The 115343-nt window shown below is 70.9% G+C and carries 94 protein-coding genes and 1 pseudogene; 47 read left to right on the top strand and 48 right to left on the bottom strand.

Annotated elements, in window-relative coordinates:
- The first annotated feature begins 41 nt into the window (after nucleotides 1-41).
- Nucleotides 42-587 (top strand): FHA domain-containing protein, encoded by a 546-nt coding sequence (locus ACFFRH_RS31235; RefSeq protein ID WP_344749304.1) that lies wholly within the window; start codon nucleotides 42-44, stop codon nucleotides 585-587.
- A 220-nt stretch (nucleotides 588-807) separates the two neighbouring features.
- On the opposite strand, the gene ACFFRH_RS31230 is transcribed toward ACFFRH_RS31235, so the two are convergent.
- On the bottom strand, nucleotides 808-2196 hold the full coding sequence (locus ACFFRH_RS31230) for an MFS transporter (protein ID WP_344749303.1): 1389 nt from the start codon (nucleotides 2194-2196) through the stop codon (nucleotides 808-810).
- A gap of 368 nt (nucleotides 2197-2564) precedes the next feature.
- On the opposite strand from ACFFRH_RS31230, the gene ACFFRH_RS31225 reads away from it, so the two are divergent.
- Nucleotides 2565-3443 (top strand): CAP domain-containing protein, encoded by an 879-nt coding sequence (locus ACFFRH_RS31225; RefSeq protein WP_344749302.1) that lies wholly within the window; start codon nucleotides 2565-2567, stop codon nucleotides 3441-3443.
- 169 nt (nucleotides 3444-3612) lie between these two features.
- Here the strand turns inward: ACFFRH_RS31225 and ilvC are convergent, their stop codons facing one another.
- The 8 genes from ilvC to ACFFRH_RS31185 all read right to left on the bottom strand — a co-directional run bounded on the left by ilvC (nucleotide 3613) and on the right by ACFFRH_RS31185 (nucleotide 15891).
- Nucleotides 3613-4602, bottom strand: a complete 990-nt coding sequence (ilvC, locus tag ACFFRH_RS31220) for a ketol-acid reductoisomerase (protein WP_512701136.1) — start codon at nucleotides 4600-4602, stop codon at nucleotides 3613-3615.
- 30 nt (nucleotides 4603-4632) lie between these two features.
- Nucleotides 4633-5157, bottom strand: a complete 525-nt coding sequence (gene ilvN / locus ACFFRH_RS31215) for an acetolactate synthase small subunit (protein ID WP_344749301.1) — start codon at nucleotides 5155-5157, stop codon at nucleotides 4633-4635.
- A gap of 2 nt (nucleotides 5158-5159) precedes the next feature.
- A complete protein-coding gene (locus ACFFRH_RS31210; protein ID WP_386161156.1) occupies nucleotides 5160-6947 on the bottom strand; it encodes an acetolactate synthase large subunit in 1788 nt (595 codons plus the stop codon).
- Nucleotides 6948-7126: 179 nt separating this feature from the next.
- Nucleotides 7127-9787: a putative bifunctional diguanylate cyclase/phosphodiesterase gene (locus tag ACFFRH_RS31205; RefSeq protein WP_344749300.1), complete on the bottom strand. Its 2661-nt coding sequence runs from the start codon at nucleotides 9785-9787 to the stop codon at nucleotides 7127-7129.
- Nucleotides 9788-10068: 281 nt separating this feature from the next.
- Complete coding sequence (locus ACFFRH_RS31200; RefSeq protein WP_344749299.1) at nucleotides 10069-10977, bottom strand: 2-hydroxyacid dehydrogenase; 909 nt, start codon at nucleotides 10975-10977, stop codon at nucleotides 10069-10071.
- A gap of 262 nt (nucleotides 10978-11239) precedes the next feature.
- Nucleotides 11240-13330: a VanW family protein gene (locus tag ACFFRH_RS31195; protein WP_344749297.1), complete on the bottom strand. Its 2091-nt coding sequence runs from the start codon at nucleotides 13328-13330 to the stop codon at nucleotides 11240-11242.
- 138 nt (nucleotides 13331-13468) lie between these two features.
- Nucleotides 13469-14164, bottom strand: coding sequence for a response regulator (locus ACFFRH_RS31190; protein ID WP_344749296.1), 696 nt, complete (start codon nucleotides 14162-14164; stop codon nucleotides 13469-13471).
- Nucleotides 14161-15891, bottom strand: coding sequence for an ATP-binding protein (locus ACFFRH_RS31185; RefSeq protein ID WP_386161155.1), 1731 nt, complete (start codon nucleotides 15889-15891; stop codon nucleotides 14161-14163). Before ACFFRH_RS31185 ends, ACFFRH_RS31190 begins: the two co-directional genes overlap by 4 nt.
- Before the next feature lie 173 nt (nucleotides 15892-16064).
- Here ACFFRH_RS31185 and ACFFRH_RS31180 point away from each other — a divergent pair, with 173 nt between their 5' ends.
- The 3 genes from ACFFRH_RS31180 to ACFFRH_RS31170 are packed head-to-tail and all read left to right on the top strand — an operon-like array spanning nucleotide 16065 to nucleotide 19390.
- Nucleotides 16065-17030 (top strand): tripartite tricarboxylate transporter substrate binding protein, encoded by a 966-nt coding sequence (locus ACFFRH_RS31180; RefSeq protein ID WP_344749294.1) that lies wholly within the window; start codon nucleotides 16065-16067, stop codon nucleotides 17028-17030.
- Nucleotides 17030-17896 (top strand): tripartite tricarboxylate transporter TctB family protein, encoded by an 867-nt coding sequence (locus ACFFRH_RS31175; protein WP_344749293.1) that lies wholly within the window; start codon nucleotides 17030-17032, stop codon nucleotides 17894-17896. The genes ACFFRH_RS31180 and ACFFRH_RS31175 overlap by 1 nt, the downstream gene beginning before the upstream one ends.
- Nucleotides 17897-19390 (top strand): tripartite tricarboxylate transporter permease, encoded by a 1494-nt coding sequence (locus ACFFRH_RS31170; protein ID WP_344749292.1) that lies wholly within the window; start codon nucleotides 17897-17899, stop codon nucleotides 19388-19390.
- A gap of 155 nt (nucleotides 19391-19545) precedes the next feature.
- Here the strand turns inward: ACFFRH_RS31170 and ACFFRH_RS31165 are convergent, their stop codons facing one another.
- A complete protein-coding gene (locus ACFFRH_RS31165) occupies nucleotides 19546-20127 on the bottom strand; it encodes a TetR/AcrR family transcriptional regulator (protein ID WP_386161154.1) in 582 nt (193 codons plus the stop codon).
- Between the two features lie 83 nt (nucleotides 20128-20210).
- Between ACFFRH_RS31165 and ACFFRH_RS31160 the strand changes: the two genes are divergently transcribed.
- Both ACFFRH_RS31160 and ACFFRH_RS31155 read left to right on the top strand, forming a co-directional pair.
- Nucleotides 20211-20942 (top strand): SDR family NAD(P)-dependent oxidoreductase, encoded by a 732-nt coding sequence (locus ACFFRH_RS31160; RefSeq protein WP_386161153.1) that lies wholly within the window; start codon nucleotides 20211-20213, stop codon nucleotides 20940-20942.
- A gap of 5 nt (nucleotides 20943-20947) precedes the next feature.
- Nucleotides 20948-21265, top strand: coding sequence for a DMT family transporter (locus ACFFRH_RS31155; RefSeq protein WP_386161152.1), 318 nt, complete (start codon nucleotides 20948-20950; stop codon nucleotides 21263-21265).
- 290 nt (nucleotides 21266-21555) lie between these two features.
- Here the strand turns inward: ACFFRH_RS31155 and ACFFRH_RS31150 are convergent, their stop codons facing one another.
- The gene (locus tag ACFFRH_RS31150; protein ID WP_386161151.1) at nucleotides 21556-21906 is read right to left on the bottom strand and encodes an SH3 domain-containing protein; all 351 of its coding nucleotides are present in this window, start codon (nucleotides 21904-21906) and stop codon (nucleotides 21556-21558) included.
- A gap of 235 nt (nucleotides 21907-22141) precedes the next feature.
- Between ACFFRH_RS31150 and ACFFRH_RS31145 the strand changes: the two genes are divergently transcribed.
- From ACFFRH_RS31145 to ACFFRH_RS31100, 10 genes are all read left to right on the top strand, one after another.
- Nucleotides 22142-22732 (top strand): hypothetical protein, encoded by a 591-nt coding sequence (locus ACFFRH_RS31145; RefSeq protein WP_386161150.1) that lies wholly within the window; start codon nucleotides 22142-22144, stop codon nucleotides 22730-22732.
- Nucleotides 22733-22841: 109 nt separating this feature from the next.
- The gene (locus ACFFRH_RS31140) at nucleotides 22842-22979 is read left to right on the top strand and encodes a putative ATP-grasp target RiPP (RefSeq protein WP_386161149.1); all 138 of its coding nucleotides are present in this window, start codon (nucleotides 22842-22844) and stop codon (nucleotides 22977-22979) included.
- A gap of 346 nt (nucleotides 22980-23325) precedes the next feature.
- Complete coding sequence (locus tag ACFFRH_RS31135; protein WP_386161148.1) at nucleotides 23326-24378, top strand: MvdC/MvdD family ATP grasp protein; 1053 nt, start codon at nucleotides 23326-23328, stop codon at nucleotides 24376-24378.
- Nucleotides 24375-25469 (top strand): TIGR04500 family putative peptide maturation system protein, encoded by a 1095-nt coding sequence (locus tag ACFFRH_RS31130; protein WP_386161147.1) that lies wholly within the window; start codon nucleotides 24375-24377, stop codon nucleotides 25467-25469. The genes ACFFRH_RS31135 and ACFFRH_RS31130 overlap by 4 nt, the downstream gene beginning before the upstream one ends.
- A complete protein-coding gene (locus ACFFRH_RS31125; protein WP_386161146.1) occupies nucleotides 25466-25960 on the top strand; it encodes a hypothetical protein in 495 nt (164 codons plus the stop codon). The genes ACFFRH_RS31130 and ACFFRH_RS31125 overlap by 4 nt, the downstream gene beginning before the upstream one ends.
- Nucleotides 25957-28095 (top strand): peptidase domain-containing ABC transporter, encoded by a 2139-nt coding sequence (locus ACFFRH_RS31120; RefSeq protein WP_386161145.1) that lies wholly within the window; start codon nucleotides 25957-25959, stop codon nucleotides 28093-28095. The genes ACFFRH_RS31125 and ACFFRH_RS31120 overlap by 4 nt, the downstream gene beginning before the upstream one ends.
- Nucleotides 28096-28295: 200 nt before the next feature.
- Nucleotides 28296-29129: a DUF4352 domain-containing protein gene (locus tag ACFFRH_RS31115; protein WP_386161144.1), complete on the top strand. Its 834-nt coding sequence runs from the start codon at nucleotides 28296-28298 to the stop codon at nucleotides 29127-29129.
- Nucleotides 29130-29331: 202 nt separating this feature from the next.
- Nucleotides 29332-30912 carry a hypothetical protein gene (locus ACFFRH_RS31110; RefSeq protein WP_386161143.1) on the top strand — a complete coding sequence of 527 codons (1581 nt, stop codon included), beginning with the start codon at nucleotides 29332-29334 and terminating at the stop codon, nucleotides 30910-30912.
- Between the two features lie 82 nt (nucleotides 30913-30994).
- Complete coding sequence (locus tag ACFFRH_RS31105) at nucleotides 30995-32212, top strand: helix-turn-helix domain-containing protein (RefSeq protein WP_344743778.1); 1218 nt, start codon at nucleotides 30995-30997, stop codon at nucleotides 32210-32212.
- 331 nt (nucleotides 32213-32543) lie between these two features.
- Nucleotides 32544-32849 carry a hypothetical protein gene (locus tag ACFFRH_RS31100; RefSeq protein WP_344743777.1) on the top strand — a complete coding sequence of 102 codons (306 nt, stop codon included), beginning with the start codon at nucleotides 32544-32546 and terminating at the stop codon, nucleotides 32847-32849.
- A gap of 351 nt (nucleotides 32850-33200) precedes the next feature.
- Here ACFFRH_RS31100 and gatB read toward each other — a convergent pair whose 3' ends face one another.
- From gatB to ACFFRH_RS31055, 9 genes are all read right to left on the bottom strand, one after another.
- On the bottom strand, nucleotides 33201-34706 hold the full coding sequence (gene gatB / locus ACFFRH_RS31095; protein WP_344743776.1) for an Asp-tRNA(Asn)/Glu-tRNA(Gln) amidotransferase subunit GatB: 1506 nt from the start codon (nucleotides 34704-34706) through the stop codon (nucleotides 33201-33203).
- 33 nt (nucleotides 34707-34739) lie between these two features.
- On the bottom strand, nucleotides 34740-35309 hold the full coding sequence (locus tag ACFFRH_RS31090; RefSeq protein ID WP_344743775.1) for a hypothetical protein: 570 nt from the start codon (nucleotides 35307-35309) through the stop codon (nucleotides 34740-34742).
- The gene (locus ACFFRH_RS31085; RefSeq protein WP_344743774.1) at nucleotides 35306-36394 is read right to left on the bottom strand and encodes an AAA family ATPase; all 1089 of its coding nucleotides are present in this window, start codon (nucleotides 36392-36394) and stop codon (nucleotides 35306-35308) included. Before ACFFRH_RS31085 ends, ACFFRH_RS31090 begins: the two co-directional genes overlap by 4 nt.
- Nucleotides 36395-36455: 61 nt before the next feature.
- Nucleotides 36456-37946 (bottom strand): Asp-tRNA(Asn)/Glu-tRNA(Gln) amidotransferase subunit GatA, encoded by a 1491-nt coding sequence (gene gatA, locus ACFFRH_RS31080; RefSeq protein ID WP_344743773.1) that lies wholly within the window; start codon nucleotides 37944-37946, stop codon nucleotides 36456-36458.
- Nucleotides 37943-38242: an Asp-tRNA(Asn)/Glu-tRNA(Gln) amidotransferase subunit GatC gene (gene gatC, locus ACFFRH_RS31075; RefSeq protein WP_329085297.1), complete on the bottom strand. Its 300-nt coding sequence runs from the start codon at nucleotides 38240-38242 to the stop codon at nucleotides 37943-37945. The genes gatA and gatC overlap by 4 nt, the downstream gene beginning before the upstream one ends.
- A gap of 502 nt (nucleotides 38243-38744) precedes the next feature.
- Nucleotides 38745-40181 carry an ATP-binding protein gene (locus ACFFRH_RS31070; RefSeq protein WP_344743769.1) on the bottom strand — a complete coding sequence of 479 codons (1437 nt, stop codon included), beginning with the start codon at nucleotides 40179-40181 and terminating at the stop codon, nucleotides 38745-38747.
- A gap of 53 nt (nucleotides 40182-40234) precedes the next feature.
- A complete protein-coding gene (locus ACFFRH_RS31065; RefSeq protein WP_344743768.1) occupies nucleotides 40235-42316 on the bottom strand; it encodes a putative bifunctional diguanylate cyclase/phosphodiesterase in 2082 nt (693 codons plus the stop codon).
- Between the two features lie 139 nt (nucleotides 42317-42455).
- Nucleotides 42456-44636 carry an NAD-dependent DNA ligase LigA gene (gene ligA / locus ACFFRH_RS31060; protein WP_344743766.1) on the bottom strand — a complete coding sequence of 727 codons (2181 nt, stop codon included), beginning with the start codon at nucleotides 44634-44636 and terminating at the stop codon, nucleotides 42456-42458.
- A 153-nt stretch (nucleotides 44637-44789) separates the two neighbouring features.
- The gene (locus ACFFRH_RS31055; protein WP_344743764.1) at nucleotides 44790-45794 is read right to left on the bottom strand and encodes a methionine synthase; all 1005 of its coding nucleotides are present in this window, start codon (nucleotides 45792-45794) and stop codon (nucleotides 44790-44792) included.
- A gap of 310 nt (nucleotides 45795-46104) precedes the next feature.
- Between ACFFRH_RS31055 and ACFFRH_RS31050 the strand changes: the two genes are divergently transcribed.
- The 3 genes from ACFFRH_RS31050 to ACFFRH_RS31040 all read left to right on the top strand — a co-directional run bounded on the left by ACFFRH_RS31050 (nucleotide 46105) and on the right by ACFFRH_RS31040 (nucleotide 50084).
- The gene (locus ACFFRH_RS31050) at nucleotides 46105-47346 is read left to right on the top strand and encodes a S8 family serine peptidase (protein WP_386161142.1); all 1242 of its coding nucleotides are present in this window, start codon (nucleotides 46105-46107) and stop codon (nucleotides 47344-47346) included.
- Nucleotides 47347-47493: 147 nt separating this feature from the next.
- Nucleotides 47494-49725: a serine/threonine protein kinase gene (locus ACFFRH_RS31045; RefSeq protein WP_386161141.1), complete on the top strand. Its 2232-nt coding sequence runs from the start codon at nucleotides 47494-47496 to the stop codon at nucleotides 49723-49725.
- Nucleotides 49725-50084 (top strand): YbaB/EbfC family nucleoid-associated protein, encoded by a 360-nt coding sequence (locus ACFFRH_RS31040; protein ID WP_386161140.1) that lies wholly within the window; start codon nucleotides 49725-49727, stop codon nucleotides 50082-50084. Before ACFFRH_RS31045 ends, ACFFRH_RS31040 begins: the two co-directional genes overlap by 1 nt.
- A gap of 273 nt (nucleotides 50085-50357) precedes the next feature.
- Here the strand turns inward: ACFFRH_RS31040 and ACFFRH_RS31035 are convergent, their stop codons facing one another.
- From ACFFRH_RS31035 to eccCa, 3 genes are all read right to left on the bottom strand, one after another.
- Nucleotides 50358-51320, bottom strand: a complete 963-nt coding sequence (locus ACFFRH_RS31035; RefSeq protein WP_344746025.1) for a WXG100-like domain-containing protein — start codon at nucleotides 51318-51320, stop codon at nucleotides 50358-50360.
- The gene (locus ACFFRH_RS31030; protein ID WP_344746026.1) at nucleotides 51317-51700 is read right to left on the bottom strand and encodes a WXG100 family type VII secretion target; all 384 of its coding nucleotides are present in this window, start codon (nucleotides 51698-51700) and stop codon (nucleotides 51317-51319) included. The genes ACFFRH_RS31035 and ACFFRH_RS31030 overlap by 4 nt, the downstream gene beginning before the upstream one ends.
- Nucleotides 51701-51786: 86 nt before the next feature.
- On the bottom strand, nucleotides 51787-55755 hold the full coding sequence (eccCa, locus tag ACFFRH_RS31025) for a type VII secretion protein EccCa (RefSeq protein WP_386161139.1): 3969 nt from the start codon (nucleotides 55753-55755) through the stop codon (nucleotides 51787-51789).
- A 265-nt stretch (nucleotides 55756-56020) separates the two neighbouring features.
- Here eccCa and eccD point away from each other — a divergent pair, with 265 nt between their 5' ends.
- Complete coding sequence (gene eccD, locus ACFFRH_RS31020) at nucleotides 56021-57415, top strand: type VII secretion integral membrane protein EccD (RefSeq protein ID WP_386161138.1); 1395 nt, start codon at nucleotides 56021-56023, stop codon at nucleotides 57413-57415.
- A gap of 140 nt (nucleotides 57416-57555) precedes the next feature.
- Here eccD and ACFFRH_RS31015 read toward each other — a convergent pair whose 3' ends face one another.
- From ACFFRH_RS31015 to ACFFRH_RS31005, 3 genes are read right to left on the bottom strand one after another with little or no spacing between them, the layout of a single operon-like run.
- A complete protein-coding gene (locus ACFFRH_RS31015) occupies nucleotides 57556-57999 on the bottom strand; it encodes a YbaB/EbfC family nucleoid-associated protein (protein ID WP_344746032.1) in 444 nt (147 codons plus the stop codon).
- Complete coding sequence (locus tag ACFFRH_RS31010; protein ID WP_344746033.1) at nucleotides 57996-58805, bottom strand: hypothetical protein; 810 nt, start codon at nucleotides 58803-58805, stop codon at nucleotides 57996-57998. The genes ACFFRH_RS31015 and ACFFRH_RS31010 overlap by 4 nt, the downstream gene beginning before the upstream one ends.
- Nucleotides 58806-58826: 21 nt before the next feature.
- On the bottom strand, nucleotides 58827-59129 hold the full coding sequence (locus ACFFRH_RS31005; protein WP_344746034.1) for a hypothetical protein: 303 nt from the start codon (nucleotides 59127-59129) through the stop codon (nucleotides 58827-58829).
- A 203-nt stretch (nucleotides 59130-59332) separates the two neighbouring features.
- On the opposite strand from ACFFRH_RS31005, the gene eccB reads away from it, so the two are divergent.
- The 5 genes from eccB (at nucleotide 59333) to ACFFRH_RS30980 (ending at nucleotide 63419) form a co-directional block, all read left to right on the top strand.
- Nucleotides 59333-60769 carry a type VII secretion protein EccB gene (gene eccB, locus ACFFRH_RS31000; RefSeq protein ID WP_344746035.1) on the top strand — a complete coding sequence of 479 codons (1437 nt, stop codon included), beginning with the start codon at nucleotides 59333-59335 and terminating at the stop codon, nucleotides 60767-60769.
- A gap of 108 nt (nucleotides 60770-60877) precedes the next feature.
- Nucleotides 60878-61192, top strand: coding sequence for a WXG100 family type VII secretion target (locus ACFFRH_RS30995; RefSeq protein WP_344746036.1), 315 nt, complete (start codon nucleotides 60878-60880; stop codon nucleotides 61190-61192).
- Nucleotides 61193-61214: 22 nt separating this feature from the next.
- A complete protein-coding gene (locus ACFFRH_RS30990) occupies nucleotides 61215-61520 on the top strand; it encodes a WXG100 family type VII secretion target (RefSeq protein ID WP_344746037.1) in 306 nt (101 codons plus the stop codon).
- A gap of 111 nt (nucleotides 61521-61631) precedes the next feature.
- Complete coding sequence (locus ACFFRH_RS30985) at nucleotides 61632-62003, top strand: hypothetical protein (RefSeq protein WP_344746038.1); 372 nt, start codon at nucleotides 61632-61634, stop codon at nucleotides 62001-62003.
- A 6-nt stretch (nucleotides 62004-62009) separates the two neighbouring features.
- On the top strand, nucleotides 62010-63419 hold the full coding sequence (locus tag ACFFRH_RS30980; protein ID WP_344746039.1) for a hypothetical protein: 1410 nt from the start codon (nucleotides 62010-62012) through the stop codon (nucleotides 63417-63419).
- Nucleotides 63420-63625: 206 nt separating this feature from the next.
- Here ACFFRH_RS30980 and ACFFRH_RS30975 read toward each other — a convergent pair whose 3' ends face one another.
- Entirely contained in the window at nucleotides 63626-64039 is a 414-nt protein-coding gene (locus tag ACFFRH_RS30975; protein ID WP_344746040.1) for a nuclear transport factor 2 family protein, read from the bottom strand.
- A gap of 90 nt (nucleotides 64040-64129) precedes the next feature.
- Between ACFFRH_RS30975 and ACFFRH_RS30970 the strand changes: the two genes are divergently transcribed.
- Both ACFFRH_RS30970 and ACFFRH_RS30965 read left to right on the top strand, forming a co-directional pair.
- Nucleotides 64130-64672: a MarR family winged helix-turn-helix transcriptional regulator gene (locus tag ACFFRH_RS30970; RefSeq protein ID WP_344746041.1), complete on the top strand. Its 543-nt coding sequence runs from the start codon at nucleotides 64130-64132 to the stop codon at nucleotides 64670-64672.
- Nucleotides 64673-64697: 25 nt separating this feature from the next.
- Nucleotides 64698-65339, top strand: coding sequence for an MBL fold metallo-hydrolase (locus ACFFRH_RS30965; RefSeq protein WP_344746042.1), 642 nt, complete (start codon nucleotides 64698-64700; stop codon nucleotides 65337-65339).
- A 192-nt stretch (nucleotides 65340-65531) separates the two neighbouring features.
- Here ACFFRH_RS30965 and mnmA read toward each other — a convergent pair whose 3' ends face one another.
- Entirely contained in the window at nucleotides 65532-66602 is a 1071-nt protein-coding gene (gene mnmA, locus ACFFRH_RS30960) for a tRNA 2-thiouridine(34) synthase MnmA (protein ID WP_344746043.1), read from the bottom strand.
- 63 nt (nucleotides 66603-66665) lie between these two features.
- Entirely contained in the window at nucleotides 66666-67829 is a 1164-nt protein-coding gene (locus ACFFRH_RS30955; protein WP_386161137.1) for a cysteine desulfurase family protein, read from the bottom strand.
- 112 nt (nucleotides 67830-67941) lie between these two features.
- On the opposite strand from ACFFRH_RS30955, the gene ACFFRH_RS30950 reads away from it, so the two are divergent.
- Both ACFFRH_RS30950 and ACFFRH_RS30945 read left to right on the top strand, forming a co-directional pair.
- Complete coding sequence (locus tag ACFFRH_RS30950) at nucleotides 67942-68448, top strand: TetR/AcrR family transcriptional regulator (RefSeq protein WP_386161136.1); 507 nt, start codon at nucleotides 67942-67944, stop codon at nucleotides 68446-68448.
- 204 nt (nucleotides 68449-68652) lie between these two features.
- Entirely contained in the window at nucleotides 68653-69870 is a 1218-nt protein-coding gene (locus ACFFRH_RS30945; protein ID WP_386161135.1) for an MFS transporter, read from the top strand.
- 113 nt (nucleotides 69871-69983) lie between these two features.
- Here ACFFRH_RS30945 and ACFFRH_RS30940 read toward each other — a convergent pair whose 3' ends face one another.
- The 13 genes from ACFFRH_RS30940 to ACFFRH_RS30880 all read right to left on the bottom strand — a co-directional run bounded on the left by ACFFRH_RS30940 (nucleotide 69984) and on the right by ACFFRH_RS30880 (nucleotide 87036).
- Nucleotides 69984-70937 carry an electron transfer flavoprotein subunit alpha/FixB family protein gene (locus tag ACFFRH_RS30940; RefSeq protein WP_386161134.1) on the bottom strand — a complete coding sequence of 318 codons (954 nt, stop codon included), beginning with the start codon at nucleotides 70935-70937 and terminating at the stop codon, nucleotides 69984-69986.
- Nucleotides 70938-70955: 18 nt separating this feature from the next.
- Nucleotides 70956-71735 (bottom strand): electron transfer flavoprotein subunit beta/FixA family protein, encoded by a 780-nt coding sequence (locus ACFFRH_RS30935; protein ID WP_386161133.1) that lies wholly within the window; start codon nucleotides 71733-71735, stop codon nucleotides 70956-70958.
- Nucleotides 71736-72094: 359 nt separating this feature from the next.
- Nucleotides 72095-73543, bottom strand: coding sequence for a serine/threonine-protein kinase (locus ACFFRH_RS30930; RefSeq protein ID WP_344746044.1), 1449 nt, complete (start codon nucleotides 73541-73543; stop codon nucleotides 72095-72097).
- Between the two features lie 91 nt (nucleotides 73544-73634).
- Nucleotides 73635-75599, bottom strand: a complete 1965-nt coding sequence (locus tag ACFFRH_RS30925) for a protein kinase domain-containing protein (protein ID WP_344746045.1) — start codon at nucleotides 75597-75599, stop codon at nucleotides 73635-73637.
- Nucleotides 75599-77851: a serine/threonine-protein kinase gene (locus ACFFRH_RS30920; protein WP_386161132.1), complete on the bottom strand. Its 2253-nt coding sequence runs from the start codon at nucleotides 77849-77851 to the stop codon at nucleotides 75599-75601. Before ACFFRH_RS30920 ends, ACFFRH_RS30925 begins: the two co-directional genes overlap by 1 nt.
- Before the next feature lie 131 nt (nucleotides 77852-77982).
- Complete coding sequence (locus ACFFRH_RS30915; protein WP_386161131.1) at nucleotides 77983-78531, bottom strand: YbaK/EbsC family protein; 549 nt, start codon at nucleotides 78529-78531, stop codon at nucleotides 77983-77985.
- A gap of 73 nt (nucleotides 78532-78604) precedes the next feature.
- Complete coding sequence (locus ACFFRH_RS30910) at nucleotides 78605-80281, bottom strand: flavin monoamine oxidase family protein (RefSeq protein ID WP_386161130.1); 1677 nt, start codon at nucleotides 80279-80281, stop codon at nucleotides 78605-78607.
- Between the two features lie 3 nt (nucleotides 80282-80284).
- Nucleotides 80285-81127 carry a M55 family metallopeptidase gene (locus ACFFRH_RS30905; RefSeq protein WP_386161129.1) on the bottom strand — a complete coding sequence of 281 codons (843 nt, stop codon included), beginning with the start codon at nucleotides 81125-81127 and terminating at the stop codon, nucleotides 80285-80287.
- Complete coding sequence (locus ACFFRH_RS30900; protein WP_386161128.1) at nucleotides 81124-82350, bottom strand: DUF6395 domain-containing protein; 1227 nt, start codon at nucleotides 82348-82350, stop codon at nucleotides 81124-81126. Before ACFFRH_RS30900 ends, ACFFRH_RS30905 begins: the two co-directional genes overlap by 4 nt.
- Complete coding sequence (locus ACFFRH_RS30895; protein ID WP_386161127.1) at nucleotides 82347-82757, bottom strand: hypothetical protein; 411 nt, start codon at nucleotides 82755-82757, stop codon at nucleotides 82347-82349. The genes ACFFRH_RS30900 and ACFFRH_RS30895 overlap by 4 nt, the downstream gene beginning before the upstream one ends.
- Before the next feature lie 87 nt (nucleotides 82758-82844).
- Nucleotides 82845-83615, bottom strand: a complete 771-nt coding sequence (locus ACFFRH_RS30890) for an enoyl-CoA hydratase/isomerase family protein (protein ID WP_386161126.1) — start codon at nucleotides 83613-83615, stop codon at nucleotides 82845-82847.
- A gap of 107 nt (nucleotides 83616-83722) precedes the next feature.
- Nucleotides 83723-84853 (bottom strand): glycosyltransferase family 4 protein, encoded by a 1131-nt coding sequence (locus tag ACFFRH_RS30885; protein ID WP_386161125.1) that lies wholly within the window; start codon nucleotides 84851-84853, stop codon nucleotides 83723-83725.
- 62 nt (nucleotides 84854-84915) lie between these two features.
- Complete coding sequence (locus ACFFRH_RS30880; RefSeq protein ID WP_386161124.1) at nucleotides 84916-87036, bottom strand: amylo-alpha-1,6-glucosidase; 2121 nt, start codon at nucleotides 87034-87036, stop codon at nucleotides 84916-84918.
- Nucleotides 87037-87371: 335 nt separating this feature from the next.
- On the opposite strand from ACFFRH_RS30880, the gene ACFFRH_RS30875 reads away from it, so the two are divergent.
- Nucleotides 87372-89240: a flavin monoamine oxidase family protein gene (locus ACFFRH_RS30875; RefSeq protein WP_386161123.1), complete on the top strand. Its 1869-nt coding sequence runs from the start codon at nucleotides 87372-87374 to the stop codon at nucleotides 89238-89240.
- A 382-nt stretch (nucleotides 89241-89622) separates the two neighbouring features.
- Here ACFFRH_RS30875 and glgP read toward each other — a convergent pair whose 3' ends face one another.
- Nucleotides 89623-92205 (bottom strand): alpha-glucan family phosphorylase, encoded by a 2583-nt coding sequence (glgP, locus tag ACFFRH_RS30870; RefSeq protein ID WP_386161122.1) that lies wholly within the window; start codon nucleotides 92203-92205, stop codon nucleotides 89623-89625.
- A 353-nt stretch (nucleotides 92206-92558) separates the two neighbouring features.
- Between glgP and ACFFRH_RS30865 the strand changes: the two genes are divergently transcribed.
- The 3 genes from ACFFRH_RS30865 to ACFFRH_RS30855 are packed head-to-tail and all read left to right on the top strand — an operon-like array spanning nucleotide 92559 to nucleotide 97758.
- Nucleotides 92559-94691, top strand: coding sequence for an alpha-1,4-glucan--maltose-1-phosphate maltosyltransferase (locus ACFFRH_RS30865; RefSeq protein WP_386161121.1), 2133 nt, complete (start codon nucleotides 92559-92561; stop codon nucleotides 94689-94691).
- Between the two features lie 45 nt (nucleotides 94692-94736).
- Entirely contained in the window at nucleotides 94737-96440 is a 1704-nt protein-coding gene (gene treS, locus ACFFRH_RS30860; RefSeq protein WP_350969381.1) for a maltose alpha-D-glucosyltransferase, read from the top strand.
- Nucleotides 96441-96444: 4 nt separating this feature from the next.
- A complete protein-coding gene (locus ACFFRH_RS30855) occupies nucleotides 96445-97758 on the top strand; it encodes a maltokinase N-terminal cap-like domain-containing protein (RefSeq protein WP_386161120.1) in 1314 nt (437 codons plus the stop codon).
- Between the two features lie 77 nt (nucleotides 97759-97835).
- Here the strand turns inward: ACFFRH_RS30855 and ACFFRH_RS30850 are convergent, their stop codons facing one another.
- Together ACFFRH_RS30850 and ACFFRH_RS30845 are read right to left on the bottom strand one after the other, a co-directional pair.
- Nucleotides 97836-100283 (bottom strand): M14 family metallopeptidase, encoded by a 2448-nt coding sequence (locus ACFFRH_RS30850; protein WP_386161119.1) that lies wholly within the window; start codon nucleotides 100281-100283, stop codon nucleotides 97836-97838.
- Between the two features lie 516 nt (nucleotides 100284-100799).
- Nucleotides 100800-101291 (bottom strand): fasciclin domain-containing protein, encoded by a 492-nt coding sequence (locus ACFFRH_RS30845; protein WP_386161118.1) that lies wholly within the window; start codon nucleotides 101289-101291, stop codon nucleotides 100800-100802.
- A gap of 479 nt (nucleotides 101292-101770) precedes the next feature.
- Here ACFFRH_RS30845 and ACFFRH_RS30840 point away from each other — a divergent pair, with 479 nt between their 5' ends.
- The 4 genes and pseudogenes from ACFFRH_RS30840 to ACFFRH_RS30825 all read left to right on the top strand — a co-directional run bounded on the left by ACFFRH_RS30840 (nucleotide 101771) and on the right by ACFFRH_RS30825 (nucleotide 104114).
- Nucleotides 101771-103108: a glycoside hydrolase 5 family protein gene (locus ACFFRH_RS30840; RefSeq protein WP_344747204.1), complete on the top strand. Its 1338-nt coding sequence runs from the start codon at nucleotides 101771-101773 to the stop codon at nucleotides 103106-103108.
- Nucleotides 103109-103127: 19 nt separating this feature from the next.
- Nucleotides 103128-103349: pseudogene (locus ACFFRH_RS30835) on the top strand (DUF7008 domain-containing protein); the annotation flags it as partial.
- A gap of 46 nt (nucleotides 103350-103395) precedes the next feature.
- Nucleotides 103396-103779 (top strand): type II toxin-antitoxin system RelE/ParE family toxin, encoded by a 384-nt coding sequence (locus ACFFRH_RS30830; protein ID WP_344747206.1) that lies wholly within the window; start codon nucleotides 103396-103398, stop codon nucleotides 103777-103779.
- Nucleotides 103776-104114, top strand: a complete 339-nt coding sequence (locus ACFFRH_RS30825; RefSeq protein WP_344747207.1) for an XRE family transcriptional regulator — start codon at nucleotides 103776-103778, stop codon at nucleotides 104112-104114. The genes ACFFRH_RS30830 and ACFFRH_RS30825 overlap by 4 nt, the downstream gene beginning before the upstream one ends.
- A 64-nt stretch (nucleotides 104115-104178) precedes the next feature.
- On the opposite strand, the gene ACFFRH_RS30820 is transcribed toward ACFFRH_RS30825, so the two are convergent.
- Together ACFFRH_RS30820 and ACFFRH_RS30815 are read right to left on the bottom strand one after the other, a co-directional pair.
- The gene (locus ACFFRH_RS30820) at nucleotides 104179-104391 is read right to left on the bottom strand and encodes a DUF397 domain-containing protein (protein ID WP_344747208.1); all 213 of its coding nucleotides are present in this window, start codon (nucleotides 104389-104391) and stop codon (nucleotides 104179-104181) included.
- Nucleotides 104382-105203 carry a helix-turn-helix domain-containing protein gene (locus ACFFRH_RS30815; protein WP_386161117.1) on the bottom strand — a complete coding sequence of 274 codons (822 nt, stop codon included), beginning with the start codon at nucleotides 105201-105203 and terminating at the stop codon, nucleotides 104382-104384. The genes ACFFRH_RS30820 and ACFFRH_RS30815 overlap by 10 nt, the downstream gene beginning before the upstream one ends.
- 545 nt (nucleotides 105204-105748) lie before the next feature.
- On the opposite strand from ACFFRH_RS30815, the gene ACFFRH_RS30810 reads away from it, so the two are divergent.
- From ACFFRH_RS30810 to ACFFRH_RS30770, 9 genes are all read left to right on the top strand, one after another.
- Nucleotides 105749-106111, top strand: a complete 363-nt coding sequence (locus ACFFRH_RS30810) for a hypothetical protein (RefSeq protein ID WP_344747210.1) — start codon at nucleotides 105749-105751, stop codon at nucleotides 106109-106111.
- Nucleotides 106108-106896 carry an ATP-binding protein gene (locus ACFFRH_RS30805; RefSeq protein WP_344747211.1) on the top strand — a complete coding sequence of 263 codons (789 nt, stop codon included), beginning with the start codon at nucleotides 106108-106110 and terminating at the stop codon, nucleotides 106894-106896. Before ACFFRH_RS30810 ends, ACFFRH_RS30805 begins: the two co-directional genes overlap by 4 nt.
- Before the next feature lie 322 nt (nucleotides 106897-107218).
- Nucleotides 107219-108856 carry a sensor histidine kinase gene (locus ACFFRH_RS30800; protein WP_386161116.1) on the top strand — a complete coding sequence of 546 codons (1638 nt, stop codon included), beginning with the start codon at nucleotides 107219-107221 and terminating at the stop codon, nucleotides 108854-108856.
- Nucleotides 108857-108948: 92 nt separating this feature from the next.
- Nucleotides 108949-109383: a roadblock/LC7 domain-containing protein gene (locus ACFFRH_RS30795; protein ID WP_344747213.1), complete on the top strand. Its 435-nt coding sequence runs from the start codon at nucleotides 108949-108951 to the stop codon at nucleotides 109381-109383.
- A complete protein-coding gene (locus tag ACFFRH_RS30790; protein WP_344747215.1) occupies nucleotides 109380-109736 on the top strand; it encodes a DUF742 domain-containing protein in 357 nt (118 codons plus the stop codon). The genes ACFFRH_RS30795 and ACFFRH_RS30790 overlap by 4 nt, the downstream gene beginning before the upstream one ends.
- Nucleotides 109717-110340 (top strand): GTP-binding protein, encoded by a 624-nt coding sequence (locus ACFFRH_RS30785; protein ID WP_344747216.1) that lies wholly within the window; start codon nucleotides 109717-109719, stop codon nucleotides 110338-110340. Before ACFFRH_RS30790 ends, ACFFRH_RS30785 begins: the two co-directional genes overlap by 20 nt.
- A complete protein-coding gene (locus tag ACFFRH_RS30780; protein ID WP_344747217.1) occupies nucleotides 110337-111659 on the top strand; it encodes a cytochrome P450 in 1323 nt (440 codons plus the stop codon). Before ACFFRH_RS30785 ends, ACFFRH_RS30780 begins: the two co-directional genes overlap by 4 nt.
- An 864-nt stretch (nucleotides 111660-112523) precedes the next feature.
- Nucleotides 112524-113210, top strand: a complete 687-nt coding sequence (locus ACFFRH_RS30775; RefSeq protein ID WP_344747218.1) for an SDR family NAD(P)-dependent oxidoreductase — start codon at nucleotides 112524-112526, stop codon at nucleotides 113208-113210.
- A gap of 381 nt (nucleotides 113211-113591) precedes the next feature.
- Nucleotides 113592-114929 carry an extracellular catalytic domain type 1 short-chain-length polyhydroxyalkanoate depolymerase gene (locus ACFFRH_RS30770; protein WP_344747219.1) on the top strand — a complete coding sequence of 446 codons (1338 nt, stop codon included), beginning with the start codon at nucleotides 113592-113594 and terminating at the stop codon, nucleotides 114927-114929.
- 111 nt (nucleotides 114930-115040) lie between these two features.
- Here the strand turns inward: ACFFRH_RS30770 and ACFFRH_RS30765 are convergent, their stop codons facing one another.
- Nucleotides 115041-115253, bottom strand: a complete 213-nt coding sequence (locus ACFFRH_RS30765; protein ID WP_344747220.1) for a hypothetical protein — start codon at nucleotides 115251-115253, stop codon at nucleotides 115041-115043.
- Nucleotides 115254-115343: the final 90 nt, after the last annotated feature.

Below are 115343 nucleotides of genomic sequence, written 5' to 3'. Positions count from 1 at the left end.
TATTCTGGACAGGTTCCGCCCCTGGGGCCGATACTCGGAGGATGAGCTCGACGCATCCCCCGGCCCGCGCCTCCGACGGGGACCGCGATCGCGCGATCAGCGAGCTACGTGACCGTGCCGTCGAGGGACGCCTGTCGCACGACACCTTCCTCGGCCGCGTCGACATGGCCCTGCGTGCGCGCAACCAGGGCGAGCTCGACAACCTGGTCGCCGACCTGCCGCAACGCGGCCGGTTCCGCCGCATGGTCACCGAGGCCGTCGCCTCCGCCTCCGACTTCACCAAGCGCGTGGAATCGGCCTGGCGACGTCCCAGGCTGCCCCGCCTCGCGCTGCCGGGCGACGGCAGGACCCGCTACGTGGTGGGCCGCGGCTCCGCCTGCGACCTGGTCCTCGCCGACCTCACCGTCTCCCGGGTCCACGCCGAGCTGCGCCGCGACGAGGAGGGCTGGGTCCTGGTCGACCTCGGCTCGCTGAACGGCACCCGGCTGAACGACTGGCGCCTGGTCGGCCCGGCCAAGGTCCGGCCGGGCGACGTCGTCTCCTTCGGCGACTGCGGCTTCCTGATGATCACGCCCCAGATGCTTTAACGGCCGATCGCGCCTCGGACGCTCTGACCGCACGCCTCGGATGCCCTGACCGGCCGCGCCCAGGCCGCCCCTGGTCGCGCGCATCCCCGGACCGTGCCGCGACCTCCTCGGGCCGTGCCGCGACCTCCTCGGCCGAACTCCGGCCGACACCGCGCTCCGGCCAGCTTCGGAGCGCGCCACGATCACCTCGGGCCGTGGCGCGGGCTCCGGGGGAACCGCCTCAGCTCTCCTGGGCCTCGACGGCGTCGGCCGGGGTCTTGGCGGCGGCGTCCTGGGCCTCCTTGATCTTCGCGGCCGTCAGGCTGTAGCGCATCGTCAGCAGGATGCTGACCGCCATCAGGATCGCGGGCAGCAGCGTCGTGCCGTACAGCACCGCCGTGGTCGCCGACTCGGGCTGCGCGACGGGGGTGGAGGGGTCGGACTCGGCGAAACCGGTCGCGGCCAGCAGCCAGCCGAGCACGAGCGCGCCGAACGCGAAGACCACGGTCTCCGCGGCCGTCCAGAGCCCGGTGAACACCCCGGCCCGGCGCTTGCCGGTGACCAGGGCGTCGTGGACGATCACGTCGGAGAGCATCGAGAACTGCAGCAACTGGAGCCCCGCGTAGCCGATGCCGACGAGGAGCACGCACGCGTGCGCGTACGCCGAACCGAGCGAGCCGGAGAAGGCCATCCCCACGGCACCCGCCATGAACAGCGCCGACGACAGGATCATCGCGCCGCGCTTGTCGTAGCGCTTGGACAGCCAGACCCAGAGCGGCATGGTGATCAGCAACGGGCCGACGATGCCCACGAAGAGCGTGGTGGTCGCCGCCGGGTCGCCCAGCGTGTAGGTGGCGTAGTAAGGAGCACCGGCCAGCATGACACCGGCCGAGAACATCTGGGCGCAGCTCAGGCCGAGCAGCACCATGAACGTCTTGTTCGAGCGGGCCGCGGTGAACTGGGCGGCGATCGACGGCTCCGCCTCGGCCCGCCCGATCACCGGGGCGCGGGCCGTGCCGAAGAAGGCGGCGAGCATCGACAGCAGCAGCACGGCGCCGATGAGCAGCCCCATGGTCCGGTGACCGGAGACGTCGGTGCCCGCGATCGCGGGCGCGCCGGCCCCGGCGAGCAGGATGCCCAGGCCGACGAAGACCATCTTCCACTGCAGGAGCGAGGAGCGCTCGTGGTAGTCGTCGGTCATCTCCGCCGGCATCGCCTTGTACGGGACCTCGTAGAAGGCGTAGGCCGTCGCGGTGAGGAAGTAGAAGAAGGCGACGTACAGGGCGGCGGAGACACCGGTGAGCGGGGGGCCCGCGAAGGTGAGGGCGAACGTCACCGGCAGGGTGACCGCGCCCAGGAGCATCCAGGGGCGGCGGGCGCCGAAGCGGGAGACCGTCCGGTCGGAACGCTGGCCCACCCAGGGGTTGATGAACATGTCCCAGAGCTTGGGCAGGAAGACCACGACGCCGGCGATCCAGGCGGGAACCGCGAGCACGTTCGTCATGTAGAACAGCAGCAGCAGTCCGGGGACCGTGGAGAAGGTGGCGGTGCAGATCGAGCCGACACCGTAGCCGACGCGCACGCCGCGCGACACGGTGACGACGGCGGGGGGAGGCGCCGGGGAGACCATGCCACATTCAATCGCAGCGAGTGGGCGCCCGGTAGATCCCGGGACGGGGCGGCCCGCGAAAGGCGAGAATATTTCGGCTCCCCCCCGGCCGGTGACTCCGGGCGGCCGGGCCGCCGTCCGCCCCGCGCGATCCCGCGGCACACCCCCCATCCATGCGGCATATGTCCAGCTCAAGCCGCTTATAGAGGGAAATATCCGTATTAAGGGGTGCGGGACGCGAGTCCGCGCACCACCGACCCCCGACGCCTCTGCGACCACTCTGGTTTACCTGGGGCCCACAGTTAATGTCCGTAATTTGCTGACAAGACCGATCCGTCCCCGACAGAATGCGGAGTCCATCCAGCGCCTAACCAACTGGAGGAACCCACATGCGCAGACCGCTAGGGGCACTTCTCTGCCTCGGGAGCCTGGCGGCCCTCAGCACGCCGATCGCCACGGCTCACGCCGCGGCCGCTCCCCAGGCCGAGTGCCGCGTGTACGCCGCCAAGCCGTACGTCACCTCCGCCGGACGGATCCAGGCCTCCGCGGCACGGCTGGGCTGCGACGACACCGCCCTGGTCCGTATCCGCATCAAGCGCGCCGTGGCCGGGACCGACCCGATCGTCAAGAGCGCGTCCCGCAAGGGAGTCAACGGGCGGGTGACGGTGAGGCTGCGTTGCACCCCCGGCGTCTACTACGCCGTCGTCACCGACTACCAGGGCAACAGCGGCCGTTCCAAGCCCGTCAGGCTCAGCAGCTGCTCCCCCACCGGCACCCCCACCCCCACCCCCACGCCGACCCCGACCGGCACCACCAAGCCGACCCCGGCGCCGACCCCCTCGGCCAGCACCACCCCCACCACGGCTCCCAGCCCCGCGCCGGGATCCTCCCTGTCCGAGGAAGTGGTGCGCCTGACCAACGTCGAGCGGCAGAAGAACGGCTGCGGCGCGCTCGTCTCCGACCCGCAGCTGCGCTCGGCCGCACAGGGCCACTCGGACGACATGGCGGCCAAGAACTACTTCAGCCACACCTCGCAGGACGGTCGCGACATGACCGCCCGGATCAAGGCGAGCGGGTTCAGCCCGATGCGGGCCTGGGCCGAGAACATCGCGATGGGCCAGCGCACCCCGGCCGAGGTGGTCACCGCCTGGATGAACAGCGCCGGCCACCGGGCCAACATCGTGAACTGCGCCTACACCCACCTCGGGGTGGGCGTGGCCAACAGCTCCCGAGGCATCTACTGGACCCAGAACTTCGCCAAGCACTAGGCACACCGGGCCACCGGGCGACCCCCGGCGGAGAACCGGCGGAAGACCGGAGAACGGCCCGTGCCCCCCGCGACGTGAACACGTCGCGGGGGGCACGGGCCGTCGGTCTCTCCCGGCGCGGTCACCTGACCGCGCCGGATCGAACACCGTTACTTGAGATCGAACACCGTTACTTGAGCCAGCTCATCATCGGGCGGAGCTTGGCACCGGTCTTCTCGATCGGGTGCTCGGCGAGCTCGTCGCGGTAGGCGGTGAACTTCTTCTGGCCGCCGTCGAACTCGTCCACCAGCTCCTTGGCGAACTCGCCCGACTGGATCTCGGCGAGGATGCGCTGCATCTCCTTCTTCGTCTCCGGCGTCACGATGCGCGGGCCGCGGGAGTAGCCGCCGTACTCGGCGGTGTCGGAGACCGACCAGTACATCTTCGAGATGCCGCCCTCGTACATGAGGTCGACGATCAGCTTCATCTCGTGCAGGCACTCGAAGTAGGCGACCTCGGGCTGGTAGCCCGCCTCGATCAGCGTCTCGAAGCCGACCTTGATCAGCTCGGACACGCCGCCGCACAGCACGGCCTGCTCACCGAACAGGTCGGTCTCGGTCTCCTCCTTGAAGGTCGTCTTCAGCGCCCCGGCGCGGGTGCCGCCGATGCCCTTGGCGTACGACAGCGCGAGGTCCAGGGCGCTTCCGCTGGCGTCCTTCTCCACCGCGACGAGACACGGCACGCCGCGGCCCGCCGTGTACTGGCGGCGCACGAGGTGACCGGGACCCTTGGGGGCGACCATGGCCACGTCCACGCCCTCGGGCGCCTCGATGAGGCCGTAGCGGATGTTGAGGCCGTGCCCGAAGAAGAGCGCGTCGCCCTCGACCAGGTTCGGGGCCACGTGGTCGGCGTACAGGTGGCGCTGGATGTGGTCCGGCGCGAGGATCATGGTCAGGTCGGCCTCTTCGACGGCCTCCGAGGGCGTGAGCACGCGCAGGCCGTCGGCCTCCGCCTTCTCCCGGCTCTTGGAACCCTCGGGCAGGCCCACCCGGACGTCCACGCCGGAGTCGCGCAGCGAGAGCGCGTGGGCGTGGCCCTGGCTGCCGTATCCCAGAACGGCGACGTGCCGGCCCTGGATGATCGACAGGTCGGCCTGGTCGTCGTAGAAGATCTCAGTCACTTGCTTAACCTTTCGGGTTTCTCGTACGCGTTACGCGGTCCGGTCCAGGGCCCGGAGAGAACGGTCGGTGATGGAACGGGCGCCGCGGCCGATGGCCACCATGCCCGACTGGACAAGCTCCTTGATGCCGAACGGCTCCAGGACCTTGATGAATGCCTGCAGCTTGTCGGGTGTGCCGGTGACCTCGATGGTCACCGCGTCCGAGGAGACGTCGACGCAGCGCGCCCGGAACAGGTTGACCAGCTCCAGCACGCTGGAACGGTTCTCCGCGTCGGCCCGTACCTTGATCAGGGTGAGCTCGCGCTGCACCGACTGCGCCGGGTCGAGCTCCACGATCTTCAGCACGTTGACGAGCTTGTTGAGCTGCTTGGTGACCTGCTCCAGCGGGAGGTCGGCGACGTTGACCACGATGGTCATCCGGGAGATGTCCGCGTGCTCGGTCGGCCCGACCGCCAGCGAGTCGATGTTGAACCCCCTGCGGCTGAACAGCGACGAGACGCGCGCGAGCACGCCCGGCTTGTTCTCCACCAGCACGGAGAGCGTGTGCCTGCTCATGCCTAGTCCTCGCTGTCCCAGACGGGCGCCATGTCGCGCGCGAACTTGATCTCGTCGTTGCTGGTCCCGGCCGCGACCATCGGCCACACCATGGCGTCCTGGTGCACCACGAAGTCGACGACCACCGGCACGTCGTTGATCTCCATGGCCTTCTTGATCGTCGCGTCCACGTCCTCCGGACGCTCGCACCGCAGCCCCACACAACCGTACGCCTCGGCGAGCTTGACGAAGTCGGGAATCCGGCGGACCGTCTGCAGGTCGGTGTTGGAGTAACGCTGGTTGTAGAACAGCGTCTGCCACTGCCTGACCATGCCCAGGTTACCGTTGTTGATGATCGCGACCTTGATCGGCACGCCCTCGATCGTGCAGGTGGCGAGCTCCTGGTTGGTCATCTGGAAGCAGCCGTCGCCGTCGATGGCCCACACCGTGGTGTCGGGGCGGCCCATCTTGGCCCCCATCGCCGCCGGGAGGGAGAAGCCCATCGTGCCCGCGCCGCCGGAGTTGATGAACGTGCCGGGGTTCTCGTAGCCGATGAACTGCGCGGCCCACATCTGGTGCTGGCCGACGCCCGCGGTGTAGATCGCGTCCGGGCCGACGAGCGCGCCCAGCCGCTCCATGACGTACTGCGGGGCGAGGGAGCCGTCCTCGAACTCGGTGTAGCCGAGCGGGTAGGTCGCCTTGTAGGCGTTGAGCGCCGTCCACCAGTCGGCGTAGTCGCCCTTGTGCTCCTCGTTGCGCACCACGCTGATCAGGTCGGAGATGACCTCCTTGCAGTCGCCCACGATCGGGACGTCCGCGTGCCGGTTCTTGGAGATCTCCGCCGGGTCGATGTCCGCGTGGACGACCTTCGCGTGCGGCGCGAAGGTGGACAGCTGGCCGGTGACGCGGTCGTCGAAGCGGACGCCGAGCCCGATGATCAGGTCGGACCTCTGCAGCGCGCCGACCGCCGACACCGAGCCGTGCATGCCGGGCATGCCCATGTGCTGCGGGTGGCTGTCGGGGAAGGTGCCCCTCGCCATCAGGGTGGTGACCACCGGGATGCCGGTCAGCTCGGCGAACTCCAGCAGCTGCGCCGACGCCCCCGCGCGGTGCACGCCGCCGCCCACGTAGAGGACGGGCCGCCTGGCCTCGGCGATCAGCTTCGCCGCCTCGCGGATCTGCTTGGAGTGCGGCCGGGTCACCGGGCGGTAGCCGGGCAGCTGCATGACGACCGGCCACTGGAACGTCGTCTTCGCCTGGAGCGCGTCCTTGGCGATGTCGACCAGCACCGGTCCCGGCCGCCCGGTCGAGGCGATGTGGAACGCCTCGACGATCGTCCTGGGGATGTCGTCCGGGTTGGTGATCAGGAAGTTGTGCTTCGTGATCGGCATGGTGATACCGGAGATGTCGGCTTCCTGGAAGGCGTCCGTGCCGATGGCGTTGCTCGCCACCTGGCCGGTGATCGCGACCATCGGGACCGAGTCCATGTACGCGTCGGCGATCGGGGTGACCAGGTTGGTCGCGCCGGGACCGCTGGTGGCCATGCAGACCCCGACCTTGCCGGTGGCCTGCGCGTAGCCCTGCGCCGCATGCCCCGCGCCCTGCTCGTGCCGTACGAGCACGTGCCGGACCTTGGTCGAGTCGTAGAGCGGATCGTAGGCGGGGAGAATCGCGCCGCCCGGGATCCCGAACACAGTGTCGACCCCGACGTGCTCCAGCGCCCTCACGAGGGCCTGGGCTCCTGTCATCTGTTCGGTCATCGGCTCGTTCCTTGTGGCTGAGCATGCTTGATGGCATAAAAAATGCCCCATTCCGCCTGGTCGGCGGAGCTGGGGCGGCGCGCGGGTCGGAGGTACTCGGCTTCAGCGACCAGCGCGCCGGCGAAGTACTACGAGAATCCCACGGTGAAGCTGCATGGCTCCACCATGGCCGAAGGAACACCCCCGCGTCAAATTCATGGGACACATATCTCAGAGTCCGAGATGCGCGGTCACGCGGGGGTGCCGAGGCTGGAGAGGCTGGTGCGCATCAGCGAGTCGACGCCGCGCGCGGCCATCGGACGCGCCACCAGGAATCCCTGGCCCCGGGTGCAGCCCATCTCCCGCAGGAGCTCCAGCTGCTCGGGCCGCTCGATGCCCTCGGCGACCACGATCAGCCCCAGGTCGTGACCGAGCCGCACGATCGTGCGGGTCAGCAGGGTCAGCGTCTCGTCACGGCCGAGCCCGGACACGAAGGAGGGGTCGATCTTGATCATGTCGACCGGGAGCTGCCGCAGGAACGCCAGCGAGGCGTACCCGGTGCCGAAGTCGTCGATGGCGAGCCGGACCCCGAGGGCGCGCAGCTCGGAGAGCCGGGTGACGGTCTCCTCCGCGTCCTCGACCAGCATCTCCTCGATGACCTCCAGGGTGAGCGCGCTGGGCGGCAGCCCGCTCTCGACCAGGGCCGCCTCGACGGTCTCCACGAAGCGCGGCGCCATGATCTGCCGGGCCGACAGGTTGAGCGAGAGCCCGATCTCCCAGGCGGAGGCGCGCCAGGCGGCCACCTCCCGGCAGGACTCGCGCAGGATCCACTCGCTCAGCGGGACGATCAGGCCGGTGTCCTCGGCCGGGCCGAGGAACTGCTCCGGCGGGACGAACTCCCCGCCCCGGCACCAGCGCACCAGCGCCTCGACGGCGGTGACGCGCGAGGTGGCCAGGTCGACCACCGGCTGGTACTCGATCGCGAACTGGTTCTCCAGCAGGGCTCTCTGCAGGTCGGCGGCGAGCTCCAGGCGCCGTACCACGTCGGCGTGCATGTGCGCGGCGAACACCTCGACCCGGCGCCCGCCCAGCTCCTTCGCCCTCGCCATCGCCACGTCGGCGTTGCGGATCAGGTCGGCGGAGGAGACGTCGTCGGCGGCGAAGGCCACCCCCACGCTCGCGGTCAGCGCGATGTCGCGGTCGGCGACCCGGAACGGCTCGGACGAGACCGTGCGGACCAGCCGCTCGGCCAGGTCGACCGCCGTCTGGGCGTCGACCGGCGCCTCCAGCAGCACCGCGAACTCGTCGCCGCCCCAGCGCGCCAGGGTGTCGTCGGCCCGTACGGTGGCGCGCAGCCTGCGGGCCGCCTGGCCGAGCAGGTAGTCGCCGCTGGCGTGGCCCACCGAGTCGTTCACCGCGGTGAAGCCGTCGAGGTCCAGGAAGACCACCGCGACGTTGCTCGCGCCCGGACGGGCCAGCACCTCCCGGGTGCGCTCCTCGAAGTAGGCCCGGTTGGGCAGGCCGGTGATGCCGTCGTGGAAGGTGAGGTGGGCGACCTGGCTGCGCAGGGCCTCCTGGTCGCTGATGTCGCGGGTGGTGACGAGCAGCAGGTCCTCGCCGCGCACGTGCCGGGTGGCCACCGACTCGGCCGGCCGCCAGGTCCCGTCGGAGGCCCGGACCCGGCAGGCGACCATGCACGCGCCCGGCCCCTCCTCGGCCTCCTCCTCCAGGCTCATCGCGCCCAGCGCCGCCTGGATTCCCGGCACGTCCTCGGGGTGGATGTAGTCGAAGATCCTCCCGCCGACCAGGTCGTCGGGGCGGTAGCCGTACGTGATCTCGACGCCCTCGCCGATCTGCCGCACCACGCCGTCGTAGTCGCACAGCAGGACCACGTCCCCGGCGCTCTCGGCGAGGTCGTGCAGCTGCCGCTCGCCGAGGTGGAGCAGGCTCCGCAGCCGCCCGGTCTCCAGCAGCGTCACGAACAGGCGTACCAGCAGGACGGCGACGATCGACGCGCACACCGAGGCCAGCACCGCCGGAGGGCCCTGCACCCCGCCGCTGATCACGCGCAGGAGCACCACGACGGTGGCCACCGCGACGAGGAACAGCGGCACGGCCGCGATCAGCGACGACGTGCTCTCGCGGACGGCCGGCTCGTCGTCCTCGGGCTCGGGCGGCCGGGTCGCGGGGCCGCTCCACGGGACCGCGGCGAGCACGAGGAACGCGGCGGGGGCGAGCCACACCCAGGTCAGGGACGGCGTGTCGCCGCTCACCCGGGCCAGCGCGGTGATCGTCTCGGAGGTCGCGACGGCGCCGAGCACGGCCAGCGCGGCCAGGCCGACCGGCCAGGCCGACCGGCGGATCGGCACCACCGCGGGGCCCACGACGCAGGCGAGGATCAGGCAGAACAGGGGCGAGGCGAAGCTGACCGCGGCGTCGCCCGCGTCGCCGCCGTCACCGTAGACCGGGCCCACCAGCGACACCCAGAGGATCACCATGACGGCGGCGGCGCACACGTAGGAGTCGGCGAGGTCGCGCAGCAGGGCGTGCCCGCGCGCGGGCCTCGCCGCCGACAGCGCGGCACCGACAGCGATCATGGCCGTACCGGCCAGGAGCACCAGGTCGGCGAAGGTCACCACGAAGGGCGCGCCGTCGGCGATCGGCCGTACCCCCACCCCGGCCAGCCAGGTGACCGAGCCCCCGGCCAGCCAGCGCCAGGCCAACGCCCTGCGCCGGTCGATCACCCTGGAGGCGGCGGCGAACAGCGAGCCCGCGGCGGCCGCGGCGGTGACGACGCCCGCCACCGCCTCGACGACCACGGCGGGAGCACCGGTGACCAGAGCGGCCACGAGCCCCACCACGCCTACGGCGGCGGCGGTCAGCGGTACCCGGGGGTCACGCCAGCGGATCAATGTCGTCTGCCCATCAGTGTCGTTTGGTGTGTCTCGTCGATGTGTTTCGCTTTCGCAGCATCCCTTGCTCGCCGCACTCGCGCTGCCCGCGCGAGCACGTCGTCCTTCGTCCTCGGCGCTCGCACCGGCACAGGGCCAGTGTGTGCCGTCCGGTCCGCGCGAGGGGCGACAACGCCGTAGTCGTCACCGATCTGATAACCGCGCGAGCCACGGAGATCACTTACTACCGACGGTACGCACCGCAGGTCACGAGGTAGCCACGGTCCGGATTCCTTTGCCGGTCAGTAGGAACCCGTGATCACGTTTTTGAGCGGCTCGCCCGCGAGGTAGCGCAGCAGCTGGGAGCGGAGCAGCTTCAGCGTGCGGCGTACCGAGGCCGGATTGCTGCCCGCGACGTGCGGGGTGATGAAGGCCCCCGGCGCAGTCCACAGCGGGTGGTCCTCCGGCAGGGGCTCGGGGGCGGTGACGTCGAGCGCGGCGAGGATCCGGCCGCCCCGCAGCTCGGCGACGAGCGCGTCCGTGTCGACCACCGGGCCCCTGGCCGCGTTCACCAGGAGGGCGCCGTCCTTCATCGCGGCGAGGAAACCGGCGTCCACCATGCCGGTGGTCTCGGGCGTCGAGGGGACGAGCAGCACCACCACGTCCGCCTCGGGCAGCAGGGCGGGCAGCTCGTCCAGGCCGTGCACACCGGGCCTGGCGGTCCTCGCCACCCGGACGACGTCGACCTCGAAACCGTCGAGCCGCCGCTCCAGCGCCTCGCCGATCGAGCCGTAGCCGACGACCAGGACCGTGGAGTCGGCCAGTACCCCGGTGTGGTGGTAGGTCCACTCGCCCCGGAGCTGCGCGCGGACGAACCCGGGGAACTCCCGGAGCACGGAGATCATCGCTCCCACCACCCACTCGGCGGTGCCCGCGTCGTGCACCCCCCTGGCGTTGCACAACGTCACCCCCTCCGGCAGGTGCGGCCGGTAGGCGTCGACCCCCGCCGTGACGGTCTGCAGCAGCCGCAGGCCGGTCATCCGGGAGAGCAGCCCGGGAAGGTCCGCCACCGGCATCAGCGGCGGGATCCAGACCTCGGCCTCCCCGGCACCCTCGGGCACCGGCTCCGTGCCGTCGTAGACGACGCACTCCACTTCCGGAAGGTCGCACAGGACATCGGCCGCGGCTTTGGAAGGGACCCAGATCTTCATGGACGCATTATCCAGCCGTCCACCGGTGACAACGCCCCGGGAGCGCGCCCCGCCCGGCCGCGGGGCGGACACCCGCGGCCGGGTACGCGCGCCGGGGGAAGCCGGGGGAAATCGGGGGAAATCGGGGGAAACGGCGCGGTCGGGTACGCGCGTCGGGAGAGACGGGCGCGGTCGGGTACCCGCGCCGGGGGAAGCGGGCGCGGTCAGATGCGCGCGTCGGGAGAGAGCGGGTGCGGGCCCGCTCGGCCCGCGTCCCGGGTGTCTACTCGTCGGACTCGGGAACGCACTTCAGGTCGAGCTCGGGACGGTAGACCGTGGTCTTCTTGACCCGCTTGATCTCCTTGCCGTCCTGCTTGAAGACGCGCCAGACGTCGATCGTGAAGCCGTTCTGGCCGACCATCGCGATGCAGTCGGGACCGCTGTCGGTCTCGCTCTTGAACGGGGTGATGTCGTATCTCTCGGACGAGATCGACTCGATCTCGTAGCGCTTGGTGCTCCAGAAGCCGACGGTGACCCCGCTGTCGTTGAAGGAGGTCTTCACCAGCACCCCGTACGGCGAGTCGTTCTTCCAGCGGAAGTCGGGCTCGGGCCAGGAGACCGTGGACTCGCGCCCGGCCGGGTAGCGGGAGATGTAGAACTCGTGCGCCACGTGCTGGACGTCCTCCAGACCGCCGAAGAACACCGCGTTGTACATGGTGGTGACGAACTGGGAGATGCCGCCGCCGACCGAGTCGACCAGCCTGCCGCCCTGGATCATGGGGGCGGGGACGAAGCCGCGGGCCGTGTCGCGCTGACCGACGACGCCGTTCAGCGAGAAGGTCTCGCCCGGCTTCACCAGGTAGCCGTCGAGGAGCTTGGCGATCGTCCTGATGTTGGTGACCCGGGACGGGCAGCACTCGTAGGGCGTGGTGAACTGGCTGATCCGCTCCTTGATGCCGAGCTTGCGCGCCTCGGCGTCGGACATCCGCGGCTTGACGGTGGTCAGGAGCACCGGGATCGTCCGGTCGCCGCCTTCGGTGATCATCTTGGCCACGTCCGAGGCGAGCCGCTCGTCGTCGACGCCCTTCCCCCTGCGGCCGGGCACCAGCTTCGGCTTTCCCCCGACGATCTGGAACGTGGGGTCGCGCGGTGCCAGCACCGGGTCGACGAGCTCTCCCTCCACGGAGGCCACGGCGCTCCTGGCGTCGAACTCCGGCCGCATGCCGCCCGCGCCGTCCGGCTTGAAGGACAGGTGGGCGGCGAGGGTCTCCACCGGCAGCTGGACCCGCTTGCCGGCGAAGGTCAGGGTGACCGGCCCGGACAGGGCCCGGGCCGCGTCGGCCGCGGCCTTCTTCACCGTCGCCTCCGTGGCCATCGGTTTGATCACCGAGACCGGGAGGCGGACCTCCTTCGACGGGCCGAGGAAGGCGCTCGTGATCGCGGCGACCGCGACCTCCCGCTCCAGCTCCCTGCCGTCGCGGGGCTTCACGACGACGGGCTCGACGCCCTCGAACGTGACCGAGCCCTCGCGGACCTTGAGGTCGATCTTCTTGGCCAGGCTCGCGACCGCGGTCCGCATGCCCTCGGCGTCGGCGGAGACCTTGGGCTCCAGCTTGGTGGTGCCGGTGAGGGCCCGCCAGACCTGGGCGGGGCTGGGGAAGCCGCTGGGCGCCTGATTGATGGTGGCGACCACGTCGAACTCCAGCCCCGCCTTGACGGGGTCGAAGTCGTAGCGCTTGCCCGCGGCCAGGAGGGTCATCTCGCCGGAGGAGTCGCCCGTCAGGCGGTCCCTGAGCTTGTCGGCCGCCTCGGTCGCGGTCAGGCCGCCGATGTCGATGCCCCGCACCGTGGTGCCCGGCAGCATCCTGCCGGACATGATGACCGCGGGCACCGCGTAGGCGAGCCCGACGACGAACAGCACGGCGAAGAGGATCAGGAAGAATTTGCGGGTCCTGCGGCGGGGCGGGGGCGGCTCCTCGTAGCGGAGCGCGTCGGGCTGCGGGAACCCTCCGTCGCCACCGGGGACGAGCGTCGGCTCGTCACGCTGGAAGGGGCGCTCCGGGGGGAGGGCCATCTGCCAGGGCTGCGGGGGCCGGGGGGCGGGCGGGAGTGTCGTCCCGCGGGGCTGCGCGGAGGGGCCTCCGGGACCGGGAGGGCCGCCGAGGCCGGGAGATCCTCCGGCTCCGGTGGGGCCGAAGATGTCGGGCGAGACGCCCGGCGGAAGGTTGGAACCGCCCTGGGGACCGCCCTGGGAGTGACCGATCTGGGGGTGGGCGCCCTGGAGGTGACCGGCCGGGGAGCGGCCGGCCTGCGCGCCGGGGGGGAGTCGCGGGCCGCGGGCGCCCGGCGGGACGGGGCCCGAGGGAAGTGGCACTGCCTCGAAGGGATCCGGCGGCGGGTTCACAGGCGCTCCGGCGTTCCGCACGGCCTCCGTATCCTCCTGCTTCGCAGCTTCCACCTCCGGCAACCTTAAACCACATTGGTCAACCGCCGTCCCAAAAGGAATAACAAATCAGCCTGTCCAGCGGTAACGGTGTTCCGGCCTTCCCGCGGTGCCGTACTTCGGGCGGAGCTCCGCCTGACCCGCGGCGCACAGGTGTTCCAGGTACCGGCGGGCGCTGACCCTGGAGAGACCGGTGATGGTCGCCGCCTCGGCCGCCGACAGGTCGCCGCCGCTCTCCCTGAGCGCCGCGGCGACCAGGGAACAGGTGGTCCCGGACAGCCCCTTGGGCAGCGGCGGGGGAACCTGCCTGACCGCGCCGAAGAGCCGGTCGATCTCGTCCTGCCGGGCCTCGTCCCCGAGGGTGGCGAGCTGCCTGCGGGTCTCGGCGTACTGTTCGAGGCGCTCGGCCAGGGCGCGGGCGGTGAAGGGCTTGATCAGGTAGTTGACCGCGCCGCCGCGCATCGCCGCCCGGACCGTGGCCACGTCCCGCGCGGCGGTGATCACCAGGATGTCCACCGGGTGCACGGCCTCCCTGAGCTTCACCAGGACGTCGAGTCCTGACATGTCCGGCAGGTAGATGTCGAGCAGTACCAGGTCGGGCCTGCGCGTCGCGGCCGACTCGATCGCGGCGCCCCCGGTGTGGACGACGTCGGCGACCGTGAAGCCGGGCATCCTGGCGACGTAGCCACCGTGGATCCTCGCCACCATGAAGTCGTCGTCCACGACGAGGACACGGATCTCCCCCGCGTGCCCGTTCCCGGTCACCTCGGCACCTTCCGTTCCGCGGATCCCCGGGCGGGGGGCGGCTCGGGTTCACCGGGTCCGCCGGTGCGGGACGAGGGGGGCTGCCCGTTGGGAGAGAAGGAGGGCTCCTCGCCGGCGAGGAGCGCGGCCTCCCCGGCGGGCGGTACCGACGGCTCACCGGTGGGCAGGAGCGCGGTGAAGACGGCTCCGCCCGCGTTGTGCACCCGCACCCAGCCACCCCGGCGCGCACACGCCTGACGGGTGAGGGCCAGGCCCAGGCCGCGTGGCCCGGCGTGGGCCGCCTTGGTGGTGAAACCCTCCCTGAACACCTCGTGGACCAGGCCCGGGGTGATCCCCGGCCCGGAGTCGCCGACCCGGACGCGCAGGCCGTCCGCCTCGGTACGGACCGAGACCTCCACCGTTCCCCCCGTCTCCTGCAGCGCGTCGAGGGCGTTGGCGACCAGGTTGCCGACGACCAGGACCGCGTCGTGCGGGTCGCCGAGCATGCCCGCCTCCACCCGGGAGTCGTCGGACAGCACCAGGGTCGCGCCCCGCTCGGCCGCCTCGGCCGACTTGGCCAGCAGCAGCGCGGCCAGCGTCGGGTCGGCGACCTTCTCCCTGATGCCCGAGGCGTGCCTGCTGTAGGCCTCGGTGGTCTGGGTGATGTAGCTGACGGCCGTCTCGTGCTCGCCGAGTTCCAGCAGGCCGACCACGGTGTGCATCCGGTTGGCGAACTCGTGGGCCTGCGCGCGCAGCGCGCCGGTCGTCGTGCTGGCCTGGTCGAGCTCGCGCGCCAGCCGTACCAGCTCGGTGCGGTCCCGCAGGGTGACCACCCAGCCGCTCTGCCGCTCCCGTACCGCCACCGGGGTCCGGTTGAGCACCAGCACCCGGTCGCGGTGGAGCACCACCCGGTCGTCGCCGGGGTCCACGCCGTCCAGCACGTCCCGCATCCGGTCGGACAGGGGCATCTCGCGCAGGCTCCGGCCGACGTCGTGTTGGGAGAGGCCGAGCAGGTCGCGTGCCGCGTCGTTGACCAGCGTCACCCGTCCCTGCAGGTCGAGGGCGAGCACCCCCTCCTTCACGCCGTGCAGTACGCCCTCGCGCTGTTCGAGCAGGGCCGCGATCTCGGCGGGTTCCAGGCCGAACGTCTGGCGGCGCACCCGCCGGGCGATCAGCGCGGCGGCGGCCGACCCGGCGACGAGGACCGCGAGGACCGTCCACAGCAGCGGCGGGAGCGCCTCGCCGAGCTGGTCGGCGACGGTCCCCTCCAGGATCCCGACCGAGGCCAGGCCGATGACCTGCCCCGAGGCGTCGAAGATCGGGGCCTTGCCGCGTACCGAGCGGCCGAGGGTGCCCGTCTGGACGCCGGTCCAGTGCCGTCCGTTCGTCATCACCTCTGAGCCGTCGGTGGACAGCCTCTTGCCGATCAGGGCCGCGTTGGGGTGGGCGTAGCGGATCTGGTCGCGATTCGCGATCACCACGTAGTCGGCGCCGGTGGCCGCCTGCACCCCGAGCGCGATCGGCTGCAGGCTCAGCTCGGGCCGGGGACCGCCGAACGCCTCGCGCACCTGGGGAAGCCCCGCCACCGACTCGGCGATCGCCAGCGCGCGCTGCTGGTACTGGCGGTCGAGCAGGACGCGGGTGTGCTCCATCCAGACGCCCGCCGTGCCGCCGACCGCGAGGAACACGATCACGGTCTGCAACACGAAAAGCTGGGTACCGAGCGAGGCGTTGAGTAAGCGTCGCACGAGTCAACTCCCTGGTCAGGGCCTCGATGAAAGCAGTTCGAGATAACGGCGAGGTCGCGAGGAGGTGTGACCAATATGACCGATACGACGGCAACCACGCAAAGGATCGACAGAGGGACCTCCTGCGGTCACCATCCTCACCACGCTTTCTTCTCGTTTGTTTGGAGCTGACCATGCGTCTTCGGAGACTGGCCGCCCTCGCGGTGCTGTCCCTCGCCGCCCTCACCGCCTGCGGTTCCGGCGGCGGCTCAGGTACGAGCGCGCTGAGAATCATGGCGCCGGCCTCGCCGGGAGGCGGCTGGGACCAGACCTCCCGCGTCGCCGGGGAGGCGCTCAAGTCCGCCGAGCCGTCCCGCAAGGTCGAGGTCTACAACGTGCCCGGCGCGGGCGGCACCATCGGCCTGGCCCAGCTCGCGGGTGAGAAGGGCAACGGCAACCTGTTGATGACCATGGGCCTGGTCATGGTCGGCGCGGTCGAGCAGAACAAGTCGAAGGTCACCCTGGCCGACACCACGCCGATCGCGAAGCTCACCGAGGAGTACGAGATCGTCGTGGTCCCCGCGGGGTCGCCGTACCAGACGCTGGGCGACCTGGTGACGGCGTGGAAGGCGGACCCGACGAAGATCGCCATCGCGGGCGGCTCCGCCGGGGGCACCGACCACATCGTGGCGGGCCTGATGGCCAAGGCCGCGGGCATCGACCCCAAGCAGGTCAACTACATCGCCCACTCCGGCGGCGGCGAGGCGCTCAACGCGCTGCTCGGCGAGAAGGTCGCGATGGGGATCTCCGGCATCGGCGAGTTCGCCGAGCACGTGAAGTCCGGAAAGCTGCGCGCCCTCGGCGTCAGCTCTCCCGAGCGGCTCGGCAACGTGGACGCCCCCACCATCAAGGAGGCGGGCCTGGACGTGGAGCTGGCCAACTGGCGGGGGTTCGTCGCGCCCGGCGGGCTCGACGACGCGGCGAAGAAGGCGCTCACCGACCTGGTCACCAAGATGCACGACTCCCCGGCGTGGAAGGACGCGGTGATCAAGAACGGCTGGACCGACGTCTTCCAGACCGGGCAGCCGTTCGCCGACTTCCTCGCGACGGAGCAGACCAAGGTCAAGGCCGTCATCGCGGAGATGGGCCTCGTCTCCTGATGCCGCCCGCAGAAGACCTGTCCGGTCCCACCGGCACCGGCGCCAGCGGTGCCGATGCCGGTGCCGGTGCCGGTGGCGCCGGTGACCACGGCACCGGATCCGAACCCGCCGCCGTCGCCCGCGTGGGCGACGGCGGCACCGGCCGTGCCCCCGGCGCCCCCGGCGCCCCCGGCGCCCCCGGCACCCCCAACGTTCCCGGTGCGCCCGGCACACCCGGCACACCCGGCACACCCGGCGACCCCGATACACCCGGCGACCCCGACGCGCCCGCGTCCCCGGCCTCCGGTCCCCTGCCGGGCTCCGGGAACGACGCGGATCCCGGAAACGACTCCGGGAACGGCACGGACACGCGCCCCGGCACGGCGCCCGAGGGCGAGACCGGGTGGTCGTGGCGGCGGCCGGAGCTGGGGCTCGCGGTGCTGGTCCTCGCGCTGGGCGCCTTCGTGATCGTCGGCACCGCCGACGTGACCGCCGCGGGCTCCGCCCTGGGTCTCGGGCCCCGGTTCTTCCCGGCCCTGGTCGGGGGGGCGATGCTGCTGGTCGGGCTGTTCTACGTGATCGACGTGCTCAGGGGAGGCCACGGCGACCCCGAGGACGCCGAGGACATCGACTCCGGCGCGCGGGCCGACTGGCGGACGGTCGCGCTGGTCAGCGTGATCTTCCTCGCCTTCGCCGGGCTGCTCGACCTGCTCGGCTGGGTCATCGCGGGCGCGCTGCTCTTCTTCGGCCTGTCCGTGACGCTCGGGGCGGCCCACCGGCTGCGCGCGGGCGTCATCGCGATCCTGCTGTCCACCCTCACCTACCTGGTGTTCGTCAGGGGCCTCGGCGTGACGCTGCCGGCCGGGCTGCTGTCCGGGGTGATCTGAGTGGAGTCCTTCCAGCTGTTGATGGACGGCTTCGCGACCGCCCTCACCCCGGTCAACCTGCTCTACGCGCTGGTGGGGGTCACGCTGGGCACGCTGGTGGGCGTGCTGCCCGGCATCGGCCCGGCCATGACCGTGGCGCTGCTGCTGCCGATCACGTTCACCGTCCCCCCGGCGAGCGCGTTCATCATGTTCGCGGGCATCTACTACGGCGGCATGTACGGCGGGTCGACCACCTCGATCCTGCTCAACACGCCCGGCGAGAGCTCCTCGATGATCACCGCCCTCGAGGGCAACAAGATGGCCAAACGCGGCCGGGCGGCCCAGGCGCTGGCGACGGCGGCGATCGGCTCGTTCGTCGCGGGCACCATCGCCACCGGGCTGCTGGTCGTCGCGGCGCCCCTGGTGGTGGACTTCGCGATCTCCTTCGGCCCCGAGGACTACTTCGCGCTGGCCGTCCTGGCCTTCACCGCGGTGTCGTCGGTGCTGTCCCGCTCCGTCGTACGAGGGCTCGCCTCGCTCGGCCTCGGCCTGGTCATCGGGCTCGTCGGCATCGACCAGCAGACCGGGCAGGCCAGGCTCACCCTGGGCATCCCGCAGCTGCTCGACGGCATCGACGTGGTGATCGTCGCGGTCGGGCTGTTCGCCCTGGGCGAGGTGCTCTACGTCGCCTCGCGGCTGCGGCACGGCCGGCCCGAGGTGGTCCCGGTCGGCCGGGCGTTCCTCGGCCGCTCCGACTGGTCGCGTTCCTGGCGGCCGTGGCTGCGCGGCACCGCGCTCGGTTTCCCGTTCGGCGCGCTGCCCGGCGGCGGCGCGGAGATCCCCACGTTCCTGTCGTACTCGATCGAGAAGCGCCTGGCGCGCGGGATCGCCCGCGAGGAGTACGGCAAGGGCGCCATCGAGGGGGTCGCCGGTCCCGAGGCCGCCAACAACGCCTCGGCGGCGGGCACGCTCGTCCCGCTGCTCACGCTGGGCCTGCCCACCTCGGCGACGGCCGCGATCCTGCTGGCGGCCTTCCAGCAGTACGGGCTGCAGCCGGGCCCGCAGCTGTTCGACCACAACCCGGCGCTGGTCTGGGGCATGATCGCCTCGCTGTTCGTGGGCAACACCATGCTGCTGGTGCTCAACCTGCCGCTGGCCCCGCTGTGGGCCCGGGTGCTGCGGATCCCCCGGCCCTACCTCTACTCGGGGATCGTGCTGTTCGCGGCGCTCGGCGTCTACGCGCTGAACTCCTCCTGGGTGGAGCTGGTCATCCTCTACATCCTGGGCCTGCTCGGTTTCGCGATGCGGCGCTTCGGCCTGCCGGTGGCCCCGGCGGTGATCGGCCTGATCCTGGGCCCGATGGCCGAGATCCAGCTCCGCCGGGCCCTGGCCATCGGCGCGGGCGACGTGACGGTGCTGGTCAAGAGCCCGATCGCGGCGACACTGCTGGTCGTCTCGCTCCTGGCGCTGTGCACGCCCCTCATCAGGAAGGTGGCCGCCCGCCGCGGCGCCTGACCGGGACCGGCCGCACCCGGATGCGGCCGGTGCATCCGACCGCGACCAGGTGCATCCGGGTGCGGCCGGGTACATCCGGGTGCGGAACTCGCGGGCACGGACCGAGGTCCGTGCCCGTTTCCGTTTCCTCACGGGTCCTCGCGCGGGCGTACGTCTCACGGGGTGAACGCGGCCAGCAGGTCGTCCAGCCCCGCCTTGACGCGCTCGACCGTCACCCCGCGATCGCGCAGGCGGTGGGCGAGCAGTGGCGCGGCCAGCGGGGCGAGAAGGGCGTCGGCGAGGACGTAGGCGTCGGCGCCTGGCCTGGCCTGGGTGACGAGCATCGACAGGTGCGCGTGATAGGCCTCGTAGGCGCCGCCGAAGCGGGCGAACGGTGCCGCCGTCTCGGCCATCACCAGCAGGTCCAGCTGTTCCACGGTCCTGTCGGCGAGGGCGTGCAGGAAGCCGCGGATGCGGGCGGGCGCGTCGGCGCCGGGTCCCAGGGGCGGCGGCCCCTCGATGAAGGCCTCCTGGAACTCGCGTTCCCGCTCGTCGATGAGCGCGTACGCCAGCCCCGAGCGATCGCCGAACCGGCGGTACAGCGTGCCGACGCCGACCCCCGCGGCGGCGGCCACCTCCGCCATCGACAGCCCCTCGACGCCGTGAGCGGCGACGATGTCGGCGGCGGCGGCGAGGATCTTCAGGCGGTTGCGCGCAGCGTCGACCCGCTCGCGGCGCGGGTTCACGACGACGTCCACGATCACAGGTTACTGGAGGCTTGTAACCGGAACCAGTTCCGCTTTATGGTTAAGCGGAATTGATTCCGCTTAAGGAGCACACCATGACACGCAAGGTCGCGCTCGTCACCGGGGGAAGCCGTGGGATCGGCGCCGCCATCGCCGTACGCCTGGCCGCCGAGGGAGCCGACGTGGTGATCACGTACGCGCGCTCGGCGGAGCGGGCGGCGGCGGTCGTCAAGGAGATCGAGGCCGCCGGCGCCCGCGGGCTGGCCGTGGCGGCGGAGGCCGCCGACGCCGGCATGCTGGTCGCGGCGGTCGAGCGGACGGTCGCCGAGTTCGGGCGGATCGACATCGTGGTCGGCAACGCGGGCATCGCCTCGTTCGGCCCGCTGGAGGAGGTGACGCTCGCCGAGGTCGACAGGGTCCTCGCGATCCACTCCCGCGCCTCGTTCGTGCTGGCCCAGGCGGCCGCCCGGCACATGGGCGAAGGCGGCCGGATCATCTGCGTAGGCAGCAGTCTCGCCGAGCGCGTGCCGTACCCGGGATGGACGCTCTACGCGATGAGCAAGTCCGCGCTCGTCGGCCTGACCAAGGGGCTCGCCAGGGATCTGGGGCCGCGGGGCATCACGGCCAACCTCGTCCAGCCCGGCTCGACCGACACCGAGATGAACCCGGCGGACGGCCCCGGGGCGGAGGAGGAGCGGCGCTTCACCGCCCTGGGCCGCTACGGCGATCCCGCCGACATCGCCGCCACCGTCGCGCACCTGGCGGGAGAGGGTGGCCGGAACATCACCGGCACCACCGTCACCGTCGACGCGGGAACCACGGCCTGATCGCCATGGCCTGGGTTCTGCTTGTCGCGGCGGCCGCCCTGGAGATCGTCTGGGCCACCGCGCTCGAACGTTCGGATGGGTTCACCCGGTTCTGGCCCGCGTTCGTCGGGGTGACGGCGGCGGTCGTGAGCTTCGTCATGCTCACCTTCGCGCTCAGGACGCTGAGCATGGGCACCGCGTACGCGGTCTGGGTCGGGCTCGGCACGCTCGGGGTCGCCGCCGTGGGCATCGCCGCCCTGGGTGAGAGCGCGTCCCCCGCCCGGCTCGCCTGCCTGGCGCTCATCCTGGCCGGCGTCGTCGGCCTCAAGCTCCTGGACGGGTGACGCGACTCCGGGCCTTCGGCCGGGCTTCACGACGGGTGGTACGACACCGGGACCCCATGACAGGGAACCGAGGAACCGGGAAACCGGGAAACCGGGAAACCGGGAAACGCGGCACCGGGGCCTCATCGCGGGGGCGCGACTCCGGAGCCGCGCGACAGGGGACGCGACGCCGGGGCTTCGTGACGGGAAACGCGACACCGAGGTCTCGCGACGGGGACCAAGGTCCCGCGACGGGGGACGGCCGCCCGGCCGTGGGGAGCCGGGCGGCCGGGCTCATCCCGGGACGGGGGTCACTCCCGCAGGGTGTCGACGGCCGGGCCGTCGAACCTCTGGCCGTCCTCCCTGGCCAGGTAGGTGCACGAAACCCATCCCGTGGTGCCGGAGGGCAGCCCCGAGGCCGACCTGGCGCCCAGCCGGAACCTGCACCAGCCATCCGTCGAGCTGAGGATCTGCCCGTAATCGCCGTAGTAGAGGTAGCCGATGACCGTCGATCCTCCGGCACTCGACCGCAGGCGCACCCCGTCGGCGACGACGACCGCGTCCACACCGGGGGCCGCCGACAGGGCGGCGGCGCCGCTCACCGGAGTCGCCTGAGCGGGAACGGCGGCGAAGGCCATTCCCGCGACGGCCGTCAATGTCACGGCGGCGAATGTGAGAAGCCTTTTCATGAACGCTCTTCCGATCGTGAGGTCAGGTCATGTCGGAGTGAAAGGTGTGACTGCAGTGATTACTGTGCAAGCCGCCAAGAATCCCGTCAATACCTATTAAATTTAGAAATATGGATTACCACATGAAAAAGGCCATTCCAATCACCGGAATCCATCCGACCGAAACAAGGCCGTCGCCGGGGCGGCCAACGTCGCGCACATCGTCCACGTGGCCGCCTACATGCCGGACGTCGGGGAAGGCATGTTCCCGACACACAAAGTCCCCGTGCCGGAATCCCTGACCGGCCTGTGGCCCGCGGAGAATCCCGACCTCAACCCGCCCGCCGCCTTCCATGACGGCGACGCGACGAATCCGGAGACCGGCGAAGCGATTTCCCGTCCGGCTCCGCAGACCGTGCGCGCCGACTTCGAGGTGGTGACACGGACCGGCCGGCGCACGACGCCGAACAGCTGCCGAGGTTATCGCGATTCACCCGTAGAATTTCGCGATACTGTCCGCGCTGAGAGAACTGTCCTCCTACGACCCGACCGTACGGGATTTCTACACCGCCGATCCGAGGAGTTCGACGAGGCCGTTCACAAAACGCTCGGCGACGAACAGGAATCAGGCTCGACGCCTTCCGACCCGGATGCCGGGGCGGACGAGCTCCGGGCGCCGGAAGGGCACTTCCCGCTCCCGTCCGGAAAAGCCGCCGTACGCCTGGACACCCGGGTACCCGGGGCACCCGGACAGCGCCATGGCGCCCGATCCCACGCGTCGCAAGCGGGGCACAAGTGGCCCACAAGTGATCATTCCTAGATTCCTCTCCATGACCGGGGGCCTGAAGACGGGGACCCGGTGACCGGCTCTCGACACCGAGGCCGGAAGACCAACGGGGGTCGCGGCGACGCGGCCGAGAGGAGTGATCATGTCGAAGATCACGATCGACGACCTGCCCTTCGAGGGCGCCGAACTGGCCGAGGCCGAGCTGGGCCAGGTGTCCGGCGGCAGGTGGTCGGTCAGCGCCTGGAAGAAGGACCTGCCGTGCGAGTGGTGGCAGTACTAGTCCACCACTGGTCCGCCGGCCCACTGGTCCGTGCGCACGACCACTCCACCTCGTACGAACGGCGGGCTCCCACGGCCTCGCGCCGCCGTACGCGGCTGACGACCTGCCCTTCCAGGGCGCCGAGCCGACGGGGGCCGAACCGGCCCAGGTGCCCGGCGGCACGCACGGGTGGATGCCGACCAGCGGCCCCGGAACTGTGCGCGGGTCCGCCTGAACAGACGGACCCACCGGCACCGGGAGCCCGGCGGTGAAACGGGCCGGGCCTTCGGCGGACGGCACATCGGTTGAACACGGCACGGCGGAACGGGAGACCCGTTCCGCCGTGCCTTCGAGACGGGACCGGGCAGTGATTCTGATCATCAGCAGGCGAGGGGACGGGGCGGTCGAGAGGGTCATGACCGCGCTCCGGCGGCGCGGCGCTCGCCTGGTGGGACCGGACGGCGACCCGGGTACCACGGCCACCACGGCCACCACATCCACCACCGCCGCGGACGGCGCCGGAACGCCGGTGCTGTGGTGGGACACCGGCGACTTCCCCGGCCGCAGCCGGATCACCGCCTCGTTCTCCGGCGGGAAGCGACGGCTGCTGCTCGACACCGGCACGGGGACGATCGACCTGTCCCGCGTCACCGCGGTCTGGCGCAGCCGGCCGAGCGCGCCCTCCGCGGCCGGCACCGTGACAGAGCCGAGTCACCGCGCGCACGTCGGCCGGCAGGCGGAGTTCATGCTGGACGGGGTGTGGAGCCTCCTGCCCGCGCGCTGGCTGCCCGGACGCCGGGCGGACGAGCTCCGCGCGCACAACAAGATCTTCCATATGGCACGGGCGATCGAGCTGGGCTTCTCCGTGCCCGACACGGTGTACACCAACGACCCCGCGGAGCTGGCGGGCGCGTACGAGTCGGCGGGGCGGCTGGTCGCCAAGCAGATCACCGCCGAACCGTTCCAGGTCGACGGTGCCGAGCACCGCGCGTTCACGACCGTCGTCACCCGCCGCCACCTGACCTCCCGGCACCGGGTGCAGCACGAGCCGGTGATCCTGCAGCCCTACGTCCCCAAGGCGGTCGAGCTGCGGGTGATCGTCGTGGGAGAGCGGGTGTTCGCCGCGGAGATCGACGCGTCGGCCTCCCGGGCGGCCAGGGACGACTGGCGGCACTACGACAACGACCGCGTCAGGTACGGCGTGCACGAGCTGCCCGCCGAGGTGGCGTCGCGCTGTGCCCGGCTGGTCGCCGACGTCGGCCTGACCTACGCGGCACTGGACTTCATCGTCACCCCCGGCGGCGAGTACGTCTTCCTGGAGCTGAACTCCAACGGCGCGTGGGGGTTCGTCGAACTGTGGACCGGGTTGCCCGTCAGCGACGCGATCGCGGGCTGGCTCATGGACGGAGGAACAGCGTGACCGATTTCGCGAAGGCCCTGCAGTCGGGAGCCTCCCTGCTCCGTACGCTGCCCCGCCGGAACTCGGGTGTGGCCGACGCCCATCGCGCGGTCGGCGAGTGGGCGGCACGGTATCCGGAGGTCCGGGCACAGCTCGTCGTCGACCGGCGTCCCGGAACCCCCGTGGTCGACTACGACCTGCTCCTCGACCACCCCGACGGCGGCACGGTCGCGCTGACCGCCCCTCCCGAGGACGGGGTGCCCTGGCTGATCGACCACTCGACGCACTGGGCGGCCGGACACCTGGTCAGCGTCAACGAGGTCGACGTGACGATCCCCCAGGCGCTGACCATGCTGCGCTCGCTCTCCCGGCGGGACGCTTCGCCGTACCAGGAGATCGTCGACCAGTGCCTGCTCGTCGAGGCCGCCGGGGACGCCGGGGACGGGGACGCGGCCGGGACCGCGCCGCTCACCGCCGCCGACCTCCAGGCCACGGCCGACGAGTTCCGCAGGGGCCGCGGGCTGCACGACCGCGCGTCGACCCTGGCCTGGATGACCGAGGCCGGCATGTCGGGCGAGCGGTTCGAGGCGTACATCACCGAGATCGCCCGCCGCCGCCGGTTCCGCCGGGACAAGGAGACGGAACTCGCCCCGGGCCACCTCGCCGCGAACCCCGGCGACTTCGCCCGGGTCAGGGCCGTGTGGGCCACCGGCGACGAGAAGGTGACCGCCGCCACCCCGACCGATCTGCTCGCCACCCTCGCCTCGCTCGGGGAGACGGTGACCTCGCCTGGGGAGACGGCGGTGACCTCGTACGGGGAGGCGATGGTGACCTCGCTCAGGGAGACGGCGGTCACCTCGCTCAGGGAGACAGCCGTGACCTTCGCGACCCGCTGGGAGGCGGAGCTGCCGGAGGCACTGCGCGGCGCCGAGCCCGGCCGGGTCGTCGGCCCGGTGGAGCTGCCCGACGGCGGCTTCCTGACCGGTGCCGTCCTGTCCAGGAGCCCGGCCGCCGGCGACGCCGAGACACTGGCCGCCGCCGGACGCGCCGCGTTCACCGGCTGGCTCGCGGAGCGCCGCGCCGCGGCCACGGTCGAGTGGCACTGGTCATGATCGATCCGGACAGCACCCAGGCCGTCCCCGCGTCCGGACGGCACAGGGTCAGGCACTGGGAGGACGCCGAGGGGTACCGCACCCGGCCCCCCTACGCGCCTCCCGCCGCCGCCCAGCCCACGGCGGCCACTCCCGCCCCCTGCCCGCCACCTCCGACGGCCGGTTCCCATCCCCACCCACAGCCCCCGGCGGCCGCCTCCGATGCCCGTCCGCAACCCGCACCATCCGCTCCCGGTGCCCGTCCGCAACCCGCACCGCCTGCTTCCGGTGCCCGTCCGCGGCCCGCGCCGTCCGGTTCTCCCGCCGAGAGCGGCCGGGGACGGCTCGTCTACCGGGAGGAGGCGATGCGCCGGCACGTCGAGGCCCGCGCCGCCACCCGGATGCCGCTGGTGATCAGCGGCCCGTCGTTCCTGCTGCTGTGGATCGCGGTGGCCGTCGTCCTGACGGCCGGTGCCGCGCTCGTCGTCCTCGCGCTGGGAGCGGGCGGATGAGGCGTCGCGTACCGGTCCTGATGCAGAACACCTCCACCGAGTGCGGCGCGGCGTGCCTGGCCATGGTGCTCTGCCACCACGGCCACCGCACCACGCTGCACCAGGTGTCCGAACGGCTCCAGGTCGGCAGGGACGGGCTGAGCGCCAAGGCCATCGTGGAGGGCGCCCGCGAGCACGGCCTGAAGGCACGCGCCTTCTCCCTCGCGCCCGAGGACCTGGCGCGCGTGCCGCTCCCCGCGGTCGCGCACTGGGAGTTCAACCACTTCGTGGTGGTCGAGCGCTGGTCACCCGACCGGGTGGACGTCGTCGACCCCGGCCGGGGCCGCCGCCGCCTGACACCGGAGGAGTTCGGCGCCGGGTTCACCGGCGTGCTGCTGGTCTTCGAACCCGGCGAGGGGTTCCACCGCGGCACGTCCTCGATGGCGAGCGCCTGGCGCCGCGAGTTCGTCCGTACCCTGTTCCGGCGCCGCCGCGGCCTGCTCGCGCAGGTCATCGCGGCCTCGCTGCTGCTGCAACTGCTGGGGCTGGCCCTGCCCCTCCTCTCCCAGCTGCTGATCGACAGGGTCATCCCGTCGCGGGGAGCGGACCTGCTGCCCCTGCTGGGCGGGGCCGTGCTGCTGGCCGGGGTGGCCCAGTTCGTGATCGGCTACCTGCGGGCGGCGCTGCTGGTGGCCGTACGGGCCCGGGCCGACCAGGAGCTCACCGAGGGGGTGATCGGCCACCTGGTGACGCTGCCGTACCGGTACTTCGCGCAACGCGGCAAGGGGGACCTGCTCACCCGGGCCGCCAGCGTCTCCACGCTGCGCGACATCCTCACCGGCCAGATCGTGGCGGCACTCCTCGACGGCCCGCTGGCCGTCGGCTACCTCGTGCTCGTGTACGTCTGGGACCCCGTCTTCGGGGTGGCGCTGACCGGGGTGGTCGTGGCCCAGGGGCTCCTGGTCCTGGCCACCACCCGCCGGATCAACCTCCTCACCCAGCAGGAACTCACCGCCTTCTCCGCGTCGCAGAGCAGCCTCATCCAGGCGATCACCGGCATCGAGACGCTGAAGGCGTCCGGCTCCGAGAACCGGGCGGTGGAGCAGTGGTCGGCCCACTTCACCCAGCAGCTCAACGCCGATGTGCGCAGCGGCCTCACCCAGGGCCTGGTGGAGGCCGCGCTGTCCGCGATCCGGGTGGTCGCCCCGCTCGGCCTGCTGTGGCTCGGCACCTGGCGGGTCCTCGACGGGGAGCTGACCGTGGGCGCGCTCATCGCGCTCAACGCCATCGCGCTCGGCGCGCTGATCCCGCTGGGCTCGCTGATGACCGGCCTGCAGAGCCTGCAGCAGGCGGGCGCGCACTTCGACCGCCTCTCCGACATCCTCGCCTCGGAACCCGAGCCCAGCGACGGCATCGAGGTGCTGCGCCTGCGCGGCGCGGTGGAGCTGCGCGGTGTGAGCTTCCGGCACGACCCCCGTGGCCCGTGGGTGGTGCGGGACGTCTCGGTCTCCATCCGTCCGGGGCAGAAGGTCGCCCTGGTGGGTGCCTCGGGGTCGGGCAAGAGCACGCTGGCCAGGCTGCTGCTCACCCTGCACACCCCGGTGGAGGGCGAGATCCGCTACGACGGCGTTCCGGCCTCCGAGCTCAACCTGCGCACCCTGCGCCGCCAGTTCGGCGTGGTCGGCCAGGAGTCCACCCTGTTCAGCGGCTCGATCCGGGAGAACATCGCCCTGAACTCCCCCGACGCGCCCCTGGAGCGGGTGGCCGCCGCGGCCCAGGTGGCGGCGCTGCACGAGGAGATCATGGCCATGCCGATGGGGTACGAGACGATGCTGACCGACGGCGGCGGTCTCTCCGGCGGCCAGCGCCAGCGGCTCTCCCTGGCCCGCGCCCTCCTGCCGCGGCCGAAGATCCTGCTGCTCGACGAGGCCACCAGCAACCTGGACAGCGCCACCGAGGCGACCATCGAGTCCAACCTGTTCTGGCTCACCCAGACCCGGATCGTGATCGCCCACCGGCTGAGCACGATCCGGGACGCCGACCTGATCCTGGTGGTCGACTCCGGCCGCGTCGTCGAACGCGGCACCCACGACGAGCTGATGGCCGTCGGCGGCAAGTACGCCGAACTCGTCGCCGCCCAGGCCACCCCCGCCTGACCCCGTTTCCCATAAGGCGCGAAATCACCACAAATTACCCCAATTTTTGAGGTAACGCAGCCTAATGGTCCGTGCTTACCAACCTGTGGTTAAGTGCCCAACCACCCGGCATTCACGAAAAGGCCAGAAGAATCGCGGATCGCGTCATCCGAGCGGACATCCAGGGCGTCCCCTATGCACCCTCTGTCCCAGGAGTACCAATGGCGAATCAGTACGGCCCACAGGATCCGCACCAGCGACCGTACGGGCAGCCACCACCCCCGCAGAACGGTTACTCCCAGCAGTATCAGCAGCCCTACGGCCAGCCCTACCCGCCACCCGGTCACGGATACGAGCAGCCCTACGGCCAGCCTTATCCGCCGCCCGGCCAGGGATACGGATACGGATACGGCGAGCCACCGCGCAAGCCTGGCAAGGGGGCCGCGTTCTGGCTGCTCGTCGCCTGCGCGCCCATCCTGCTGCTGTTCGGATGCGTCGCGGCCGTCGTCAGCGCCGGCGACGACACCACGGTGACGACGCGAAAAGACCGGCCGACCGCCGCCCAGTCGGCTCCTGTCGCGGAAACCGAAGCGGAAACCGAGAAGGCGCCGACCCAGGAGCCAGAATCCAAACCTTCGACGGCGACCGTAGGTGGCACGATCACACTGAGAGGCATCGAATCCGATCTCCAGGTCGCCGTAACCCTCGAAAAGGTCGTCGAGAACGCGACACCGAAAGTCGACTTCTTCAAGCCGAAAGACGGCAGTCGCTTCTTCGCGGTTCAACTGACCCTCAAAAACACCGGGCAGCAGGCTTACAGCGACAGCCCGTCCAACGGCGCCATGTTGATCGACACCGAGGGCCAGCAATACCGATCGACGTTCGGCGACGTACAGGAGGGCGTCTCGTTCGCCGGGTCCGTCACGATGAGCAGCGGCGACAGCCGCAAGGGGGTCATCGTCTTCGAGGTCCCCAAGACCACGAAAATCGAAAAGCTTCAGTTCGCGTTGAACAGCGGATTTGCCGATCACACGGGCGAGTGGCTGACCAAATAAAAGCATGTCAGCGAGGCGCCGATCCTGCGGAAAGCTCCGCCCGACAGGATCGGCGCGTTCACCGAGGCGCTGTCGGCAGGGGGAACGGTTTGTCCGCGGTTCTCGCCATCGGCCCGGAGGGGGCCCGTGATTGCGGTCCGGACTCCCGATAGGTCATCATGGCGGGCATGACCTACAGGAAGGGCGGCCACCGCCCCAGCCGGTGAACCCCGGCACCTGGAAGCTGGGCGACGATCCCCTCGGCGATCACCCCACCTTCCTCGCTCACGCACTCGCGATGTCCCTGCGGTACGGCCCCGGCCCGTGGCCCGAGGACGCTTACCGGCTCCCCGATGACCAGCCTCGCCCCACCGGCGACGAGCCGTTCATCACCAGCGTCGTCATGGACGGCATCCAGAGCCATCACTTCGGCGTCAAGCCGGACGACGACGCCGTCATCGAGATCGCCGACCTGCTCGGCAGGCTCGTCACCGACGATCCCGCCCACGACGACCTCCTGCGGCTGCACGATCGGCTCGGCACCGTGTCAGCGCTCGGTATCGCCGACGGTCTCGTCGACCAGATACGGCGACGACGGCTCCCCAGGGACCGGATCGGCGCGGTCGGACGGCATCTGGCCGAGTACGGCACCCGCCGTGACGCCGTCAAGATCGGCCTTGTGCTGCTCGGCGCCTGCGGGGACGAGCGGGACCGGGAGCTGCTGCTCCTGCTCGGCACGCTGGAAGAGCTCACCCTGTACGCGGTGGTCGCCCTGCAGCGCACCCAGCCCGACCGCCGGCGTGCCACCTACGAACTGGCCCGCCGGGTGCGGGACTGGGGGCGCGTCCACGCGGTGGAACGACTCAAGGGGTGCGACGATCCGCAGATCAAGGACTGGCTGCTCCGCGAGGGTTTCCGCAACGGGATCATGAACGAGTACCTGGCCCACCTCGCGGCCACGACCGGCGACCTGTACTCGGCCCTGCTGGAACCGGACGTCGACGACGCCCTGCTCGACGGCGCTGCGGACATCCTGGCCGCCCTGGCGCTGGGCGGCCCGGCCGAGGACATGGGCGACTACGCCGACGCCGTACCGGCCATGCATCGCCTCGCCGACCTTCTCGTCGGCGGGCGGGCCACGCTCGGCAGGCTGGACGCCGCACTGAGAATCCTGGCCTTCCTGCGCGAGCCCGGCGACGATTCGCCCTGGCCCTCGGACATGATCGCGCGACTCCGCCACCGCTACGAGGAACTCGTCGCTCAACCTCGGTGGAACGACCTCGTCCTGGAGTGCCTGGCCGATCCGCACCATGCCGATTTCAGCCACGCGATGTGGGCCGCCGACAAACTCAACCTGCCGGTGGTCCCGCAGATCATCGCCCGCCTGAAGATCGACCCGTTGGACGAGTTCGCCTGGCGGCACGCCATCGGGCTCGCCACCGCCGAGGAGGCCGGACAGCTCGTCCACCTGGCCGGACGACTCCTTCCCCTGACCGATCTGGCTGACATTGCCGATGGGCCGGGGGATCACCTCGGCCTCGGCGAGGAGTACAGGCCGGATCGAGCGCTGGAGTCCGTCGTGAGCGGGCTGGAGTCCTTCCCCGGCATCGGGCTGGCACTGATCGAGGTGGCACTGCGCAACCGGGTCACCAGGATCCGGCGCGCGGCCCTGACCGCGCTGACCACCTGGCCGGCCTCAGCCGTACCGGACGAGGCGAGAAACCTGGTGAGGCGGGCGGCATCGGTGGAACCGCACGAGGAGACCAGGACCGAGATGATCGATTTCCTCCGACGTCACCCCTGACCAGCTGTTCCCATGACATGCGAAGGCCCCGGACGTAGCCTGAGGTCGTCGAGACCATTACGGAAACGTGCGGGGCCTGCTCATGCGTGATGACGGTGCGAACACCCCCGCCGAAGAGCGAATCGGGCGGCGGATCGCCCAGGCCCGCAAGCTACGCGGCCTGACGCAGCAGCAGCTCGCCGATCGCGTGCCCTGCTCCAAGAGCCTGATCGCCCAGGTCGAACGAGGGCACAAACCGGCCACGCAGGCTCTCGTCACCGCCGTGGCCCGAACTCTGCGGATCGGGCTCGGCGAGCTGACAGGCCAGCCGTACCTCGATCCCGAGGCGCGCGAGAACCAGGCTCACCAGTGCGTTCCCGAGATGCGGCGCGCGCTCCTCGCGTGGGATCTGCCCGACGAGGACATCTCGCCGCCGTCGATGGAGCGGCTTCGGGCGGACGTTCGTCGCGCGTCCGCGCTGGGCAGGCAGGCCCGGTACACCCAGCTTGGAGAGATGCTTCCGGGTCTCCTGGAGGAGTTGACGCGAGCCGCGCACGTCAGCGAGGGCGCGCGGCGCGACGAGCTCTTCGGGCTGCTGTCCGAGGCGTACACCGGGGTGACGGCGATCGCCTACACGCTGGGCTACTTCGACCTGCGAAGCTCCGCCATGGATCGGGTGGCGTGGGCGGCCCGGGCGTCTCAGGACCCGCTGCGCGTCGCCCGCACGCAGTGGCAGCGTTCGACCCTGTTCCTGGCGACGGCCACCTATGACAAGGGCCTGATGCTTCTTAAGCGGGTTCGGCGAAACATCGGTGAGGACCTCGGCCGCCTGGCTCCCGCCGAGCTGAGCGTGTACGGCGCCACTCACCTCCGGTCCGCGATCTTCGCCGCCCGCGCGGCGGACCGGCAGACCGCGTTCGACCACATCGAGCACGCGCGCGAGGCCGCCCGCGTGCTGGGCGGGGACGCGAACCACTACGGTCTCGAATTCGGGCCCTCCAACGTGATCATGCATGAGGTCGCGGTCGCCGTTGAGATGTACGACGGCGGCGAGGCGATTCGCCGCGCCCGGCTCGCCACGCTCCCTTCGACGGTCGCGCCGGTCCGTCTCGGCCACCACTACATCGATCTGGCTCGCGGCTGGCTCTACCACGGCGATCGTCAGAAGTCCCTGGAGACGCTGCTGGCCGCCCGCCGTGTCGCACCCCAGCAGACGCGCAACCATCCGATGGTCCGTGAAACCGTCCGGATGCTGGTCGACCTGGAACGGCGGCGCTCCCGGAGCCTCAGCGGCTTCGTGAGCTGGCTCGGCCTGCCGTAGCAAGGGCGGGTTTCACAACCCGTGATACTTCACCGCCCCTCGCGGCCGTGACGCTTTGTACATGCATCGGAACACGGAATCACCACACGCGCCGAGTGTCGAGGATCCGCCCCTGCTGAGCGAGGACCAAGCCGACGCGCTCGCCACAAGCATCGGCCACGCGTTCCCGCCCTGGAGAATCTGGCGGGCAGGCGGCATCTGGTACGCCACCGGCCCGTGCCCGGTGCCGGGTTGTGTGTGCACCCGTACCCTGCACGCCCGCCCCGAGCGGCCTGTGCCACCAACTCGACGAGCACGAACGGCGAGTCCGGACCCGGCGGGAGGTTTCGCGATGACGAGCCGGGAGAATCCAGCCCTCCGAGGATCACAGTTCTCCGAGGAGGCGGCGGAACTGGCCGAGCGTCGGCTCGCCGCGCTCCGGCAGGCCTACCCCGGCTGGGACATCGTCTGCGTGACCGACCTCGGCGTCCCCATCTGGTACGCCACCCTGCGGGCCACCGTCACCCAGCGGCAGAGACAGGCCGGGGTCCGGGAGACGTTCATGCGCTTCTCCCCCGAGGATCTCGCCTCGGAACTGTCCGTCCAGGTCGAGAGGCCGCACAGCGCGCGGGCCCGGCACACCTTCACCGCCCCCTGAACAGCCGCGACGGCACGGACCTCTCCGTGCGTCGTCGTACCGAACTCCCACGAGCGGTGGTGCGGACGACCAGGGGCCGCTCGCGGGTCACACGCGACCGGACGGCGCTCCGGGCCTGGCGCCGTCGTGCACCGGTCGCGGCGGTGCCCCGGTCAGGAGGGGCGGGGCACCGTTCACATCACCCAGCCGGGCATGTCCGTTTCCCGGGAGACCCGAACGCGAGCGCGGACCCCACCGGGGCGGCGGGGTCCGCGCGAGCCACACGTGAAACCTTCGGCGTGAGTTTCCCGGAAACCTCACACTCGGGCCACCCACAAGCCCTTCGCGTGGACTGTCCGGAGACGCCGAGGCTTACTCCGAGACGCCGAGGCGCTCCAGGATGAGCTCGCGGGCGCGGCCCGCGTCGGCCTTGCCCCTGCTGGCCTTCATGACGCCGCCGACCAGGGCGCCGACCGCGGCGACCTTGCCGTTGCGGACCTTTTCGGCCGCGTCGGCGTTGCTCGTCAGGACCTGGTCGATGATCTCCATCAGCTCGCCCTCGTCGTTCACGATCTGCAGGCCGCGGGCGGCCACCACCTCGTCGGGAGAGCCCTCGCCGTTCAGCACGCCCTCCAGCACCTGGCGGGCCAGCTTGTCGTTCAGCGCTCCCCCGGCGACCATCGCGCACACCCTGGCGATCTGGTCGGGGGTGATGCTCAGCGCGCTCAGCGGGAGCCCGGCCTCGTTGGCGCGGCGGGCCAGCTCGCCCATCCACCACTTGCGGGCGTCCGCGGGCGGGGCGCCCGCGGCGACCGTCGCCTCGACCAGGGAGATGGCGTCGGCGTTGTGCATCGCCGCCATGTCCAGGTCGGACACGCCCCACTCCTGCTGGAGCCGCTTGCGCCGCGCGCCCGGCAGCTCGGGCAGGGCGGCCTTGAGCTCGGCGACCCACGCCGGGTCGGGGGCGATCGGCACCAGGTCGGGCTCGGGGAAGTAGCGGTAGTCCTGCGCCTCCTCCTTGGACCGTCCCGAGGTGGTGGTGCCGGTGTTCTCGTGGAAGTGTCGGGTCTCCTGGATGATCCGGCCGCCGTCGGCCAGGATCGCGGCCTGGCGCTCGATCTCCCCGCGCACCGAACGCTCGACGCTGCGCAGCGAGTTGACGTTCTTGGTCTCGGTGCGGGTGCCCCACTCCGAGGAGCCGCGCGGCATGAGGGAGACGTTCACGTCGAAGCGCATGGAGCCCTCCTCCATGCGGACGTCCGAGACGCCGAGGCCGCGCACCAGCTCGCGCAGCTCGATGCCGTACGCGCGGGCGACCTCGGGGGCGAGCCTGTCGGTCCCCGGGATCGGCTTGGTGACGATCTCCACCAGCGGGATGCCCGCCCGGTTGTAGTCGACGATCGAGTAGTCGGCGCCGTGGATGCGGCCGGTCGCGCCGCCCACGTGGGTGGACTTGCCGGTGTCCTCCTCCAGGTGGACGCGCTCGATCTCGATCCTGACGGTCTTGCCGTCGACCTCGACGTCGAGGTAGCCGTCGAAGCAGAGCGGCTCGTCGTACTGGCTGATCTGGTAGTTCTTCGGCATGTCCGGATAGAAGTAGTTCTTCCGGGCGAAGCGGCACCACTCGGCGATGGAGCAGTTGAGCGCCAGGCCGATGCGGATGGTCGCCTCGATCGCGGCGGCGTTCGCCGTCGGCAGCGAGCCGGGCAGCGCCAGGCACACCGGGCAGACGTGCGTGTTCGGCGGGGCGCCGAACGTGGTCGGGCAGCCGCAGAACATCTTCGACGCCGTGCCCAGCTCGACGTGCGTCTCCAGGCCCAGCACCGGCTCGAAGCGCTCCAGCGCCTCGTCGTACGGCATCAACGTCTCAGCGCTCACTGTCGTTCACCACTTCCTGCTCCATAGAAAACGTCATAGATAACCAAGTCCCTTCAACGCGTTCCTCGTCTCGGCCACCCAGTTCGCGTAGGCGGGCACCTGGGCCAGAACGGCGAGGTCGATGTTGCGTCCTATGTACTCGAAGTAGTCGCGGGCCGGCTTGCCGCGCCGGGGGACGGTCGTGGCCAGCACCCCGGCGGGGTCGGAGATCCTCTCGACGTCGCGGGGCCGCGCCGGCAGCCTGCTGAGGTCGCTGCCCTCCAGTTTCGCCCACGCGCCGGGGTCGGCGAGCAGCCAGCCCTCCGTCTCTCCCAGCCCGATCACCGGCACCAGGTAGTGCGAGTGGTAGCGGACGCCGTCTCTGCGGCGGCGCTCCCGCTCGTCGTCGTGCGTGAAGAGCAGGTGGCAGTCGGCCGCGAGCTCCTCCAGCGCGGTGACCAGGTGCTCCCGGTCGCAGGAGACGACCTCCGTCGCCTCGACGTCGACGGCGTACGGCGACATCCAGGTGAGTTCGCGCAGCTGCCTGGAGATCACGATGCCGAGGAAGCCCTCGTCGGCCTCCCCCTCAGCGATGAGCCCCGGAACCAGCGGGCGGCTGCTCATGCGGCCGCGCCCAGGTATTTGCGGACCTGCCGGGGCGAGACGAACGTGCCCGGCTCGCCGTCCGGCTGGATCGGCTTGGCCACGGTCACCCGCGACACCCGGTCGTTGTCGGGGTCGACGCGGACCGCCGTGTCGAGGAACGTCAGCGCGTCCGGCTCGGTCCGGTAGACCTCCGCGACGACGATCGGGGACTGGCTGGTGAGGATGAGCTGCCGCAGCGGCTCGGGCCCCCCCGGCACGGTGATCCGGCGGCGCACCCGCCGGAGCAGCTCGCCGAGACGGGCCGGATGGACGCCGTTCTCGATCTCCTCAACCAGCAGCGTGCCCGGATGGTCGGGATCGTGCAGGGCGGCGAGCAGGCCGAGGATCCGCAGGGTGCCGTCGGACAGCAGCGCCGCCGGAACCACCCCCTGGCCGTCGACGAGCAGGTCGAAGGAGCACTCGCCGCGCTCGACGCGCGGCACCAGCCCGACGACGTCGGGGACCACTCCCGCGAGGTCGGCCGCGAGGTCGGCCAGCGCCTCCGTACCGGCCATCCGCCCGAGGACGGCGGCCAGGTTCGAGCCGTCGGCCGCGAGCGGCCCCCGGTTCGCCGAGGGAGAGCGTCGGCGCATCGCCGCGGGCGACGGCGAGTAGCGGCGCCACGACTGGACCGTACGGCGAGGCGTGCCCTCGGGGTCGGGGTCCTCGACCATGAGCTCCAGCAGCTCGTCGGGGATCCGCTGGACGACGTGGCTCACGACGGCACCGCTGGACCGGGGGATCTTCAGCACCATCTCCGCGCCCACGTCGAACCTGATCGGCACCACGGAGCCGGGCTCCGGGGTGACCAGCGCCTCCACCGAGACGACGAACCCCGGCACCGCCGAGCCGTGGGCCACCCGGTGGAACTGCTCGCCCGGCAGCCCGCGGGTCGCCCCGAGCAGCCCGCCGGAGCCCTCGATCTCGGCCGCCACGAACCCCACGGCGTCGAAGAGGTTCGACTTGCCGCTCGCGTTGGGGCCGACCAGCGCGAGGAAGGGCGGCACATCGAGATCGAAGCTCAAGAAGGACTTGAACCCGTCGATCTCGATCCGAGTGATCATGCCGCCGTTCTCCCTGTCACCTGTCGCCCCCTCGTCCTCGCCCCGAAACCCCGGAAAAGCCCTACAGCTCCGGGGCTCTGGACAGCAGGTCGCCGCCCCACCGGCTCCGCAGGGCCCTCTCGACCGCGGCGCCGACCCGGTAGCAGCGGTCGTCGCCGAGCACCGGGGCCATGATCTGCAGACCGACCGGCAGGCCGTCCTCGTCCGCCAGGCCGCACGGCACGGAGATGGCCGCGTTGCCCGCCAGGTTGGTCGGGATGGTGCACAGGTCGGCGAGATACATCGCCATGGGGTCGTCGGCGCGCTCTCCGATCGGGAACGCCGTGGTGGGCGTCGTCGGCGAGATGAGCACGTCCACCTGCTGGAAGGCGGCCTCGAAGTCGCGCGCGATGAGCGTGCGGACCTTCTGCGCCTGACCGTAGTAGGCGTCGTAGTAACCGCTGGACAGCGCGTACGTGCCTAGGATGATGCGGCGCTTGACCTCGGGGCCGAAGCCCTGCGCCCGGGTGAGGGCCATGACCTCCTCGGCGCTGCGCGTGCCGTCGTCGCCGACGCGCAGGCCGTAGCGCATGGCGTCGAAGCGGGCCAGGTTGGAGGAGCACTCCGAGGGGGCGATGAGGTAGTACGCCGGGAGGGCGGTGGTGAACGACGGGCAGGAGACCTCGAAGACCTTCGCGCCCAGCGACTCCAGCAGCTCCACGGACTCGTGGAAGCGCGCGAGCACGCCCGCCTGGTAGCCGTCGCCGCCGAACTCCTTGACCACGCCGATGCGCAGCCCCGCCACGTCGCCGTTGCGGGCCGCCTCGACGACCGAGGGCACCGGGGCGTCGACGGAGGTGGAGTCCATGACGTCGTGCCCGGAGAACGCCTCGTGCAGCAGCGCCGCGTCGAGCACGTTGCGGGCGAAGGGGCCGGGGGTGTCGAGCGAGCTGGCGAAGGCGATCAGGCCGTAGCGGGACGAGCCGCCGTAGGTCGGCTTCATGCCCACGATGCCGGTGACGGCGGCGGGCTGGCGGATCGAGCCGCCGGTGTCGGTGCCGGTGGACAGCGGGGCCTCGTACGCGGCGACTGCGGCGGAGGAGCCGCCGGAGGAGCCGCCGGGGATGCGCGACAGGTCCCACGGGTTGTGGGTGACGCCGTACGCCGAGTTCTCGGTGGAGGAGCCCATCGCGAACTCGTCGAGGTTGGTCTTGCCGAGGATCACCAGCCCGGCCTCGCGCAGGCGGCGGGTCACGGTCGCGTCGTACGGCGGCTTCCAGCCTTCGAGGATCTTCGATCCGGCCGTGGTCGGCATGTCCCTGGTGGTGAAGACGTCCTTGTGCGCGATCGGCACCCCGGCCAGCGGGCCGAGCTCCTCGCCGGCGGCCCTGCGGGCGTCGACGGCGCGCGCCTGCTCCAGGGTCGTCTCGGCGTCGATGTGCAGGAAGGCGTTGACCTTGGGCTCGACGGCGGCCATCCGGTCGAGGTGGGCCTGGGCGACCTCGACGGCGGAGACCTCGCCGCTCGCGATCAGCGCGCCCAGGTCCGCGGCGGACTTGTGGATGAGGCTCATGCTTCCTCCCCGAGGATGCGCGGGACGCGGAAGCGGCCGTCCTCGACCGCCGGGGCGCCGGACAGCGCCTCTTCCGGGGTGAGGCTGGGGCGTACCTCGTCGGGGCGGTAGACGTTGGTGAGCGGGAGCGCGTGCGAGGACGGCGGGATGTCGTCGGCCGCCACCTCGGCGACGCGGGCGACCGCACCGATGATCACATCGAGCTGGGCGGCGAAGTGGTCGAGCTCCTCGTCGGCCAGCGCCAGCCGGGACAGCCGGGCGAGGTGAGCGACCTCGTCGCGGGTTATGGCGGACATGAGTCGTTGAACCCGTTTCGTGGAATGGCAATTGGACACTGTCATCCTATGGCTCGCGACCTGAGGGTCCCGACTCATTAACACTGCCGCAACCAAGCGAAGATCTCTTGCCCCCGCGAGCAGACCGCCCCCGGCCCGCTCCCGCCCCACCCCCGGCCCGCCGACCCCGCAGGAAGCGGCCCCGGAGCCATCGGCGCGGGCCCGGACGGGGCCGTGATCACGCTCCCGATGGGCACCCGGCCATGAATCGTTTCCCGGCGCGACTCCGGCGACGGACGGATACGGCGGTGGACACCGCCTCCGTGCCCTGGTCCGGATCGACGTCCTGGTCCGGGCCATCGGTCCTACGGTCTTCACCGGCTTCGGGAAAGATCACCGACTTCGTTCCGGCCGCGATGGAAGTAGGAGCGTACTTCTAAGAAGTACGCTCCTACTTCTACTGGCGATACTATCGCGCGCGATAGTATCGCCAGTAGAAGTATTCCGAGCAAGGAAACCCCTACTACACGTACATATCGGACATCCCAATCGTGCGGACGTCATTTTCGGCCCGAAGTGTCGGCTCGAATCCGGCGGCGCTGTAACAGGCGAGCACGGTGTTCCGGGTGTCGTACCCCTTCCGGGTAAGCAGTTCTTTCGCGCGGCGCAGCCTTTCCACATGCCGCTTCCCCATGACGTCTCCCCATTTGGCCTCCCCCAGGGACAACACCTTGCGCGGCTCGCCCGGGATGGCGGGAGCGAAGACCACGACGTCCACCTGGACCTGGGCCTTCTGGACAGGATCGGTCAGGGTTCCCGCCCCGACCTCACCCGGCAGACCACCGAAGACGGGTTCGACGAGAGCGAAGTGCCGACACAGTTCCTCGAAGTGCGGGCCCATGATCTGGGACTGGAAGCGTGCTTTCGCGTCCGCCCAGACGGGCCGGGCGCGCCCGCTCTCCAGCAGTCCCCACCGGGGACGCATGACGACCTGGTAGAAGTTGATCAGGGGTTCCGCTATCCGGTAGACAGAACGGCCCGGGTGGAAGACATCCGGCTCACGACGAAGCAGGCAACTGTCTTCCAGGACATTGAGATGGTGGCCGATGTCGGTCGTTTTACGGCCGATATAGCTCGCGATCCCGCCCCGGGTGTTGTTACCTGCGGCGACGGAGGCCAGCACGGAATGATAGAGCGCGGTCTCGCGAATGTCCGTCTCCTCCTCAAGGAGGTAGCGCGCCTCGCGGAACAGCGGCGTGCCCGGGTCCAGGACGGTGCGTACCACCCAGTCGTCGAAGTCCTCGGGGGACGTGGGCACGTCCCCGTTGAGGAATCGGAGGTAGGCGGGCGTCCCGCCGACCACCGCGTGGACTCGGGCGGACAGCGCGGGATCGCTCAGTTTCCAGTACTTGGCTGCGAGTGGATAGTCGAAGGGGCGCAGTACCAGTTCAAGGGTCGCGCGACCGCGCAACGGCGCGTCCCCTGACAGGAGCCCGCCCATGACCGACATCGCGGAACCACACAGGAGAAGCGACAGACGCCCGCCACGGGAGATCGCACGATCGATCTCTCTCTGCACGATGGAAGGCAGGGCGGGCGATACCTTGCTCAGGTAGGGAAACTCGTCGATCACCACGGGTCGGCCCGACTCATCGGCGATGGCGAACATCTGGGTGATCGCCTCGTCCCAGTCGGCGAACCTGGTCGGGACGGGCCTTCCCGTGTAATTCCACAGCGCGGTCGAGAACATGTTCAGCGCCTCGGCCTCTGTCGCCTCCGTCGCACTGAAGTAGAAACCGCCTGTCTCGCGGGTCAGCGCCTCAAGCAGGAATGTCTTGCCCTGCCGACGACGACCGCTGACCACGCCGAACTGAACGGATTCGGCACCCCGCGCGGCGAAGGACGCGAGGTGCCGCCACTCGAACTCCCGAGCGAAAATCCTGTCGGGCTTGGGGATCAAGGCGACCTCCCGCACATAGAAGTGTACTTCTTAGAAGTATACTTCTATGCTCTTCACGCCCGTTGAGGGTCGAGGATCTCGGTGCGGCGCAGGAAGCCGAGGTCGTGCGGGGGGAGGGCTCGATGTTTGCGCAACCACACGGTCGCGTCGGCAGCTGACATGGGCTTGGCGAACAGCCATCCCTGGCCGAGGTCGCAGCCCATGTCGGCCAGGCGTTCGGCCACCTCCGCCGACTCGACGCCCTCGGCGACCGAGCGCAGGCCGAGGGAGCGGACCAGGTCGACGATGGAGCGGACGATCCGCTCGTCGTCCTTGGACTCGCCGATGCGGCGGACGAACGAGGAGTCGATCTTGACCTCGGCGACCGGCAGGCGCTGCAGGCGGACCAGCGAGGAGTAGCCGGTGCCGAAGTCGTCCAGCGCGAGCGGCACCCCCAGCGCGGTCAGGGCCCGGACGGCGCCGTCGGTGTAGGCCTGGTCGGTCATCAGGATGCGCTCGGTGACCTCCAGCTGGATCGCCTTGGGAGGCAGCCGGTAACGTGCCAGGCCCGCTCCCAGCTGGTCGGAGAGGGCGCAGTCGAGGAGGTCGCGGGCCGAGACGTTGACGGAGATCTGCTCGTGCAGGCCGGTGTGCCACCAGTGGGCGGCCTGCTCCAGCGCCGCGTCGATGACGTATCCGGTGAGGTGGCGCATCAGGTACGACTGCTCGGCCATCGGCACGAACTCGCCGGGGGAGATCATTCCCCGCTCCGGGTGGCGCCACCGCAGCAGCGCCTCCACCCCCCGGACCTGCCCCCCGGCGAGGTCGAGCTTGGGCTGGTAGTGCAGCCGCAGCTCGGAGCGGTCGATGGCCCTGCGCAGGTCGCCGAGGAGGTTGATCCGCTCGGGACTGTTGCGGTCCTTGTCGGCGGCGTAGATCTCGCCCCCGGTCCTGCCCTCCTTCGCGAGGTACATCGCCACGTCGGAGCGTTGCAGGAGCATCTCGAAGTCGGGCGCGTGGTCGGGGTAGATCGCGATGCCGAACGAGGCGTCCAGGTCGAAGCTCATGCCCTCCAGCCGGACCGGCTCGGTGATCGCCACCCGCAGGCGCGCCGCCACCTCCCTGGCCGCGGCGGCGTCCCTGACCGAGGGCAGCAGGACGGCGAACTCGTCGCCGCCGAGCCTGGCCACCACGTCGCCGGGACGGACGCTGTGGGTGAGGCGGTGCGCGACCAGCTGCAGGAGCCGGTCGCCGACCGGGTGCCCGAGGGTGTCGTTGATCTCCTTGAACCGGTCGAGGTCGAGCAGGAACAGGCCGACCCGCTCGCCGTCGCGCGCCTCGGCGAGCGCCTCCTCCGTGCTGAGCACGAGCATCTTGCGGTTGGGCAGCCCGGTCAGCACGTCGTGCATCGCCTGGTGGTCGCGGCGCACCGACATGGTGGCGGTGAAGTAAACCGCCGCCATCGGCGCCAGGAAGAGCGGGACCAGGGCCGGCGAGTGGTTCATCACCACCACGACGAGCGGGGCCAGGCCGAGCAGCCCGGCGTAGACGAGGCTCTGGTGGCCGATCGTGGTCCTGATCACCCGGTGGATCGACCTGCGCTCGTGCAGCGCCACCGCGCCGGAGACCAGCAGGGCCCGGACCACGAAGTAGGCGAGCCCGGCGATCCCGATCGCCAGCAGGTCGGAGCCGTCGGGCACCCAGGAGGCCGCCGCGACGGGCCGGTCGCCGAACAGCCCGAGCACCAGCCCGGCCGCGCCGCAGGCCATCGTCACCTGCGCGATGTTGAACATGACCCGATGGCTCGCCTTGCGGGTGACGGCCCCGTTGACGACCATGGCGACCGCCTGCAGCAGCACGGCGACCGGCAGGCCGTAGTGGAGCAGCGCGGCGAAGGTGAACATGGTCGACGGGTAGGTGCCGCCCACCGTCATCGACGACGACAGGACCACCGGCCGCAGCTCGCCCAGCACGACCAGGGCCGCGAGCATCCAGAACAGCGGGCTGCGGACGAGCTCCGCGGTCTCGGCCACGTCGATGCCCAGCAGGGACACGACGAGGGCGGTGAACCCGATCGTGATGACGGCGGCGAGATAGGCCCACAGGGGTGTTCCCGGTCGCGGTCCGGTGTCGCGGGTGTCGGTTGGGTCGGCCATGAGTAACAAAACCCCCATTAGTTCATTATGGGAGAGTACGGCCTACGGGCCACTTCGCGAAACCGATTGCGCACGTTCCGTCACTATTAATTCGCACGTTTTTAAGACACAACGCTTCGAGACACCGACGGAACGGCCCCTACTCCTCGGGGGTCACCGTCACCTCCGAAGCCGCCTCGGGCCCCTCGGCCAGCAGAACCCGAAGGCCGGCCTCGTCGAGGATCGGCACGCCGAGCTTGACCGCCTTGTCGAACTTGGAACCGGCGTTCTCCCCCACCACCACGAAGGAGGTCTTCTTCGACACCGACGCCGAGACCCTGCCGCCCCGGGCGGCCAGGGCCTCGCCCGCCTCGTCGCGGGTGAAGTCGGCGAGCGTGCCGGTCACCACGAAGGTCAGACCGGCCAGGGTCTGCGGGAGCTGCTCGGCCGGAGGGTCGTCGACCATCCGGACCCCGGCGGCCGTCCACCGGTCGACGATCTCCCGGTGCCAGTCGACCGTGAACCAGTCGTGGATCGCCGCGGCCACCCGCGGGCCGACGCCCTCGACGGCGGCGAGCTCCTCCTCCGAGGCCGCCGCGATCGCGGGGATCGAGCGGAACTCGTCGGCGATCGCCTGGGCCGTCGGGGGGCCGACGTGCCGGATGGAGAGCGCGACGAGCACCCGCCAGACCGGCTGGCTCTTCGCCTTCTCCAGCTGCTCCAGCATCTTCTCGGCGTTCTTGCTCGGCTCGCCGCTCTGGTTGGCGAAGAAGGTGACGACCTTCTTCTCGCCGCTCTCCGGATCGGTCTTGGGCAGGCCGGTGTCGGGGTCGCGGACCACCGACCTGATCGGCAGCAGTTGCTCCATCGTGAGGTCGAACAGGTCCGCCTCGGTGCGGACCGGCGGCTCCTGCGGCGGAAGAGGCTGGGTCAGCGCGGTGGCCGCCACGTAGCCCAGCCCCTCGACGTCGAACGCCCTGCGCCCGGCCGCGAAGAAGATGCGCTCGCGGAGCTGGGCGGGGCACGCCCTGGTGTTGGGGCAGCGCAGGTCGGCGTCGCCCTCCTTCTCGTACGCCAGCTCGGTGTCGCACTCCGGGCAGCGCTCCGGCATCACGAACTCGCGCTCGGTGCCGTCGCGCAGGTCGACGACCGGGCCGACGATCTCGGGGATGACGTCGCCCGCCTTGCGCAGCACCACGGTGTCGCCGATCAGCACGCCCTTGCGCGCCACCTCGGAGGCGTTGTGCAGGGTGGCCCGCTCGACCGTGGAGCCCGCCACGACGATCGGCTCCATCACGCCGTACGGGGTGACCCGGCCGGTGCGGCCCACCGCGACCTGGATGTCGTGGAGCTTGGTGTTGACCTCCTCCGGCGGGTATTTGTAGGCGATCGCCCAGCGCGGGGCCCGGCTGGTGGAGCCCAGATTGTTCTGCAGCTCGATGCGGTCGACCTTGACCACGACGCCGTCGATCTCGTAGGCCGGGTCGTGGCGGTGCTCGCGGTAGAACTCGATGAAGGCGTTGATGCCGTCGAGGTCGTCGACGACCTTGTAGAGGTCGCTGACCGGCAGGCCGAACCCCTTCAGCCGCTCGTAGACCTCCGACTGGGTGCGGGGCGCGGCGGCGCCCTCCCACTTGCCGACCCCGTGAACGATCATGTAGAGGGGCCGCTGCGCGGTGACGCGCGGGTCCTTCTGCCGCAGGGAGCCCGCCGCGGAGTTGCGCGGGTTGGCGAACGGCGCCTTGCCCCCCTCGACCAGCTGCTCGTTGAGCTTCTCGAACTCCTCGACGGGGATGTAGACCTCGCCCCTCACCTCCACCACGTCGGGCACGTCGTCGCCGGTCAGGCGGTGCGGGACATTGGCGATCGTGCGGACGTTGGCCGTCACGTCGTCGCCGACGCGCCCGTCGCCCCTGGTCGCGCCCCTGGTCAGGCGGCCCTTCTCGTAGAGCAGCGCGATCGCGAGACCGTCGATCTTCAGCTCGCACAGGTAGGGGGCGGGGTCGCGCTCGGCCAGCCGCTCGGCCCTCGCCTGCCAGGAGGCGAGGTCGTCGGCGTTGAAGGCGTTGTCGAGACTCTCCATCCGCTGCAGGTGCTTGACCGGGGTGAAGTCGCTGGAGATCGGCGCGCCGATCTTCTGGGTGGGCGAGTCGGGCGTGCGGAGGGTCGGGCTCTCCTCCTCCAGCTCGCGCAGCTCGCGCATCCACCCGTCGTACTGGGCGTCGCTCACGGTGGGCGAGTCGAGCACGTGGTAACGCCAGTTGGCCTCCTCGACCAGCTCGCTCAGCTCCGCGTGCCGCTCCAGCGCCGCCACCGGCACACCCTCGACCTCAGCGCCCATCGCCCGCTTCTCCCATCGTCGTCGCCCAGGACAAACGTATCTTCGAGCACCGACAATGTGACTCCGCCATTGCCCCGAGTTGAACAAGCCCTCGCCGCTCCCGTACGACACCGGTTCGCGCACGGTACGAGCACCGCGCGAGAGCCGTACGGATCACTCGCCGGGGTCGTCCTGCAGGACGCGGGCGGCCTTGCGGCAGGTGGCCAGGGCCGTCCTGGCGTAGGCGGGCGAGGCCCCGGCCAGGCCGCAGGCGGGGGTGAGCACGACCTGCGAGGCCAGGGTCGAGACGGGGAAGCCGAGACGGCGCCAGAGCTCGACGGCGGGCGCGGCGACCACGTCGACGTCGGGGAGCCTGGCGTCCACACCCGGCACGACCCCGAGGAACAGGGCGGTTCCGGCCTCGACGGTCTCGCCGATCGCGTCCTCGTCACGTCTCCTCATGAGGTGGGCGTCCAGCGAGACGCCTCCCACGCCCGCCATGCGCAGCACCCCGAAGGGCACCCCGGGGGCACAGCAGTGCACGACCGTGAACGTCCCCGCGGGGAGCACCGCGCCGAGCCGGTCGGCGACGATCTGGCGGTCGACGGCGGCGAGCCGCCCGAAGCCCGAGGCGGTCGGCACGGTGCCCGTGAGGACGCCGGGCAGCCCCGGCTCGTCGATCTGGACCACGATCTCCGTGGCGCCCGGCACCCTGCGGCGCACGTCGGCGACGTGCGCGGCGAGCCCCTCGGTCAGGGAGTCCACCAGGTCGCGCACCGCGCCCGGGTCGGCGAGCGTCTTGTCGCCGTACCGGAGCTCGATCGCCGCCGCCATCGTCCACGGCCCGCACACCTGGATCTTGAAGGGGCCCTCGTACCCCTGGGTGACCTCCTCCAGCCCGTCGAGGTCGCGGACGAGATGGTCGCGAGCGCGCTTGAAGTCGCGGCCGGGCCTGTCGGCGAACCGCCAGCCCGACGGCTGCACCTCGACGGGCAGCTCCAGCAGGAGTGAGGCGGTGCGCCCGATCATGTCGGCGCCGACACCGCGGGCGGGCAGCTCGGGCAGGTACGGCAGCGCGGGCGACTCGCCGAAGGCGACCCTGACCGCCTCCGCGTGGTCCTCCCCCGGGTGCGACCCGATGCCGGTCGCGGTCGCCTCGCCCCATGGGTACTGGCTCAAGCCTGCTCCTGGTCTCGCATCGGTTCGCACGGTTGGTATCACTTCGCGTCGGTTCGCGTTGGTTCGCGGCGGGACGTGGGCGGAGTCCCACCGGTGCCCGCCCGGCTCGTCCGCCCACGCCAGCTTACGACCGCCGGGTCGCGCCTCCGGCCGGGAGAATCCCGCCGCGCCGTGACGGCACGCGATCAAGCTGAGTAGGGTGCTGCCCGGTATTCACCCGTTTCCGGGGTCTTCTCACTCCGGAGGCGTCTCGGCGTGGGGGCCGTTTCGCTCGGGGACCGTTTGTTCCGGGTCGTTCTGGGGGCGTTTCGTGATCGGTCGGATGCTCGTCACGGTGCTGGTGCTGGCGGCGATCGCGGCACCACCGGCCGTGGCCCGGGTGGAAGCGGGCGCGGCGGCGCGTGCCGGGGTCGCGGAGACCGTCTCGGCGGTGAAGGCGGGAGGGACCTCGGGGGCGGGCACCGCCGGGACGGTCGCCGCGCCGGTCAGGTGCAACCCCGGGCGCGGTACGACCAGCATCGGGGAGTCCTGGGCCCAGCGGCGGCTCAGCCTTCCCGAGGTGTGGGAGCTGACCAAGGGTGCCGGGGTGACCGTCGCGGTCGTCGACAGCGGGGTGGACACCAGGCACCCCCAGCTGAGAAGGACCCGGTCGATCGACCTGACCGCCACCGGGGCCCGCGACTGCCTCGGTCACGGTACGGCGGTGGCGGGCATCATCGGGGCGGCCGAGATGAAGGGGGTGCCCTTCACCGGGGTCGCGCCGCAGGCGAGGCTGCTCTCCATCAAGCAGACCTCGGACGGCACCGGCGACGTGGGCCGGCTGGCCCTGGCCATCGTGCGGGCCGCCGAGCTGGGGGCCGACGTGATCAACGTGTCGGTCGAGGCGCGCGACCAGGCCGACCTGCGCAACGCGGTCACCTACGCCCTCGCCATGGACGCGGTCGTGGTGGCCGCGGCCGGCAACGTGCAGAAGGAGGACGGGACCCCTGGGCCCGCCTACCCGGCCGCCTACGAGGGGGTCCTCTCGGTCGGGGCCGCCGGCCCCGACGGGGCGAGGGCCGACTCGTCCAACGCCGTCACCCCCGTCTCCGTCCTCGCCCCCGGCCGGGGCGTCACGAGTACCTGGGCCGGGCGGGCCTACCGGGAGGACCTGGAGGGCACCAGCTTCGCCGCCCCGTACGTGGCCGGGGTGGTCGCGCTGGTCCGCGCCCGCCACCCGGAGCTGGACAACGTGCGGGTACGGCGGCGCGTCGAGCTGACCGCCAACGGCGGCTCGGGTGCGGGCACCGGGGCGGGAATGGTCAACCCGCTGCTGGCGGTCTCGGCGATCCTGCCGTCCGAGCAGGTGGCGCTCGCGCCGCGCCAGGCGGCCCCGCTGCCGGGGGACGCGGTGCGTCCGGCGCCTCCCGAGGATTCCCGGGCCGTCTCGATCTCGCTCTGGGTCGCGCTGGGATCGCTCGCCGCGGGCGTCCTGGTCACCGTGGCGGGAATCGCCGTCCCGATGGGGCGCCGGAGGGGCTGGCGGCCCGGCTCCATCGAGAACCAAACATGACAAACATATTAAAAACACGATCTAGTGCGCCAAATTTGGTTGGATGGTGCCCGATTAACCTAAAGCGGCTTTATTGACAGCTGTGCTGGAAGGAATGCAATGGGGTATTTGCACCCATTACTCCCTGAGGATCCCAAACGTATCGGCGTGCACGTCCTGGTCGGCCGGCTCGACCCGGATCCAGAACACGCCGTCTACCTGGGACATCTTCCCGACGACGACACCGTCCGCGTCATCCGCCTGCTCGCCGCCGAGCCGGAGGCCCCCGACCCCCGGGTGCGGGAGCGGATCACGAACGAGCTGCACGCCGCCAAGCGCGCGTCCGGGGCGCACACCGCCAGACTGCTGGAGGTCGGCTGGTTCGACGACCGCCCGTACGTGGTCCGCGAGCACGTCGAGGGACCCACGCTGCGGCAGGCGGTGGCCGGGGACGGGCCGCTCACCGGTGACGCGCTGGAGCGGTTCGCGGTCGGCACGCTCACCGCGCTGACCGCCCTTCACCTGTCCGGCCTCGCCCACGGGTCGCTCACCCCCGACACCGTGCTGCTCGGCCCTGACGGTCCCCGTGTCTTCGACATCGGGCTCGACCCCGTCACGGGCGAGCGGGAACCGGACTACCGCGCTCCCGAGCACATCCGCGAGGAGGCCGCCGCTCCCGCCGCTCCCCCGGCGCCGGAGGCGAGCAGGCCCGCGGACCTCTTCGCCTGGGCGGCCACGGTCGTCTACGCCGCGACCGGGCGACCGCCCTTCGGCGGCCGGCCGGAGAGGGTCCTGGAAGGCCCCGCGGACCTGACCGGCCTGCCCGCGGAGCTGCGGCCCGTCATCGTCTCCTGCCTGGACAAGCGATCGCAGGAGCGCCCGGACACCAAGACCGCCATGCTGCGCCTGCTCGGCGAGCCCGAGGCGCCCGGCGCGCCTGCCCCCCTCCCCGGCCTTGTCTCCGGCGCATCCGGCGCATCCGGTGCGTCCGGTGTGTCCGGTGTATCCGGCACCGTCTCGGGTGCCGGAACGGGCATCGGACCGGGAATCGGAGCGGATGGAGGCGTGGGGGCGCGCCCGGGTACGGACATCACGGGGGCCACGCGCGGGGACGACTCCCCGCCGGACGAGAACACCCCCGGTGCGGCCGTACCGCGACAGGTGGAGCCCGCGACGTCGGTCTGGGGGGCTCCGCAGCTTCCCCAGGGCGCGTCCCCCGCTCCCGGAGCCCCGGACCCGGCGCCCGCGAAGGCCGCCGGGAGCCGTCCGAGGACGGGCAACTTCTCGATGGCGCTGGCCGCCTGCGTCGGCGTGATCGTCCTGCTCTCCGGGCTGGGCCTGTGGGCCGCCGGACGGTACACCGCCCTGAGCGAGCTGGAGCGGGCCTCCGCCGACGGCGCGATACCCGAGGTCTCGCTCGGGCTGGCGGACCAGTCACGGGACGAGCCGCAGGGGCAGGACCCGGTGCAGAACCCCGGGGACGACCCCGCGGGCAAGGTGACCGTGCCCTGGGGGACGACCCCCGACCCCCGGGTCGCGGAGGTGGGGCCGCTGCAACTGCCCAGCGACGCCCCCACCGGCCTGCCCCAGGTCCCGACCGTCGGCGCGTACACCAATCCTCCGGTGCCGGTGCCGACGGCGCCGCTCACCACGGCTCCGACCGCGCCCGCGGTGCCGACGCCCACCTCCGGGGTGCCCTCCGCCGCGGCGTCGTCCACGTCGGCGGTCCAGCCGACGCCGACTCCGACGCCGAGCCCGTCCCTGACGGTCGAGCCGGAGCAGCCTCCGACCGGGACACCGACCCCGATCCCGAGCCCCACCCCCACCCCGGCCCCGCCGGGCACCCCGGGGCCCACCCCGACCCCGCCCCAGGGGACTCCCGGCCTGACCCCCACTCCCACGCCGACCCCGACGCCCACCCCGGCCGGGCCGTCCTTCAAGCCTTCGCAGGTCGCCAGGCCCTCGCAGACGGCGAAGCCCACGCAGCCCGCCAAGCCCTGGCAGACGATCAAGCCGACGGTGCGGCCGATCTCGCCCACCACGGCGAGGCCGCCGTCGTCCCCGCCGGAGCAGCGCGCCAACCCGTACACCGCGGAGAAGGTCTGCGGACTGAACTACTCGGTGCAGCGACAGGTCCCGTTCAAGGGCGGGACGGTCTACCAGCTCTTCAACAGCGTCACGAAGAACACCTGCGCGATCGCCCTGAAGAGCGCGGACGTGGGCGTCGCGTCCCCGCTCTGGGTGACCCTCGAGGTTCAGGGGGGCGCGACCAAGAGCGACCGCGGCAGCTACGAGTACTACGCGGGCCCGGTCGTCCTTCCCGCCCAGGGCAAGTGCGTGCGCCTCAACGGCGGCGGCCCCGCCGGTTCCTCCGCTCTCGACTGGGGGAACTGCAGGTAATGCGCGGCGAGCGGGAGAGCGGGCCGGGCGTGTCCGGCGGGCCGTACTCACCGACCGGTGATCCGGAGACGGACCGGCTTCTCACGGTGATCGAGGAGCAGACGACCCGGATGGAGGAGGTCGGCCAGAGCCTGGCCGAGGCCAGGGGACGCGGCGAGGCGGCCGGTGGCCACGTGTCGGTGGAGGTACTGGCCAGTGGCGCGCTGGCGGCCCTCCGCATCGACCCGCGCGCCCTCCGCCTGGGCTCCGAGGCCCTCGCGGAGGCGATCCTGGCGGCCTCGGACGAGGCCACCAGGGACGCGGCCGAGCAGACCGGCACGTTGCTGAACTCGCTCCTGGAAGACCCCTTCAGGAGCTGACCCCGGGCACGGGCACGGGCCCGGGCGGAGGCCCGGGGCCGGGCCTCCGGAGGTACGAGCCGATTTTCCAGGCGGACGGGAAGGCAGACGGGAAGTACGCGTCCCCGCCGGGAGTCCGGTCCGGGGACGCCGTCCTCGGGCCGGACTCCCGGCGACGCCCCCGTTCGGACCGCGCTCCGGCCACGGGAGGCGGCGACCCGGCCCGGAAACAGCGGCCCGTCCAGACGGCCCGCTCGGGTGGCTCGCGCGGGTGGCCCGCCCAAGCGGCCCCGTTCAGGCGGGTGGCCTGGCCGCGCGGGAGCCGTGCACGATGATCTTGGAGATCCACTGCTCCCAGGTGGGGAGGGCGGGATCCCCCTGGAGCGCGTTGTCCGTCACGGTGTACGTCCCCGAGCCGACCAGCCGGGACATCAGGTTGCCCGCCGCGTCGCCCGGAAACGCCCTGCCCCAAGGGCCGATCTTGGTCAGGTCGAAGGCGGCGTTGAAGGCCATGTTGCTCGCGAAGCCCCGGCCGAACTGCTTGGCGTTCTCACCCCCGCCGGTGACGTCGTTGCCGGTGAGGTCCTTCCTGACCCCGGCGAGCTCGAAGACGCTCCACTGGAGCACCTGCTGGCCGCCCGCGTAGGCCACGCTGTCGCCCAGGTAGTAGAACGAGTTGTAGATGATCTTCTCGACGCTGATCTTGAAGAGCCTCATCTGCAGGACCGCGCGGCCCTTGAGGAACCTGTCCATGATCTGCTTCTGCACGGCCGCCCCGATGCCCGCCGTGGCCCAGCCCCAGGCCACCGTGTAGACCATGTTCACCCAGGCCTGGATCGCGAGCACGATCAGCACGTACCGGGTGATCTCCACGGCGCGGGCGTAGTCGCGGCAGGCCGTGGCGATCGCCCGGCAGAACGTGGCGACCTCGCCGGGATAGGGACGGAACTTCTCCGTCCACAGCGTCCTGAACTCCCGCACGGCCGCGCCGGCGTTGTTCTTCCAGACCTGCTCGGCGACACCGTTCGCGTCGGCGCCGGCGCGTTCGACGGCCTCGGCGAGGCCGTCCCAGATGTCGGCCGCCGAGCGCAGCCTGTCCGGGTCGCCCTCCGGCCAGCTCACGCCGAGCATGGACGTGACGAACGCGGCGCCGCCGACGGAGCCGGCCCCCATCGCGGTCTTGACCGGATTGGCCTTGGCGAACGCGCCCACCGCTCCCAGCGCGCCCGTGCCCCCGAGCGGGCCCGGGCCGCTCATTCGAGCTCGGCCTTGCTGCCGGGAACGCCGATCTCGGGGCCGACGACCGCCTTGACCATCTCCCCGACCGTGGCCCAGTTGGCCCCGGTGACGTTGTCGCCGGCCAGGCCCAGGTTGTCACCGATCTTGCGGTAGCCGTCCCTGATCCGCGCGACGTGGTCCTTGGCCTCGTCCCTGGCGGCGAGGTAGCCCGTGCCGCCCGAGGCGCCCGCGAACCTCTGGCCGGTCTCGTCGCCGCCCCAGAAGGCTCCCAGGGCGTCGAGGTCGGCCATGGCCTTGGTGAAGGCCCTGGCGAGCTCGTCGCTCTCGGTGTGGAAGTCTTCCTTGCGTTTTTTCAGATCGGCCGGACTGATGTCCGTCGGCTCCGGAGGAAATGACAAGAGAGTCCCCTGAACGTCGCGCACGTTGAGGGAGTGAAACTAGTCATCCATTGTTACGCGAGACGCCCTCCCGTGTTGCTTCCCGTTCACCTCTCCGGATCGGGCTGGGGAACGAACGCGGTCTGGATGAGGCGCACCCCGTTCCTGCGGTCGGAGAGATAGGCGCGTCCCGGCGGCAGCGCGTGGGGGCGCACCCCGAACAGCACGCCCTCGTCCTTGTGGCCCGACATCATGACGGCCGGGGTGGCCATGTCCTTGAGCCGCTGGAGCACCGGGTCGAACATGGCCCGTCCCGCGCCGCCCATCGCACGGGCCAGCACCAGGTGCAGGCCGATGTCGCGGGCCTGGGGCAGCAGGTCGAGCAGCGCCCCGAGTGGGTTGGCGCCCGAGGCCACCACGTCGTAGTCGTCGACCACGATGTAGATGTCCGCCCCCTTCCACCAGCCGCGCGACCGCAGCTCCTCCGGTGAGAGGTTCGCCGGGGGGAGCCGCTTGACGAGCGACTCCCTGATCTCGGCGATGAACTCGGTGGCGGCGGTCGAGGAGGCCGCGTACCCGATGCGGTGCTCGGTGTAGGCGGCGTCCAGCAGCGAGCGGCGGTAGTCGATGACGACGAGGCGGGCCCGCGCGGGCTCGTGGCGGGCCACGACCCCCTCGGCCACCAGGCGCAGCAGGTTGGACTTGCCGCTCTCGTTGTCGCCGATGACGACCAGGTGGGGATCGGCGTCGAAGTCGGCGAGCACCGGCGAGAGGGTGCTCTCGTCGATGCCCAGCGGGATCCGCGCGCCGGTCTCCTCGGGTCCCGGCAGGCTCTCCGGCGCGAGGACGGCGGGCAGCAGCCGCACCCTGGGCGCGGGCGGGCCCTGCCAGGCGGCGGCGACGGCCTCGACCATCGCCCGGGTCGCGACGGGCAGGTCGTCGCTCCGCTCGCCGCCGTCGACGCGGGGCAGCGCGCTCAGGAAGTGCAGGCCGTCGCGGGTCAGGCCGCGCCCCGGCACGCCCTCGGGAACCGCCATGGCGGTCCTGCGGTTCACCTCGGACTCGTAGGCGTCGCCCAGCCTCAGCTCCACCCGGGAGCCGAACAGGTCGCGGATGGAGGGCCGGAACTCCGACCACTTGTTGGTCGCCGCGACCACGTGGACGCCGTAGCCGAGACCGCGTGCGGCCAGCTCGGTGATCGTGGGCTCCAGCGACTCGAACTCCTGGCGGACCGTGAGCCAGCCGTCGACCACGAGGAAGACGTCCCCGAAGCCGCCGGGGTCCACGGTCCCCGCGGCGATCTGGCGCCGGTAGGTGGTGATCGAGTCGATGCCCCGCTCGGCGAACTCGCGCTCCCGCCGCGCGAGCAGCGCGGTGACCTCGGCGACGGTCCGGCGGACCCGGTCGGCGTCCAGCCGGTTGGCCACCCCGCCGACGTGCGGCAGGCCCTCCAGTGAGGCGAGGGCGCCGCCGCCGAAGTCCAGGCAGTAGAACTGCACCTCGGCGGGGGTGTGGGTGAGGGCGAGACCGGCGATCAGCGTGCGCAGCACGGTGCTCTTGCCGCTCTGCGGCCCGCCGGCCACGGCCAGGTGCCCGGCGGCGCCCGACAGGTCGACCCAGTACGGGTCGCGCCGCTGCTCGAAGGGACGGTCGACGACGCCGAGCAGCGCGTGCAGCCCCCCGCGTCCCTGCCAGTGCGCGGTCGTCAGCCCGTGGCCCGGGGTGACGGACAGGGGCGGGAGGATCTGGTCCAGCGAGGGCGGCTCGGCCAGCGGCGGCAGCCAGATCCGGTGCGCGGGCGGGCCCTGCGCGCCCAGCCTGCGGACCACGACGTCGAGCAGCGTGTCACGCCCAGCGCCGACGGCCGCCTCCGGTTCCTCCTCGGGCTCGGCCTGGACGGGGGGCGCGATGTAGGCGGGACCGTACGGGACGATCTGCCGCCCCTCCGCGCGCTCGCGCCGCACCACCCGCCGCTCGGGGGTGTAGGGCCCGGAGACGTACGCGGCCTTGAAGCGGACCATCCCGGTGGTGTCGAACTTCAGGAAGGCGTTGCCCGGCGCCGAGGGCAGCTCGTAGGCGTCGGTCACGCCGAGCACCACCCGGCTCTCCATCGCCGAGAAGGTCCGCAGGCCGATCCGGTACGACAGGTGGGTGTCCAGGCCGCGCAGCCTGCCCTCCTCCAGCCGCTGCGAGGCGAGCAGCAGGTGCACCCCCAGGGACCTGCCGAGACGGCCGATCATCACGAAGAGCTCGATGAACTCGGGCTTGGCCGAGAGCAGCTCGCTGAACTCGTCCAGCACCACGAAGAGGGTGGGCATCGGCCGCAGGTCGGCCCCCTGCTCCCTGGCCTGCTCGTAGTCGCGCAGCGAGGCGTAGTTCCCCGCGGCGCGGAGCAGCTCCTGGCGCCGTACCATCTCGCCGTGCAGGGCGGCGTGCATGCGGTCGACCAGCGGCAGCTCGTCGGCGAGGTTGGTGATGACGGCCGCGACGTGCGGCAGGGAGTCCATGCCCAGGAAGGTCGCGCCGCCCTTGAAGTCGACGAGCACGAAGTTCAGGACCTCCGACGAGTGCGCGACGGCGAGCCCGAGCACCAGCGTGCGCAGCAGCTCGCTCTTGCCGGAGCCGGTGGCGCCGATGACCAGGCCGTGCGGGCCCATGCCGCCCTGCGCCGACTCCTTGATGTCCAGTTCGACCGGGCGCCCGTCGGTACCGACGCCGATCGGCACCCGCAGCCGGTTGCGCGGCGCCCTGGGACGCCAGAGCAGCGCCGGGTCCAGCCCCGCCGCGTCGCCGAGCCCCAGCAGCTCGGCCAGCGTGGTGTCGGCGGCGAGCGCGTCGCCGCCCCCCGCTCCGGCCGGGGAGCCGCGCAGCGGGGCGAGCCGCCTGGCGAGCCCGTCGGCCTGCAGGTACGAGAACCGGTCGGGCCTGCCGAGCGGCGTGACGACCTTCTTGCCCGCCTGGTCCGTGGTGACCCGGCTGAACAGGTCCTCGGTGACGCGCAGCCTGAGCATCGTCTTCTCCCCCGCCGGGGTGGTGGTCCCGTCGAGGTCGATCAGGGTCACCCCCTCGATCGCGTCCGCGCCCAGCGGGGAGTCCTGCGGGACGTGCCCGCCGTCGATGATCACGATGTGGTACGGGAGCGCCTCGGCGGAGATGCCCGGCTTGAACCGGGCCCGGTTCTTGAAGTCGGCGCCGAGCAGCCGGTCGAGCTCGCCCAGGTCGTCGGTCATGAGGCGGACGGGCCCAGCCGCGTCGGTCTCGTGCGGGTGCAGGGCGTGCGGGAGCCACTTGATCCACTCCCAGTGGGCCATCCACTCCTTGGACGCGCACACCGCGATCCTGAGCTCGTCCGGCGAGTGGAAGACGGCCAGCTGGCCGACGAGCGCCCTGACCATGTCGCGGACGGCCGCCTCGGGGCCGGTGGGCCTCACCCTGGCGAAGGAGTGCAGGGAGATGGCGATGGGCAGGTCGGCCACCGTCGAGTGGGCGCGGACGAAGCGGCGCAGCGCCCCGGCGGACATGGCGTCCAGGTCCTCGACCGGCTTGGACTCCGGCGGGATGAGCTGGACGGCGAGGCGCTGGGAGCCGGTGCCCACCCGGACGGCGCCGAAGTCGGCGTCCGAGGGCCGCCGCTCCCACAGGCGGGCGCTCAGCGCGATCGCCCAGAGGGCGTCGGGGTCGGGGCCGTTCCAGTCGAGCGCCGCGCGCTGCCTGCTCGCCGCGCGCCTGACCTTGGCGCGGGTCTGGGACAGGTAGCGGAAGTAGTCGCGGCGCTGGCCGTTGATCCGCTGCTTGCGCTCCCCGCCCGCGCGGCCCATCTGGCCGACGGTCATGCCGACCATGGAGAGCGCGAACATGCCGCTCGCCACGTACATGATCGGGTTTCCGCCGCCGCCCCCGGCGAACATCAGCCCCATCGCGGCGCCGCCGGCCACCATCGGCAGATACATGAGCACCTGCGTGAACCCCGCCGAGGTGGTCTCCGGGATCTCGGGCGGCGACTCCAGGAGGATCTCGCCGCGCGGTGGCGCCGGAGGCGGACGCCGCTCGGGACGCCGGACGACCACGATGCCCACTTCGCCCCCGATGTGAGTTAAGCAAATACTGTCCAGTCCGGATTACCGTAGCGAAACCGCCCCCCGGGTTCGATGGAATCTTCGAGAACGCCTCGGGACCGATACCGGGCGATCGCGGGACGAGCATCATCAACCCGACGATCCGCTGGATGCAGGGCGGTCAGCTGTATGTCGGGTGATCAGCTGGATGCCGGGCGATCACGGGATGAACACCGTGGTTCCCCTCGCCCCCGGCGGGTGCCGGGTGATCGCGGAGGTGACTAGCATGCGCCCTGTGAACCAGGTGACCGCAATCCCCCTGTGCCGCATCACCGTCGTCACCCCGCGCCGCCGGGTCGACCTGGCGGTGCCCTCGGACCTCCCCCTCTCCCACCTGCTGCCCGACCTGCTCGCCGCCACCGGCGAGAGCGCCGAGGAGGTCGCGCCCGCCGGCGGCTGGGGGCTCCAGCGGATCGGCGCCGCCCCCATGCCCTCGGGCGCGGGCCTGTCCGAGCTGGGCATCAGGGACGGCGAGGTCCTCTACCTGCTGCCCCGCTCGTCCCAGCTGCCCGAGGCGATCTTCGACGACGTCGCCGACACCGTGGCGACCGGCGTGAAGGAACGGACCGGCCGCTGGCGGGCCGCGCACACCAGGGGCGTCGGGCTGGGCACCGCGGCGCTGTCGATGGTCGCCGCGTTCGCGGTGCTCGTGGCGAGCGGGCCGCCCTGGGGGCCGGTGGTCGCCTTCGCCGGGGCGTGCGCGACCCTCGCCGTCGTGGCGGGCGCCGTACTCTCCAGGGCCGTGGGCGACAGCGGGGCCGGTGCGATCATCGGCTACACCGCGCTGCCCCACGCCTTCCTGGCCGGGGCCTGCGTACCCGCTCCCCCCGCCGGTCCCGCCGCGTTCGGAGCGCCCAACCTGCTGGCCGGGTTCGCGGTGACCGCGCTGGTCGCCACCGTGACCGGCTGGATCGTCGCCGATGGACTGCCCAACTTCTTCGGCGTCGGGCTGGCCGCGGTGATCGGGACGATCTGCTCGGCGGTCGTCATGTTCACCGGGGCGCCCGCCGCCGGGGTGGCCGCGCTGGCCGCCGCGGTGACCCTGGCCTGCGCCCCCCTCATCCCGACGACGTCCTTCCGGCTGGCGCGGCTCCCGCTGCCCGCGCTGCCCGCCAACGCCGAGGAACTGCGCGGCGACACCGACGACATCGACGGCGCGGACATCCGGCGGCGCGCGACGGAGGCCGAGCGGTTCGCGACCGGCCTGACCGCGGGTGTCGCCCTGGTGGCGCTGGGCACGCTGCCGGTACTGCTCACCGCGAGCGGGTGGACCGCCCCCGCGACCCTGGTCACGCTCTCGCTGGCACTGCTGATGCGCGCCCGCGTCTTCCAGGGGACCGGCCAGCGCCTCTGGTTGCTCGGCTCGGGGCTGACCGGGCTGCTGGCGCTCACCCTGGGCGTGGCGCTCACCGTGCCGGACTCGGCCTTCGCGGTGACGATCGGCCTGGTGTGCGCGGCGGCGCTCGCGGGCGGCATGGCGCTGTTCCTCTCGCAGCGGCGCCCCTCCCCGTTCTGGGGACGCGCCGGGGACGTCGTGGAGTTCTGCCTGATCCTCGCCCTGCTCCCGCTCGCGCTCGGGGTGATGGACGTGTACGCGGCCATCAGGGGCCTGTCGGGCTGACCGGGGTTCCGCCCGGACCGGCCCCCGGCCCCGTACGGTCCCTCGTCCCGCGGAGGTTCCGCACGGTCCGGGAGCCCGTACCCTCCCGATCCCGCCCGGTCGGCCGGGCGGTGGGCCGGGCGGGGGCGGGGAGCGGGCGGTCAGTCGCGCGTCAGGTCGTCCAGGGTACGGACCAGGTCCTGGCCGATGTCCTCGAACCGGCGGCGGGCGTCGGCCATGTCCAGCGGGAGCGGGTCGCCACCGGTGGCGGCGCGGAGCAGTTCCTCGTTCGCGCGCCCGGCGGCCTCCTGGGCGGCACGGACCGCCTCGGTCACCGCCTCGGCCACCGCCTGGCTGTCCAGGCGCATGATGCGCGGCTCAAGGGTGATCTCCTTGATCCGCCCGGTGCCGTCCACCAGGGCGCGGGCCAGGCCGCCGGCGCCGGACCCCTCGCCGGTGACGGTCTCCAGCTCGCCGAAGACCCCGCCGAGCCGCCGCAGCGTCTCCTCGCTCTGCCGCACGACGGCGTCCAGGTCCTCCAGGCTCAGGTTCTCCGGGTTCCCGGGGTTTCCCGGGCGCGGGTTCCCGTGGTCGAGATCGCTCACTTGTACGGCTCCGGCATCTCTTTCTTGGGGGACAGCCACTCGAACGTCCCGCCCTTGGGCAGCTGGGGCGCCTGGCCGGGCGCACCCGTGGGCGCCGCCTGGTACGGCAGGAGCGAGGGGTCGATCCTCGCCCTGGTGAAGTCGACCTTGGCCGAGCCGGTGGGCTCCAGGTTGAACGACTGGACCCACGCCTTGCCGGAGAAGTAGACCGACATGCTCCCGGCCACCGAGGCGACGAGCTTGCCCAGCGCGCCGGTCGAGACGGCGATGACCTGGCTCGCCAGGGTGCCCAGCATCCTCAGGTTCACCATGGCACTGGCCGCGTACGGGGTCGCCAGCATCGCCGCCGCGATCGTCGCGAGGGCGAGCAGGGTGGCCGCGATCTTGGCGATGGCGAGCCAGTAGGCGCGGTAGGCGTCCCCCAGCTCGTCGACGATCCCGGCGACGTTCTTGACGTAGGCGCGCAGGCTCTCCAGCGCCTCCTGCATCCGCTGGACGGCGTCGTCGAACGCCTCCCTGTCGTCGGCGATCCAGCCCTCCTTCTCCTTGGTGAGCAGGACGGCGACGTAGCTCTTCACCGCGGTGTCCAGGCGCGAGTGGACGGACTCCCAGTTGTTGTAGGCGTCGGCCATGCCCGGCACGTTCGCCACGGCGGTGCTCGCGATCGCCACGCCCGCCCAGGCCGTGGGCGCCAGCCTGGCACCGCCCTTGAGGGTGGACAGGACCTTGGTGGAGTTCGTGATCACCCCCTTGGCGCTCCTGCCCGCCGTCAGCGGGCTCGGTCTCCCACCCGGTCTCGCGGTCATCTCAGTCCCCCATCCCCCGGTTCACTGGTACACGACGGTGCTGTTGTCCTCGGCGGTCCGCCAGTTGACGCGGGCGGTCGTCAGCGCGACCGTCCACGACTCCAGCACCTCCACCGCGTCGTCGAACTTCTCCCCGACGTCCCGCTGGACCTCCCGGTAGCGCATCCCGACCGCGACCTCGCCGACCGCCCCCCAGCCGGGGAATCCGACCGTCGTGTCGCCCAGCATCGCGTGCAGCTCCCTGATCTTCGGGATGACGTCCTCCTCGATCTCCTTGCGAATGCTCTCGATCGCCGTGGAGGTGACGTACCTCTCCTGGGTCATGTGGCCTCCGTGATCACGTGTTCCCGGACATCTCCTACCATCCGGAGCCGGTCCCACCACCCGCCTCGAATGCCTGTTCACGGGGTCGCCGACGGCCGGAAACGTCCGGTACCACCGCCGTTCACCGTCGGCGGCCCGTGCGCCGCCCGGCGATCACGCTTCTATGCTGTCGGCGACCGCGCACCCGGCGAGGCGGAGGTGGGATGCAGACCCGTCGTGATCTCTATCAGGCGCACCGGCTGATGACCCAGCGCCTGGGCATGGCCCTGCTCCAGGGCGAACCCGACGTTCCCGAGTCGCCGATGCGCAGGCACAACGTCGCGACGTTCTGCGGCGTGCTCGTCGCGGTGCTGGTGGCGGTGGCGTTCGGCATCTACGGCCTGCTGAAGCCCGGCGGCGCCACCGCGCTCACCGAGCCGGGGACGGTGATCGTCGAGGAGGAGTCGGGCGCGACCTTCGTCTACAGCGCGACGCGGGGCCAGATGATCCCGGTCGCCAACGTCACCTCGGCCCGGCTGCTGCTCGGCGGCGGGCAGGGCGGGCAGAACGTGGCGGTCCGCACGGTCTCCACGGCATCGCTCGCGCGCTTCCCGCGCGGGCTCATGGTCGGCATCCCCGGCGCCCCCGAGTCCCTTCCGCCCCGCGAGCGGCTGGTCCGCGCGCCCTGGTCGGCCTGCGTGGTCGAGGGCGTGGACGCCACCGGGACGCGCACCCCGCACACCTCGCTGATCGGCGGCTTCCCGGTCGGCGGCACCCCGATCGGGCGGGACACCGCGATGGTCGTGGAGGAGGGCTCGCAGACCTGGCTGCTCTGGTCGGACCGGCGGATGCGGGTGCCGCAGGAGAGCCTGCGGGCGCTGACCGAGGAGCAGCCCCGGCAGGTCCCCGCGGCCTGGCTGAACGCGCTGCCCATCGGCCCCGACTTCCGCGCCCCGGCGCTCGCCGCCCGCGGCAGGGTGACGCGCGGCCCCGACGGCAGGCGTTCCGTCGCGGGCCGGATCTACACCGTGCGCGCGGTGTCGGGCGGCGCGGCCAAGTGGTACGTCCTGCTCCCCGACGGCCTGGCCGCGCTCACCCCCGCCCAGGCCGACCTCCTGCTCCAGGACCCGGCGAGCAAGAAGGCGTACGGCAGGGCGCCGGTGCGCCCCGTGGAGATCGACGCGGCGACCGCGAACGGGATGCGGCGCTCGGCCACCCGCTTCGATCCCGCGGGGCTTCCCACGGCCATGCCGCGGGTCATCGCCCCCGACCCCGCCTCGCCGGTGTGCGCGGTCTACGCCGACACCGAGCGCGGATCGACCCGGGCGCGGCTCACCGTCGGCAGCACCATGAGCATCCCCGCGCCGCCGGCGGGCCGGTTCGACCAGGACTCGGTGGACCAGGTCGTGCTCCCGCCGGGCACCGCGTCGCTGGTGGGCGTGCTGCCGGGGAACGGCAGGCTGGACGCGGTCACCTCGGTCTTCCTGATCAGCGACCAGGGGCGGCGGCACGCGGTCACCGCGACGGAGTCGCTGGCGAGTCTCGGCTACACCGCCGCGGACGTCGCGCCGCTGCCCGCGCACATCGTGCACCTGATCCCGCAGGGCCCCGCGCTCAGCCGGACGGCGGCGGCGGTCCCGGTGCCGGTGGGACAACCGTGATCCCCGTTACCAACGGTACATCTGTTCGTTATTGGTGAGAGATGTAACGACTGTCCACTTTGTAATGATCGAAACCCCCATACCAGTCGAGCACCATGGAGGTGCCACGTGGTTCAGAAGACCTCCGCGTACCATTCGCGGCTTGGCGAGGCGTCACAGAAGACCGACGACGCCAAAACCACGATCAACCAGATCAAGACCCAGCTCGAAGGCCACCGGGGCGAGCTGCGCTCCGGCTGGGACGGCCAGTCCGCGGTCTCCTTCGACGGCGTGTTCAACGCCTGGAGCACCGAGATGACCAACATCCTGCGCGAGCTCGAGGGCCTGTCCATCAAGCTCAAGAACATCCAGAAGAACTACGAGACGGCCCAGGAGAACCAGACCGCCGTGTCCAGGCGGCTCGGGGCCGACATCAACAGCTGACGGATTCGGAACGGGGATCACCATGGCTAGCGACTTCGACCGCACTCTTGTCGACTTCGGCCAGATGGACCGCTCTGCCGGCGACTTCGCCCGGCAGTGGCAGATGTTGGAAGGCACCCTCCAGAACCTGGAAGGGGACCTCGACCGGTTGCTCGGCGACTGGGAGGGTGACGCGCGCACGGCCTACTACGGCGCCCGCACCCAGTGGGACGCGGCGTCCGGCCGGATGGCCGCGCTGCTCCAGCGCCTCGGTGGCGTCATCGAGATCGGCAGGGAGAACTTCGCGAATACCGAGAAGGTCAACGTCACGATGTTCGACGGGCGCTGATCCCGAGAGCGGAGCGGGTCACGGCGGTGCCGGGGCCCAACCTCACCGGGAGAACCAACCGGGTCGCGGCGCTGTCGCGGCCCCCAGTAACTCAGTAACGGGGAGAGAGGCATGTTACCTCCCGAAGACACAGCCGCGCCCCCCTGGCCAGGTCTCGACAAGGACCGTCCGGCCGTCGAGCTCAGGCGCGACCGGATCAAGAAACTCCTCCAGGCACTGGAAGAGGACCTGGAGCGCCTGGAGGGCTCGAACGAGGGATCCCTGCAGGACATGCGGTCCCTGACCAACCTGACCGAGACCCACTTCGGCACCTGGGACACCGCCAAGGACGTCGCCAGGACCGCGGGCAAGGCTCACATGAAGATCGGCGCGGTCTACCAGGACACGGTCGCCAAGTACCGGGCGGCGATCAACCTGCTGCGGGTCGCCGCCTACAACTACGAGGACGCCGAGCAGGCCAGCACCACGAACAAGGGGGGGTGAGAGGCGATGGGCAACGACCAGGCGCTTCACCACATCAAGTTCGACGGTGAAAGCGCTCCCGGGATCGGCAGCCGAGGCCACTACAGCGGCTACAGCGCGACCGAGATCAGAGCGATGCTCGAATCCACCAACCCGAGGGCCATCGAGGACGCGGGCCACGCCTACAACTCCGCGGCCGGCATGCTGAACGGCAGCCACGCCCTGATCAGGGAGGTCGCCGGAGAGCTGTCGAAGGTCTGGAGCGGTGACGCCTCGATCGAGGCGCAGAAGGCGCTCCAGCTCGTACACAAGACGGTCCAGGAACTGGCCACCCGCTGCGGTCAGCTCGGACCCCCGCTGAACTACTACGGCAAGGAGATCCTTCCCTCCTACATCAACAACGCGGCCAAGAGCGGCTGGTTCGAGTTCGACGACGGGCTGGACTTCGCGCCTGGCGACGACATCAACCTCGGGACGTTCGGCGGGATCATCTTCACCAACAAGTCGGAGAACGACCTCGCCCGCGAGGACCTGATGGAGCTCAACAAGGAGCTGATCACCCTCTACGATCGCATTCCCGCGACCGTGGAGAAGGACCTGCCCAGGCTGAACGACCCGACCAAAGTCCCGCTCACCGACCAGAACTACAAGGGCGGCACGGGGAACTACCCCAGCGGGGCGGGGTTTCCCGGCGGTTTCTCCGGCGGCGGCGCCGGTTTTCCCGGTGGCGGTGCCGGTTTCCCTGGCGGCGGTGCCGGTTACACCGGCACCGGAGACCTGCCCGGCTTCTCGGACGGCTATCCCGGAGGCCCCGGCACAGGCGGTCCCGGCACCGGTCTGCCGGGCGGGAGCGACTATCCCGGCGTCTCCAACCCGGCCTATCCGGGTCTCCCCGGTACCGGCGGCCCCGGCACCGGTCTGCCCGGCACCGGCGGGCCGGGCACCGGTGGCCTGCCGGGGAACGGCACCGTCCCGCCCGCGTACTCCACCGACCCGGCGGCTCTGGACCCGAACGATCCGCGCAACACCAAGCTGGCCGGTTTCGAGCCCACCGTGCCGGGCGGCCCCGGCACCGGGCTCGGCCCCGGAACGGGACTCGGTCCTGGGACCGGCCCCGGCACCGGTGTCGGCCTGCCCACCTACAGCGGTGGCGGCGGAGGGGGCGCGGGCCCCACCTCGTTCGGCCAGAACGGCCCCGCCGGGCCGAGTTCCTGGGTCGGCACCGGTGGCACCACCGGGGCCGGTGGCGGCTTCGGCGGTGCCGGCGGCATGCGGGCCGACGGCCGCGGCGGCATGGGCATGGGCGGCATGCCGTTCATGCCGATGGGCGGCGCGGCGGGCGAGGGGAACCAGGACCGCGAACGCTCCACCTGGCTCACCGAGGACGAGGACATATGGGGTGGTGACGGCGGTACCGCACCGCCCGTGATCACCTGACCGGAACGCGCGGGGGGCGCCCATCCCGGCGGCCCCCGCGCGTTCCGTCTCTCGGCCCCGCCCCGCGAAAGGCGCCCTTCCTCGTAGCCCTCCGCTCCTTGTAGCCCTCCGCGCGGGCCGCCCGCCTTCCTCGGTGCCCTCCCCAGAGCCCCCCGGAGACCACGGCCCGGGAGCCCCTGGAGACCACGGTCCGGATCGCGCCCGGCTCAGGCGGTCTCATCGCCCCAGAAGGCGTCGACCTCGTACTGGTCGCGGCTGTGGAACCAGCCCTCGGCGATCCTGCCGTCGCGCATCGTCATGACGTGGGCGAGGTTGTTCTCCAGCGGAAGGTCGCGGTCGGGCCGGGAGGCGGTGTAGGTCGTCAGGGCCACGGCCGTCTCGTCGTCCGACAGCACGCGGTGCACGGTCAGCTTCAGGGTGCCGCCGGTGGCGGTGAAGGCGTGGGCGACGAAACCGAGGACGGCCTCGCGGCCGACGTAGTCGCCGGTGTTGGCGCCGCGCCCCGGGACGTGCAGGACCGAGTCGGGGGTGAGCGCCCTCCCCGCGCCCTCCAGGTCGCCCGCGCCGAGGGCGTCGTAGAGATCCCGTACGGCCTGTGCGTTGCGCTGCGCGTCGTTCATGGTGATCCTCTCAAAGAATTTCGACGTAGAAATAGTTGCACCCAGATATTTCGATGTCAAACTATTGGGACCGAGACGTGAGGAGCGCGCATGGAAGACCCGGACGCCGGTGTCCAGCGGATGATCGAGCAGTGGAACAGGGAGATGCCTGGCGTGGACCCGGGGCCGATGGCCCTTTTCGGCCGCCTGACCCGTGCCGACACCCTCGCGGGCACCGCCATCGCCGCGACCCTGCGCGCCCACGGCCTCAACCGGGGGGAGTTCGACGTGCTCGCCACCCTGTACCGCTCCGGAGACCCCGAGGGGCTGTCGGCCGGAGCCCTGTCCTCCTCGCTGCTGCTCTCACCCGCCGCGACCACCAACCGCGTCGACCGTCTGGCGGCGGCGGGCCTGCTGGTCCGCGCCCCCGATCCCTCCGACGGCCGCGGAGTGCGGGTCCGGCTCACCCCCGAGGGACGCGAGCTCGTCGGCGGCGCGGTGGGCGACCACCTGCGCGGCATGGAACGGATGCTCTCCGGCCTGTCGGCGGCCGAGCGCGAGCAGCTCTCCGGCCTGCTGGCGCGGCTGCTCCACAGCATCGCCGCCAAAGATCGGAACGAGGGCGCGGCGGTGCCGCCCCCCGCGGGACCATGATCCGGCACGCCCATAAAGTGAGGGGATGAGACTCACGAAATTCGGGCACGCGTGTGTCCGCCTGGAGAAGGACGGCTCCGCCCTCGTGATCGACCCGGGCTCCTTCAGCGAGGAGTCCGCGCTCGACGGGGCACAGGCCGTTCTCATCACCCACGAGCACTTCGACCACGTGGACGCCGACCGGCTGCGCCGGGCGGCCGAGGCCGACCCGTCCCTGCGGATCTGGACCAACGAGGGCGTGGCCGCCGCGCTCGCCGACGTTCCCGCGAAGATCCAGGTCGTACGGCACGGCGACACCTTCGACACGGCCGGTTTCGAGGTGAGGGTCGTCGGCGAGTGGCACGCCCCCAACCACCCGGACCTGCCGATCGTGCGCAACGTCGGCTTCCTGGTGGACGAGGAGGTCTTCTACCCCGGTGACGCGTTCACCCCTCCGGGTGTCGAGGTGCCCACCCTCCTGGTGCCGACCAACGCGCCGTGGATGAAGGCGTCGGAGATGGTCGAGTATCTCCGCCAGGTCCGCCCCGCCCGCGCCTTCTCCACCCACGACGGCCTGCTCAACGACATCGGGCTCCGCCTGGTCGACATGTGGCTGGAGATGGAGTCGGACAAGCAGAAGGCCGACATGCGCCGCCTCAAGCCCGGCGAGTCGGTCACCCTGCCCTAGCCCGCGCCGGCGCTTCGACACCTCGGCGTCTCGACGCGGACCGGCCCGCCCGGACAGGGAACCCGACGGGCCGGCCCCCGGCCCCCGTCCTGTGCCCGTCCCGCGATGGGAACCCTCACCGGACGGGAACGCGACCGTCGAAAACCTGCCCGCCGCCCGCGTGACGCGCCCGGACGCGCCCGGGGAGCGGGCTCAGGAGGCCGAGGCGATGGTGGCCGAGCCGATCACGGTGTCGCCGAGATAGAGCACGGCCGCCTGGCCCGCCGCGACCCCGGTGGCCGGGCCGTCCAGCGTGATGTGGACCTCCCCGCCGGAGAGCTGGGCGCGGCAGCCGTACACCTCGCCGTGGGCGCGGAGCTGGACCGTGCAGGCCAGCGGCTCGCGCGGCTCCTCCACCGGGCCGTTCCAGACCGGCCGCTCCGCGACGATGGTCGTGACCTGGAGGGACGAACGCGGGCCGACGGTGACCGTGTTGGAGACCGGCTCGATGGACAGCACGTAGCGCGGGCGGCCGTCGGGGGCCGGGCGGTCGATGCGCAGGCCCTTGCGCTGGCCGATGGTGAAGCCGTAGGCGCCCTCGTGGTCGCCCACGACCTCTCCGGACTCGTCGACGATCGGCCCCCGCTCCGCGCCGAGGCGGTCGGCGAGGAAGCCCCGGGTGTCGCCGTCGGCGATGAAGCAGATGTCGTGGCTGTCGGGCTTGTCGGCCACCATGAGGCCACGCCGCGCGGCCTCCTCGCGCACCTGGGCCTTGGTGGAGTCACCCAGCGGGAAGATCGCGTGAGCGAGCTGCTCCCTGGTGAGCACGCCCAGGACGTACGACTGGTCCTTGCCCTGGTCGGGGCTGCGGCTCAGGACGCCGTCCGCGACGCGCGCGTGGTGCCCGGTGGCCACCGCGTCGAAGCCCAGCGCGAGGGCCCGGTCGAGCACCGCCTCGAACTTGATCTTCTCGTTGCAGCGCAGGCACGGGTTGGGCGTGCGCCCGGCGGCGTACTCGCTGACGAAGTCCTCGACCACGTCGCGGTGGAACCGCTCGGCCATGTCCCATATGTAGAAGGGGATGCCGATCACGTCGGCGGCCCTGCGGGCGTCCCGCGAGTCCTCGACCGTGCAGCACCCGCGGGCGCCGGTCCGATAGGACTGAGGGTTGGCGGAGAGGGCGAGGTGGACACCGGTGACGTCATGGCCCGCCTCGGCGATGCGGGCGGCCGCCACGGCGGAGTCGACGCCACCGGACATGGCGGCAAGCACACGAAGACTCATAACCCCCTGAGCGTACCCGCGCCGGCGCCCACCTCGTCGGGCCGGGAGGCCCCGGGGCACCGATCAGCTCAGGCCCGCGCGGCGGGCGCGCTCGACGACGTGGCCGATCACCTCGGCCAGCCGGTCCACGTCCTCCTCGGTCGAGGTGTGCCCCAGGGAGAAGCGCAGCGAGCCGCGCGCCCGGAACCCGTCGGCGCCCATCGCGAGCAGCACGTGGGAGGGCTGCGCCACCCCCGCCGAGCAGGCCGAGCCCGTCGAGCACTCCACGCCCTTGGCGTCCAGGAGCATGAGCAGGGCGTCGCCCTCGCAGCCGGGGAAGGAGAAGTGGGCGTTGCCGGGAAGGCGGTTCACCGGGTCGCCGTTGAGGATCACGTCGGGCACCGCCTGGCGGACCCGGCGGATGAGGTCGTCGCGGAGCCCGGTCAGCCGGGCCGAGTTCTCGGCCTGCCGGGCCACCGCGGCCCGCACCGCCGTGGCGAATCCCGCGACGGAGGGGGCGTCGAGCGTGCCGGAGCGGACGTCGCGCTCCTGGCCGCCGCCGTGCAGCACCGGCACCGGGTCGACGCCCCGGGCGAGCAGCAGGGCACCCACGCCCATCGGGCCGCCGACCTTGTGCCCGGAGAGCGTCAGCGCGTCGACCCCCGAGTCGGCGAAGACCACGGGGAGCTGGCCGACGGCCTGGACCGCGTCGGTGTGGAAGGGGATGCCGTACTCCCCGGCGATCGCGGCGAGCTCGTGGACGGGCTGGATGGTGCCGACCTCGTTGTTGGCCCACATGACACTGATCAGGGCGACACTCTCCGGGTCGCGCTCGACGGCCTCGCGGAGGGTCTGCGGGTGCACCCGGCCGAACTCGTCGACGTCGAGCGGCTCGACGGTCGCGCCCTGGTGGGCGCTCAGCCAGTGCGCGGGGTCCAGGGCGGCGTGGTGCTCCACCGCGCTGATCAGGATCCTGTCGGCCCCTCCGGCGCGGCGGGCCCAGTACAGGCCCTTGACGGCGAGGTTGTCGGCCTCGGTGCCGCCCGCGGTGAAGACGACCTCGCTGGGCCTGGCGCCGAGCGCGGCGGCGATGGTCTCCCGCGACTCCTCCACGACCTGGCGGGTGCGGCGGCCGGCGGCGTGCAGGGAGGACGCGTTGCCGACCTGGACGAGCTGGGCTGTCATCGCCTCGATCGCCTCGGGAAGCATCGGCGTGGTCGCCGCGTGATCGAGATAGGCGGACTTCACGGCCGCATTCCCCTCCCCAAATCGCTGTCAACCTTCCAAGCGTATCCGCGCCCGCCGAGGGCCCGATCCCCGGAGTTGACCACTAAACCGTCCAGACGGTACAGTAACCGTCATGAGACGGGAGGAGCTGTTGGACGCGGCAGAGGATCTGCTCTGCGACCAGGGCTCCCAGGCGCTCACCCTGGCGACCGTCGCGGAGCGCGCCGGATGCAGCAAGGGCGGTCTGCTCTACCACTTCGGCACGAAGGAAGCCCTGATCAAGGGCATGGTCGAGCGGCTGATCGAGGAGTTCGACGAGCTCGTCGCGGCCCAGGGCCACGACACCTATACCAAGAACTATCTGGCCGCCACGTTCGCCGCCGTGCGGAGCGGCAGGCTGCGGCGCTGGGCCGTGGTGACCGGGGCCTCCGGCAACCTCTATCTCCTGGCACCGCTGCGGGAGGCGATGGCCCGCTGGCACCGCGAGGGGCTCGACAGCGAGCCCGACCCGGAGGCGGCGCAGATCGTGCGCCTGGCCTGCGAGGGACTGTGGGACGTGGCGAGCCACGACCCCGACCTCTACGACGCCGAGCACTTCGAGATCCTGAAACGGCGCCTGCTGGCCCTGCTGCCCGCCTGACCGACCCTGCCGCCCGCCTGACGGCACCACCCGCCTGATCATCCCGGCGCGCGACGCGCCGGTCGGCGGGCATCCGTCTGATCATTCATCTGACCAGGGGAAACACTCACAAAGATTGGTGGTCGCTTTCGCACGCGCGAAAGCGACCGACTTTGGTGTGCCCGCTCCCTGGTTTGTCAAAACATTTATTGAAGGGATTGAGTCATGACCCGCGACCTGAGAGCGGCTCGAACCGGAGCGGTTCTCACATTCGTGCTCGCAGGCCTGCTGTGCGGATCGATGACCGTGCGCATTCCGGCGCTCTCCGACAAACTCGGGCTGTCCGAGGCCTCGGTGGGCGCCACCCTCCTCGTGTGGGGGCTGGGAGCGCTCATCACCATGCAGTCGATGCGCGGGGTGATGACGCGCTTCGGGAGCCGGAGCATCCTGCGGGTCGCGGCCCCCCTGACCGCGATCACCCTGGCGCTGCTCGCGCTGGCGCCGTCGTTCCCCCTGGTCCTGGCCGCGAGCGGCCTGTTCGGCATGGCGTTCGGCGCGGTGGACGTCGCGATGAACGCGCAGGGCTCGACGGTCGAGCGCGCCTACGGGCGCCCGCTGATGAACGGCATGCACGCCGGTTGGTGCGTGGGAGCGATCTCCGCGGGCCTGCTGGGCACCGCGGCGATCGCGGCGGGACTCTCGGTCACGGTCCACCTGACCCTGGTCGCCCTGCTCGCGCTCCCCGTGGCGGCCCTCGTCAGCCGCTCCTACCTGCCCGACCCGGTGACGGCCGTCGGCCGCTCGGCCAAGGGCCGTTCGGCCGGTGGCAGGGGCGCGGCGCGGCGCCGGATGCCTCCGGTGGTCTACCTTCTCGGCGTGATCGCCTTCTGCGCGTTCATGGTGGAGGGTACGGTCGCCGACTGGAACGGCCTGTACCTGCGGAACGTGCTGGGCGCCCCGGAGGCGCTCGCCGCCCTGGGCTACCCGATCTTCGAGGTGGGCATGCTGGCCGGGCGCCTCACCGGTGACCGCGTACGGGCCCGCTTCGGCGCCCGCGGCATGATGGTCGCCTCCGGCCTGGCCACCGCCGCGACCTTCGGCGTGGTCCTCACGGCCCCCACGGCGGCGATCGCCATCTCGGCCATGCTGTTCGTGGGCGTGGCCGTGGCGACGGTCTCGCCGATGGCCATGTCCCTGGCGGGCGGCGCGACCGGCGATCCCGGGCCGGCCATCGCCCAGACCGGCGCGATGGGCTACGCGGGACTGCTGCTCGGCCCCGTGATCATCGGTTTCCTCTCCGATCTGGTCACGCTCAGGGTGGGTCTCGGCCTCGCCGTGGTGCTCGGCGTCCTGATCGCCGTGGTCGCGTGGTTCCTGCCCCGCTCCCGCGCGATCACCGTCCCGCTGGAGACCCCCGGGCGCGAGCTGTCCATGGCGGCCTGACCTCGGCGGGCCCACGGACCCGCGGGGGTCCGGCAGGGACAGTTCATACCGCCCGGATGCCCGAGGGGACGGGCACACCGTGCCCGTCCCCTCGGTACGCGTGACCTGACAGGTCACTTGCGCTTGGTGACCTCCTGGGTCAGCTGCGGGACGATCTGGTGCAGGTCGCCCACGACGCCGTAGTCGGCGAGCTCGAAGATCGGCGCCTCGGGGTCCTTGTTGATCGCGACGATCGTCTTGGCGGTCTGCATGCCGGCCCGGTGCTGGATGGCCCCGGAGATGCCCGCCGCGATGTACAGCTGCGGCGAGACGGTCTTGCCGGTCTGGCCGACCTGGAACTGGTGGGGGTACCAACCGGCGTCGGTCGCGGCGCGGGAGGCGCCGACGGCCGCGCCGAGCGAGTCGGCCAGGTCCTCGATGATCGAGAACTTCTCGGCCGAGCCGACGCCCCGGCCACCGGAGACCACGATCGCGGCCTCGGTGAGCTCCGGACGCGCGCCCTTCTCCTCCTTGACCCGCTCCACGATCCTGGCGCCCTTGGCGGCGTCGGAGACGGTGAAGGTGACGCGCTCCTCGGCGCCCGCGCCCGCGGCGGCCTCGACCGGGGTGGCGTTGGGGCGCACCGCGACGATCGGGGTGCCCTTGGTCACGCGCGACCGGACGTTGATGCCGCCGCCGAAGATGGACTGGTCGGCGACGAGGCCGTCCTCGATGCCCACGACGTCGGTGAGCACACCGGAGTCGATCTTGATGGCGAGACGGCCGGCGATCTCCTTCGCCTCGGCCGTCGCGGCGACGAGCACCGCGACCGGCGACTTCTCACCCACGAGGTGGGCGAGCAGCTCCGCCTTGGGCGCCACGACGTAGTCGCTGACCTCCGCGGAGTCGGCCAGGTAGATCTTCTCCGCGCCGTACTCGGCCAGCCTGGCCTGGGCCTCGGGGGAGTAGCCCGCGCCCGTCCAGACCGCCGACGGGGCGCCCAGCTTCCTGGCCAGCGTCAGCAGCTCAAGGGTGACCTTCTTGACCTGGCCCTCGACGTGCTCGACCAGAACGAGAATCTCGGACATTCCAGCTAACCCCCGCTCTCAGACGAACTTCTTCGACGCGAGGAAGTCGGCGGCCTTCACGCCACCGTCGCCCTCGTCCTTGACGACCGTGCCCGCCGCGCGCGGCGGGGCGGCCTCGAAGTCTGTGACCTCGCTCCAGGAGTTGGCCAGGCCCACCTGGGAGGCGTCGATCTCGGCGTCGGCGACACCGAGCTTCTCGACCGGCTTCTTCTTGGCGGCCATGATGCCCTTGAAGGACGGGTAGCGCGGCTCGTTGATCTTCTCCACGACGGAGACGACGGCGGGCAGCGAGGCCTCGACCTTGTCGTAGCCGTAGTCGGTGACGCGCTGGATGGAGATGGCGCCCCCGTCGACCTGTACCTGGTTGGCGAAGGTGAGCTGCGGAACGCCGAGGCGCTCGGCCAGCATCGCGGCGAGGACCCCGGTGCGGGCGTCCGTCGACTCCGAGCCGAGCACGACCAGATCGAAACCGATCTTCTTGAGGGTCTGCGCCAGGGCGTGGGAGGTGCCCAGGGCGTCCGAGCCGTGCAGCGCGTCGTCCACCAGGTGGACGGCCTTGTCGGCACCCATGGCCAGAGCCTTGCGGATGGTGTCGCTCGCCTTGGCGGGACCCATGGTGAGGACGGTCACCTCACCGCCGTGCGCCTCCTTCAGGCGCAGCGCCTCCTCGACCGCGTATTCGCACAGCTCGTTGATGACGCCGTCGGCGGCATCGCGGTCGAGCGTATTGTCATCGGACTTCAGCTTGCGCTCGGTCGCCGTGTCGGGGACCTGCTTCACGCAGACGACGATGTTCATGGCCGGTGGCCGACCTCCCGTGTTCGCCTGCGCCACCGCGTCGCTGCGGTTGACGCCGGATGCGGTACGTGCACGCGGGGTACGTGCACGCGCTGCCAAGACTGCCAGGTGCCCTCGGGCGTTGTGGCAGCGGGTGGCCCGGTCGGTACGTGCCCGCCCCGGCCCCCCGTCATTATGTTACCCATCAGTAGCTTAGGTGCAAACCGCCAGGTTGCGCGGCCTGCACCGAGCGGCCGTAACCTTCCCCGAGGACCGCCACCCCTACCATACCGAACTATATTCCGGTATTCGCGTGCGGGCTCCGCGCCACGCGCACGACCCGGGACCGGGCGCCGGCGCGGGCACCGCCCCCGGCCCGCTCAGCTGGCCACCAGGATCGCGATCAGGACGAAGACGACGGTGCCCAGCACCAGCGCCAGGGTGAGCGTGCTGAAGAACGTGCTGAGGACCGCCGCCAGCGCGACGGTCCCGGCTCCGGCCGCCAGGTCGAGGATCATGCGCCCCCGGTTCCGGCGGGCGAACAGGGCGATGCCCGCGTCGACGAGCATCACCGAGCCGTACCCGGTCAGGAGCAGCAGCGCCACCTCGGGCAGCGGTTCCCGCGCGGTCGCGGCCATCAGGGAGACGAGCAGGCCGGTGCCGACGACCCAGCGGCGGTGCAGGACGACCCTGCGGCGCTCGCGGGCCTCCTCCGGCGAGGGCCTGCCCGTCGCCGGGCGCCGCCGCCCCGGCCGCCACTCCCGGGTGCCGAGATCCTGCATCCCGGTGTCCGCCGCGTTCGCCGCGTTCACCGCGTTCGCGGCGTCCTGGGGCTGCCTGCTCCTCGGCACCGGCACGTCCCGGGACCGGGGCTCCGGGAACAGCGCGGGATCCTGGAACGCCACGGCCTCCGGGGAGTCCGCTCTCGCGAACGGCGGGGGGTCGCGGAACACGGCCGCCCGGTGCCGGGTGCCCTCGGCGCGGGCGGCCTCGCGGGCGTCGGCGGTGTCGCGGCGGTGTCCGACCGGCCGCGCGGCGGGGGTGCCGCCCAGCCGCGTCACGATCCTGTCCGCGTGCGGCCGGGCGGCGGGATCGCGCAGCAGGCACTCGCCGAGCGTCGGCTCCAGCCATCCGGGAACGCCGTCGAGGTCGGGAGGGTGGTGCACGACGCGGTAGCCGATCGCCGACGCCGGGCCGGTGCCGTAGGGGTGCCGCCCCGTGGACGCGTACGCCAGCGTCGCCCCGAGGGCGAAGATGTCGGCCTCCGGGCCGGCCTCGGCGCCCTCCAGCACCTCGGGCGCCAGATAGCCGGGCGTGCCGAGCACGGCCCCCGAGGCGGTGACCGAGGGCGAGTCGAGCGCGGAGGCGATGCCGAAGTCGATGACGACCGGCTCCCCGTCGGTCAGGATCACGTTGGCGGGCTTGAGGTCGCGGTGCACCACCCCGGCGGCGTGCACGGTGGCCACGGCCTCGGCCAGGCCGCGCGCGAGCCGTACGAGATCGTCGCCGGCGACCGGCCCGTCGGCGGCGACCACCGCGCCGAGCGGGCGGCCCTGCACGTAACGGGTGACCAGGTAGGGGCGGGCCCCCTCCAGGGAGGCGTCCAGGATCTCGGCGACCCGCGGGCCCTGGACCAGCCGCATGGTGTCGACCTCGCGGGCCAGCCTGGTCAGGGCCGTCTCGTCGGCCGCGACGTGGGGATGCAGGATCTTCACCGCCACCGTGCGCCCCTGGGGGTCCAGCGCCAGGTGGACCTCGCCGAAACCTCCGGCGCCCAGTCTCGACAGCAGGCGGTAGGGGCCAAGACGTTCACCGTCCGGCGCAACCATGCGACTCCTTCCGGCGGGTCCCCTCCATCGTGCCGCAGAGAAGGCGATCGCGCACCGGTCGGCGACCGTTAAGGACCCGCCGTCGGGACCGTTACCGCCAGAACGTGAGGAATCCGAGGCCGAGGCTCTTCATCAGCTCGTCGAAGAGACCGCCGACGAGGTCGAGCACGCCCATCGCGCCCTCGTTCGCCGACTGCCGCCACTGCGCCGTGAGCTTGTCGACGACCTCGGTCGGAGGCTGCCACGGGGAGAAGGACGGGACCACGCTGAACGCGGCCATCACCGCGAAGAACGCCAGCGTGCCCAGCACGATCGTGGTCACCATGCCCGCGCCGGGACTGCGGATCACCCCGCTCAGCGCGCGGGCGACGGCCTTGCGGGGCTTGCCGCCACCGGGCAGCACGAACAGCCCGGCCACGAAGGCACCCGCGGCGTAGGCGGCCGCGAAGTTCTTGTTCATGTCCCCCGCGTAGACGAGGAACCCCCACACGCACATGCCGAACATCGCCGACAGCACCCCGGTCGCCAGCGTCCCGAACGCGGACCTGATCAGCGCCCACGGGGTGCCGAGCACCGCGAGCAGGGGGTCGCTGGCGCTGCTGCCCCGGATGGAGCGTCGCTGGGCCAGGTCTCCGAAGAGGTGCTCGCCCACGCGCAGGCAGAGCGCGGCAGCCAGCGCGAACACGCTCACCACCACGGGCAGCATGCAGGCCAGCGCCACCAGGATCGTGAGCAGCAGCACCGAGGCGAGCGGGTGGGCGGCGCGGTAGCGCTCCTGCGGAGGGGTGCGGGGCGCGGGCCGGTCCTGGGTGGGGGCCTCACGCCGCGCCTGGACCGGCGGCGGGTAGGGGCGCGCCTGGCCGGTGGGCGGCGGCGCCGGATACCCGGCCACCCGCTGGTCGGCGAAGGGCGGCGGGGCCGCGGCCCTGACCTGCGCCGAGGGCGGCGCGGGGACGTAGGGGGGCGGCTTGGAGGCCGGGACGTACGGGGGCGGGGCCGTCGCGGCGGACCCCTGGCCCTGCTCCTGCCTGGGCCTGCGCTCACGCCGCTCCGGCTTGGCGTACTCGACCGGCGGGAGCAGGTCGGCGTAACCGCCGTCCTGCGGCAGCGCCCGGGTGCCGCTAAGCGGCGGCGACGACGGGGAGGGGGAGGTGGGCTGACCGTCCAGGACCCTGGTGCCGTCGGCGTTGAGGACCTTCGTCCCGCCGCTTTCGAGGACGGAGGTGGGCGGCGTCTCCTGGAAGGCCGTCACGTTCGGGTCGAGGGCGCGGGCCATCCGGTGCAGCTCCGTCGCGGACGGCCGGGCGGCGGGGTCGACGGCGAGGGCCCGCCGCAGCCAGCCGCGCAGCCACGCGGGAGCCAGGTCGACGTTCGCCCGGCCCTCCATGATGTTGAAGCAGACGACCTCGAAGCTGCCCGTGCCGAACGGCGGCTTGCCGGTCGCGCCGAAGAAGACCGTCGAGGCCAGCGCGTGCACGTCGGCCGCCTGGGTGATCTCGGAGTCGCGGATGATCTCCGGGGCGAGGTAGCCGGGGGTGCCGACGAACATGCCGGTCTGGGTGAGCCGGGTCGCGTTGACCAGGTGGGCGATGCCGAAGTCGATGACCAGCGGGTCACCGTTGACGATCATCACGTTGGACGGCTTGAAGTCGCGGTGGATGACGTCGGCGGCGTGGATGGCCACCAGCGCCGCGCACATGCCCTGCGCCAGCCGGATCACCTGGTCGGCGGGGAGCGGGCCGTCCTCCAGGACGGTCTCCTCCAGCGTGCGCCCCGGGGCGAAGCGGGTCACGATGTAGGGCTGCTTCGCCGTCAGCTCGGCGTCGAGCACCTCGGCGACGTGCTGGCTGCGCACCCGCCGCATGGTCTCCACCTCGCGGGTGAGCCGGTCGCGTGCCTTGAGGTCGGCGGCCACGTGCGGGTGCAGGACCTTCACGGCCACCTCGCGCCCGTCCTCGTCGAGCCCGAGGTGGACGACGCCCATGCCGCCCTCGCCGATCTTCCTGAGCAGGCGGTACGGGCCCAGCCTCTCGGGCGCCCGCGTGTCCCCGGTCATCACGCCGCCTTCTTTCGTAGGTGTTCCAGTTCGGTCACCACCGTCCCGACATCGACCGGCGTCCACACCGCCCGTCGTGCTGTGTCTCCCACGGTGCCGATCGCCAGGAAGACCATCAGCGCCGCCACCGCCGCCAGCCCCGCGGCGGCGATGATGGCCGCTCCGCGTGACGGCAGCAGTGATGCCAGCGTACGTCGCATCTGCCGGCTTGGGCCCTCGACTCCGGGTCCGGCGCAGACGGTCCAGAGCGCGACGGCCGTCCCCCAGCTCAGCGCGTTGGTCTCCGGCATGCTCCCGACCAGCACCGCGAGCAGGAGCGTCACCGGCAGGCCGAGGATCAGCGCGTACGGCACGAGGGCGATGGTGATACCGATCGACTTCAGGAGCGCGGCCGGCTGGCCGAGCACCCGGAGGACGTCGGCCGCCGCCTCGCCCGCGGCCCTTCGGGAGTTGAGCGCCGGCTGGGCGATGTCGGCGGCGCGCAGCAGGATCGCCACCGGGATCACCAGCGCGGCGACGATCACCGGGGCGATGACCGCCGCGACCGTCATGATGACCAGCATCAGCACGCTCGCCACCCCGTACGCCTTGGAACGCTGCAACGCGTGCCCCGGACGCTGGCCGGGGTGGAGCGCCGACGGCACGGGCTGCTGAGCCTGCGGGGGATGCTGGGCGTGCTGCTGGGGCTGGGGATGCGGATAGGGGTAGGGAGGCGGTGCGGGGGTGCGGACGTGCGGGGTCTGCTGCTGGTCGAACGGGGCCTGCCGCTGCGGGTAGGGCGGCGGGGGCTGGCCACCGGGCTGCGGTGACCGGCCCGGTTGGGCCTGCTGACCGGGCCGGCCCTGCTGGCCCGGCTGGCCAGACTGGCCCGGCTGGTCGGTGTACTGGCGGATGTACTCCTGCAGGTCCTGGGGACGGACCCGCTGGGTGGGGATGTCCCCGTCGGAGACCGGCGCCGTGGCGCCGCCGTCGGCGGCCGGCGCCGCCTGCCGGTCGCCCGCGGCGGGAGTGGACGGACCGGGCACGGCACCCGGACCGCGGGTGGGGACGTCCTCGGGGGCGAGCATGCCGGTGGGCAGGTCGTACGCGGCCTGCTGGGCCGCCGCGGCCTGGCGCAGCTCCTCGGGCGTCACCCGGCGGGTGGGCCACGGGTCGGGCTGCTCCTCGCCGAGCAGCGAGACGTACTCCTGGGGCTGGACCACGGGGGCGGGAGGCCAGGAGGTGGACCGCTGGACCGCGGGGCGTGACGCCACCGGGGTCGGCACGTCACCCGGCTCGTCGACCGCGGCGCCCTGGCGCCCGGGGACGCGCGGGCTCGGGGCGCCGGGGCCACCGGGAGCACCTGGAACACCGAAGGCGCCCGGGGACCCGGGAGCGCGGGAGCCGGGGGCGGGGTCGTCGAACTCGGCGACCGTGGTGATCTCGTCGGGCACCCGGGGCCTGCCGGGGCCGGTGCCGGGGCGGGGCAGCAGGCGCGCCACCTGCGCCGCCAGGTCGGCGGCGGCGGGCCGCCTCGCCGGGTCGCGCTGGAGCGCGGCCCGCAGGACCGGCTGGAGCGCCTGGGGAACGGCGTCGACGTTCGCCTTGCCCGCGGTGATGTTGTAGAAGATCATCTCCAGCGTGCCCTTGCCGAAGGGCGGCAGGCCGGTGGCGGCGAAGACCAGGGTGCCCGCCCAGGCGTGCACGTCGACCTCGGGCCCGGCCTCGTGTCCCTCGATGATCTCGGGGGCGAGGTAGCCGGGGGTGCCGATGAACATGCCGGTCTGGGTGAGCCGGGTGGCGTCGACGGCCTGCGCGATGCCGAAGTCGATGAGGACCGGCTCGCCGTCCAGGATGAGGACGTTGCCGGGCTTCAGGTCGCGGTGGATCACCCCGACCGAGTGGACGGCGGCCAGCGCCGACGCCACCCCGTGCGCGACCCGCAGCAGCGCGGGCAGCTCCATCGGGCCGTCCTGCTTGACGACCTCGTCCAGCGGCCTGCCCGCGACGTAGCGCGTCACGATGTAGGGGCGGTGACCGGTCACGTCGGCGTCGAGGACCTCCGCGATGTACTCGCTGCGCACGCGGCGCATCGTCTCGACCTCGCGCGAAAGACGGCGGCGCGCGACGTCGTCGCCCGCCACCTCGGCGCGGAGGACCTTCACCGCCACCTGCCGGCCCTGCGGGTCGACGGCTAGATGGACCACGCCCATACCGCCCTCGCCGAGCCGCCGCAGCAGCCGGTAAGGGCCCAATCGGTCGTCCTGATTCATGGCATGAAGCACCATATCGGCTTAGACCTCGCCCACGAGATGAACCATCGGGCCACATTTTCCGACTGAATAACGTTCACAGAACCCCGACGGTTTCCCGATTCCCGCTCTCACTTAATCTCATTTCCGCTTCAGTTCGCCAGGTGGAGAACCTGCGCGCTCTTCAGTCCGGCCAGCAGGGAGCCCGGCACGGCCAGCTTGGAACGGCGGACGCCGCTGCCGATCACGACCTCCGGGTGTGCCGCCACCGCCTCGTCGACGAGCACCGGCCAGTCCTCGGGCAGCCCGAGCGGGGTGATCCCGCCGTACTCCATGCCGGTGAGCGCGACCGCGTCGTCCATGGGCGCGAACGAGATCTTCCGCGCGTCCAGATGGCGCCGGATCACCCCGTTGACGTCGGCCCTCATGGTGGCGAGCACCATGCACGCCGCGTAGCGGGTCTCCCCCGCGCGCCGGGCCGCCACGATCACGCAGTTGGCCGACTCGTCCAGGCCCACGCCGTAGCGCTCGCAGAAGGCCGCCGTGTCGGCCAGCTCCGGATCGATCTCGGCGACGGTCACCCCGCCGACCCCGCCGAGCCCACCGCCCCCGCCGAGCCCGCCGATCGCCCGCGCCACCGGCTCCGCCAGCAGGTCCGGCCGCCCCGCGGCGCTCGTCCAGTCCAACGTCCCGATCGCCATCGCCGTCTCGCCTCCCTGGGAATTCCTTCGGGAATTCTCTCGCACCGGAGACCTTACGGCGGCGGGGTGACACTCAGGAGGGCGTCTGGAGCACCCGGTGGTGCAGATCGGTGACCGCCCTCCTCGCGGACTCCATGGCACCGGCCTGCCAGGCGGTCAGGTGCGAGAGCCAGTCACCGGCGAAGTAGACCCGGCCCGCCGGGCGCTGCAGCAGGGCGTAGTCACTCCCGAAGGAGGGCCAGCTCGCCCAGCCGCCCTCGATGTACGGCTGGCGCCCCCAGGCGATCGAGACGCTGGAGCGCAGCTCGGCCCGGTACTTCTCCCCGTGGATCTTCTTGCCCTGGGTGAGCGCGCGGTTGCGGCGTTCGCGGTGGGAGAGGCCGGTGTACACGTCGGCGTTCTCGTCGACGTTGTAGTAGCCGACCACCAGGCCGCCACGGGAGTGGAAGCCGTAGGAGGGGTACCAGATGTGGGTGATGTCCAGGTCCGTCTCGGTGGCGCCGCCGTAGATGCGGTCGTCGATCTCCCACCAGCGCCTCCCGTACTCCAGCCCGATCTTGCCGGCGGAGACGGGTACGGGCGTGCGGAGCGCGGCGGTGACCGGGGTGCCGAGGTTGTGCGGCAGGCGTGCGAACAGGTGGGGCGGCAGGGTCGCGACGCAGTAGTCGGCGCGGACGACGCCGGTCCCCGCGCCGTCCCGGTGCGTGACCTCCACGCCGTCGGGGAGGTTCTTGATCCCGGTGACCGGCGTGCCCGTCCTGATCCGGTCGCGGCCGACCGCGTCGGCGAGCGCGCCGGTGATCGTGTCCATGCCGCCCACCGGCTGGAACATGGGCATGACCTGGTCGTAGCCGAAGTCCATGGTGACGTACCTGCCGGTGCCCGCGGCGAGCACGTCGCGCAGCGAGGAGGCCGTGCCCACCGAGACGCCCTCGCCCACCCCGGGGTAGGTCTCGAACCCCCGCCGCCGGGAGTCCCGCCGGTAGGCGAGGTCTGGGCCGAGGTCGCCGAAACGCCGCAGGAACTCCTCCAGCCGCTCGCGGTCGTCGGCGGTGAGACGGCGGTTCAGCGCGCCCGCGTTGCTCGCCTTGGCCAGCAGCTCCCCGATGTAGCCGTACAGGTCCGCGCGGGCCGTGCGCGCCCGCGCCGGGGCGGTCATGCCGCGTGTGTAGACGTACGCCGAGGCGTTGTTGTTGACGAAGATCTCGACGGGTACGCCCAGCTCGCGGCAGTAGTCCATGGTGACCATCCAGGGCGCGATCCGCGCGGCCCCGGCGTTGAAGTAGACGCCCTCCTCGAACCCCGCGGTCTGTGTCTCGCCGCCCAGCTCCTCCAGCCGGTCCCCCGCGCGCAGCGTGAGGTTCCTGCCGCCCACCCGGCCGGACGCCTCCAGGACCGTGCAGTCGTAACCGGCCTTGCCCAGCTCGTAGGCGCAGGTCAGCCCGGCCACGCCCGCGCCGAGGACGACCACCTTGGCCGCTCCCCTGCCGGTGAGGGAGAAGTCGGAGCGCTGCGGGGGTGCGAAGTTCCTGTCCTGGGACTCCGGGGCGAGTCCGAGGGCGCCCATCGCCGCGAACATCGCCCCGGCTCCCCCGGCCGCGCCCACGCCGACCAGCAGCGCCCTGCGCGTCAGGCCCGCTCCCGCGGCGGGCGCGGTCCTGGTGGACGCGGCGGTGACGGTTGCGGCGGAGGCGACCACCGCGTCGTCGGCCCGCGCGGGACCTGTCTCGTCACTCGTGGGGGTCGTCAAGGGTCAGCCGTACGCGCCGCTGCCGCAGGCGACCTGGCCGCCGATCATGGCGAAGATCCCCAGCAGGGCCATGATCTGCGAGAAGTCGTCGGTGGTGAACTCCGTGTGCCGCGGGCCCGCCGCCGTCACCCCGGGGATGATCGCGCATCCGGCGGCGATGGCGGTGGAGTTCCACTCGACGCCGAGGGTGAACGGCGGCTCGGGGGCGCAGAGGCGGAAGTCGGCCACCCGGTCGAGCGCGCGGGCCGCGGCCTCGCGGATGCGGGCCTGGGCGACGGCGGGCGGCAGGAGCTCGGCGGCGAACCTGTCGATCCCCTTCTTGACCGCGACGGTCTCCACGTCGCCGAGCAGCTCCCTCGCCTCCTCGCAGACGGCCTCGTCCCCGGTCACCAGGACCACGGGGACGCCGAGCGTCCCGGCGAAGGAGGCGACGAGACGGGTCTCCCCGCAGACCTCGCCGTTGAGGTAGACGTTGTGGATCTCCTTGCCCATCCAGGTGTGGTTGAGCACGCCGTGCTGGACACCGGCCCGCGCGTGGTAGCCGGCGAAGCAGGCCGCCCGGTAGCTCGCGTCCAGGCCCTGCCCCATCCGCAGCGGCTTGCCGGGGCCCCGCAGCAGGGTCGCCCGCTCGTCGAGCAGGTCGATCCTGAGGTTCTTGGTCGAGCCGTGGGCGTCGTTGACGCGCACGGCGGTGGCCCCGGCGTCGAACACGCCCTCGACGACCGCGTTGGCGTCGGCGGTCATCAGCTCACAGCCGCGCTCGTAGCCCCGGCCCCCGGCGTGCATCTCCTCGGGGTCGGTGAGCCCGGTGACACCTTCCATGTCGACCGAGACGTAGACCTTCACCTCGCGCCCCAGGTCTCGACGCGACGCGCCTCTTCCTCGCTCATGAAACCGATCTCCCCGTCCACGAAGTCGTGAACCTGCTTGCGCCACGGTTCGGGAATCTCCGCGACCGCGGGCGGGTAGCAGCGGTCCAGCCAGGCGGTGGACGCCTCGGTCGCCCGGAGATAGCGTGCCGCCGCGGCGAAGACCGTGTCCTCGATGCCGGGCACCCGGGCGCAGCCGTACTCGATCATCTCCTGGCCCCCGTACGGGGGCGGCTGCTGCCACTTGCGGGCGACCGGGCGGCCCGCGGTGATCGTGGTGCGGAGCGGGCGGCGCTCGACGGCGGCCTGGATGAGCTCCTTGTACAGGCACTTGCCGCAGGTCCCGCAGGGGCCGCCCACCCCGCGCAGGCACCAGCGGAGCTGCCCGCGCAGCTCGGAGCCGAGGGCGAGCCGCATCGTGACGGCCTCGCTCACCCCGCCCACCGGGAGCACGATGTGCAGCCCGGCCGCGGCGAACGCCCGTCCCCAGGCGCCGTGCGGGGCCCACATCAGGTTGTCGGGCGTGTAGCGGTGGATGTAGCGGGCGCCTCCCAGCCAGCGCGACCCCAGCTCGTAGCCGAAGGCAAGGCCGCCCAGGTCGAGCTCGTCGGCCATCAGCAGCGCGCCCGCGGCGACCGCGTGGTGCTCGGGGTAGCCGGGGCGGGGCTCGGCGAGGGTGAACTCCAGGTCGGAGCGGACGACGGTCAGCTCGCGGCCGGTCTTCTCGGCCAGCGAGGCCAGGACGTCGGAGCGGTAGTGGGTCCACCGGTTGGGCACGCGCGGGTGGGAGACCCGCTGGAAGTGCACGAACGGCGCGTCGGGCAGCATCGCGGCCACCGCGACCGAGTCGGCCCCGCCGCTGTAGGAGATCGCCAGCCTGCCGCCGGACCGCGCCCCGGTGGTCCCGGTGGGACCGGCCTCGATCCCCCAGCCGTCGCCGATCGCCCCGGCGAGCTCCGGCGAGATCGGCCGGTCGAAGGTGACGCGGCGCCGGGTCCACGGCGCGACCACGGTCCACGCGGTGAGGGCGAGCAGGTCCGGGTGGATGTCACGCGGCGCTCGCGGCAGTTCGACCCTGAAGGTGTTCGTGGCCAGCTTCAGGGCCGCGCCGTCGGCGCAGTGGCCGGTGACGCCGTCCTCGGGGTCCAGCCGGAACACCAGATGCCAGGTGCCGCCGTCGGCCGTCCAGGCCACTCTCACGCCGTGTCCCCCATGCCCACCGTGCTCACAGCGCCCCCGGCCCTCCCCGCGCCCTCTGTGCCTACTGTGCCCCCTGCGCCCGTCGCGCTCCCGGTGGCGCGGTCCACGGCCTGCCAGAGCAGCACCTCGTTCTGGAGCACCCCGTCCAGCGCGACGGCGGTCTCCTGGGCGAGCCGGTGGGCGTCGTCCCAGCGCCCGGCCCGCGCCGGGTCGAGTTTGACCCCGGCCACCCGCGAGCGGAGCTCGACGACCTCCGCTCGCAGCGCGGTGACCTCCCTGGCCAGCGTCTGGACCTCCCAGAGGGCGTCCTTGACGTCCTGCCGGTGGTCGGCCCTGGAGATGTACCGGGAGTCGAACCAGCCGAGAACCGCCCGCCGCAGCGGGGCGGGCACCAGCGCACGCTTCACCAACCGCACCATAACCCGGCACGATACCGGCAATCCTCGATCATCCAGGACCAATCCCTACAAGCTCCGCCTACCCCGGCGGACAGGTCAGCGGCCGGTGAACTCGGCCTTCGACCTCTCGGAGAAGGCTCGCATGCCGATCCCCGCGTCGTCGGTGGCGAACAGCCCGGAGAACTGCAGGCGCTCGATCTCCAGGCCGGTGTCGAGATCGGTCTCCAGCCCGGCGTCCACGGCCCTCTTCGCGGCGCGCAGCGCCAGGGCGGGACCTCCCGCGAACCGGGCGGCGTACGCGAGGGCCTCGGAGTACACGTCCTCGTCGGGGACGACCCGGTCCACCAGGCCGATGGCGAGGGCCTCGGCGGCGGGCACGTGGCGCCCGGTGAAGATGAGGTCCTTCGCCCTGGCCGGGCCGACCAGCCGGGGCAGCCGCTGGGTGCCGCCCGCCCCGGGGATGATGCCCAGCAGGATCTCGGGCTGGCCCAGCTTGGCCGACTCCCCGGCGATCCTGACGTCGGCGCACAGCGCCAGCTCGCAGCCGCCGCCGAGCGCGTAGCCGGTCACGGCCGCGACGACCGGCTTGCCGATCCTCGCGACGGCCGTGAAGCAGTCCTGCAGGACCCGCGAGTGGACCGCCATGTCGGCGTACGACATGGCGGCCATCTCCTTGATGTCGGCCCCGGCCGCGAAGACGTTCCCGCCGTAGAGGACCACGGCGTACACGGCGTCGTCGGCGTCCACCTGCCGGGCGCACTCGGCGATCTCCAGCTGGACCTGCCGGTTGAGCGCGTTCATCTTCGGCCGGTCCAGCCTGATCGTCGCGACCCCGTCGGCCGCCTCCACCCGCACGAACTCACCCATGGACGTCCTTCCGCCTTCCGCCGGGGCCCGCGGGCCGCGCCGTGATCCCTGTCGATCCGCGTCGATCCCCATTGATCTCTGTGCCGCGAACCACCATAGGGCGCGTCTCAGTTGACGGGCATGGCCAGGTCCCTGCTCTCCCCCGCGTTCCTGCCCGGGTCCTCCTTCGCCCGCCTCGGCAATCCGGCGATCGTCCTGCGGTAGATCGCCTCGTACGCGCGGGCCATCACCTCCACGCCGAAGAAGCGCTCCACGCGGGAACGGCAGGCACGCGGGTCGAGCGCGTCCGTCGCCTCGACGGCGGCGGGGAGCTCCGCGGGATCGCTCCGGATGAATCCGGTGACCCCGTCCACGACCACCTCGGGCACGGCGCCCCTGCAGAGGGCGACCACGGGCGTGCCGCAGGCCATGGCCTCGATCATGACCATGCCGAACGGCTCCTCCCAGACGATCGGGAAGATCAGGCACCGGGCCGCCGCGAGCAGCTCGTGCTTGCGCGCGGTGTCGGCCTCGCCGACGTACTGGGCGTCGGGGCCGAGCCGGGGCCTGACGTACTCGTCGAAGTAGTCGTACTCGATCTTCTCGGTGAGCTTGCCGGCGAGCAGGATGCGCCGCCCGGCGGCGCGGGCGGCGTCGATGGCCAGGTGGGCGCCCTTGTCCTCGTTGAACCGGCCCAGCCACAGCACCCAGTCCTCCTTGCGCTCCCTGAAGGGGAAGGCCGTGACGTCGACCGCGTTGTGGACCACCCCCGCCCAGTTCAGGTCGGGCGCGACGCGCCGCTGGGCCTCGGAGATGGCGACCATCGACACGGCGGAGCCGAGCACCCGGTAGTACTCGCCGAACTCGCCCCCCACCTCCCCGTGGCAGGTGATCACCGTCGGGACGGCCTGCGCGGGCGCGGTCAGCGGCCCGGCCAGGGTGTGGTCGTGGATCACGTCCACCACGAGCTTCGAGGTCATCGCGTACGCCTTGGCGGCGTGCAGGACCTCGGGCAGCGGCTCGCCGATCCGCTCCGAGGGTGCCCGCCCGTAGGTGCTCAGGAAGCGCGCGGAGGTTCCCGCCCGGCCGGCCCCGATCAGCGTGATCTCGTGCCCGCGCCGGGTCAGCCCGGCGACGAGGCCGGCCACCATCGACTCGATGCCCCCGTAGCCCTGGGGCGGCACGTCGTACCAGGGCGGCGCGACCATCAGGATGCGCATGCCCTCCGACCATCCGGGGACGTTTCTCGAAGAGACCATGGCCACCTCACTAAGAAAACGAAGACGAAGACGCGGGACCTGGAAAGACGCGGGAGAGACGGTCAGTGGACCTGCCGCAGGGCGGCGGTCACCGGGCTGCGCGGCTCGTTGATCAGGGTGATCCCCTCGGGCAGCCCGCTCACGGTGGCGCCGTCCTGGCCGACCTCGATCGTGACCCGGGAGCCCGCGAGCGGCAGTCCCTGGATCCGCAGGCCCTCCAGGCCGACGGGATCCAGCCACACCCGCCGGTACGGGATCCACGGCTCGAAGCGCAGCAGGCTCCTGACCAGCTGGATGGGGCTCGCCGCGGCCCACGCCTGCGGCGAGCAGGAGGTGGGGTAGGGCACCGGCCAGGTGAACTCGGCCCGGTCGAACCCGCAGAACAGCTCGGGCAGCCGCCAGCCGAAGACCTCGGCCGCGTCCAGCAGGCCGAAGGCGATCCGCTGGGCCTCGCCCGTGAAGCCGTAGCGCATCAGCCCGGCCGCGATCAGGGCGTTGTCGTGCGGCCAGACCGAGCCGTTGTGGTAGCTCATCGGGTTGTAGGCGCCCATGGTGGTGGCGAGGGTCCGCACCCCGTACCCGGTGAACATCTCCGGTGAGAGCAGCCGCTCGGCGACGAGGGGGGCCCGGTCCTCGTCGACGATGCCGGTCCACAGGCAGTGGCCCATGTTGGAGGCGAGGCTGTCGATCGCGCGCCCGGCGCCGTCGAGGCCGATGGCGTAGTAGCCCCGGTCCGGCAGCCAGAAGCGCTCGTTGAAGGCGTCCCTGAGGCGTTCCGCGCGGGCCTTCCACTGCTCCTCCAGGGCGCTGTCGCCCGCCTCGTGGGCGAAGTGGGCGCGGGCGATGTAGGCGGCGTAGACGTAGCCCTGGACCTCGGCCAGGGCGATGGGCGGGCCGGCGATGGTGCCGTCGGCGAAGTTGACGCCGTCGAAGGAGTCCTTCCAGCCCTGGTTGATCAGCCCGTGGTCGGTCTTGCGCCGGTAGGACAGGAACGGGTCCGCGGACCTGCGGATCCAGTCGAGGGCGGCGTCGACGTGCGGCATGAGCTCCTCGACGGCCTCCCCGTACATGCCCCACCGGCGCAGCTCGCCCATGACCATCACGAACAGCGGGGTCGAGTCCACCGAGCCGTAGTAGGCGTGGCCCGCGTGCGGCGAGGCGGCGGTCTGCGTGCCGAAACGGAGCTCGTGCAGGATCTTGCCCGGCTCCTCCTCGGTCAGCGGGTCGTCGACGGTGCCCTGCAGCCTGGCCAGGCGCCGCAGGGTGCCCAGCGCCAGGCACTGGTCCATCTGGAGTGCCATCCACGAGGTCAGCAGCGAGTCACGGCCGAACAGGGTCATGAACCACGGCGCGCCCGCGGCGATCGTCGGCGGCTCGTCGGGCTCGCCGGCCTCGAAGAGCCGCAGCGCGCCCAGATCCTCCTTGGAGCGCTCCAGGACCTGGGCCAGGACGCGGTCGGAGGTGATGATGATCGGGCTGAGGCGCTCCCAGTCGGCGCGGCGCCTGGCGGGCTCCGCGTGCTCCAGCGGGCGGTGGGTGGAGAACCACGCGGGCGACTCCTCGCCCTCCAGGATCGGGTTGACCTGGAGGCTGACGGTCCACTCACCCCGCTCGGGCACGACGACGCGGAAGATGAGCACGCCGGGCACGGCGAACGGCGCGGGCTCGGCCACCACCCTGGTGCCGCGCGAGCGGCAGGCCGAGACGATCAGCAGTCCCGTCCTGTCGGACGTCATCTCCACGTCGGTCACGTGCCGGATCCGGCTGGCCTTCACCTCGAACAGGTCGGCCATGTCGGAGGCGACGTGGATGTCGACCACGCATCCGGCGGGCTCGCTCCCCAGGTTGCGCAGGGTGAGGTCCTCGCGCAGGCCGCCGCCGACGTAGCGGTCCCTGACCACGAGCAGGCTGCTCTCGGCCCGCCCGGGGCGGGGGGCCGCCTTGCCGAGGAACGTCGCGTGGTACGGCTCGGCCGGGAGCACCCTGAGCGCCTCCACCGGCAGCTCGTCCACCCTCAGCTCCCAGCGCGACAGGATCCGGGTGTCGGCGTGGTAAACACCCTGCGCCCCGCCGGGGAGGATGTCGCCGTTGCGGGCGCACACGCAGAAGGAGCCACCCTCGACCAGCGTGACCGTGGTGTCCCCCAGCGCGCCCGGCTGGCCCTCGAACGTCCAAGCGTCCACTGTTCTCTCCAGGATGTACAAGATGTCGGCTATGTAGCCATTCCCACCACATACAAGAAAGAACTATGCAAAAGACGTATATTGTCGCGTTTTGCCACATAAAAGGGACTTTGCCCAAGTTCGCCCGACCCACCGCCTCCAAGGCCGCCCACCGGCGGAGGCTCACGTCCTCACGGACGAGACCACCCACCCCCCGCGACAAAAGCCGCGAAAGACGGGCCACGCGCGAACGGTTGGAGTCACAACCGGAAAGACCCTGGCACACCTGAACTTGAACCGGTAGTAGTCATTCAATTACTTAAAGTGACTACGAAAGGGAGGATCTTGTGTCAGGTATGAACCGGAGGGGGTTCGCCAAACTGGCCGGGCTGGGCGCCGTGGGAGCGGTCGGCTCGGCCGTCGAACCGGCGGTCGCGGCGGCGGTCTCGCTCGCGGATCCGGCCCCCGCGCGCACCGGGCGGGAGCCGCGCGACGCGAGGCGCTGGGACACCTGCACCCGGGTGGCCCGGGACCTGCTGCTCGTCGGCGAGGACGGCTCGGACCTCAAGCTCGAATACCTCAAGGTGCTGATCGACAACGGCCTGCCCAGGACCCGCTCCCCCAAGAGGATCCTCGTCGTCGGCGCCGGGATCGCCGGGCTGGTGGCCGCGACGCTGCTGAAGCGGGCCGGGCACCGGGTCACCGTCATCGAGGCCAACGGCAACCGGATCGGCGGCCGGATCAAGACCTTCCGGACCGGTTTCGCCGACCGGTCGCAGTACGCCGAGGCGGGGGCGATGCGCATCCCCGACTTCCACCCGCTCACGCTGGCGCTCATCGACAAGCTCGGCATCACCCGGCGCCTGTTCTACAACGTCGACGTACGGCCCGGCGACGCGGCGACCGGTCCCGTCCCGCCCGTCGTCTACACCCCGCGCCGCGGGCCGGCCTGGCGCTCCGGCCCGTCCCGGGGGGAGTTCACCGCCCCGGAGCGGGCGAACCACACCCTGATCCGGGTCAACGGCATCACTCAGCGCCGCGACGAGTACGCCAGGAACCCGCGCGAGATCAACGCCTCGTTCGGGCTGCGGGACGGCAGGACCGCCGGGAAGATCCTGGACGACGCGCTCGACCCGGTCAGGGACTACTTCTCCGTCGTCCGCGGCTCGGCGCGGGTCGACAAGCCGCTGCCGGAGCTGATCGAGGGCTGGGCCCGCGTCCTGTACGACTTCGACGACTACTCCATGAACCGCTTCCTGCGCGAGCACGCCCGGCTGAGCGACGCGGCGATCGACGCCATCGGCACCCTGGAGAACCTCACCTCCCGGCTGCCGCTGTCGTTCATGCACACCTTCCTGACCCGGAGCCTGGTCAACCCGTCGGCGACCTACTGGGAGATGGAGGGCGGCAGCCGGGAGCTGCCGTACCGGCTGGCGCCGGGGCTGCGCGGCGACATCCGGATGGACCGGCGGGCCGTGCGGATCCGGCACACCGCGCGGGGCGTGCGCGTCGAGACGGTCACCGAGACGGGCAGCACCGAGTCCGACTTCAGGCGCCAGGGCAGGGGCGAGACGTTCGAGGGAGACCTCGCGATCATCACGATCCCGTTCTCCGCGCTGCGTCACGTGGAGATCGCCCCGGCGCTGCCGTACCCCAAGCGGCGCGCGATCATCGAGCTGCACTACGACTCCGCGACCAAGGTGCTGCTGGAGTTCCGCAGGCGCTGGTGGGAGTTCGACGAGCGTGACTGGAAGCGGGAGCTCGGCCCCCGCTACCGCCCGGGGTCCGCGGCCCACGTGACGGGCGGCGGGTCGGTCACCGACAACGCCAACCGGTTCGTCTACTTCCCCTCCCACCCGGTGCCCGGCAGCGAGGGCGGCGTCGTGCTGGCCAGCTACTCGTGGGCCGACGACGCCACCCGCTGGGACTCCATGGACGACGACGAGCGCTACGGCTACGCGCTGCGCGGGCTGCAGGAGGTGCACGGGGAGCGCATCTCCGAGTTCTACACCGGCCACGGCATGACCCAGAGCTGGATGCGCAACCGCTACGCCTTCGGCGAGGCCGCCGTCTTCACGCCGGGCCAGATGACCGAGATCCACCCCGCCATCGCCACCCCCGTGGGACGGCTGCACTTCGCGGGCGAGCACACCTCGCTGAAGCACTCCTGGATCGAGGGCGCCCTGGAGTCGGCGGTCCGCGCCGCCCTGGAGGCCAACGCCTGACCCCTCGCCCCTCACGGCGGGGTCTTCTCTCCGCGTGGCCCGCGGCACCGACCTCCGCGGGCCACGCGCCACCGGGCCGCCGCGGGATCAGGCGCGCTCCGGGGTCACGGCGCCGGGAACCTCTCTCGGGCGCCAGGGATCGAGTGCTCAACCCTACCCATCGCACCACTCCGCGTGTCGGTACTCGGACACTTCCGGACCCATCGGTGTCGCGACGTCGTCCGCGAAGCTCCATAAGGCTTCGTGAAGCCCCGCGAAGCCCTGTGCGTCCGCTCGGCCCCGCCCGTCCTCCCGGGAACGCGAGGACCCCCGCGCCCCCACCGGAGACCGGGAGGAGCGCGGGGGTCCCGCCATCCGGCGCGCGCGCCGGATGGTCACGCGGTCAGCGCAGGGTGCCGTTGGTCATGCCGACGGGCTCCTCGGGCACCGCGACCAGGCCGAGCTCCGAGGTCGACGCCACCAGCGGGTGGTCGGGGACGACCCGGACGGTGTAGCCGAAGGGCCCGGTGCGGTCGAGGGGGATGGTCCCGGCGAAGACGGCCCTGCCGTCGTCGCCCTCGGACTCGACCGTGAGGTCGGCGTAGGACGGGGCGGCCAGGTCGTCGTGGTCGCCGACCCGGCCGTAGGCCGCCTGGACCCGGATGTCCCCCGGCCCCAGCTCGCCGAGGGCGATGGTGGCCTTCAGCTCCAGGGACGTGCCGAGCTCCGGGGTGCTGTCGCCCAGGCCCGAGGCCTCCACGTGCTCGACCCGCACGCCCGGCCAGGCCTTGCCGACCTTGAGCTTCCACGCCGCGAAGCTCCTGGCCTGCTCGTACCCCTCCCCGGAGAGGGCGCGGGCGGACTTGGCGGCCGGGGCGTAGAGGTCGACCACGTAGTCGCGCAGCATCCGCCCGGCGAGCACCTTGGGGCCGAGCGAGTTGAGGGTGTGCCTGACCATCTCCAGCCAGCGCCGGGGCAGCCCGTCGGCCCGGTCGTAGAACCGGTCGGCCACCTCGTGCTCGATCAGGTCGTACAGCGCGGCGGCCTCCAGCTCGTCGCGGCGGTCGGGGTCGGCGACGCCGTCGGCGGTGGGGATGGCCCAGCCGTTGGTGCCGTCGTACCACTCGTCCCACCAGCCGTCGCGGATGGACAGGTTGAGCCCGCCGTTGAGCGCGGCCTTCATCCCGGACGTGCCGCACGCCTCCAGCGGGCGCAGCGGGTTGTTCATCCACACGTCGCAGCCCTGGACGAGCAGCTGGCCCAGGGCCATGTCGTAGTCGGGCAGGAAGACGATGCGGTGCCGCACGTCCTCGGAGTCGGCGAACTTCACGATCTGCTGGATGAGCTTCTTGCCGCCCTCGTCGGCCGGGTGGGCCTTGCCCGCGATCACGATCTGCACCGGCCTGACGGGGTCGAGCAGCAGCGCGCGGAGCCGGTCGGGGTCGGACAGCATCAGGGTGAGCCGCTTGTACGAGGGCACCCGGCGGGCGAAGCCGATGGTGAGCACCTCGGGGTCGAGGGCGTCGTCGATCCAGCCGAGCTCGGCCGGCGAGGCGCCCCGGTTGATCCACGACTGGCGGAGCCGCGCGCGGGCGGCGACGACCAGCTTCTCGCGCAGCCGTCCCCTGATGCCCCAGACGTCGCCGTCGGAGATCTTGCCGATGCTCTCCCAGCCCTGGGCGCGGTCGACCAGGGTGGGCAGCTCCTTGCCGGCCAGCTCCATGATCTCCCGGCCGACCCAGGTGGGGGCGTGCACACCGTTGGTGATGAACCCGATCGGGATCTCCTCGGTGTCGAACCCCGGCCACAGGCTCTGGAACATCTCCCGGCTCACGGCGCCGTGCAGCTCGGAGACGCCGTTGACCCGCTGGGCCAGCCGCATGCCCATCGCGGCCATGTTGAACTTGCCCGGCTCCTCCTCGGCGCCGAGCGCGAGGATGCGGTCGACGGGGACCGTGGGCCAGGCGTTCTCGCCGCCGAACTGGCGGCCGATCATCTCGGCCGGGAAGCGGTCGATCCCGGCGGGCACGGGGGTGTGCGTGGTGAAGACGGTCCCGGCCCGGACCGCCTCCAGGGCCTCGTCGAAGGAGAGCCTGGCCTCGGTGAGCTCGCGGATGCGCTCCAGGCCGAGGAAGCCGGCGTGGCCCTCGTTGGTGTGGAACACCTCGGGCTCGGCGTGCCCGGTGGCCCGGCAGTAGGCGCGGATGGCGCGGACGCCGCCGACGCCGAGCAGCAGCTCCTGGAGCAGCCGGTGGTCGCCGCCGCCGCCGTACAGGCGGTCGGTGACGTCGCGGGCGGCGTTGTCGTTCTCCGCCACGTCGGAGTCGAGCAGCAGCAGCGGCACCCTGCCGACCTGGAGCACCCAGACCTGGGCGTGCAGCGTGCGGTGCTCGGGGAGGCTGATCTTGATGCGTACCGGGGTGCCGTCCTCCTCCCGCAGGAGGGTGAGCGGCAGGCCGCCGGGGTCGAGGGAGGGATAGTGCTCCAGCTGCCAGCCCTCGGGCGAGAGGGACTGGGTGAAGTAGCCGTGGCGGTACAGCAGGCCGACGGCGAGGATGGGCACGCCGAGGTCGCTCGCGGCCTTGAGGTGGTCACCGGCGAGGATGCCGAGCCCGCCCGAGTACTGCGGCAGCGCCGCGGCGATGCCGTACTCCGGGGAGAAGTAGGCGATGGCCTTGGGCGCGTCGGACATGGTCTGGTACCACCGGGGGGCGGTCATGTACTCGCGGAGATCGTCGGCGGCGTCGGCGAGCCGCCTCAGGAAGCGGCGGTCGGCGGCCAGCTCGCGCAGCCGGGCGGCCTCCACGGCGCCCAGCAGGGCGACGGGGTCGTACCCGACGCGCCCCCAGATGGCCGGATCGACCTCGCCGAACAGATCCAATGTCTCCGGATGCCATGACCAGCGCAGATTGAGGACGAGCTCGCCGAGGGAGGCCAGCTCCGGCGGCAGGACGGTGCGGACGGTGAACCTACGGATTGCTCTCACGGTGCCAGACCCTAGTTACTCAGCGCCACGAGGGCGACTCAAACACTCACGCGTCTCCCTCTCACCGCTATCAATCCACCCCAAACACATCAAAGAGAGGTGATCGACTGTTAGGACGACTCGCGGAAGAGTAAGAGGTCCCGCACTCTATCCATCCGTACGCATGAAGATGGACTATTGGGGCACCGGAGATACGAGCCAGAACGTACTGCCCTCGGGACCCGGCCGTCCCATCAGGGCGGGGCTTCCGCTTGCCCCGAGACCGGCCGCCCGGGGATGCTTGAAAAAACGAAGATCTTTCCTTGCTGACTTCCCCGGCGGTACCGGGCGTGCCGCCGCTACCTTGAGACGCGATGATCGGACGAATCCCAATCCAGGACATCCACCCCACGGTCGACTGCGGGCGCCGCCCCGCCAAGGCCGCCGCGGGTGAGACCTTCGAGATCTCCGCGACCGTGTTCCGCGAGGGACACGACGCGGTCGCGGCAGGGGTCGTGTTCACCGGCCCCGGCGGCGTGCGCGGCCCCCTGCTGCCCATGGGCGAGCTCGCCCCGGGCACCGACCGGTGGGGCGTGGAGGTGACGCTGCCCACCGAGGGTGAGTGGCGTTTCCGGGTGGAGGCGTGGAGCGATCCCGTGGCCACCTGGTTGCACGACGCGGGCATCAAGATCCCGCGTGACCTGGACGCCGACCTGATGTGCGAAGAGGGCGCCCGGCTCTTCGACCGTGCGGCGAGGGCGGTGCGTGCCGCCGACTGCGGGCCGTCGACCGGCCCCGCCGGCGGGACGGTCGCGACCGGCGGACCGGTGAGCGGCAGAACCCCGGCGGCGCGGGCGGCGAAGCGCCCCAAGGTCGCGCAGCAGCACGTCTGCGGGCACCGGGCCGCGCTCCAGGCCGTCGCGGCGCGGCTGCGCGACCCCGAGATCGACCCGCGCGCCCGGTTCACCGTGGCCCAGATGCCGGAGACGGCGGCGATGCTGCGCGCCCACCCGCTGCGCGACCTGGTGACGAGGTCGGCCCCGCGCACGGTCCTGGTACACCGCCGCAGGGCGCTGTTCGGGTCGTGGTACGAGTTCTTCCCGCGCTCCGAGGGCGCGATCATCGAGCAGGGCGTCGCCCCCAAGTCCGGGACCTTCCAGACCGCCGCCAAGCGGCTGCCCGCCGTGGCGAAGATGGGCTTCGACGTCGTCTACCTGCCGCCGATCCACCCGATCGGGCACAGCTTCCGCAAGGGGCGCAACAACACCCTGACGCCCGAGCCGTACGACCCCGGCTCCCCCTGGGCGATCGGCTCCGAGGAGGGCGGCCACGACGCCATCCACCCCGACCTGGGCACCTTCGAGGACTTCGACGCCTTCGTGGCCAAGACCCGCGAGCTGGGCATGGAGGTCGCCATCGACCTCGCCCTGCAGTGCGCGCCCGACCACCCGTGGGTCAAGGAGCACCCGGAGTGGTTCAACGTCCGCGCCGACGGCTCGATCGCGTACGCGGAGAACCCTCCGAAGAAGTACCAGGACATCTACCCGCTGAACTTCGACAGGGACCCCAAGGGGATCTACGAGGAGATCAGGCGGGTCGTACGGCTGTGGATGGACCACGGGGTGCGGATCTTCCGGGTGGACAACCCCCACACCAAGCCGGTGGCCTTCTGGGAGAAGCTGCTGGCCGACGTGCACACCACCGACCCTGACGTATTGTTCCTGGCGGAGGCCTTCACCCGCCCCGCGATGATGCGGACGCTGGCCAAGGTCGGCTTCCACCAGTCGTACACGTACTACACGTGGAAGAACTCGCGCTCGGACGTCGAGGACTATCTGGGCGAGCTCTCCCACGAGACGTCGCACTACATGCGACCCAACGTGTTCGTTAATACTCCGGACATTCTCCATGAATACCTTCAGCACGGGGGAGTCCCGGCATTTTATATCAGAGCAGTGCTCGCGGCCACGGCGATGCCGACGTGGGGCGTGTACGCCGGATATGAACTTGCGGAGAATGTACCGGTTAGACCGGGTAGCGAAGAATACCTTGATAGTGAGAAATATCAGTACAAACCCCGCAATTGGGTAGAGGCCGAGCGAGAAGGTCGTAGCCTCGCCCCGTTCATCACACAACTCAATTTGTTCCGAAGAGCACACCCGGCGCTCCAGGAACTGCGTAATCTACGGTTTCACAGCGTCAACAACCCGGATGTGATCTGCTTCTCCAAGCGGTTGCCCGGTGCCTACGACACGGCCACACGACGGCACGGCCTGGGCGACGTTGTCCTCGTCGTCGTGAACCTGGATCCGCACAACACCCATGAGGCGACGGTGTCGCTGGACATGCCCGCCCTCGGTCTCGACTGGCAAGCCGAGTTCGTCGTGGACGACGAACTGTCGGGCGAGTCGTATCGCTGGCGGCAGGACAACTACGTGCGCCTCGATCCCCACATCCACCCAGCGCACGTCTTCACTCTGCGTGCCGCGGCGGCGAACCAGCGGTGAGCCGGCCGGGTACGCCTATACCGGCAGAACAGCGGGGAGTCACTGGTGAGTCAGCTACCTGAGCCAATTCCTAACACCTTCGACGAGGAAAAGCCGCGCGACCCGTACTGGTTCAAGCGAGCTGTCTTCTACGAGGTTCTCATCCGGGGTTTCGCCGATTCCAACGGCGACGGCACCGGAGACATCCGCGGTCTCATCCAGAAGCTGGACTATCTCCAGTGGCTCGGTGTCGACTGCCTCTGGCTGCTTCCGCTGTACGAGTCGCCGCTGCGCGACGGCGGGTACGACATCGCCGACTTCATGAAGATCCTTCCTGATTTCGGCGATCTCGGAGACTTCGTGAAGCTGGTCGACGAGGCGCACAAGCGTGGCATGCGGGTCATCGCCGACCTGGTGATGAACCACACCAGCGACCAGCACCCGTGGTTCCAGGCCTCCCGCCACGACCCCGAGGGGCCGTTCGGCGACTTCTACGTCTGGAACGACAACGACGAGCTCTACAAGGACGCCCGGATCATCTTCATCGACACCGAGACGTCCAACTGGTCCCACGACCCGGTCCGGGGCCAGTACTACTGGCACCGCTTCTTCTCCCACCAGCCGGACCTCAACTACGAGAACCCGGACGTGCAGGACGCGATGCTGGAGGTGCTGCGCTTCTGGCTGGACCTGGGCATCGACGGCTTCCGCATGGACGCCATCCCCTACCTCTTCGAGCAGGACGGCACCAACTGCGAGAACCTGCCCCGCACCCACGAGTACCTGAAGCGGGTCAGGGCCGAGATCGACCGGCTCTACCCCGACCGGGTGCTGCTCGCCGAGGCCAACCAGTGGCCCGCCGACGTGGTCGAGTACTTCGGCGACTCCGCCACCGGGGGTGACGAGTGCCACATGGCGTTCCACTTCCCGCTGATGCCGCGCATCTTCATGGCGGTCAGGCGGGAGTCGCGCTATCCCATCTCCGAGATCATGGCCCAGACGCCGAAGATCCCGGAGAACTGCCAGTGGGGCATCTTCCTGCGCAACCACGACGAGCTCACCCTCGAAATGGTGACGGACGACGAGCGCGACTACATGTACTCGGAGTACGCCAAGGACCCCCGGATGCGCGCCAACGTCGGCATCCGGCGGCGGCTCGCCCCGCTGCTGGAGAACGACCGCAACCAGATCGAGCTGTTCACCGCGTTACTGCTCTCCCTTCCTGGATCCCCGGTGCTGTACTACGGCGACGAGATCGGGATGGGCGACAACATCTGGCTGGGCGACCGCGACGGCGTGCGCACCCCCATGCAGTGGAGCCCCGACCGCAACGCGGGATTCTCCGACTGCGACCCGGGCCGCCTGTACCTCCCGGTGATCATGGACCCGATCTACGGCTACCAGGCGCTCAACGTCGAGGCGCAGCAGCGGAGCGCGGGCTCACTGCTGCACTGGACCAAGCGGATGATCGACATCCGCAAGCGTCACCCGGTCTTCGGCCTGGGCGAGTTCACCGAGCTGAACTCGTCCAACCCGAGCGTCCTCGCCTTCGTGCGCGAGCTCGGCGACGACCGGATGCTGTGCGTCAACAACCTGTCCCGGTTCCCGCAGCCGGTGGAGCTCGATCTTCGCCGCTTCGAGGGAACGGTCCCCGTGGAGACGATGGGAGGGGTGCCTTTCCCATCGATTGGCGAGCTTCCGTATCTTTTGACTCTTCCTGGGCATGGGTTCTACTGGTTCACCCTGCCACCCGCATCCCAGGAGGCGTAAAGCCGTGTTGACGGAGCTCCTTACCGGTTGGATCACCCATCAACGATGGTTCGCCGGTAAGGGGCGCCCGATCGACGATCTCACCGTCGACTCGGACGTGGAGCTGTCACCACGCCTGCGCCACCTGATCATCTCCGTTCACCAGTCGGGGGCGCGCGACCGCTACCAGTTGCTGCTCGGCAGCGAGGCACCGGAGTGGGCCCGGTTCAAACCGGCCCACATCGGCGGCGGCTACTACGACGCCGCCTACGACGCCGATCTCACCGCCGCCCTGCTCGAAGGCATGGCCGCGGACCGCGACCTGGGCGCGCTCCGCTTCCGCCACCTCGACGGGGTGGAGATCGACACCTCCAAGCGCAGCCTGGTCCTCGGCGCCGAGCAGTCCAACACCTCACTGGTGTACGGCGACACCTACATCTGCAAGCTGTTCCGCCGCCTCACCGCCGGGGTGAACCCCGAGCTGGAGATCGTCACCGCGCTGGCCCGCCGCGACGGCACGCACATCGCCCAGCCGTACGGCTGGATCGAGACCGACCTCGACGGCGAGACCACCACGCTGGCGATGACCCAGCAGTTCCTGTCGAACGCCAACGACGGCTGGGCCCTCGCCCTGGCCAGCGTCCGCGACCTGTACGGCTCCCTCGAACCCTCGGCCTCCGACGCGGGCGGCGACTTCAGCTCCGAGGCCTACCGCCTGGGGGTGACCACCGCCACGGTCCACCAGGAGATGGCCGCCGCCTTCCCGACCGACGTGATCGAGTCGCAGGAGGTCAAGCGGATGGTCGAGGAGTTCCGCCGCCGCCTGACCGTCGCGGTGGCCGAGGTACCCGCTCTCGGCGAGCACGCCCACGCCGCCGAGGAGGCCTACCAGCGCGTCTCGGACGTGGCCGGGGAGATGCCCGTCCAGCGCGTCCACGGCGACTACCACCTCGGCCAGGTGATGCGCACCACCAACGACTGGATCATCCTCGACTTCGAGGGCGAGCCGGGCCAGCCCATCGCCGAGCGCCGAGCGCTGTCCTCCCCGCTGCGGGACGTGGCCGGGATGCTCCGCTCCTTCGACTACGCCGCCCGCCACCTGCTGGCCGACCACTCCAACGCCGACGAGCTCCGCCCCCGCGCGGTGGAGTGGGCCGAGCTCAACCGCTCCTCCTTCCTCGCGGGCTACTCCGCCGGAGGCGGCCACCTGCGCGCCGAGGACGCCGTCCTGCTGCGCGCCCTGGAACTCGACAAGGCCGCCTACGAGGTGGTGTACGAGTCCCGCAACCGGCCCACCTGGCTGCACATCCCGATGGCCGCCTTCAAAATCGGCCATTAGGCGCCCTCCCCGGCGCGAGGAGAGCGCCGAACGGCCGCCGGTCGGTGGACCGGCGGCCGCACGAACATCTCAGGAGGTCAGCCGAGCTTACGGACCTCCACCTTCTCCTTGCGGTAGTTGTTGCCGTTGCCGTCGGGCTTGTAGTTGCCCTCCACGTTGCCCGCGATGTCCACGGCGAACCAGTGGACGTCGGAGGTCTTGTCGAGCGTGATCTGCTGGGAGCCCTCGCGCATTCCCGCGGCGAGAAGCTTGGTGGAGTTCAGCGTGGGCCGGCTGCCGTCCAGGGTGTAGTAGACGTTGGCGGGCCCGTCGACCTCGAAGGTGAACGTGGTCGACGTTTCGGTCCGGTCGGTCACCTTCACCTTGGAGTCGGGTCTCTTCCTGTCGTCGGCGTACTCACGGGCCACTTCCAGGATGCCGATCTGGCCGGACGAGAACTCCATCGCCTCCTCGTGGCCCTCGGCGAACGGCGGCTGGAAGCCGACCGCCTCGAAACGCTTGGTCTGCGGGTTGTAGACGTCCGCGCCGACCTCGAAGCTCCAGCCGATGATGCCCCGGTTGTACCAGTGCTCGTCGGCGCTGTTGCCGGCCGCGGAGTACAGCACGTCCGGTATCGGACCGGTGCGGCCCGGCCAGATACCGTTGCCGCGCCAGGACTGGACGCTGGAGAGGATGTGGTTGGAGGCACTCCAGAAGAAGTTCTCCGTACCGAAGTCGGGCCGCGGCAGCGTCTCACGACCCGCGGACTTGTACGCGCCCGGAGCCCACATGAAGTAGCCGCCGTAGGAGTGCGTGTTCATCGCGAACTTGATGTTCGGGTACTGGGTGGTGAGCCAGACCTCGTTGCGCGCCTCCGGCTCCGACAGCTCGGCCGGGCCCGCGTAGGTGCCGCTGGTGCAGGTGGTCGAGGCGCCGCTGTAGCCGTCGAAGACGGAACCGACCGAGAAGTTGCGGTTCAGGTCCACACCCCAGGCGTTGCGGTTCGCGGGGTCGGCCGCGTTGACCGGGCAGTGGTTGGTCATGGTCTTGCGCTGCATGTTGTAGTCGTAGACGCTGTAGTGCCCGCCGTCGGGGTTGGACGTGGGCATGATGAAGATGTCGAGGTTGTCGACCAGCTTCTTGGTCTCCCCGTCACGGGCGTAGTTGCGCAGCAGCCTCTCGGCGGTCTCCACACAGGTCAGCGGGGTCACCCATTCGCGGGCGTGCTCCTGACAGTAGAGGAACACGCCGACCTTCGAGCCGTCGCGCTGCTTGCCGATGCGCAGCGCCTTCATCTGGAACGGATCGCGCGAGATGGTCGCCGGCGCCTTCAGGTTGTCGGTCAGCTTCGTCGCCGCGGCCGCGGCGACAAGACCGGCACCCGCGTTGCCCCGGTAGGTGGCGGCGGTCAGCAGCGCCGACGCCGCGGCATTGCCGTTGAGCGCGTCCACCACAGCCTTGGCGGTGCTGCTGATCGCGGAGGACGCGTCCGTGCCGAGGTTGACCACGACGTCCTTGCCGCTCACCGACACGCTCAGCGCGGCTGAGGCGGTGTCCGGCTTCACCAGCGCCACGCTGATGTCGTTGCCGCCCTCGTGCCCGTACGCCTTCGAGGTCACGTAGAACGTGCTCGCCGCGACCGTGCCGAACTGCGCCTGCGCCGCCCGGCGGTAGCCGTTCGTCTTGTGCGGCAGATCGATGATCTGCGAGATCTTCGGGAACTCCCGGGCCAGGCCCGAGATCCGGTTGGTCACCTCGGTCGGGTCCATGTAGCGGTCGACGAAGTCCGCGACGTAGTGCTTCTTCGGGGCCTTGCGCTTCTCACCCAGCCACTTGGTCACCGGAACCGTGGCCGAACCACCCCGGTTGCTGGTGATCGTGACCTGGGTGGGAATCGCGGTCAGGGCCAGCGGCGAGCTGAACCGGTGGTACATGTACTGGCCGGCGTCGGTGAAGCGCGACATCGTCGCGGTGCCGCCCGAGTCGGGGGCGGTGTCCTTGCCGCTGTCCCAGGCGACGGTGAGCACCGTCGCCGCGTCGATGGCGCTCGACTTCACCTCGACCGACAGGAAGTTCTGGTTGTCGAGGCTGGTGAACCACTCGGCGCGGAGCGGGGTCAGCGTGTCGACCTCCGCCGCCGCCTGGGCCTCGGCCGCGACGGCACTCCGCCGCTGGATCGAGTTGTCGGCGACCTCAGTCTGGTCGGAGATCTTGCCGACGATGTTGAAGCCGAGATCGCGGAGGTTCTGAGCCTCCTCTGGGCTCAGCACCGCGTGCATCTCGAACCCGCCGTCGACGGGCTTCTTGTACTCCGCGAGGTCGACGCCCATGGAGTTGAGCCGGTCGATGCCGGCCTCGTCGGGGACGATGACGCGCAGCAGCGCCACACCGTTCTGTTCGGTGCTGGACTGATGGTCGGGGGCGACCTCGCTGGCCGGTGGGGACGGCTCGGCGAGAACGGGGAACGAACTGAAGCTCAGGGCAATGGGAAGGGCGAGCACGACCGCGATACGGCCGAGTCTCCTGCCATCGAGAGAACTCCTCATGAGAGATGCCTCCAGTTGGCGCACACCTCCGGGTATTGGGGCATCCCGGCAGAAAGTACGCAATTGGCAAGAATCTTCACCAGAGGACGCATCTTCGTCAAGACCCCAAATCAATGCATTCTACGCATCCAATAACTTTAGGGTAAAATTTATATGATATTTATACATAAGGTACATGTTTTGAGATGTGGTCGCCGTAGCTCCAATCTCAAATCTTGCCAGATATAATCTAGTTTGTCGCTTTTAAGATGGTTTGAGGTTAATTCCGCCTCCACTGCCGCCTTCTCGCCGGGTGACCGGCCACAGCGCGGCCCGCCCCAGGACGCGGATCTCCGCGCCCAGGGCGTCGGCGTGCGCTCCGGCCGACGTCGCCTCACCCGCACGGGATCCTTCGGACGGTTTCCAGACTCGGCCCCGGCTTACGGAGTGTCCGCGCCGACGCGGTAAGCCACGTTCACCGGCACGCGACCGCGGAACCCCGGGGAGGATTCATGTCCACCGCGAGCGCCCACGGGTTCACTTCGAGTGAGGTGTCAGCACCTTGTCGATGATGTAGATGGTGGCGTTCTTGGTGGCGATGTCACCGCAGACCACCTTGGCCCTGCCGGAGACGATGTAGTCCTGGCCGGAGCCCTTGACGGTGATCCGGCCGCCCTGCATGGTCTTCAGCGGGGCCCCGACCAGCTGGGACGGGGCCTTCCCGCCCTCGACCACGTGGTAGCTCAGCAGCTTGGTCAGCTGTTTCCTGTCGGCCAGCAGCTTCTTGAGCGCGGCCGGCGGTAGCTGGTCGAAAGCCGCGTTGCCGGGGCTGCCTTTGCCGGTGGACGGCAGGGCCGAACAGCCGGGGCCGACAGGCTTGCCTCTCATGCCGGCCGAAGGCGTTGACGTGTGGCCCGCGGACGGCGAGGCCGTGGGGCCGGGCACGAAATCGACAGCCGCCCCCGCGACGGCGGGAAGCGTGCTCGACATCAGCGCGCTCAGCCCGGAGGCGAGAAGTTCCCGCTTCATGGCGACCTCCTGATCGGGATGGATGAGCCGACCAGATATGCGCACCAACAGCTCATACCGCCTGTTCACAGCCCCCATTCCCGCCAAATTGCCACTTATTGGACATATAGCCATTAATGCCTAAATCCACATCGGAATGTTTACTAGGGCAACGTCGCCACGGTTACCGTCAACCCGAATCAGGACACAGGGTAATCAAATAAATTCACATGGTGACCGCGCGGTCACGCCGCTACCCGGCCCATCTGGCACCGCCGCTGGATCAGTACGACTACCTGGCCGTCGGGAGGATGATCCTCATAGAGGGCTTCGGGCTTCCTTCCAGGGTGATCGGCCATGATATTGGCCGGCGAACCACGTCGCTATACGCCGCTCTTACCTCGCCTGTGGAACGCTCTGGGCAAAGCAGACGGCCAAGATCGAGCGGGGACCAGGTGTCATCAGGTAGTGGAGCATCGGCGTGGTGGCGTCCTGAACGGATGATCGCCTCGGCCGCGGGAGTCGTCGCGATGGCACTGGTGGCGGCGGGCTGCTCCTCCGCCGACACCGCCGGCCGGGAGGTTCCCGTCGTACGACAGTCGGCCACCGCCTCACCGACGGCGCCCGCGACCACGATCCAGAAGGCGCCGCCGGTCGACCCCGCGTGGCCCCGCTGGGGGTTCACCCACACGGGGGTGAGCGCCAACAACGTCACCGAGGAGTTCGAGCAGGTCGTGGCCGGGGCTCTCGCGCGGACCCCGATGCTGCAGAACCAGCACATCATGGGGTTCGGGGCGCTCAACCCCCAGCCTCGGCCGCGGGAGTTCTACTGGGAGGACCTCGACAGCCGGACGAACCTGATGAGGAAGTCCGGCGGCACGCAGGTCATCACGCTCTGCTGCGCCCCCGACTGGATGAAGGGCGGCCCCGAGGGCCCGACCTCGGACGCGGGCTGGGACGAGCACCTGGAGGACGCCCCCTACCCCGAGCACTTCGACGACTTCGCCAAGCTGTCGGCGGCCGTCGCCACCAGGTATCGCGACGTCAAGTACTTCATGGTCTGGAACGAGTTCAAGGGCTTCTGGAAGGACCACTCCAAGCCCGCGGACTTCAAGGGCTACACCACGCTCTACAACAAGGTCTACGACGCGGTGAAGGCGGTCCGGCCCGACGCCCAGGTCGGCGGGCCCTACCTCGGCTTCGACAGCAACAGGACGGGCAAGTCCGAGCTGCGGGGGCCGTGGGGGGTCGTCAACCAGAACGCCCTGGACGCCTTCGAGTACTGGTTCGAGAACAAGAAGGGCGCCGACTTCGTCGTGGTCGACGGCGCCTCGCTGACCGACGCCCACGAGATGCTGCCCGACGCGTTCGGAGCGCTGAGCAAGTTCGGCGCGGTCACCACCTGGCTGCGGGAGAGGACCGGCGACATGCCGGTCTGGTGGTCGGAGTGGTACTTCGTCCCCGAGGACAAGACCACCTGGCCCGAGCCGATGCGGCTCGCCGTCCAGGCCGCCTCGATGATCGAGTTCGCCGAGAGCGGCGCCGCCACCGCGCTGTACTGGAACCCGCAGGCCAAGGCGGGCGCCTGCCAGGGGTGCATGTGGGACCCGAAGACCGGCGCCATGCTCCCCACCGGCAAGCTGGTGAGCGACTTCGCCACCTGGTTCCCGGCCGGAGCCGAGCTGGAGAAGGTCACCTCCTCCGATCCCGGGGTCCGGGTGCTCGCCCAGCCACGGCGACTGCTGATGGTCAACACCACCAAGGCGAAGGTCACCACGACCGTGGACGGCGGGGAGTTCGCCCTCGGGCCCTACGAGATCAGGTGGAGCGACCGCTAGCCTCCGTGGTCAGCAGAACCACGGCTGGGACACCGACCGACTGACCCCGCTGCTCGCCGGGCTCTGCGAGATCCTGCCCTGGGTCCGCCAGTGGCACGACGAGTTCGACCACGTCTACGGCGCCAGCCCTGCCGACATTCACGAAGGCTTCCTCATCCAGACCCGCGACCGCCTACACCTCAGCGAAGACGACCTCACCACCTGGCCCCCCGAAGACGCCCCTCCGCGAGCGGCCCTGTGATCAGAAAAGCGCCTCCTTGCTGCCATCTTAATGCCAGGGTTAAGCTATGGATGGAGCTGGATGGCAGGTCGTACTGGTTGCCGAGGTCGCCGACTGGTACGACCGGTTATGCCAGGACGACTGGGACAGCGCCGAGCAGGTTGAAAACGCCATAGACATGCTGGCGCAGACCGGGCCGCCCCTTGGCCGACCGCTGGTGGATCGCATCAAGGGAGCCGACAACCACCATTTGAAAGAGTTACGACCCGGTTCTTCAAAAGGAAGCGAGATCCGCATTCTGTTCGCATTCGACCCGATTCGCCGGGCAGTACTTCTGGTCGCGGGCGACAAGGCCGGTAACTGGGACCATTGGTATGACACGAACGTACCGATGGCGGAGAAACGGTACGCCGAGCACATAGCGGAGCTGGCTAGCAGGGAGTACGAATGAGCGCGGTCAACTGGGACGAGGTGAAGCAGCGGGCGCGGGAGCGACGCCAGGCTGCGGGACTACCTGTGCGATCGGATGACGAGAAGTCCGCCGCGATGGAGCAGCTCGCCGCTGAGGTCAGGGCGCACAAGCTCGCGGAGATCAGGCGTGAGCAGGATCTGACCCAGCGGGATGTGGCCACCACCATGGGGGTTTCCGGCCCAAGGGTCTCGGCCATCGAACACGGGGAGGTCGACCGTGTCGAGGTGGCGACCCTGCGTTCCTATGTCGAGGCCCTCGGCGGGCGGCTGCGCGTGGTGGCCGACTTCGGCGACGTCGAATACACCGTGGCATAGCCCATACGACGACGGAAGTCCTCGGCCAGGTGGCCGAGGGCTTCCGTCGTTTTCAGGAGTGGCGTCAGAAGTCGAACTCGCCCTTCTTGGCGCCGTCCACGAAGGCGTCCCACACGCTCGCACTCACCACGAACGGCGCCCGCTCGGGAGCCTCGGTGTCCCGCAGGCCCACCCGACCACCCGACAACGGAGCCACCTCCAGGCAGTTGCCCTGGTCAGATCCGCTCTTGGTGGCCTTACGCCAGGCCGCGGTCTCCAGCTCATCACTCAGGTCCACAGTTTCTCCGCCTCTCTGATCAACTCGATGGACATGTGTTGAGGTTGCGCCTCGGCTCGCAAGGCGTCATATCTGCTATGGATAGCTTCGACATCTTCTGGACGATCTGTCACGTTCCCATGGATTGCGGACTGGATATACGCCGTATCTGGACTTCCTGAAAGCTGCGCGATCACGAAGCTACCGAGGATTCCCGTCATCACCCCCAGCTTTGAGGGGATGATCTGGATGCCGATTCGCGGGGACTCTACCGCCTCCACAAGGCGTTCGAGTTGTCGACGCATGACTTCCTTGCTACCGACCAGGCGATGCAGAACGCCTTCGTCTAGTACCACGCGAAACAGCGGTGGAGTGGCGCGCCTGAAGATCTCTTGGCGCTCCATTCGAGCCGTAACAGCCTTCTCGATTTGCCTGTCGGTTATGCCGGGCTCGCCGCGAATAACCGCCCGCGCGTATTCCTCGGTCTGGAGCAGACCTGGAACGACGAGCGGTTCCCAGGTGTGCAGGGAATGCGCCTCCTGCTCGATGTCCAGCCACCCGCGGAACCATCGAGGGCTCGCCGAGCGGGTGATGTGCTCCCAGAGTCGAACGAGTTCCCCGCCCGCGCCCACGGCCTCGTCATAGCGCTCCATGAAGTTCCGGCCGGCCCTGCGCTGACCTCGCTCAATGAAGCCGATCAGGCTCGCGCTGAACTGGATGACCTCCGCCAGACGCTCTATGGAGATACCAGTTCTTTTTCGGTGTTTGCGAAGTTCAGCCCCCAAAAGAACCAGAGGCTTCATGGATGGATCGGGTTCATGGAAAACGGACATTTTCAGCTCCGTCCTGTGGGGGCGCTACTCCGGCAACACAGAAAAACACAGTCCACTACAAAGTGTCCTGGTGGTGTGCGGGGAGTTTCGATACCCAACGTAGCCGGTCGAGGGCATCCTGTGAAGGGATGGATGGAGCGAGAAAACCATCAGATAAGCCCTCTTACCACATGCACCAAAAGACCTCGGCAAGCCTGTCCCCAAAATAATTCGCTATGTCCGGAAAAGAGAACGAGAAATGACGTCGAGGTGCCAGAACATGCGACATCGACAGGTAGTTCAGGCATTCGCCGGATACAGACCTGTCACCCTCCGGCAAGCCCTGACCGGACGAGCGGAAATCGCCTGACGCAGGTACGAACACCCGGACAGCACCGCTCCACCCCGGAAACACAGTCCTCGCCCCAGAAACGAAAGCGGGACCCGCCACGGCATCGCACGCCGGGACGAGTCCCTCGACCGGACGTAGGAGGTCCGATCTGATGCATCACCCTAGAGGAAACCCCAGGCCCATCAGGGTCCGTTGGCACGCAGACCAACCGCCGATGCCCCTCGGCTGTCGCTGGTGCGGTCATCCCCCGTACGCGCACGAGGCCGCCAGCCTCCCCCACCGCGCCCGCCACCACTGGGAGCAGCCCACCCCCGCCCAGGTGCACGCCCGGATGACCGTCCGCCGCCGCCTCGGCCTCTCCGGCCGCCCGCCGGTCGCGGCGCCCATCCGTTCGATCCCCGGCCCCACACCTCCCGCCGTTTCCCCGGTGCGACTCCCGGAGGTCTCCCCCGGCCGGCACCGGCGTCCGGAGCAGGCCGGGGTCACGGTCGTCGCCGTGCCGTACCGGCGAGGACGGTCGCCGGGTCCCCGTACCCCCGGCAAGCACGCCCCGCACCGGCGGGGGGCGACGGCGTGAACGGACGCGAGCCCCAGCCCCGGCAGAGCGGACGGCACCGGCGCGGGACAGCCTCCGAGCAGGTCGGCTCCCGGCCCTGGGACCCGGCCGAGCGCGCCGCCGCCGAGCAGCTCGACCAGGTCGAGCCCGCCTGGACCGTCTGGTACGGCCCCGGCACCCGGCACTTCCACGCCGTCGCCGTCTGGCCCGCCTCCGCACCCCTGATCGTGCGGGCCCGCACCGCCGACGAACTACGCGACCTGATGCGCGAGGCCGAACACAGCACACCGCCACCCCGAGGAGGGACCATGCCCGAGACCCCTGACACACCACACCCCCCGGACCCCCCGTACGGCCCGCGGGCGTCAGCCGATCGACACCTCCCGGACGACCCGCGCACCGTCTACTGGGACCTGCCGCACGACCTGCCGATCGTCGGCAAGGCCCGCGCCATGGCGGGCGAGACCCTCGCCGCCTGGGCACTGCACCACCTCGTCGACGACGTCGTCCTGGTGGTCGGCGAACTGCTCGCCAACGCGATCGTCCACGGCGAACCCGTGGTCAGGCTCTCCCTGTGGGCGAGCCCGGACGAGTTCCAGGTCCAGGTCACCGACCGGGGTCCCGGACGGCCACGCCACCTCGCCCTGGACCCCGAGTCCCCGCACGGCCGCGGGCTGGCCATCGTCAGGGCCCTCGCCCACGACACCGGCGTCACCCCCCTCCCCAACCGCCCCGGCAAAACGGTCTGGGCCCGCTGGCGACTACCGTCGCGAGATGTCCAGCCCACTTCCCGAACCAGCCGGTGACCCGTCGCGCCGTCGCCGGCGGTCGAGGTGTCTTCGCCTACAACGCCGCGTACCTCGAACCCCCACGGAAGATCGTCACCATATATCCATAAATGTCCAAATAGGGAGCATTAGTCAATGGATGCATTGACTAATGGTTGATTAAAACTGAAACACATGGTTCGAGAGTGACTGTCTGTTCTTGGTCGCAGTCATGGTGCTACGGTGTCTGCCTGTTCACGCTCTGCTGTTGAACGGCACCGCATGGCCGTCCCGTCTTACAGGGGGAACAGCAGGTTCGACGCGGCCTTTTCATGCTCTGCCGCCACTCCCGAGGACGCCGATGTCAGTAGATGCACCCCACCGGGCGCGGAGAAGGTTCTCACCGAGGGAACTGGTGGTCCTCGCCTCCCTCGGCACCATGATCATTACGGCCTGCGCGTGGTTGTGGGCGCTGTCCGCCGCCCCTTACGCGGCCAGAGGGCTGATGGCGCTCGTCGGCGGGATCTCGGCCGTACTGCTGTCCGGCGCCGCCGCGGCCGTCGCCCACTACTCCGGCACCGGTCGCCGGTTGCGTGAGCAGGCCGAGTGGGCCGACGCGCGGTTCACCTGGCTGGAGCGGGAAACGCTGCGGATGGCCGAGGAGACGCTGCCCTCGCTGGGACGTCAGGTGCGGGACGGCGCCTCGGTCGCCGACGCGCTCTCCCAGATGCCGCAGCCTCCGGACGGCCCGCTGCGGCACCTGCTCGGCGCGGCCGGGCACGAGCTCGAACTGCTCGAACGCGAGCGCGCCGTCGCCCAGGCGTCCCGTGAGACGACCGAGGACGAGATCTCCCGGCTGGTCGACGACACGCTGCCGGAACTGGTCAGGCGGATCCAGACGAACCGGATGTCGGTGAGCACCGCACTGGCCGGGATACCCCAGCCGGAGCACGAACCGCTGCGCGACCTGCTGCGCGAGACGGCACGACAGCTCTCCGAGAGCGAGCGCAGGGGCAGCGCCGTGATGGCGGCGTGCGCCGGGGCCGCGGCCCGGGTACAGGCACAGGCCACCAGCCTGCTCGCCCGGCTGCGCGAGCTGGAGGAGCAGTACGGCGAGGACGAGGAGGTGTTCGCCGACCTGCTGGACCTGGACCACCGCATCTCCCAGGTGAGCCGGCTGGCGGACAACGTCGCGCTGCTGAGCGGCGGCCGTTCCGGGCGGCGGTGGACCCGGCCGATCGTCGTGGAGAGCGTCCTGCGCGGCGCGATGGGCCGCATCGGCGGCTACCGGCGCATCCGTCTGCACTCCACCAGCACCGCCGCCGTCGCGGGATACGCGGCCGAGGGCGTGATGCACGCGCTGGCCGAGTTGATGGACAACGCCGCCACGTTCTCGGCGCACGGCACCGAGGTCCACGTGTACGTGGACGAGGAGGACGCCGGCGTCGTCATCACGATCGAGGACAGTGGCCTGGGGATGCGCACGCGCGAGCGGCAGCACGCCACCAGGCTCGTGTCCGAGCCGCTCGACCTGCGGACGCTGTCCGGTACCCGCCTGGGTCTGGCGGTCGTGGGACGCCTGGTCGACAAGTACGGCCTGACGGTCAGCTTCCGGTCGTCCGCCCGCGGTGGCATGGGGGTCGTGATGCTGATCCCGCGCCTGCTGATCACGCAGCCCCTGCAGGTCACCGTGCCGCCCGGCGCCGAGGCGCCGGTCCGCCGCCCCGTTCGGGCCGCCGTGCAGGCCACCGTGCCGGCACCGGCCGTACCCACGCAGGAGGGGCCTGCCGACGAGTCCGAGGATCTGCTGCCCAGGCGGCGCCGGGGGCAGACGCTGGCCGAGGCGACCAGGGCGCGGCAGGCACCGCCGGCCAAGCCCGCGCGCGAGGGGCGTGACTCGGCCGCGAGGTTCGCCGCGTTCCGCCAGGCCGGCGGCCGTGGGCGTACCTCCTCCCCGGCCCCTCCCCCGGCCCCTTCCCCGGCTCCGGGCGACTCTTGACACACGTCCGCCGACCACCGGACACCTTTGGATTCACAGATGAGGAGGCAGGGGCCGTCCCTCCCGCGCCGAAGGGGCACCCCGTCGTTTCTATGAGCACAACCGACGCTTCGCACACCACCGATCGTGACTTCGACTGGCTACTGGAGAACCTCAAGAAGAAGACCCCGGGGATCAGGCATGTGCTGGTGCTGACCAGGGACGGCCTGAAGATGTGCTTCACCGCCGGCCTCGGCCGGGACGGGGCCGACCAGCTCTCCGCCCTGGCCGCCGGGATCCAGAGCCTCTCGCTGAGCGCCTCCGCCGAGTTCGGGGACGGCATCGGAGCGGGGCAGGCGATGGTGGAGTTCGCCGGCGGACTGCTGCTCATCGTGCCGGCCGGGGACGGCGCCCACCTGGCCGTGTTGGCCGAGGAGGACGGCGAGGTGGGGCTCATCGCGCACAACATGAACGAACTGGTGGAGCAGATCGGGGTGTACCTCACCGCGGCACCGCGGCAGACGGAGAACAGCGACGAGCGCGGATGACACGGCGAGCCATCGACCGAGAAGACCCTGACCGGCTCTACACGGTCACCGGGGGGCGTACCAGCGCCGATGAGAAAACCTTCGACTCCGTCTCCCTCATCGTCAGCGAGTGCGCCCCCACCCCCGGTATGCAGTCCGAGCACGTCAAGATCCTGCGGATGGCCCAGCGGCCGACGGCGGTGGTGGAGATCTCGGCGGAACTGCGACTGCCGGTCAGCGTGGTGAAGATCCTGCTGCGCGACCTGCTGGACACCGGTCGCATCACCGTCCGTCATCCGTCGGTCGCCACACAGGCCGGACGACCGGATCCCGAAATCCTGAGGCAGGTGCTCGTTGCCCTCCACAACCTCTGACCAGATGGCGGCCGCCGTGCGGACGCCGCTACGCACGACCGCCGCGGACGCCCTGAAAATCGTGATCGTCGGCGGGTTCGGGGCGGGAAAGACGACCCTGGTCGGCTCGGTGAGCGAGATCCGCCCGCTGAGCACCGAGGAGGTCATGACCCAGGCGAGCGTGGGCATCGACGACGCCAGTCAGGTACGGACCAAGTCGACCACCACGGTGGCCTTCGACTTCGGCCGGATCACGCTGAACGCGAGCAAGGTGCTCTACCTGTTCGGCGCGCCCGGTCAGCAGCGGTTCTGGTTCGTGTGGGACCAGTTGTTCGCCGGCAGCCTGGGCGCGGTCGTCCTGGTGGACGCCCGCCGCCTGGAGGATTCCTGGTATTCCATCGACCGGCTGGAGCACCACCGGACCCCGTTCGTCGTCGCGGTCAACCGCTTCGCCGACGGGCCCACCCTGGACTCGGTGCGCGAGGCGCTGGCGCTGTCACCCGAGGTCCCGCTCATCGACTGCGACGCGAGAGAGCGGTCCTCGGCCAAGCACGTGCTGATCACGCTCATCGAGCACCTCACCCGCACCTACGACCAGTCGCCCGCCCGAGAGAGCATGCCGTGACGAACTCCCCTCCCCTGCCCGACTCCGCAGACCCGTCCGCCGCCTCGCCCGCATCGCAGCATCCCGAGCGAGAACGGGAGCCGCTGGAGGGATACGCCGACCACGCCGATGCCGTACGGCTGCACGCGTCACTGATCGGCGACGATCCGACCGCGCTGTTCCAGGAGATGCGCCGCGAGCACGGACCCGTCGTCCCCGTTCTCCTCGACGGCATGCCCGTCTGGTACGTGATCGGCTATCGCGAGCTGCACCATGTCACCAGCCAGTCGCAGTTGTTCAGCCGCGATCCCAGGCGCTGGAACCTGCAGGACCACCTCCCCCCAGACTGGCCGGCGCGCCCGTACGTGACATGGCAACCGTCCGTGATGTACGCCGAGGGGGCCGAGCACCAGCGGCGGATCGGTGCCATCAGCGACGCGCTGGACAGCGTCGACCGCACCGAGCTGGCCCTGATCTGCGAGCAGGTCGCCGACCGCGCGATCGACGAGTTCTCCGGGGACGGCCAGACCGACCTGGTCTCCCGGTACGCCCACCGGATTCCGGCTCAGGTCATCACCCGGCTGTTCGGGCTGGCGGAGACCGATCTGCCGGAGCTGGCCGAGGACGTCAACCATGTGCTGAGCGGGAGCGAGGAGGCCCCCGCGGCGCTTCCCCGCATTCTGGACAAGGTGAGCCGGCTCATCGCCGACAAGCGCGCCCTGCCGGGCCACGACCTCACCTCGCGCATGCTGGCACACTCCGCGCGGCTCACCGACGAGGAGATCGTCCTGGACCTGATCATGGTGCTGATCTCCTCCCATGACAACTGCTCCAACTGGATAGGCAGCACCCTGCGGCTGATGCTGGTGGACGACCACTTCTCGATGAGCCTGCAGGGCGGCCGCAGCAGTGTCGGCGAGGCACTGAACGACGTCCTGTGGAAGGACCCGCCCTCGCCGAACATGCCCTCGCGCTGGGCCGTGCAGGACTGTGAGCTGGCCGGGCGGCGCATCCGCCGGGGCGACATGCTGGTGCTCGGTGTCGCCGCGGCCAACGCCGATCCTCAGGTGCAACCGGCCGCCCATGCCGGCTCCGGCGCCAACAGAGCGCATCTGTCCTTCGGCCACGGCGAGTACGGTTGCCCCTTCCCCGCGCCCGAGCTCGGCGGGATCATCGCCAAGACAGCCGTGGAGGTCCTCCTCGACCGGTTGCCCGACGTCTATCTCACCGTGAAACCGGACGCGCTGCGGTGGCGCCCTTCGCTGTGGGTTCGCAGCCTGGAGGCCCTGCCCGTACGGTTCAGCCCGACCGTGCCGACCGGCCGCCCGTCGAACGCCTGAAACGCTCCCGGGGAGGCCGGGCCGAAGCGGAGTCCGGCGACCGGTGCGTGGCGAAGCCCGTGAGGGACAGGGAGAGCAGAGGCTCGATCAGGGCGAGGCCGGTTGACCGCTCGCTCGCCCGGGCGACGCCTGCCCCGAGGGCGAGGAACTCGCCGGTGACGAGCTGACCCGGCACCGGCTCGTCACCGGCTTCAGCGAGATCATCCCTGTCCGCTTGCATCTGTTCACATCTGCTTACGTCTACGCATTCCGGCCAGAAAAAGCGTGGCCGATTAATGAAATCCATCAGATATGTCGCGAATCATCGCCGAGCACCCGCGATATAGGCCTACAAAGGATCGTGGTGCGGGCGTAACCTGATCGCCAGACGATCGGCCGGACACCAACACGATCAGGTGGCGCGTTGCGTGACGAAGCGACTCGCGTGGCAGGAAAACTCGCAATGTGGCTGTCAGGGCTGTTTGCGATCGTCGCGCTACCTGTCGGAGTCATAAACCTGTTTCTCCCCCGGCCGATACCCGTACCACTCGATCTCGTGGCCGGATATCTCCTGGGCACCCTGGCGGCCTTCATCGGGTATGTCCACGGGCGCCTCGAAGGCATCCGCGAAAGGCAGGAGCGGCTGCTCAGGCAACCGGCGAGGGGAATCGAGGTCTTCACCACCAGCGAGGAGTTTCTTGAGAAGCTGGTCGGCATCACCGTCGGAGCCACCACCGTCAGCACCCTGAACCTTTCACCGCCCAAGGGAGAACATCCCGGTCTGGACAAGTATTTCACGGAGGTCCACAACAGCATAGAAAGCCGCCGGAGCCCGCTCAAGAGTTTCCGCATCATAGCCAGCGTGGACACCCTCCAGAAGTCGTTGTGGCTGGCCGAGCGGAGTTGCGAGTTGCTCACCACCGGGCGGGTCTCCTTCGCCGTGTTCGACCGCGACTACATCGGCCCTCTCCCTCACCCGCCGATCTCCGGGATCCACGCGCTCCCAGGAATCTCGCGGACACGGCCAGGAAGGAATTCGGCACCCTCGACGTGCTGGTGAACGCCGCCGCCATCAACACCAGGGAGCCCATAGCGAACGTCACCCCGGAACTGTGGACCGAGATTTCGGATGTGAATCTGAAGGCGGCGTATTTCCTCGCCCGTGAGGCGATGCTCGTCATGCGGGCGACAGGGGGCGGTTCCATTATCAATGTCACGTCGATCAACATGGAGATCGGACTCGAAGGGGTCTCCGTCTACGGCGCCAACAAGGCCGACCTGGCGCAGGTCACCAAGACGATGTGCATCGAATGGGCCCAATACAACATCAGGGCGAACTGTATATCCCCCGGATTCCTGATGACCTCGCTGTCACGGCCTCTCTGGGAGGACACCGACCGCGCCTCCTGGATCCTGGAGCGCTGTCCGCTGCGCAGACCGGGAATGCCCTCGGAACTGGTCGGAGCGTGCCTGCTCCTCGCCTCGGACGCGGGTTCCTTCATCTCCGGGACGAGCATCCGCGTCGACGGCGGGCTCGTCGCCGGAAGCCCGTGGAAATCCGTTCCCGGCTGAACGTCGATCCGTTCGGGTACGTCGACGCCCCCTCCTCCGCACGCCACCCGGAACATCTCCGGCGAGGCCCGGAAGGCGGAAGGCTGGAAACTTTCATCGAAGGAGGCGGGGGCATCCGTACCGCTTTCGGCACCGGAGGTGTTTCTCACCTGCGGGAAACCGTCGCGGCAAGGAAGGCGTGTGGCGGACGCGCGCCCGTCCCCCGCCTCGTGATTGAAAATTTCGGCGAATAAATTTAACTTTCGGCGACAAGCGTGAGGCGTCGAACGCCGGGGCCACGACGGTCAGGGGCTCCGGGGTTCGGCCGTAGCCGAAGGGAGATCGACGATGTCCGACAGCGATGTTCCACGCCGGACCGGGCCGGGACCGGGAGGCGGTCGGATGAGAACGGCCCTGCGCGTGGTCTGCGCGGCCCTTCCCCTCCTGCTCGGCCTGGCGCTGACGACCTCGGCAGCGTCCTCGGCGTCCTCGGCGTCCTCGGCGTCCTCCGCCTCCCTGGTGGAGGTCACCGGCTTCGGGACGAACCCCAGCAACCTGCGGATGCACCTCTACGTCCCTGACCGGGTGGCACCCCGGCCGGCCATCCTGCTGGCGGTGCACTACTGCACCGGTTCGGGCCCGGCCTTCTACTCCGGCACCCAGTTCGCCTCGCTGGCCGACCAGTACGGGTTCATCGTGATCTACCCGTCGGCCACCCGCAGCGGGAACTGTTTCGACGTCTCCTCCCCCGAGGCGCTCAGGCGCGGCGGGGGGAGCGACCCGGTCGGGCTCATGTCCATGGTGACCTACGTCCAGCAGCGCCACAACGCGGACCCCTCGCGGGTCTACGTGACCGGCGCCTCCTCCGGCGCGATGATGACCGAGGTCATGCTGGGGCTGTATCCGGACGTGTTCAAGGCCGGAGCGGCCTTCATGGGCGTGCCCTTCGGCTGCTTCGCCAGCTCCTCGGGGTGGAACAGCGAGTGCGCCAACGGCACGATCGTCAAGACCCCCCAGGAGTGGGGCAACCTGGTGCGGGCCGCCTACCCCGGGTACACCGGCGCCCGGCCCCGCGTCCAGCTGTGGCACGGCACCGAGGACTCCACCCTGCGCTATCCGAACCTGGGTGAGGCGGTCAAGCAGTGGACCAACGTCCACGGCCTGAGCCAGACGCCGACCTCCACCGACACGCCCCGGGCGGGCTGGAACCGCAGCCGCTACGCCGACTCCACCGGCACCGTCAAGGTCGAGTCCTACAGCCTGCCGGGTGTCGGGCACAACCTGCCGCAGAGCGGGATGGCCGAGTCCGCGATCCAGTTCTTCGGCCTGGACACCTCCGGCCCCTCCCCCACTCCCACGCCTACTCCCACACCGACCCCCACCCCGACACCGACGCCCACCCCCACGCCCACTCCCACGCCCGGCACCTCCTCCTGCCGGGTGACCTACAGCGCCAACAGCTGGAACACCGGCTTCACCGCCAACCTGTCCGTCACCAACACCGGCACCTCGGTGATCAACGGCTGGGAACTGAGGTTCACCTTCCCCGGGAACCAGCAGATCACCCAGGGCTGGAGCGCCACCTGGACCCAGTCCGGCCAGGTCGTGACCGGCCGCAACGCCTCCTACAACGGCACCCTGAACCCCGGGCAGTCCGCCGGAATCGGTTTCAACGGCGCCTACAGCGGCACCAACGCCGCCCCCGGCTCGTTCACCCTCAACGGCTCGACCTGCGGCTGACGCTCGCACCCCCGTGCTGAACAGTGGGCCGGGGAGTCCACGGAGCCGATCGGCTCCGTGGACTCCCCGGCCCGCCCCCGTCGCGACCACCCCGTGCGACCGGCCCGCCCGTCAGGCACGCCTCGCGGCGGCCTGGGCGTTGTCGGCCCGGACCTGCTCCCGGGTCGCGGGCGTCACGCAGACGTGGTCCGCGGGAGTGGTCTCACGCCAGACGTACCCCTGCTTGCAGGTGTCGGGACCGTAGGGCTTCTTCTGCGAGCCGCCCGGGAGTAGGGCGGGTACGCCGGAGCGGTCCACCTGAGCTCGGTCCAGGGCGATTGACATCCTCTCCGCCCTAAAGGACGGAGATTCCCGCCTGCCGCGTGGGCTTCGGGTGGGTTACTGCTTCGCCGCGCTGCGCCGGGACAAGTCCCG

Source organism: Streptosporangium vulgare, from assembly GCF_042428775.1.
GTDB classification, from domain to species: domain Bacteria; phylum Actinomycetota; class Actinomycetes; order Streptosporangiales; family Streptosporangiaceae; genus Streptosporangium; species Streptosporangium vulgare.
The sequence above is the reverse complement of the archived record's forward strand: the minus strand, read 5'-3'. Positions and strand labels throughout refer to the sequence as shown.

What these genes read in the sequence shown, in the direction of transcription:
- ACFFRH_RS31235 (WP_344749304.1), top strand. Translation starts at nt 42, where the DNA reads ATGAGCTCGACGCATCCCCCGGCCCGCGCCTCCGACGGGGACCGCGAT.
- ACFFRH_RS31230 (WP_344749303.1), bottom strand. Translation starts at nt 2,196, where the DNA reads ATGGTCTCCCCGGCGCCTCCCCCCGCCGTCGTCACCGTGTCGCGCGGC.
- ACFFRH_RS31225 (WP_344749302.1), top strand. Translation starts at nt 2,565, where the DNA reads ATGCGCAGACCGCTAGGGGCACTTCTCTGCCTCGGGAGCCTGGCGGCC.
- ilvN (WP_344749301.1), bottom strand. Translation starts at nt 5,157, where the DNA reads ATGAGCAGGCACACGCTCTCCGTGCTGGTGGAGAACAAGCCGGGCGTG.
- ACFFRH_RS31210 (WP_386161156.1), bottom strand. Translation starts at nt 6,947, where the DNA reads ATGGGGCATTTTTTATGCCATCAAGCATGCTCAGCCACAAGGAACGAG.
- ACFFRH_RS31200 (WP_344749299.1), bottom strand. Translation starts at nt 10,977, where the DNA reads ATGAAGATCTGGGTCCCTTCCAAAGCCGCGGCCGATGTCCTGTGCGAC.
- ACFFRH_RS31180 (WP_344749294.1), top strand. Translation starts at nt 16,065, where the DNA reads ATGCGTCTTCGGAGACTGGCCGCCCTCGCGGTGCTGTCCCTCGCCGCC.
- ACFFRH_RS31175 (WP_344749293.1), top strand. Translation starts at nt 17,030, where the DNA reads ATGCCGCCCGCAGAAGACCTGTCCGGTCCCACCGGCACCGGCGCCAGC.
- ACFFRH_RS31160 (WP_386161153.1), top strand. Translation starts at nt 20,211, where the DNA reads ATGACACGCAAGGTCGCGCTCGTCACCGGGGGAAGCCGTGGGATCGGC.
- ACFFRH_RS31155 (WP_386161152.1), top strand. Translation starts at nt 20,948, where the DNA reads ATGGCCTGGGTTCTGCTTGTCGCGGCGGCCGCCCTGGAGATCGTCTGG.
- ACFFRH_RS31140 (WP_386161149.1), top strand. Translation starts at nt 22,842, where the DNA reads ATGTCGAAGATCACGATCGACGACCTGCCCTTCGAGGGCGCCGAACTG.
- ACFFRH_RS31125 (WP_386161146.1), top strand. Translation starts at nt 25,466, where the DNA reads ATGATCGATCCGGACAGCACCCAGGCCGTCCCCGCGTCCGGACGGCAC.
- ACFFRH_RS31120 (WP_386161145.1), top strand. Translation starts at nt 25,957, where the DNA reads ATGAGGCGTCGCGTACCGGTCCTGATGCAGAACACCTCCACCGAGTGC.
- ACFFRH_RS31115 (WP_386161144.1), top strand. Translation starts at nt 28,296, where the DNA reads ATGGCGAATCAGTACGGCCCACAGGATCCGCACCAGCGACCGTACGGG.
- ACFFRH_RS31105 (WP_344743778.1), top strand. Translation starts at nt 30,995, where the DNA reads ATGCGTGATGACGGTGCGAACACCCCCGCCGAAGAGCGAATCGGGCGG.
- ACFFRH_RS31100 (WP_344743777.1), top strand. Translation starts at nt 32,544, where the DNA reads ATGACGAGCCGGGAGAATCCAGCCCTCCGAGGATCACAGTTCTCCGAG.
- ACFFRH_RS31090 (WP_344743775.1), bottom strand. Translation starts at nt 35,309, where the DNA reads ATGAGCAGCCGCCCGCTGGTTCCGGGGCTCATCGCTGAGGGGGAGGCC.
- ACFFRH_RS31085 (WP_344743774.1), bottom strand. Translation starts at nt 36,394, where the DNA reads ATGATCACTCGGATCGAGATCGACGGGTTCAAGTCCTTCTTGAGCTTC.
- gatA (WP_344743773.1), bottom strand. Translation starts at nt 37,946, where the DNA reads ATGAGCCTCATCCACAAGTCCGCCGCGGACCTGGGCGCGCTGATCGCG.
- gatC (WP_329085297.1), bottom strand. Translation starts at nt 38,242, where the DNA reads ATGTCCGCCATAACCCGCGACGAGGTCGCTCACCTCGCCCGGCTGTCC.
- ACFFRH_RS31065 (WP_344743768.1), bottom strand. Translation starts at nt 42,316, where the DNA reads ATGGCCGACCCAACCGACACCCGCGACACCGGACCGCGACCGGGAACA.
- ligA (WP_344743766.1), bottom strand. Translation starts at nt 44,636, where the DNA reads ATGGGCGCTGAGGTCGAGGGTGTGCCGGTGGCGGCGCTGGAGCGGCAC.
- ACFFRH_RS31040 (WP_386161140.1), top strand. Translation starts at nt 49,725, where the DNA reads ATGCGCGGCGAGCGGGAGAGCGGGCCGGGCGTGTCCGGCGGGCCGTAC.
- ACFFRH_RS31035 (WP_344746025.1), bottom strand. Translation starts at nt 51,320, where the DNA reads ATGAGCGGCCCGGGCCCGCTCGGGGGCACGGGCGCGCTGGGAGCGGTG.
- eccD (WP_386161138.1), top strand. Translation starts at nt 56,021, where the DNA reads ATGCGCCCTGTGAACCAGGTGACCGCAATCCCCCTGTGCCGCATCACC.
- ACFFRH_RS31010 (WP_344746033.1), bottom strand. Translation starts at nt 58,805, where the DNA reads ATGACCGCGAGACCGGGTGGGAGACCGAGCCCGCTGACGGCGGGCAGG.
- ACFFRH_RS31005 (WP_344746034.1), bottom strand. Translation starts at nt 59,129, where the DNA reads ATGACCCAGGAGAGGTACGTCACCTCCACGGCGATCGAGAGCATTCGC.
- eccB (WP_344746035.1), top strand. Translation starts at nt 59,333, where the DNA reads ATGCAGACCCGTCGTGATCTCTATCAGGCGCACCGGCTGATGACCCAG.
- ACFFRH_RS30990 (WP_344746037.1), top strand. Translation starts at nt 61,215, where the DNA reads ATGGCTAGCGACTTCGACCGCACTCTTGTCGACTTCGGCCAGATGGAC.
- ACFFRH_RS30985 (WP_344746038.1), top strand. Translation starts at nt 61,632, where the DNA reads ATGTTACCTCCCGAAGACACAGCCGCGCCCCCCTGGCCAGGTCTCGAC.
- ACFFRH_RS30980 (WP_344746039.1), top strand. Translation starts at nt 62,010, where the DNA reads ATGGGCAACGACCAGGCGCTTCACCACATCAAGTTCGACGGTGAAAGC.
- ACFFRH_RS30975 (WP_344746040.1), bottom strand. Translation starts at nt 64,039, where the DNA reads ATGAACGACGCGCAGCGCAACGCACAGGCCGTACGGGATCTCTACGAC.
- ACFFRH_RS30970 (WP_344746041.1), top strand. Translation starts at nt 64,130, where the DNA reads ATGGAAGACCCGGACGCCGGTGTCCAGCGGATGATCGAGCAGTGGAAC.
- ACFFRH_RS30965 (WP_344746042.1), top strand. Translation starts at nt 64,698, where the DNA reads ATGAGACTCACGAAATTCGGGCACGCGTGTGTCCGCCTGGAGAAGGAC.
- mnmA (WP_344746043.1), bottom strand. Translation starts at nt 66,602, where the DNA reads ATGAGTCTTCGTGTGCTTGCCGCCATGTCCGGTGGCGTCGACTCCGCC.
- ACFFRH_RS30950 (WP_386161136.1), top strand. Translation starts at nt 67,942, where the DNA reads ATGAGACGGGAGGAGCTGTTGGACGCGGCAGAGGATCTGCTCTGCGAC.
- ACFFRH_RS30945 (WP_386161135.1), top strand. Translation starts at nt 68,653, where the DNA reads ATGACCCGCGACCTGAGAGCGGCTCGAACCGGAGCGGTTCTCACATTC.
- ACFFRH_RS30940 (WP_386161134.1), bottom strand. Translation starts at nt 70,937, where the DNA reads ATGTCCGAGATTCTCGTTCTGGTCGAGCACGTCGAGGGCCAGGTCAAG.
- ACFFRH_RS30935 (WP_386161133.1), bottom strand. Translation starts at nt 71,735, where the DNA reads ATGAACATCGTCGTCTGCGTGAAGCAGGTCCCCGACACGGCGACCGAG.
- ACFFRH_RS30930 (WP_344746044.1), bottom strand. Translation starts at nt 73,543, where the DNA reads ATGGTTGCGCCGGACGGTGAACGTCTTGGCCCCTACCGCCTGCTGTCG.
- ACFFRH_RS30925 (WP_344746045.1), bottom strand. Translation starts at nt 75,599, where the DNA reads ATGACCGGGGACACGCGGGCGCCCGAGAGGCTGGGCCCGTACCGCCTG.
- ACFFRH_RS30920 (WP_386161132.1), bottom strand. Translation starts at nt 77,851, where the DNA reads ATGAATCAGGACGACCGATTGGGCCCTTACCGGCTGCTGCGGCGGCTC.
- ACFFRH_RS30915 (WP_386161131.1), bottom strand. Translation starts at nt 78,531, where the DNA reads ATGGCGATCGGGACGTTGGACTGGACGAGCGCCGCGGGGCGGCCGGAC.
- ACFFRH_RS30890 (WP_386161126.1), bottom strand. Translation starts at nt 83,615, where the DNA reads ATGGGTGAGTTCGTGCGGGTGGAGGCGGCCGACGGGGTCGCGACGATC.
- ACFFRH_RS30885 (WP_386161125.1), bottom strand. Translation starts at nt 84,853, where the DNA reads ATGGTCTCTTCGAGAAACGTCCCCGGATGGTCGGAGGGCATGCGCATC.
- ACFFRH_RS30875 (WP_386161123.1), top strand. Translation starts at nt 87,372, where the DNA reads ATGAACCGGAGGGGGTTCGCCAAACTGGCCGGGCTGGGCGCCGTGGGA.
- ACFFRH_RS30865 (WP_386161121.1), top strand. Translation starts at nt 92,559, where the DNA reads ATGATCGGACGAATCCCAATCCAGGACATCCACCCCACGGTCGACTGC.
- ACFFRH_RS30850 (WP_386161119.1), bottom strand. Translation starts at nt 100,283, where the DNA reads ATGAGGAGTTCTCTCGATGGCAGGAGACTCGGCCGTATCGCGGTCGTG.
- ACFFRH_RS30845 (WP_386161118.1), bottom strand. Translation starts at nt 101,291, where the DNA reads ATGAAGCGGGAACTTCTCGCCTCCGGGCTGAGCGCGCTGATGTCGAGC.
- ACFFRH_RS30840 (WP_344747204.1), top strand. Translation starts at nt 101,771, where the DNA reads ATGATCGCCTCGGCCGCGGGAGTCGTCGCGATGGCACTGGTGGCGGCG.
- ACFFRH_RS30830 (WP_344747206.1), top strand. Translation starts at nt 103,396, where the DNA reads ATGGATGGAGCTGGATGGCAGGTCGTACTGGTTGCCGAGGTCGCCGAC.
- ACFFRH_RS30825 (WP_344747207.1), top strand. Translation starts at nt 103,776, where the DNA reads ATGAGCGCGGTCAACTGGGACGAGGTGAAGCAGCGGGCGCGGGAGCGA.
- ACFFRH_RS30815 (WP_386161117.1), bottom strand. Translation starts at nt 105,203, where the DNA reads ATGTCCGTTTTCCATGAACCCGATCCATCCATGAAGCCTCTGGTTCTT.
- ACFFRH_RS30810 (WP_344747210.1), top strand. Translation starts at nt 105,749, where the DNA reads ATGCCCCTCGGCTGTCGCTGGTGCGGTCATCCCCCGTACGCGCACGAG.
- ACFFRH_RS30800 (WP_386161116.1), top strand. Translation starts at nt 107,219, where the DNA reads ATGTCAGTAGATGCACCCCACCGGGCGCGGAGAAGGTTCTCACCGAGG.
- ACFFRH_RS30795 (WP_344747213.1), top strand. Translation starts at nt 108,949, where the DNA reads ATGAGCACAACCGACGCTTCGCACACCACCGATCGTGACTTCGACTGG.
- ACFFRH_RS30790 (WP_344747215.1), top strand. Translation starts at nt 109,380, where the DNA reads ATGACACGGCGAGCCATCGACCGAGAAGACCCTGACCGGCTCTACACG.
- ACFFRH_RS30770 (WP_344747219.1), top strand. Translation starts at nt 113,592, where the DNA reads ATGAGAACGGCCCTGCGCGTGGTCTGCGCGGCCCTTCCCCTCCTGCTC.
- ACFFRH_RS30765 (WP_344747220.1), bottom strand. Translation starts at nt 115,253, where the DNA reads ATGTCAATCGCCCTGGACCGAGCTCAGGTGGACCGCTCCGGCGTACCC.